An 88,581-nucleotide genomic window follows, 5' to 3' on the forward strand; every position below is an offset into this window, starting at 1 on the left:
GTGGACCTTACTCAGGAGCGATCGGTGCTCACGCTTCGTGTTCGGGGCTGGTTCATGAGAGCCGGAACGGCGTAGAGCCTGGCCGGTGAGGAGCAAACGACGATGAAGACCGCAGTGCCCTGCTACTACCACCTCGACGTGGAAGTCGGCCCGGAACGCGTCGGACAGGTCGGACGCATCCTGGCAGCGCATCTCCGACACTGGGACCTGGACACCCTCGTGGAGCCCGTCCGCCGTACGGCCGAACTGCTGCTGACGGCGATCGACGAGCGCGCGACCGACAAGCGCACCTCCGTCGAGATGTGGTGGAACGGCCAGCACCTGATCACCGCCGTCGGTGAGAACGACTGCGACCTGCGCCCCGACCAGGACCTGCGCGACTGCCTGGAGCATCTGGCCGCGACGAGCGACGGCTGGGGCTGCTGTGCCACGGACACCGGCAGCAAGGTCATCTGGTTCTCGCAGCGGGCCCGCACCGGCGAGCGTGTCCCGCTGGTGCCGACCGTGCCCGCGCCGAGCCTGCGCGAGGTGCTCCAGGTGCCCCGCGCGACGGCGGCGGCGGTCCTGGCCGGCCCTGCCCGCGACGCCGAGGGCGTGCTGGAGGGTGCCCGGTGAGCTCGAAGCGCAACCGGAAGTCCGGGGTGCCCGTGTGGAGCGGGCACCCCTACCCGTTGGGGGCCTCCTACGACGGACAGGGCACCAACTTCGCACTGTTCAGCGAGGTCGCCGAACGGGTGGAGCTGGTCCTGTTCGACGAGGCCGGCCGGCCCGAGACGGTGCCCCTCACCGAGGCCGACGGCTTCGTGTGGCACGGACATCTGCCGGGAGTCGGCCCCGGCCGGCGCTACGGCTACCGGGTGCACGGCCCCTGGCAGCCCTCCCTCGGCCACCGCTGCAACCCGGCGAAACTGCTGCTCGACCCCTACGCCACCGCCGTCGACGGGCAGATCGACAACCATCCCTCGCTGTACGAGCGGGCGGCCTCCGGCCCCGACCCGGGGGACAGCGCCGGGCACACCATGCTGGGCGTGGTCACCGACCCAGGCTTCGACTGGGGCGAGGACCACCGGCCCTGCCGCCCGTACGCCGACACCGTGATCTACGAGGCACACGTCAAGGGCCTGACCCGCACCCACCCGGACGTGCCGCCGGAGCTGCGCGGCACCTACGCCGGTCTGGCGCACCCGGCGGTCGTCGAGCACCTGGTCTCGCTCGGGGTGACGGCCGTGGAGCTGATGCCGGTGCACCAGTTCGTGCAGGACGGCGTGCTGCGCGACCGCGGCCTGTCCAACTACTGGGGCTACAACACCATCGGCTTCTTCGCCCCGCACAACGCCTACGCCGCCCGCGGCACACGCGGCGAGCAGGTCGCGGAGTTCAAGTCGATGGTCAAGGCGCTGCACGCGGCCGGCCTCGAAGTGATCCTCGACGTGGTCTACAACCACACCGCCGAGGGCAACGAGAAGGGCCCCACCCTCTCCTTCCGCGGCATCGACAACGCCTCCTACTACCGCCTGGTCGACGGCGACTGGGGGCACTACTACGACACCACCGGCACCGGCAACAGCCTGCTGATGCGGCACCCCTACGTCCTTCAGCTGATCATGGACTCGCTGCGGTACTGGGTCACCGAGATGCACGTCGACGGCTTCCGCTTCGACCTCGCGGCCACCCTCGCCCGGCAGTTCCACGAGGTGGACCGGCTGTCGGCGTTCTTCGACCTGATCCAGCAGGACCCGGTGATCAGCAGGGTCAAGCTGATCGCCGAGCCGTGGGACGTCGGCGAGGGCGGCTACCAGGTGGGGAACTTCCCGCCGCTGTGGTCGGAGTGGAACGGCCGCTACCGTGACACGGTGCGGGACTTCTGGCGCACCGAGGAGGACACCCTCGGCGAGTTCGCGTCCCGGCTGACCGGCTCCTCCGACCTCTACCAGCACAACCGGCGCCGGCCGCGCGCGAGCGTCAACTTCGTCACCGCGCACGACGGTTTCACGCTGCGCGACCTCGTCTCGTACAACGACAAGCACAACGAGGCCAACGGCGAGGGCAACCGGGACGGCGAGAGCGCGAACCGGTCCTGGAACTGCGGGGCCGAGGGCGAGAGCGACGATCCGTCCGTGCTGGAGCTGCGGGGCCGCATGCAGCGCAACTTCCTCGCCACGCTGCTGCTGTCGCAGGGCATCCCGATGCTCTCCCACGGCGACGAGCTCGGCCGCACCCAGCGCGGCAACAACAACGCGTACTGCCAGGACGGCGAACTGTCCTGGATCGACTGGGAGCCGAGCGGGGAGCAGCGCGACCTGCTGGACTTCACCCGGCAGCTGATCGCCCTGCGGCGGGCGCATCCGGGCCTGCGCCGCCGCCGGTACTTCCGCGGCGAGACGCTCACCCACGCGGGGCAGCCGCTGCCCGACCTGGTGTGGATGGCGCCGGACTCCCGGGAGATGACCGAGCGGGACTGGCGGCGTTCCGACGCCCACTCCGTCGCCGTCTTCCTCAACGGCGACGCCATCGCCGAGCACGACCCGCAGGGCCGGCCCGTGGTCGACGACTCGTTCCTGCTGCTGCTCAACAGCTACTGGGAGCCCGTCGACTTCGCGCTGCCCGGCGCGGCGTACGGCGAGCGCTGGTCGGCGCTGATCGACACCGCCGACCCGCAGGGGCTGCCGGACGAGACCGAGCACAAGGCGGGCACGGTGGTGACGGTCGGGGCCCGCAGCCTGGTGCTGCTGTCCCGGCCCACCCGCGGCACCGGATGAGACCTTCCGGCGCCCGCCCGGACGGAGCAGTGCCCCCGGACCCGCAGCGGGTCCGGGGGCACTGCTCCGTCCGGACGAACGGCCTCAGCGTTCCGTACGGGAGGTCACCGTGAACTGGGCGCCGTCGGGATCGCGCAGCACGGCCTCCTCGGTGCTCTCGGTGAGCACGCTGCCGCCGTTGCGCTCGGCCACCCGGGCGGCGGCGGAGACGTCCGCCACGGTGAAGTGGACCTGCCAGTGCGGCCGGATCGTGGGGTCGGGCGCCGCCTCCAGCGCACCCGACTCGATCCGCGCGACCACGTCCCCGCCGCTGCGCAGCACGACCTCCTCGCCCTCGTAGTGCACCTCGCAGCAGCCGGGTCCGGCGGCGGCCCACTCCAGGACCTCGCCGTAGAAGATCGCCGCGTCGAAGGCGTCACGGGTGTGCAGCCGGATGAACGCGGGCGCGGCACGCCGCCAGGTCTCCCAGTCGGTGATCAGCTCGCCCTCCCAGATCCCGAAGGTGGCCCCGTCGCGGTCGGCGAGCAGGGCGGCCCGGCCGGGCGGGAACGAGATCGGTCCGACGGCGGCGGTGCCGCCGCGCTCCTGGGCACGGGCCGCGGCCTCGTTGGCGCTGGCGACCGCGAAGTACGGCGTCCAGGCGACCGCCATCTGCCACATGGAGGCGACGGCGGCGATCCCCGCGACGGGCGCTCCGCCGGCCAGCGCGATCCGGAACTTGTCGCCGAGCTTGGCCGACCGCCACCGCCAGCCCAGCACCGCGGTGTAGAAGGCCTCGGTGGCCGGCAGATCGCGGCTGGTCAGGCTGACCCAGCAGGGGGCGCCGAAGACGGAGTGGGTGGTGACGACCTCCGTGGTTCCGGGCGAGGGGGGCATCGGGTGGTTCATGGCACTCGTCCTGGTGTCGTGGTCCGGCGGCCTCCGGTCCCTCCCAGTGTCCAACCGGATCCGCTCCGGGCGCCTGCCGAGCGGGTGCTGGCACCGGAGGACCTGAGGAAGGAGGATGGAGGCGTGGCGCAGGAACCGGGTGAACCCGCCGACGAGACCGAACGGATCAGTGAGCTCCAGGACGAGGTCCAGCAGCTCAAGGAGGCCGTGACCTCGCACGCCGTGGTGGACCAGGCCATCGGGATGATGGTGGCGCTGGGGCGGGTCACCCCCGAGGAGGGCTGGCTCGTGCTCCGGGAGGTCTCGCAGCACACCAACGTCAAGCTGCGCAGAGTCGCCGAGCTGATCCTGCTGTGGGGGCGCGCGGGGGACATCGCCCCCGAGATCCGCACCGAGCTGGAGGCGGCTCTCGACCGCCACGGCCCGACGCAGATCCCGGGTAGCCCGTCCGGGTGAGGGCCTGTCGTCATCCGGCCTCGGCCAGCAGTTCCTCGCGCAGGTGCGCGAAGCATCCGCTCAGCAGCCGGGAGACGTGCATCTGGGAGATGCCGAGCTGCTCGGCGATGGAGCTCTGGGTCATGCCCTGGAAGAAGCGCAGGTAGAGGATGGTCCGCTCGCGTTCCGGGAGGGCTTCGATGCAGGGCCTGACGGCCACGCGGTCCACGACGACGTCGTAGCTCGGGTCGGGGCCTCCGATCGCGTCGCCCAGCGCGTATCCGTCGGTGCCGGGCATCTCCGCGTCCAGCGACAGGGCGGAGAAGCAGTCCAGGGCCTCCATCCCGGTGCGCACCTCGGCCTCGCTGAGACCTGCCCGCTCGGCGATCTCCGCGACGGTCGGGTTGCGGCCCGGTGTGGTCTGGGACAGCTCCTTCGTGGCACGCCGGACGCGGTTGCGCAGGTCCTGGACGCGACGCGGGACGTGGAGCGTCCACATGTGGTCACGGAAGTGGCGCTTGAGCTCACCGGTCACGGTCGGTACGGCGTACGCCTCGAAGGCGTGACCGCGGGCCGGGTCGTAGTGGTCGACGGCCTTCACGAGTCCGAGAGCCGCCACCTGGTAAAGATCCTCCAGAGCCTCGCCGCGGCCGCGGAAGCGGACGGCGATGCGTTCGGCCATGGGCAGCCACGCCCTGACCAGCTCGTCGCGGAGTGCCTCACGCTCGGGCCCGACGGGCAGCCGGCGCAGTCTGTCGAAGGCCGCGGCGGTGTCGGGAGCGTCGTCGTGGGGGTGCTGCCTGGTTCTGCCGGTGATACGCACGATCGCGCACCTCCCTGGGCAGGTGGTGCCTGGAAAGGGGGGGCACCGTGGGAGGCGCGCGCGTCGGACTCACGAAGGCACCGGAAGCCTGGTGAGCACGGTCCCACGGACGTGCCTCCGGTCCGAAGCACTGCTGTACGGATTCCCCGGGCCTTCACAGGCGAAACACATTTCGTGAATAGTTATACGCCCTGCAATCGGACGATTGCACAGGGAAATGGATGAATGGGGCATGGTCCGTGCGGGGCGGCCGCCGGGCCCCGGAACGTGATGTGCAGCACGCCGGGGCGGGCGTCCCGCATGGGTGCCGGGGCGTTCTTCCTGGGCAGCGCTTGATCGCCGATCAAGGCCACGAACCCCGTGGGTACCGCGCATTCCGCTCATTTGACAGTGCGATCGGCGCACGGATAGGAAGCACGTCGGAAGTCGAGAGGGTGCATTGTGTGCGAGCCGAACGTGGTCGGGGACTGGCAGGAGTACGACGAGCACGCCGGTCTGCGTGTCCGCGTCCACCGTCTTGAGCAGGCCGAGCCCCCGCGCGGCCGGGACGACGCCGCCGAGGGGCTGACCTACTTCAGCCTCCGGGTGACCGTCGAGAACCGCGGCACGCGCCACTTCGGCATCCACCTGGAGGACGGCCAGATCGACGTGCGCATCGGCCCGGACGGCGAGAGCGCCTTCATCGACTGGCGCAACTCGCAGTTCATCGAGGGCTACGACGTCCACCCGCTCCGCCGGGCGACCGCCGTGCTCTTCGCGGCCGGCCCCGAGGCCGCGCTCGCCCAGATCGACGTCCAGGTCCAGCTGCGGGTGGACGAGGAGTGGGCCGGGCGCCGCCTGTGGGTGGGCGGTGCCGGACTGCACGAGGCCGAGGGCACGCACACCGGCCCGGGCTGCGGCGTCGCCCACCAGGTCAGCAACTTCCTGCGCGACCAGGCCGAGGAGGGCACCGCCTGAGCGGTGCCCGGTCCGGCCAATGCGTCCGTGCGGGACGCCGGCGTGGTCAGTGCGGGATGCCGTCGATGATCTCGCGCGCCCCCTGACGCAGCAGCGCCACGGCGACCGACGTGCCGAGCGTGGCGGGGTCCAGGCGGCCCGCCCACTCGTGGGCGTTCAGCCGGGTCTTGCCGTCCGGGGTGAACACACATGCCCGCAGGGACATCTCCCCGGTGCGGTCGACCTGGGCGAAGCCGGCGATCGGGCTGTTGCAGTGCCCCTGGAGCACATGCAGGAACATCCGTTCGGCGGTGGCCTCCCGGTGTGTCGCCGGGTCGCCGAGGGCGCTCACCGTGTCGATCAGCTCGCTGTCGCCCTCCCGGCACTGCAGGGCCAGGACGCCCGCGCCGATCGGCGGCATCATCGTCTCGGGCGAGAGCACCTCGCTGATCACGTCCGGCCGGCCGATCCGCTCCAGGCCGGACACCGCGAGCAGCAGCGCGTCCGCCTCGCCCGCCGCGAGCTTCTCCAGCCGGCGGTTGGCGTTGCCGCGGAACGGCACGCACTCCAGCTGCGGATGCGTGGCGGCGAGCTGGGCGATCCGGCGCACCGAGGAGGTGCCGATGCGGGTGCCGGCCGGCAGCTCGTCCAGGGTGAGACCGCCCGGATGGACGAGCGCGTCGCGGATGTCGTCCCGCTTCAGGAACGCGGCGAACACGGTCCCGGCGGGCAGCGGCCGGTCGGCGGGCACGTCCTTGACGCAGTGCACCGCGAGGTCGGCCTCACCGGCCAGCAGCGCCGCGTCCACCTCCTTGGTGAACGCCCCCTTGCCGTCGACCTTCGACAGGTCGCCCAGCCACTTGTCACCGGTGGTCTTCACCGGCACCACCGTGGTGCGGACTTCGGGGTACAGCGCGCTCAACTCGGCGCGCACACGCTCCACCTGGGCCAGCGCCATGGGCGAGTCACGGGAGACGATCCGGATCAGTTCGGGTGCGGACATGCGCCCACGATAGTGCCCGCCGGTGGAGCGGTGCAGGAGCTCCACCGACGTCACCCACGCGGTCGCGCCGGCGTTCGAACCGGACTCAGGCGTACGGGTCGAACGCGATGCCCGACGGCTTGGCGGAGGCCAGATGCGACTCGAAGCTGCCGTCCTTCAGGCCGAAGTGGGCGCTGCCGAAGTCGTACGCGACGAGCTTCTCGCGGATCCCGGCCGGGTAGCCGTTCCAGCCGACCAGCGTCGGGTACTGCCAGGTGCGCTTGTGGTTCTCCGGCGGCTCGTCGCCCGATCCGGCGGCCCGGAAGCAGTGGGTGCTGATGCCGTCCTTGTGGTAGACGACCTTCGCGTGGGTGCCCTCGAAACGCATCTGCGAGGCGCCGTGCACGGTGAACGAGCCGTGGTTGGACGTCGAGACGTACTTGACCTGGTTGTCCTGCACCCAGACCACGACATGCTCCCAGTCGTGCCGGTGTCCGCCGAGGCTGATGCCGGGCAGCGCCTGGTCCTTCTCGAAGTACGACCCGTAGAGGATCGCGCACCAGCCGTTGTTGCACTTGGAGCGGGAGTAGCCGTTGGTGCTGTCCAGGTCGGACGCGTCCCGGCACTGCCCGTTGAGGGCGCCGGTGGGTTTGAGGCCGGGGCTGACCGAGCCGTCGGGGCCGATGGCCGCCGTGGCGTAGCAGCCGTCGGTGTCGTAGTCGTAGGCCGGCTGGAACGTCCGGTCCAGCGCGTCGGCGGAGGCGGGCAGCGCCGGGGGCGGCGCGGCGAGCGCGACGCCGGGGAAGGCGACGACGAGCGCGGCGGCACCACCGAGACCGGTGAGCCATCTCCTGCGGTGTGTACGGGACGTGGGCGACGACGGCACTGCGTCCTCCTCCTGGTGCGGGGCGCAGCCTGAACGGCTGTGGGGGGCAAGGCAGTTCAGCTTGCCGCCGATCACCTGGAACGCCAAGAGGCTGGAGGCGTCCGCGTGATGAAAGGCATCCCGACAGTGGGTCCGTGACGCCTTGCCGGACTCCGGGCGCGGCCGGGCGGGAGCGGGCGCTCCGGGGCCGAGCGGGTGCCCCGGCGAGGGACGGCCGGGTGCGGCGGGACGCGTACCGTCCAGTAATATCGCGCCCCGGTCACCGGGGAGAGGAACCCCGGGCCGCTCCGGAGGAGGAAGCATGGGCGCGCAACCCCAGGTCGGCGACGTCGTCGAGGACTTCGAGCTGCCGGACGAGACGGGGGCGGCACGGAGACTGTCGGAGCTGCTCGCCGACGGCCCGGTGGTGCTCTTCTTCTACCCCGCGGCCCTGACGCCGGGCTGCACCGCGCAGGCGTGCCACTTCAGGGACCTGGCCGCGGAGTTCGCCGCCGTCGGCGCGACGCCCGTGGGGATCAGCGGCGACAGCGTGGAACGGCAGCGGGAGTTCTCCGGGCAGCACACCCTCGGCATGCCGCTGCTGTCCGACACCGACGGGGCGGTGCGGGAACGGTTCGGGGTGAAGCGGGGCTTCACGCTGGCGCCGACCAAGCGGGTCACCTTCGTCATAGGGCGTGACCGCACGGTGCTGGAGGTCGTGCGCAGCGAACTGCGCATGAACACCCACGCCGACCGGGCCCTCGCCGTGCTCCGCGGCTGACCGGACCCGCCGCGGGCGCCGATCGGGGACACTGGGTCCATGCGGCGGCGCAGGAGCACGGCCACGACGACCGCCTGCCTGGTCCTGGCGGCCCTGGCGGGATGCAGCGGCGGCGGCGACGGCAGCGCGCCGCCGGCCGCGCCGAGCGGCTCGCGCACACCCGCCACCGCCGCTGCCACCGCGCCCGCGCCGACCTCCTCCGCCTCCCCGTCGCCGAGCGCCTCACCGGTCGACCCCGTCTCGATCCCGGGCCTCGTGGCCCGCGAGCACAGGGGGTCCGGTCTGCGCACCACGGCGGTGCTGGCCCGCACGGACGCCTACACGCGGTACGCGGTGACGTACCGGGCGAACGGGCTGACCGTCTCGGGCGTCATGAACGTCCCGCGCGGCAGGGGTCCCTTCCCCGCGCTGGTGCTGGCGCACGGGTACATCGACCCGGCCGTCTACACCAGCGGCCGCGGCCTCGCCCGGGAGCAGGACCTCCTCGCCCGCGAGGGCTATGTCGTCCTGCACACCGACTACCGCAACCACGCCGGCTCCGACCGCGACCCGGACAACGACGTCGATCTGCGGCTCGGCTACACCGAGGACACCATCGGTGCCGTCCTGGCCCTGCGCGGCTCGGGCCGTCCGGAGGTCGACGGCGACCGGATCGGGCTGCTGGGGCGCTCCATGGGCGGTGGGGTCGTGTACAACACCCTCGTCGTGGCGCCCGGTCTGGTCGACGCGGCGGTCGTGTTCGCCCCGGTCAGTCCCCGCCCCGAGGAGAACCTCGAACACTTCCGGCGCGGCGAGGACGACCCGCTCGCCGAGCAGGTCGAGGCCGAGCACGGCAGCCCCGAGGAGAACCCCGCGTTCTGGAGGGCGGCCTCGCCGCTGACGTACGTGGACCGGGTCACCGAGCCCCTGCTGATCCACCACGGCACGGCCGACACCGTGTGCCCGCCGCGCTGGTCGCGTCGGACGGCCGCCGCGTTCGAGAAGGCGGGCAAGGACGTGGAGCTGCGGATGTACGAGGGCGAGGGGCACACCTTCGGGCCACGGTGGCCCGACTCCATGGACGTCACGCTGGCGTTCTTCGGACGTCATCTGCGCTGAGCCGGTGACGGGGCGCTCCGGCCCCGCCTCCGGTTCACGGGGTGACGGCGTCCGTGCGATGTGCAGCCTCGCGGGCGTGGCCGCGGTCGTGGACGACGGGGAGCGACCGCTCCGCGGCGTCGATCCACGCGTCGATCGCCTCGTGGGAGGTGCGCACGGCGTCGACGAGCTCCTCGACGAGCCTGAGCCCGGGCTCGCCGACGTACGCCCTGAGCTGGGCGAGCGTGACCTCCTGGTACGGCATCGACAGCTGCCACCAGAACCGCATGAGGTAGCGGCACTCCTGCTGGTCCCGGTCGTCCGCGAGCCTGCTGTGGATCACGGACCGCGCCCGCCCCAGCTGCTCGTCGTCGCGGAAGCCGGCTCTGAGATCCGTCAGGCACATGCGGGCGAGCGTATCGCCGGGGCGCGGGGGCGGCGAACGGATTCGCTGGTCGGCCGGATGGATCACTGACACCATCGGGCATGGCCGTGACGGACGATCGGTGGAGGGCGGATGGCGGCGGAGCAGGTGCCGGGGGTCGAGGTGAGGCCGGCTGCCGGGTTCATCGGGGCGGAGATCACCGGGGTCGATCTCGCGCAGGACCTCGGGGAGGACGTGGTCGCCCTGATCAGGGCGGCCGTACTGCGGTGGAAGGTGGTGTTCTTCCGGGGACAGCGGCTGGACCACGCCGCGCATGTGGCGTTCGCACGGCGGTTCGGTGAGCCCGTGGTGCCGGGCAGACGGGGGAGCGCGTCACCGGCCGGTGTGCCGGAGGTGGAGACGACCGCGGACCGGCTGGAGCTGGGCGGGCGGTTCGGGATGGAGCACGAGGAGTGGCTGCGGCGGCGCCGGCACACCCTGCTGCGCGGCTGGCACTGCGACCACGGCGCCCGGATCGACCCGCCCGCGGCGACGATCCTGCGCGCCGAGACCGTCCCGCCGTACGGCGGCGACACCACCTGGTCCAACCTCGCGGCGGCGTACGCCGGACTGTCCGCGCCCGTACGCGAGTTCGTCGACGGGCTGCGGGCCGAGCACCGGCTCGGCGTCGGGTACCAGCCGCGGCCCGGCGACGACTCCTACGTCCGGCATCTGCTGGACCATCAGGTCGCCTCCCTGCATCCGCTGGTCCGGGTGCACCCGGAGACCGGCGAGCGGATGCTGTTCGTCAACGGCTACTACGTCGAGCAGATCGACGGCCTGTCCCGCGCGGAGAGCGCCGCGGTCCTGGAGATGCTGCTGGAGCAGGCGGTCCGTCCCGAGTACACCGTCCGTTTCCGCTGGGAGCCGGGCAGCGTGGCCTTCTGGGACAACCGCGCCACCGTCCATCTCGCCCCCTCCGACAGTGCCCACCTCGGACACCCGCGCGTCATGCACCGGGTGATGCTGGCCGGAGAGGTGCCGGTCGGCGTCGACGGCAAGCCGTCCGAGCCGGTCACCGGCACCGAGGCGGGCCGCTGGTGACCGCCCCGTCCGACGTCCGCTCTCAGCGCAGCGGGATCGTCACCTCGTCCTCGACGGGCGGGGCCTCCTCCTGGGCGCGGTTGCCGGTGGCCGCGTGGCAGCGCAGCCGGATCGCGTCCGGGGAGACGTCGAGGCGCAGGAAGCACTTGAAGAACGGCGGGCTGTAGGTCGCCGATCCCGGGGAGAACAGGTCCGTGTAGACCTTGCGCACCGGGAGCCGGAAGCGGGAGCCGCGGTCCGGGCGGCGGCCCGTGCCCAGGAGGGACGCCACCAGCCGGGCGCGACGGGTGACCCGGACCGCGGACCCGGGCGCGCGGGCCGGTGTGTAGGCGAGGCGCTCGGCGACGACCGCGGTGGCCTCGTCCTCGGTGAGGGCGAGCAGCCGGCGCAGCCCGAGCCGGCGGCCGTAGAGCCCGCTGTAGAAGGCGAGGGAGTCGCCGCGCAGCGGATAGCAGCGGAAGTCCCGTTCGGTCACCCCGGCCACCGAGACCCGGGGGATGGTGTGCGTGGCGTGCATGAAGGCCCCGCCGCCGCCCGCGACGACGTACTGCACGGTGCGGCCGTCCACGTCGACCGGGTACCGCTGGTAGTTGTGGATGTCGCCGCCTATCGCCGCCACGTACCGGTGGGCCGGGTCACGGACGATGTCGTCGACCGTGCCGCCCCCCTCGATCGGGCACGGGTGGTGCTCGCCGTCCACGTACAGCGGCCGGCCGGTCACGAGGATCTTCGGGCGCGGATCGCGCGACACCTCCCGCAGCCACGCGCCCTGTTCGGCGTCGAGCGTGCCGAGCAGCCCGGTGTCGATGCCCACGATCCGGATCGGCCCGGCGTCGATCGCCCAGTACGGGCCCGGCTGTACGGCTTGCTGGGCGGGGTCGGGGCGCAACGTGCGGGCCTCGGCGAGGCGTTGCTCGTCCACCGGGCCCGGCCGGTGCCACAGCAGCGAGCGCAGCCAGGCCCGGGTGAGGGGGCGCGGCGCGGGTTCCGGGGCCAGGGGCGGGGCGTCGCCGCAGAAGACGCGCATGAAGCCGGTGAGGTCCTCGTACCAGTCGTGGTTGCCCGGTATCGCGTAGACGGGCGCCCGGTAGTCCCGGTACGGGCGGAAGAACTTGGTGCCGTAGTCGTCGGTGGCTCCGACGGGGTAGATCACATCACTGGCGAGGACGGTGAAGCGGGTGTCCTGACCGACCTTCAGCAGGCCCGGTACGACGGCGTACTGGGGCTCGTGGCCCTCGCCGGTGTCGCCGATCAGCAGGAACGAGAAGCTGTCCGGGTCGTCGCGCCGGATGACCCGGTCCGCCGGGGCGCCCGCCGCGGTGCGCTGGGCCGTCCAGCGGGAGCGGGTGTGCCCGGTGGGGTCGCCGAACAGGGAGGCGAGGACGCCGTTGCGGGCACCCCACATGGTGCGCGGGTCGAGCCAGAAGATCTTCTTCGGCCGGGGCGGCATCAGCCGCCGGTACTCGCCCGGTTCGGCGGCGCCCCAGCCGGCGCCCTTGGCGGTATCGCGTGAGGATTCGGACACCTGTGCACCGTAACAACGGACACCTGGTCAACGGGAGCCGGGTGGAGCGTGGTTGGCGGGGTCGCCGCCGCACCGCGCCCCACCCGGCGTGACGCTCAGGAGAGCGGGTCGAGGGTGAGGTACGCCTGGAGCGGGTTGCCGTCGTGGACGAGGGACTCGTGCTGCCCGACGTCGTCGAAGGCGAAGGCGTACGCCTTCCCGTCCTCCGTCCGCTCATGGATGACCCGGGCGTAGTGGTTGGTCACCGCGTCCCGGTAGAAGCCGGCCGACGAGGTGTCGGGCTGGTTGGGGTTGGTCAGCAGGGTGGAGCGGTTGTAGCCCGCGCACAGGGTGCGCGAGATCGGGCCGCGCACGGCGTCGTTGGGGGCGTCCAGCAGCCGGTGGCAGCCGAAGACGCTGGCCGCGTCCGGCTTGGAGAAGCTGGTGACGACCGCGCCGGAGGAGTTGGTGAAGTTCATGACGTTGCCCGAGACCCGGCCGAAGTAACGGGTGTTCGGCTGGTCGGCGAACGGGGTGACCGTGAGGGTGGTCGTGGCGTACTTCTGCCAGACGCGGTTGACGTAGTCGCCCAGCACGTTCGCCGGGAGGGCGCCCGTCTCCAGGCCGTACGCCGGGGAGAGGGCCCGCAGGACGGTGCCGTCGGAGCGGGTCTGCACCAGGTTGCCCCAGCCGCCCGGCTGGGCCCGCAGCGCGGAGAATACCCCGTTGTAGCCGCCCGGCTTGAGCCGGCCGGTGTTGGCGGTGCTGCCGTTGGAGCGCTGTACGCCGACCGTGTACGGCACCGAGAACATGTCGACCTGGGTGCTGTTGATCCACAGCCCGGAGTCGTTGAGCGTGTACTCGGACCAGTTGAAGAGGATGTTGCGGTTGGGGTCGGTCGGGTTCTGCACGGCCGGCTGCACCAGGCCGCCGGTGGTCAGCTTGAACACGAGCTTCTGGCCGTAGGAGAAGTAGATCCTCCCGGAGAGCTTGGGGATTCTGATCGTCTTCGACTGCCCGGCGGCCGGGCCGGGGATGGAGGCGTCGGGGGCGGGGGTCGGCGGGTTGCCGCCCGCCGGCCAGTCGTGGAAGGCGCCGCCGGCGTCGGCCCAGCCCTGCCGGCCGGTCGTCAGGTTGGTGCCCAGGACGTACACGTGGACCGCGTCGCCGCGGCCGGAGTTGTTGGTGAGCTTCAGCGGGATCGTGGCGGGCACCGCGGCGTCCGCGGTCGACGGCCCGCCGACCGCCAGGAGGGTGCCGAGCAGTGCGGCCGCCGCGCCCAGGGGCAGCAGGCGGCTTCGGAGGCTTGCGAACATGCTGCGTCTCCGTGCGTCGTGGTCGGGTGGGGGGAATTGGTCCGGACCAGTTTGAGAGCGCTCTCAGAGTGGCGTGAGGATGCGTGCATGTCAATGAGTACGACGTGAGGACCGCGATGCGCCCGCCGCGGCGGGGCCGGGGAACGCGGCACGCCCGCCGGGCCGGGGCGGGGGCGTGCCGGAGTGGTCGCCGGGGCCGGCGGTGTCCTCAGCGGGAGGTGAGTGTCCGGTCCAGCAGGTCGAGCAGGGCCGCCCGGTGCCGCGCGTCGGCGTCCGCGTCGTAGGCGTGGCTGTCGGCCTGGGTGAAGCCGTGCGGGGCGCCGGGGTACACCTCGCAGCGGTGGCGTACGCCCGCGTCGGTCAGGGCCTGTTCGAGCCGGGCGATCTGGTCGGCCGGCAGCGAGGGGTCGGCGTCGGCGTGCCCGAAGTACACCTCCGCGGTGATCCGGCCGGCCACCAGATGCGGGCTGTCCGGCGCCTCGGTCGCCAGCCGCCCGCCGTGGAACCCGGCCGCGGCCGCCACCCGCTCCGGGAAGGCGGCGGCGGTCCGCAGGGACAGCCGGGCGCCCATGCAGTAGCCCGTCACGCCCACCGGGCCGGGCGCGGCCGCGGGGCAGTCGGCGAGCGTCCGCAGATACGCCTCGGCGTCCCGCATCGCCAGGTCCGGGGTCAGACCGCGCAGGATCGGGCCGAGGTGCACGAACAGCGCGCGCTCGGCGTCGGCGTCGAGGAACGCGGGCAGCGGCACCACGGGGGCACGGCCGTGCCGGTAGAACACGTTCGGCAGCAGCACGGTGTACCCGGCGGCGGCCAGCCGGTCCGCCGCCGAGCGCAGCTGCGGGCGGGGCCCGAACGCGTCCATGTACATCAGCACCCCTGGGTGCCGCCCGCCGTCGGCCGGATGCGTCAGGTAGGCGTCGGCGGTGCCGTCCGCGGTGCGGACGTCCACGGACCTTCCCTCCACGGTGGTCATGACGAGGTCTCCTGCGGCGTTCGACGGCGGGTTGTGGCCGGGTGCGGGTGCGGGGAGGGCGCTTCGGTTCCCTACTCGAACCTGGTGGTGTCGCCCGCGCCGCGTCGCACGATCTCCGCCTCGCCGCCGGAGAAGTCGATCACCGTGGTCGGTTCGGTGCCGCAGTCGCCGGAGTCGACCACGCCGTCCAGGACGTGGTCGAGGCGGTCCTTGATCTCCCAGCCCTGCGTCAGGGGCTCGTCCTCGTCGGGCAGCAGCAGGGTGCTGGACAGCAGGGGCTCGCCGAGTTCGCCGACCAGGGCCTGGGTGACGACATGGTCGGGGATGCGCACACCGACGGTCTTCTTCTTCGGGTGCTGGAGCGCGCGCGGCACCTCCTTCGTCGCCGGGAGGATGAAGGTGTAGCTGCCCGGCGTCGACGCCTTGACCGCCCGGAAGACGTCGTTGTCCACGCGGACGAACTGGCCGAGCTGGGCGAAGTCCTGGCACACGAGGGTGAAGTGGTGCCGGTCGTCCAGTCGGCGGATGGTCCGGATCCGGTCGACGCCGTCGCGGCTGCCGATGCGGCAGCCCAGCGCGTAGCAGGAGTCGGTCGGGTACGCGATGAGCGCGCCGTCACGGATGCTGTCGGCGACCTGGGAGATGGTGCGCGGCTGGGGATTGTCGGGGTGCACGTCGTAGTACTTCGCCATCGTCCGAGCTTATGCCCGCCGGAGGCCGGCCCCCTGCATCCGGCCGCCACGCCGGGCTCGCTCCGCCTGCCGCCTGCCGCGTCCGTCGTCCGTCGCGCCTGTCGCCCGTCGCGTCCGTCGGTCCCGGGGTGCCCCCGCCCCCGCCCCGGCTTCCCCGTCGACGACCGCGCCCCGGGACCGGACCCGGTCATCCTCACCGGCTGGGGCACCATGGACACCGGGGCGCAGGTGGTGTGCGGCAGGGAACTGAAGTGACGGCCCCGGCGTCTTGGCAGGTCACTGGGACAGTGTCCCCGCAGGCGGGGTCGTACGAGAGACGAGGAGGGCGCGGCATGGCCGGCCGCGGCAGCGCAGTGCCGCCAGGAGCCCCGTCCGCCTGGGCGGAGGAGCTGCTGGAGCATCTGCGGCCCACAGGACGGGATCTCGGCCGCGTCGTCGACTGGCTGGCGCGCACGCTGGAAGGCGTCGTCTGTCTGCGCGGGCACGGCGGGACGCTGCTCGCCGGGCGGCCGATCGCCCTCGACCCGGTGCTCACCACGGACGTCATCGCCGGACGGATCGCCTCCGCAGCGCTGGAGGACGCCGGACGCCATCTGCGGCTGGTCCGCATCGACCGGCCCGGTCCGGAACGGGCCGCCGTCCTGGCCGTCTCCCGCACCGCCCCCTTCGACCGCCGCAGCGCCGACATCGTCACCCACACCGCCGCCGTCGTCGAACTCCTCCTCGGCGCCGGAGGAACGGCCACGGCCGCCCGGCGCCTGGAGCGGGCCACCTCGGACCTGCGGCTGGCCATCCTCCAGCTGCTCATGGTGGAGGACATCGTCTCCGCCCGCCGGGTCGCCGCGGGGCTGTGGCCCGGCCTGCTCGACATCGACACCGCCCGGGTGTACGTCGCCGAGAGCAGGCCCGAGGACCGCGACCGGTTCGCCGAGGACTGCCTCGACGCCACCGGGGAGCGGGCCCTCGTCGTGCGCTGCCCGGCGGTCGACGCCCATGTCATCGTGGTCGCCCCCGGCGACCGGTCCGCCGAGGCGCTGCGTTCCCTCGTCGGCAGCCGCCCCGGCACCTTCCTCGGCGGCAGCCGTCGGCACGGTCTCGCGCGCACCGCGACCGCCTACGGCCAGGCCGTCAGCGCCCTCGCCGTCGCCCGCTTCCGTCCCGACAAGGCCGCGCTCTACGCCGAACGCACCCACCCCGAACGGCTCATGGACCCGCGCACGCTGCACGCCTGGACCGCGCGGCTGCTGAGCCCCCTCGACACCCTCGCCCACCACACCCGCGCGGAACTCCTCGCCACCACCCGGCTCGGCCTGGAGTTCACCGCCGTGAGCACGGCGAAGGTGCTCGGGGTCAGCCGCAACACCGTGCGCGCCCGCATGGAGCGCGTGGAGGGTCTGCTGTGCGCCGACTTCTCCGACCTCACCGTCCGCGCCACCGTCCATCTCGCCCTGAACACCCAGGCCGGTCTCACCGACGCTCCCCGGCCGCAGCCCGACGCGGACCGTGCCGGGCTCGCCGGACTGCTGGCCGGCCCCGCCCTGCGCTCCTGGGCCCGCGGACTGCTCGGCCGCCTCGACGCCGACGGACGCGATCTTCGGCGCACCCTGCGGGCCTGGCTCGCCTCGGGCGGCAACGCCGAACGGGCCGCGCAGACACTGGGCGTGCATCCGCAGACCGTGCGCGACCATGTACGCGGCGCCGAACCCGTTCTGCAACGCCAGCTGCTGGCCTCCGGCAGCGACCTCTATGAGATCGTCCTGGCCCATCTCGCCCTCGGCGAGCTCGCCCCGCCCGCGCTGGCGGCGGTGTAGGGCCCGTACCGGAGACCGGGGCCCGGCACCCGTCCGGGCGGGGTCCGCGGAGGCCGTGGACACCGACGAACCGGGACCAGCCGGGCGCGGCTGTGCACAGGTGAGTCCTTCGTGCACCGGAGCGGGCACCGACACGATTCACAACCGGTGGACCGCACACATAGGTTCGTCGAGCCGCAGGGGCGCGACCGGCACGGGGGACCGGTCGGGCCCCTCGCGGCAGCCCGTCGCCCCGGGACCGGCACGCCGGGCGTGAGGTCCGTGCCGGGAGATCCCGTCACCGCCGCGGCCCCGCCGGCCGGCCGTTATGATCAAGGACATGACAGCTCCGGAACCGACCATCCTCGCGACCTCGGGCGGCCACCGACTCGGCGGGCGCACCAGGCTGCTGTTCGACTCCCTGGTCCATCACGCCGTCGAGCTGTCCGGCGTGCACGGCCGGCGCCCCCGGGTCATGTACGTCGGCACCGCCATCGGCGACTCCGAGCACGCCACCGCCCGCATGATGGAGGCGGCCCGGGTGGCGGGCTTCGACCTGACCCCGCTGATGCTGTTCCCGATGCCCAACCTGGAGGACATGGAGGGCGCGGTCCTCGACAGCGACGTCGTATGGGTGATGGGCGGCTCGGTCGCCAACCTGCTGGCGGTGTGGCGGGTGCACGCGCTGGAGAGGATCATGCGCCGCGCCTGGGAGTCCGGCGTGGTGCTCAGCGGCGTGAGCGCCGGTTCCATCTGCTGGTTCCAGGGCGGCGCGACGGACTCGTACGGGCCCGAACTGCGCCCCGTCACCGACGCCCTCGGCCTCCTGCCGTACGGCAACGGTGTGCACTACGACTCCGACGGGGGCCGCCGCCCGCTGATGCACCGGCTCGTCGCGGACGGCACGTTCCCCGAGGCCCACTGCACGGACGACGGCGTCGGCCTCGTCTACCGGGGCACACGGCTGGTCGGGGCCGTGACGGAGCTGCCCGGCAAGAGCGCCTACGTGGTGCGGCGCGAGGGCGACGAGGCGGTGGAGGAGCGCATCGCACCGCGCCGGCTCCCCACCGCCCCCGGCTGCTGACCTCAGCCGATGTGGTAGCTGTCCCCGTACACCCGCCAGTCGAGCGGCGTGTCGAGGCCGAGGTTGCCCCGGGTGAGGAAGACCCGCTGGGCGGTGTCCACGCGGCTGGTGTCGCTGTGCGCCTCCTCCTGCCGCATCGCCCACACCCGCGCGTCGAGGAAGGCGTGCAGGTAGCGCACCTCGTCGCCGCCGCGTGACGGGGGCTGCGCCGAGCGCAGCGCACGGGCGCGGATGCTGCGGAACGACGTGGGGTCCGTCCCGTCGCCGTGCATCACCAGGGCGTCGTAGTAGGCGAACTGGCCCAGGACCCGCAGTCCGTCCGCCCTGCCCTGGCGGACCGCCGGGTCGAAGTACACCCGGTCGCGCTCGTCGTTCTGGGCCTGCTGGAACGCCCCGTCGCGGGCGGCCCTGCGCCAGTCGCCCGGATAGCCGGGGTCGAGACCTTCGTGCGAGTCGGTGCCGTCCACCTCGCGCAGGGCGGGCAGATAGCGGGCGAGGACGTTGCCCGGGCGCCGTGCGGCGTAGAGCTCGACCAGGTCGAGCATGTCGCCGGTGCCGGAGCAGAAGCCGATGATCCCGGCGGTGTAGCCGCGGCCGTCGCCGATGTCCTCGATGTACTTGTACTGGGCCTTCCAGTCGAGGGAGGAGTTCTCCGCGCTGGACACCAGCTGCATGGCGATCTCCTTCTTCGCCGGGTCGTCCAGCCCCGGCGCCCGGTCCGGGGCGGCGGCCGCCCGCGGGGAGCCGAGCAGCGGCGCCGACACCAGTGAGGCGCCGAACAGGGCGAGGAGAGTGCGGCGCGAGGCGCTCGCGGAGGGGAGAGGTCGCATCACGGGGCTCCGATCCGGTGGGGGGCGGGGGTCGAGCGGGTGCCGTGTGCCGAACTGTTAGTAAGGTTTCCTATCAGACTCGCGCGGCCTTGAGAACACCTCCGGCGCACTCTCGTCGCGGCGGGATCCCCGCCCCGGGGGCTACGGCAGCGGCTGCTCGGCCCAGATGACCTTGCCGTCGGCGGCGTAGCGCGTGCCCCAGCGGTCCGCGAGCTGCGCGACCAGGAACAGCCCCCGGCCGCCCTCGTCGGTCATCGCCGCGTAGCGCAGATGCGGGGCGGTGCTGCTGCTGTCGAACACCTCGCAGACCAGACTGCGGTCGTAGAGCATCCGCACCCGGATCGGCCCGGCGCCGTAGCGGATCGCGTTGGTCACCAGCTCGCTGAGGATCAGCTCCGTGGTGAAGGCGAGCTCCTCCAGCCCCCACTCGTCCAGCCGCCGGGCGACCGCGGCGCGCACCCGCGCCACCGCCGCCGGGTCCGACGGCACGTCCCACTCGGCGATCCGGTCCGCCGCCAGCGCCCGGGTCCGCGCCACGATCAGGGCGATGTCGTCGCCCCGCCGGGCCGGCAGCCTGGCGTCCACCACCGACCGGCACGTCTCCTCCGGCGACGGCCCCGCCTCCTCCAGCGCCTCCCGCAGCAGCTCCAGCCCCACGTCGATGTCCCGCCCCCGGTCCTCGACCAGACCGTCGGTGTACAGCACCAGCCGGCTGCCCTCGGCCAGCTCCACGTCCTGCGTCTCGTACGGCAGACCGCCCAGGCCCAGCGGCGGACCCACGGGCACGTCCAGGAACTCGACCAGCCTGTCGGGCCGCACCAGCGCGGGCGGCGGATGACCGGCCCGCGCGACCGAGCACCGCAGGCTGACCGGATCGTAGATCGCGTACAGACAGGTGGCGCCCGTGACCGGCGCCCGGTCGCCCTCCTCGGTCTCGTCCTGGTCGATGCGCGCGACCAGCTCGTCCAGCAGGGTCAGCAGCTCGTTCGGCGGCAGGTCCAGGGCCGAGAAGTTGTGCACCGCGGTGCGCAGCCGGCCCATCGTGGCCGCCGCGTGCAGCCCGTGGCCCACCACGTCCCCGACGACGAGCGCCACCCGCGCGCCGGACAGCGGCAGGACGTCGAACCAGTCGCCGCCCACCCCCGCCTGCGCCGGCAGATACCGGTAGGCGATCTCCAGCGCCGACTGCTCCGGCAGACTGCGCGGCAGCAGACTGCGCTGGAGCGTCACCGCCATCGTGTGCTCGCGGGTGAAGCGGCGTGCGTTGTCGATGGCGACCGCCGCCCGCGCCACCAGCTCCTCCGCCAGCGCCCGGTCCTCCTCGTCGAACGGCTCGGGCTGCTCCGAACGCCAGAACGTGACCAGGCCCAGGACCAGCGACCCCGCACGCAGCGGCACGGTGATCAGTGAGTGGATGCCGAACTCCATCACCTGCCCGGCCCGCTCGACGTCCTGCTCGTGCCAGCCGTGCGCCGTGCCCAGACGGGGCTCCAGGGCGGCCTCACCGGTGGCGAGGGCGCGGCCCTGCGGCGACGACGGCACGAACCGGGTCCGCCGCCCGACCGGATACAGCGGCGCGTCCTTGCGGATGCCGCGGGACGCGGTCCGGCGCAGCTCCGTGCCGGACTCCGGCGGCTCCCCGCCGATCACCGCGTCGAACAGGTCCACGGTGACGTAGTCCGCCAGCCGCGGCACGGCGAGCTCCGCCAGTTCCTCGGCCGTTCGGGTCACGTCCAGGCTGCCGCCGATGCGCACCCCCGCGTCGTACAGCAGGGCCAGCCGCTCGCGGGCCAGATCGGCCCGCCCGGACAGGGCACGCAGCTCGGTGGAGTCCCGCAGGGTGGCCACGCTCCCGGCCGGACCGCCCGCCAGATCGGTGGGCCGCTGGTTGACCGCCAGCAACCGGTCACCGACCAGATGCACCTCGTCCGTGGCCATCCGCGCGGAGGCCAGCAGCGCGGCGGTGTCCGGGTCCAGACCGAGGTCGCGCACCTGACGGCCCTCGGCGTCGGGAGGCAGGTCCAGCAGCCGGTGCGCCTCGTCGTTGGCGAGCAGCAGCGCACCCTCGCCGCCGACGATGATCACGCCCTCGCGCACGGAGTGCAGCACCGCGTCGTGGTGCTCGTACATCCGGGTCATCTCGTCCGGGCCCAGACCGTGCGTCTGGCGCAGCAGCCGCCGGCTGACCAGGGCCGTCCCGGCCAGCGCCAGGGCCAGCGCGGCTGCCGCGGCGGACAGCACCAGCGGCAGCTGGTCGTCGGCCGTGCCGCCCACCCGCTCGGTGGTGATGCCGGCGGACACCAGGCCCACCACCGTGCCGTCGTCCGCCTTGACCGGCACGATGGCCTGCACCAGCCGGCCGATGGTGCCGTCGATCTCCTCGACGACCGTCCCGCCGGCCAGCGCGGGCCCGATGTTCCCGACGAACTTCTTGCCGATGCGGTCCGGCCTGGGATGGGTGTAGCGGGTCCCCTCGGGGTCCGTGACGACGATGAAGTCGACCCCGGACGCCTGCCGGGCGGCCTCGGCGTGCGGCTGGAGGAGCGCCGTCGGATCGGGCGCGGACAGCGCGGCGGCGGTGCCCGGCGCGTTGGCGAAGGTCTGCGCCACGGCCACCGAGCGGTTGCGGGCCTCCGTCGTGGTGTCCAGACGGCCCTGCAGCACCAGCGCCGCCACCGCGGCGACCACCAGCAGCAGCACGACGACGAACTGCAGGACGAACACCTGCCCGGCCAGGCTGCGGATGCGGAGCGTCGCCCGCAGCCCCGTCGGCCGTCCCGGCCGTCCCGGGCGCGGCCGGACGGCCGCCGCGTGCCGCAGCCGTGCGGGGTCCGCCGCGTGCCGGCCGTGCCGCTCACGCATGGGACGGGCGCTGCCGGGTGCGCGGGTCGTGCGCATGCCCCCGGGACGACGGTCCGGACGCGTCCCGGACCGCCCCACAAGCCGGACCATGAGCCATGTCTACACTCCCGGGACCCGCCGGGCGAGGGGTGCCGCGGATCGTGACGACGGCGCACGGCCGGACGGGCCGGACGGCCCCGGTGCCCCTGCCGGGCCGTGCTGTCGGAGCCTGCCGTCCCTTCATCCCTTCTCCCTTCCCCCGCCGCGGCGCGCGGCGAGCAGCAGGGCGATGTCGTCGGGCCGGTCGGCGGTGTGGCGCATCGACGCGGTGAGCCGGTCGGCCACCGTCGCCAGGAAACGCCCCTCGCGACGGGTGGCGGTCGCCCCCGCCCTGGCCAGGGCCACCCGCAGGGCGCCGATGCCGTCGTCGATGTCCAGGCCCTGCCGTTCCACCAGCCCGTCGGTGTACAGCGCGAGGATCGCGCCGGGGTCCATCCGCAGTTCCGTCACGGGGTACCGGGCGTGACCGACGACGCCGAGCACCACACCGACCGGTGTGTCCACCACCTCCGTACGCCCGTCGGGGTGGCGCAGCAGCGGCGGCGGATGCCCGGCCCGCCCGATGCGGGCCAGGCCGCTCACCGGATCGAGCCATACATAGCAGCAACTGGCGAACTGGCCCGGGTCGAGCTCGATCAGCAGCCGGTTGGTGCCGCTCAGCACCTCGTCGGGAGGCCGGTCGTCCAGCGCGAACGCCCGCACCGCGCTGCGCAGCTGGCCCATCGTCGCCGCGGCCTGCACACCGTGTCCCTGCACGTCGCCGATCACCAGAGCCACCCCGTCACCGGTCTCGATGACGTCGTACCAGTCCCCGCCCACGTCCATGCCCTCGGTCCCCGGCAGATACCGGCCCGCGGTCTCCAGCAGCGGGTGCACCGACAGCCGGCGCGGGAGCAGGGCGCGCTGGAGCCCGCGGGCGAGCGCGGCTTCGGTGTCGTAGCGCTGCGCCTTCTCCATGGCGTGCGCGATCAGCCCGGCGAGCGCTGTCAGCACGGTGCGCTCCTCCGCGGTGAAACTGCGGGGCACGTCGAAACCGAGGATGCAGGAGCCGACCGGGCGCCCCGAGGCGATCAGGGGCAGGAAGGCACGGGCCCCCTCGGACGCGTCCAGGGCCATGCCCGGATAGGCGGCGGAGAGCTGCTCCATGGAGTCGAAGAACAGCGGCTGGCCCGTGGTCAGCGTCTCCACCCCGGGCAGCGCCGCATCCAGGGTCACCCCGTCGAAGGGCGCGAGGAAGCCCTCCGGGAAGCCGTTCTCCCAGGCCAGGTACAGATGCCGGTCCTGGAGCAGGTAGATGGCGAGCCGGCGGCTGCCGAAGGCGGGCAGCAGCTCCTGCATGACCACCGCGGACACCTGGCGCGCGGTCACCGCCTCGGTCAGCGCGATCGCGAGGGTGATGGGCCGGTACAACGGGGACGAGGGCAGCGCATAGGCCGGCTGCGGTCCCAGGACCGCCGACGTGGCCATCGGGGGCACGACCGGGCCGTCCGCCGGCGGGACGGACGGCTGGGCCGGTCCGGGCGCCGCATCGGGCACCGCGGTGCCGTCCTGCGGGTGGGTGCCGTCGTTCGGGACGGCGGCGCCGAGCGGGACGGTGCCGTCCTGCGGGACGGCGGTGTCCGGCGGGACGGCGGTGTCCGGCGGCGAAGGACCGCGGGCGTGGGCCGACGGAACGGCCGCGCCCGGCGGCGGTCCGGGGGCGTGCGTCGAAGCCGTGTCCGGCGGCGGCGCCGGAGCGTCCGCCATCCGGTTGACCGGTACGACCGTACAGGTCAGGACGTCGGGACCGGGGCGCACGGACAGCGCGAGCCAGTTGCCCTCGTACGGCTGAGGACCCGGCTCGGGCGGTCTGCGCACATGGAAGAACACCGGTTCCGGGGCCAGCAGCGCCGCCCGCAGATGGTCCTCGCACACCGGCTGCTGCAACCATGGCACGGCCTCCCACAGCGGCTGCCCCACGAGCCGCTCCCGGCTCACACCCAGCAGATGCGCGGCCCGCGGATTGGCGTACACGGCGATCCCCAGCCGGTCCAGACAGAACACGCCCTGCGGCAGCAGCTCGGCCGCCGTGTCGGCCACCGGGTCCGCCTCCAGCACCACACCCGCCACCAGGCGCGCACCGGAGGCCGGCCGCAGGTCCACCAGCCGCAGCGCGCCGTGCGTGACCCGCACCGGCAGCGGACGGGCGGGCGCCCGCCCCTGGGCCGCCTGGCGCAGCAGCGCCAGCAGCCGCAGCGCGTCACCGCGGTCCACGGCCCGCGCCAGCGCCCCCGCCGGGCCGGGCAGGTCCTCCGCCGTCAGTTCCAGCAGCGTCCGTGCCCCGTCGTCGGCGGTCACCAGGTCGGCCACCGGATCCCAGGTGAACCGTCCCACCCTGGCCGTTCCCAGCCGGGCGGACGGAGGCCGCAGACACACCGGGTCGTCGTTCCAGAGCGCGGGGGAACCGGATCTCTCCAGCGCGATCAGCCGTTTGATCAGCCCGTCCGCCAGGCCCGCCAGCCGGTCGCGTTCGGGCAGCAGCTCGGCGATGTCCGCGCCGGACGCACGCAGCACGGTCAGGACGCCGACGGGGGCCGTCCCCATCGTGAGCGGCAGATTGATCGAGGCGAGCGGGAAGGGCAGCAGCGCCGCGAACTGGGGGTAGCGGCGCATCGTCTCCGTGGCGTTCGGCAGGATCACCTGCACGCCGGAGCGGAACACGTCCGAGACCGGGAACCGGCGGTCCACGTGCACCCGCCACCACGGCCGGAACAGCGGACCGGGCAGCCCCGCCAGCACCGCGAGCCGCAGCACGTTGGGCACGTCCGAGGGCAGATACAGACCCGCGACGGTCCCGCGGACCGTGCTGATCGCCTCGGCCGCGACCTCGGTGAGCAGCCCGGCCAACCGGCCCGGCGTCCCGCTCCCGCTCTCGGCGATCCCACTCATCGGCCTTTACCTCGTCGGTGCCCCGCCGCGCTGGCGACAAAGCCAGAATGCGCCCTCACGGTGCGCAGGCGCACCCGGACGGACGGCCCGGCTTCGGTCCTGGCCGGGGCCACGCGTCGCCGTGGGTCATCGGCCGAGGGCCGAGCGTGCCACGCCCAGGGCCTGTTCGGCGTAACCGCGGCCGAACAGCACGGCGTGCACGAGCAGCGGGAAGAGCTGGTGCAGCCCGACGCGTCCGGCCCAGCCGTCCGCGAGCGGCGCCGCCCCCTGGTACGCCTCCAGTACGACGTCCAGGTACGGGCAGCCGAACAGGCGCAGCATCGCCAGATCCGTCTCGCGGTGCCCGCCGTGGGCGGCGGGATCGATGACCCAGGGCTCACCGCCGGCGCCCCACAGCACATTGCCGTTCCACAGATCGCCGTGCAGCCGGGCGGGTGGTTCCGGCGGCCCCGCGAGCACGGGAAGCCGCTCGCACAGCGCCTCGAACACCCGTGCCTCGGCAGGGCGGACCGTGCCGGCGTCGGCCGCCCGGCGCACGTACGGCAGCACCCGCTGCTCCGCGTACCAGCGGGGCCAGTCCCCGGCCCGGTCGCCGCCCCGGTCGCCGCCCCGGTCGTCGTCCGGCGCGTCGTCCGGGCCTGCGGCCGGGCCGTTGTGCATCGGGGCCGCGCCGATGTACGCGTCCCGCGGCCCGCCGGGCGGCGGCGCGCCGAAAGCGGGGGCTCCCGCCGAGTGCAGGGCCGCCAGGCCCCCGCCGAGCCGGACCGCGGCCTCCCGGGTGGCCCGGCCGGCCGGTACGCGCTCGGTGACCAGCCAGTCCCCGTCCTCGCCGTGGATCCGGGGCACCCTGAGCGCGCCCGGCGCGGCCAGCCACCGCAGCCCGGCCGCCTCCGCCCGCACGGCGTCCCGGCCCTCGCCCCGCTTCACCATCACGACCCGGCCGTCGTCGAGCACGGCCTCGGAGAGCGCCCCCGTGACTCCGCGCACGCCGGCCACCGCCCGCCCGGTCAGCCGCGCGGCGGCGTCCCCCGGGCCGTCGCCGGACCTGCCGGCGCGGTTGCTCACGCGGCCGTCCTCTCGGACACCCCGTGTCCCCACGGGCGGGACGACGGACACGGCTCACGGTCGGCGCGACGGCACATGCCGATCAGCGTACGGCGACCGTGTGCGGGGATCCGGGATCCGTGTGCAGGGATCCGTGTGCGGGGATCCGGGAGTCGGCGCCCGGGACCGGACGGCTCCGGACGGCGGGCGGCGCGGCGGCGGGCGCGGGGGCGGGGGCGGGCGGCTGGTGGGCGACGCCCGTGTGCGAACCGCTGGTGGCAGCGGCCCGTGCGCAGGTGGCAGGTGGCAGGTGGCAGGTGGCAGGTGGCAGGTGGCAGGTGGCGGTGGGCGGCCTGTGCGTGGACGGCCGGTGGCGGTGGACGGTGCCCGCATACGGGCGGCCGGTGCAGGCGACGGTGAACGACAGACCCGTGCGGACGACGGCGACGAACGGTCGAACCGTATCGCCGTTCGGAACGAACTGCCTTGAGGCAAGCGGGCTTTGGCAGGATGCTCGCAGGGCGACACCGCTGCGCCGCACGGTCCGCCGCACCCCGATCCGCCCCCGGAACTGGAGCCCGATCCGTGCGAAGACCGCTGCTCTATCTCGACGTCGACGGTCCGCTCAACCCCTACGCGGCCAAACCCGAGCGCCGCCCCGACGGCTACACGACGCACCGTATGGCTCCCGAGGGATGGCTCGCCCGCCAGCCCGCCGAGACAGGGCCCCGGGTACGTCCCCTGCGGGTGTGGCTCAACCCGGAACACGGCTCGCGGCTGCGCGGGCTGAGCGAGCTGTACGACCTGGTGTGGGCCACCACCTGGGGCAGGGACGCCAACAGCCTGATAGCCCCCGTCCTCGGACTGCCCGAACTGCCGGTCGTGGACTGGCCGGACATGTTCGGACCGGGCCCCGACGGCACCTTCTGGAAGACCCGTCATGTCCTCGACCACGCCGGGGGCCGGCCGTTCGCCTGGGTGGACGACGAGCTCGGTGACGCCGACCGTCTCTTCGTGGAGGCGCACCACCCGGGCAGCGCCCTCCTGCACCGTGTCGACGCCCGCCACGGTCTGCGCCCCGCCGACTTCGCCACGCTGACGGCCTTCGCCCAGGCCCTGACCGGCTCACCCGACACCCCCGACACCCCAGGCCCACCCGGCCACCCAGGCCCACCCGGCTGACCTCCTTGTCCGGCCCACCGAACACCCCACAGCGTTACCGCGCCGTTCACGCACCCGTCGGCGACCCGACCCCGCCCGTCAGCCGCCCCCGGACAAGGTCGAGGCCGTCCGAGAACCCGCCTGGAAAGGAAGAACCGTGACGACGCGTCAGACACTGCTGGCCGCAACGTGCACGCTGGGAGTGGTGCTGGCCGCTGCCACCACCGTGCCGGCGCAGGCCGCCTCCCTGCCTGTCGTGCACCCGCGCGCCGAGACCTCCGCCCTCCACGACGACGAGGCGGGCGGCAACGCCAACGCCGACGACCCGGCCATCTGGCGCAACCCCGCCGCCCCGGGCCGCAGCCTGGTCATCGCCACGGCCAAGGAGGGCGGTCTGCGCGTCTACGGCCTCGACGCGCGGGAGATCCAGTCGGTGGCGGCCCCCGCGGGACCCGGCGAGGACGACGCCCCCGGCCGCTTCAACAACGTCGACCTGGTACACGGTATGCGCCTGTCCGGTGGCCGTGCCGACCTGGCCGTGGTCAGCGACCGCGGCAACGACCGGCTGCGGATCTACCGCATCGACCGCGACCGCCCGGGCGGCCCCCTCACCGACGTCACCGACCCGGCCGCGCGGCCCGTCTTCTCCGCCGACCAGGCCGAGATCAACGACCAGCGCACCGTCTACGGTCTGGCCGCCTGGACCGACAAGGCCACCGGGAGGTCCTACACCCTGGTCAGCCGCCGCAACGAGACCCGGCTCGCCCTGCTGGAACTCACCGCCGGGCCGCGCGGCACCGTCGGCCACCGCACCGTGCGCACCCTGGACCTGCCGTCCTCCTTCCGGCTGCCCGACGGCACCTCCTGGACCCCCTGCGGCGAGCCCGACGAACGGCCGCAGGTCGAGGGCATGGTCGTGGACCCGGCCGACGGCACCCTGTACGCCGGACAGGAGGACGTCGGCATCTGGCGTCTGCGCGCCGATCTGACCGGCCGCCCCGAACTCGTCGACAAGGTCCGCGAGTACGGCGTCCCCGCCACCTACGACGAGGAGACGGAGGAGTGCACCCCCGGTGCCGACCCCGGCTACGGCGGTGAGCACCTGACGGCCGACGTCGAGGGCCTGACGCTCCTCACCGAACCGGACGGCGACGGTCATCTGCTCGCCTCCAGCCAGGGCGACGACACCTTCGCCGCCTACGACCGCGAGCGCGACGACGACAACGAGTACGAGGCGGGCTTCCGCGTCGGCGCCGCCTCGGCCGCCCTGGACGGCTCCGAGGCGTGCGACGGCGCCGCCGTCCTCGACGCCCCGCTGGGGAGCCGCTATCCGGGGGGTCTCCTCGTCGTCCAGGACGGTCAGGAGACTCCCGCCGACGGCGACCGGGAGAGCACCGGCTTCAAGTTCGTCGACCTGCGTGACGTCAAGGACGTCCTGGACGACTGACACCCCGCCGCAGGAGGGCGGGGCCCCGGCGCGGGCCGGGCCCCGGATCAGGTCTCCCGCAGCGGCGCGTAGACCTCGGCGTCCAGACCGAAGGTCCAGGCGACGCCCTCTCTCGCCGTCCGGGTCGCCGGTGGCACGCGCAGCCAGTACGTGCGGTGCGTGCCGTCCGGCTCCGGCGTGGAGTTGAGGACCTCCACCATCACCACCGGCTCGTCGCCCACCAGGTCGATGCGCCACAGCGTGCCCGTGTCGTCCCCGTGGACGGGGCGGGCACCGGAGTCGTCCAGGTACCGGTCGTAGCCGTAGTGCTCCAGCATCACCCGGCGCAGCTCGGCGTTCTCCTCGTCGCGGATCCGCTCGGGCGTCAGCGCGGCCAGCTCGCCCAGGAAGTCCGCGGGCACCGGCATGCCCCGCCAGGCGTACAGGGCGAACCCGTCAGGGAAGGCGAGGGCCGGCCCGTCCCCGCGGTCGAGGCGGCCCGCCTCGTCCCGGTGCAGGGCGTCGGGCCGTTCGCACACCACCGCCACCTTCTCGAACGGCCACCACCAGCCGGCGCTGCGGCACACCCGGGCCAGTCCGTCCAGCGGGGCCCGGTCGGTGGGGAACGCGGCGAGCCACGGCGCGTCGTGCTGCCCGAGCACGGCGTCCAGCAGGATCAGCCGGGTCCCGGACTCCGCGGCCCGGTCCTGCCCGGCCAGTTCCTCCAGCACGCCCCGCCGGACCCGGTCCACCAGGGCCTGTGTGGTGCCCCAGAGCCGCTCCCCGGTCGCCGCCCAGTGCGCCGACCAGCCCGCCGGGCCCAGCTCCGCGAGCATCCGGGCCCGTTCCCGTGCCCAGGGAGCCGTGCGGACCGCTTCCCTGACACCGGCTCCCGCGTCGGTCAGCGCGCGCACCAGCTCGACGCCCTCGCGCGGGGAACGGGCCCACACGATCCGTTCCGGCTCTGCGAGCCCCGCCCGCCGGTAGGCCAGCCGGACGCCCTCCTCGGCCTCGGCGCGGTCGGCGGGCAGCGCCGCCGCGGCGCACTCCCGCCAGGGGCGCAGCCCGTCCGCGCCGAGGCCGTCGCCTCGCGGCGCGTTCCCCGCGCGACCGCTTTCCGCGGCCCCGTCCGCCGCGGCCCCGTGCTGCGGCGCCGGGCCGTCCGCCGCCACCCCGCCTGTCGTCACCTCGCCCATCGTCCCCACCCCACCCACCGTCGCGGTCACCCCGCCCGTCGCGGTCACCCCGCCCATCGTCCCCGTCCCGCCCCTCGTCCCCGTCCCGGTCATGTCCCCGGCCTCCACCACGTCCGCCCCCGTCGTCTCCCGCACGTCCACGTCCGCCGGAGCTCTCAGTCCGCCACGATCCGTACCGACCCCGGCACGTACTCCCGCTGCCGGATCACCCGGAACCAGCCCTTGGGCAGCACGATCGCCGCGTGCTCCTCGTGCACGACCCGCCCGCCCTCCGGCAGATGCAGCAGCATCGGCCCCGACGGCCCCGGTTCCCGCACCAGTTCGCCCGGGCCCACGACCGCGTGCGCATGGCCGGTCACCTCGCCCAGGGCCAGCACCAGCCGCCCCCGGCCGTCGCGCGGCTCCCGGGGCGCCCCGCCCACATGCGGCGGCACCGCCTCCGCCGTCACGGGCACGATCAGCACGTCTCCCTGCCGGAACATGGCTCTCCCCTCAAGCCGGACGAACAGCCCTGCGAACAGCCCGGCGCACGGCGCACCGGCCACGAGATCGACAGTACGAGCCACCACTGACAACGGCCCCGGCCCGCCGCCCCGCCGACCGGCGCTGTCGGTGACGGTTGATACAACTGCTGGCACACCACGGACCGCGGATCCACACGTCAGGAGCAGCGCGCATGAGCATCGGCCACCACCTGCAGGAGCTGTACGGCCTGCCCGCGTTCACGTTCCCCGGCCCCGGCGAGAAGGCGCCGCAGCTTCCCGCGGCGGACACCGTGGCCTGGCGGATCGCAGCGGACGTGTACGACGCCGAGGAGGAGTGGGAGTCGGCCTTCGCCCGGTTCTCCGCACAGGTCGACACCACCGGGGTCCGCGCCCTGATCGTCGGCGCCTGGTCGGAGGCGTACGACTCCGGCTCCGACGGTGTCGTGAACACGCTGCTCGCCGCCCGCGACCGGCTGCCCGCCCTGCGGGCGCTGTTCCTCGGCGACATGGTCGGGGAGGAGTGCGAGATCTCCTGGATCAACCAGAGCGATGTCACCGGCCTGCTGACCGGCTTCCCGGAGCTGGAGGAGTTCGGGGTGCGCGGCGGGACCGGCCTGGGGCTGAGCGGCGTCACCCACAGCCGGCTGCGGCGGCTGACCGCCGAGACCGGCGGCCTGCCCGCCGGCTTCGTGCGCGGCGTCGGCGCCAGCGACCTGCCCGCGCTGGAGCACCTGGACCTGTGGCTCGGCACCTCGGAGTACGGGTCGGACACCGAGGTGTCCGACCTGGAGCCCCTGCTGTCCGGCACCCGCCTGCCGCGGCTGCGCCACCTCGCGCTGCGCAACAGCGAGATCCAGGACGAGATCGCCGCGGCCGTCGCCGCCGCTCCGGTGGTCGCCCGGCTGGAGTCGCTGGACCTGTCCATGGGCGTCCTCACCGACGACGGCGCCGCCGCGCTGCTCGGCGGGCAGCCGCTCACCCATCTCACGTCGCTCGACCTGCGCCACAACTACCTCAGCGACCCCCTGCGGCAGCGTCTGCGCGACACCCTCGAAGCCGCGGGCGTCCGGCTGGACGTCGACCCGGACGACGCCGACCAGGACGAGGAAGACGACGGCACGGTCTGGCGGTTCGTCGCGGTGGGGGAGTGAGCCGGCCGTGCCGATCTTCCGGCCGAGGCATCCGGAGGACTTCCACGGCCTGAATGACGGCCCGGAGCCGGGCACGGCGCCGCGCGGCGACGAAGGCCCGCGTCGTCCGGCCACGGCGCACCGCGACGGCGGCCCCGCCCGTCTCGTCGTCGTCGGCAACCCCGAGAACCGCCGGGTCACCTTGTTCACCGACGCCGTGCGCGCGGCCGGGCTGCCCGCCCCCCGGGTGGTGCCCTGGATCCGGGTGCTGCGCGAAGGAGGTGCCGACTTCGCGCCGGGCGAGACCGTACGCCTCGACTCGCCCGGCGAGAACCCGGACGTCGACCGGCGCTGGCGCGGCACCGGCGACCCCACCCGGGTCGAGGGATCGGCCCGCTGGTACGCCGGTTTCATGGCGGCCGTGCGCGGTCTGCGCGGCGGCGCCCGGCTCGACGACCCGGACGAGCTGGCCGTGCTGTTCGACAAACGGCACTGCCACGGCGTGCTGCGCACGGCCGGTGTCCCGGTGCCGTTCTCGCCCACCTCAGGCCGGGCCGCGGCCTCGGTGCGCGGCTGGGACGACGTACGCGCCCTGATGCGAGAGCACCGGATGCCCCGGCTGTTCGTGAAGCTCGCGCACGGCTCGTCCGCCTCCGGCGTCCTCGCCGTCGAGTCGGCCGGCGACGGCCGCATCAGAGCCACCACCTCCGTCGAGCTCGCCCCGGACGGCACCCTCTTCAACTCGCTGAAGGTCCGCCGCTACGAACGGGAGCGGGACATCGCGGCGATCGTCGACACCCTCGCCCCCGACGGACTGCACCTGGAGCGCTGGCTGCCCAAGGCATCCCAGCACGGCCGCGCCGCCGACCTCCGGGTCGTCGTGGTGGACGGCCGCGCCACCCACGCGGTGGTGCGCACCAGCACCTCGCCCATGACCAACCTCCACCTCGGCGGCAGCAGGGGCGACCTCGCCCTCGCACGGCAGGACGTCGAGGCGGCCGGAGCCCGCTGGGCCGACGTCCTTCAGGTGTGCGAGCGGGCCGCGGCCTGCTTCCCGCGCACCCTGTGCGTGGGCGTCGACCTGCTGCCCGCCACGGGCTGGCGCCGGGTCGCGGTCGGCGAGGTCAACGCCTTCGGGGACCTGCTGCCCCGTCTGACCGGCCTGCCCGGCAGCGGAGCCGAGGGCCTCGACACGTACGCCGCGCAGGTGGCCGCCCTCGTCCGCCGCGCACCGCACCACCCGCACAGAACGGAACCCGCCCATGACGGCGCCTGAACAGACGCCTCGGGCCGACGCGTCGCTCGACATGAACGAGATCGTCGGCAGCCACGACCTGCTCCTGGTCACCCTCGACACCCTGCGCCACGACGTCGCCGCCGAACTCGCCGAGGCGGGCCGCATCCCGCACCTCGCCCGGCATCTGCCGGGCGGCCGCTGGGAGAAGCGGCATGCGCCGGGCAGCTTCACCTACGCCTCCCACCAGGCGATGTTCGCCGGCTTCCTGCCCACGCCCGCCGCTCCCGGCCGTCATCCGCGGCTGTTCGCCGCGAGCTTCGCGGGCAGCGAGACCACCGCCGGGCGCACCTATGTGTACGACACCCCCGACATCGTCTCCGCCCTCGCCGCGGACGGCTACCGCACGGTCTGCATCGGCGGGGTCGGCTTCTTCAACAAGCAGGGCCCGCTCGGCTCGGTGCTGCCCGGGCTGTTCCAGGAGTCCCACTGGGAGCCGGAGTTCGGCGTGACCTCGCCCACCTCCTTCGAGGCCCAGGTCGCCCGCGCCGAGGAGGTCGTCCGCCGGCTCCCGCACGACCGACGGCTGTTCCTGTTCGTCAACGTGTCCGCCCTGCACCAGCCCAACTGGTTCCATCTGCCCGGCGCCACCCGCGAGGCGGGCGACTCCCGGCAGACGCACGCCGCCGCCCTGGAGTACGTCGACCGGCACATCGGCAGGCTCTTCGCGGCCGTCAGCAGCAGACGGCCCGCCTTCGCCGTCGTGTGCTCCGACCACGGCACCGCCTACGGCGACGACGGCTACACCGGCCACCGCATCGGCCACGAGTCCGTGTGGACCGTGCCCTACGCCCACTTCCTCCTCGAAGGGCCCGAAAGGCCCGAGGGAGCCGAGGCGTCCGAGGCGTCCGAACCGCTCGGGGCGGGGGCGCGGCGATGAACACCCCCGTGCGCCCCTACCAGAACTACGTCTACGCCTATCCGCACAAGACCGCCTACCGGAAGCTGTCCGACCGCCCCCTGCTGCGCACCGAGTGGGCCACGGAGCCGAAGGACGCGCTCTCCCTCTATCTGCACATCCCGTTCTGCGAGGTGCGCTGCGGCTTCTGCAACCTCTTCACCCGCATCGGCGCCCCGGACGGACTGACCGGTGCCTATCTCGACGCCCTCGACCGGCAGGCGACCGCCGTGCGGGAAGCCCTCGGAGAGAGGGAGCCCGTCCGGTTCGCCACCGCGGCCTTCGGCGGCGGCACCCCCACCTTCCTCACGGCCGCCGAGCTGGAACGGCTGTGCGACATCGCCGAGCATCGCATGGGCGCCGATCTGAGGGCCGTACCGCTGTCGGTGGAGGCGTCGCCCGCCACCGCCACCGCCGACCGGCTCGCCGTCCTGGCCGGACGCGGCACCACCCGGCTCAGCCTCGGTGTGCAGAGCTTCGACGACGCCGAGGCCAGGTCCGCCGTACGCCCGCAGCGCCGCGCCGATGTCGAGGCCGCGCTCGGCCGTGTCCGTGACGCCCGCATCCCGGTGCTCAACATCGACCTGATCTACGGCATCGACGGCCAGACCGACGCCGGCTGGCTGAGGTCCCTGGACGCCGCACTCGCCTGGCGGCCCGAGGAGCTCTACCTCTACCCGCTCTACATCCGCCCGCTGACCGGCCTCGGACGCCGTGCCGCGGACGCCGACCCGGCCTGGGACGAGCAGCGTCTGCGCCTGTACCGGCTGGGCCGCGACCACCTGCTCGCGCACGGCTACGCACAGCAGTCCATGCGCATGTTCCGCCGCGCCGACGCACCGCCCCAGGGCGCCGACGACTACGCCTGCCAGACCGACGGCATGATCGGCCTGGGCTGCGGCGCCCGCTCCTACACGGCCGGACTGCACTACTCGTTCGACTACGCGGTCGGCATGCACGAGATACGCGGCATCATCGACGACTACACGGCCCGCCCGGCCGCCGACTTCGCGCACGCCGAGTACGGCCGCCGCATGGACGCGGACGAGGCCCGGCGGCGGCATCTGGTGCAGTCGCTGCTCCAGGCCGAGGGGCTGCGGACCGCCGACTACCGGGCCCGCTTCGGGCGGCTGCCCGCGGACGACTTCGGACCCGAGCTGGAGCGGTTCGCGGGCCGGGGCTGGCTGACGGAGACCGGCGACGGCGTGCTGCGGCTCACCCCGGAGGGCCTCGCGCACTCCGACGCCATCGGACCCGAGCTGTTCTCCCCGGCCGTACGCGCCGCGATGGACGCCTACGAGCGGAAGTGAGCACCCGTCATGGACCTGACCCTGCTGTACCGCGGGCCGCTGTCGTCCTGCGACTACGACTGCCCGTACTGCCCGTTCGCCAAGCGGCGCGACACCCCCGAGCAGCTGCGCACGGACCGGGACTGCCTGGAGCGGTTCGCCGGCTGGGCGGCCGGACAGAGCGGTGACCGTCTCTCGGTGCTGTTCACGCCCTGGGGCGAGGGCCTGGTCCGCTCCTGGTACCGGCGTGCCCTCACCGAACTGTCCCGCCTCCCGCACATCGCCCGGGTGGCGATCCAGACCAATCTGAGCTGCCGCACCGACTGGCTCGCCGACGCCGACCGCGGCACCCTCGCCCTGTGGTGCACCTACCATCCGGGGCAGACGCCGTACGACCGCTTCCTGGCCAAGTGCCGTGAACTGACCGCCGAGGGCGTCCGCTTCAGCGTCGGCGTCGTCGGGCTGCCCGGTCACCTGGAGCACGCCCGCAGGCTGCGCGCCGACCTGCCCGAGCAGGTGTACCTGTGGGTGAACGCCGCCGAGGGGCACCTCTACGACGACGCGGAGGCACGCCGGTGGACGGACCTGGACCCGCTCTTCCCGTACAGCCGCCACCCCCACACCAGTGCGGGACTGCCCTGCCGCACGGGCGAGTCGGTGATCTCCGTGGACGGCGACGGCACGGTCCGCCGCTGCCACTTCGTCCGCGCCGAGCTCGGCAACCTCTACGACGGCTCGTACCGCGAGGCCCTGCGTCCGCGCGCGTGCCCGCTGGCCGTGTGCGACTGCCACATCGGCTACGTACATCTGGAGACGCTGCCGCTGTACGACGTGTTCGCGGGCGGTGTGCTGGAGCGCATCCCGGCCCGCGCACCGGATCGTGTCCCGGTGCCCGTCGCCTTCGGCACCTCACCTTAGTCGCATCCAGATGTATTCAACTATGTGAGTATCATGAGGTGCCCGCGGCGGCCGAGGACGAGAGAAGGCACCCCATGACCTACACGCGCTACGTCGCCCTGGGAGACAGCCAGACCGAGGGGGTCGGCGACGGCGACGACCTCACCGGGCTGCGCGGCTGGGCGGACCGCCTCGCCGAGCGGCTCGCCGTCCACGACCCCGCCCTGCGGTACGCCAACCTCGCCGTCCGCGGCCGCCTGGCCGGCCAGGTCCGTGCCGAGCAGCTCGCCCCCGCGCTCGCCCTGCGCCCGGACCTGGCCACCGTCGTCGCCGGAGTCAACGACCTGCTGCGCCCCCGCTTCGACATCGACGAGGTGGCCGGACATCTGGAGGCGATGTTCGCCGCGCTCACCGCACAGGGTGCCCAGGTGGCGACGCTCACGGTCCCCGACCCGTCCCGGATGTCGCCCCTCGCCCGCCGTCTCGCCCCGCGAGTGGCGCTTCTCAACGACCGGGTCCGCGAGGCCGCCCGCCGTCACGGCGTCGTTGTCGCCGAGACCGCCGACCACCCGGTCGTCACCGATCCCCGGCTGTGGAGCCCCGACCGGCTGCACGCCGGTCCGCTCGGGCACGACCGTATCGCCGCCGCCATGGCGTACGCCCTGGACCTGCCCGGCAGCGACACCGCCTGGGCCGACCCGCTGCCGGTGGCGGCCCCCGCTCCCGCCGGCTGGCGGGCCCTCGGTGCCGAGGCGCGCTGGACCGCCTCCTTCCTCGGCCCCTGGATCGGCCGCCGGCTGCGCGGCCGCTCCTCGGGCGACGGCCGGACCGCGAAGCGCCCGGAGCTGCTGCCCGTCACGGCCGGCTGATCCGCCGGCCCGTCCCGTCCCGGTTGCGTCCGGCCGGGGCCGCGGGGCAGGGTTCGGGCGTGGCCACCTTGCTGATCGTCCATCACACGCCCTCGCCGCACTGCCAGGCGATGCTCGAAGCCGTCGTGTCCGGTGCGACCGCGCCGGAGATCGAGGGGGTGAAGGTCGTACGGCGGGCGGCGTTGTCCGCGACGGCGCCGGACGTGCTCGGGGCCGACGCGTATCTGCTGGGGACCCCGGCGAACCTCGGCTACATGTCCGGCGCGCTCAAGCACTTCTTCGACCAGGTCTACTATCCCTGCCTCGACGAGACCCGGGGCCGCCCCTTCGGCTACTACGTGCACGGCGGCAACGACGTCACCGGTGCCGTGCGGAGCGTCGAGTCCGTCACCACCGGGCTCGGCTGGCGCCGCGCGGCGGACGCCGTCACGGTGACCGGAGAACCCTCCAGGACGGACCTCGAGGCATGCTGGGAACTGGGCGCCACGGTCGCCGCGGGCCTCATGTCCTAGGGTGAGCCCATGTACACGACCCGGATGTCCCGGTATGTCGGCGCTCCGCCCGAGTCCGTCTACCGGGCGCTCGTGGACGCGGACGCGATCGCCCGCTGGCGGGTGCCGGACGGGATGACCGCCCGGGTGCACGAGTTCGACGCACGGGAGGGCGGCCGGTTCCGGGTGTCGCTCACCTACGGACGCCCCGGCGCCGAAGGCAAGTCCGGCGCGCGCACCGACACGTACCACGGCCGGTTCCTGCGGCTCGTGCCGGACCGGACGGTCGTGGAGGAGCTGGAGTTCGAGACCGGCGACCCGGCCCTGCGCGGCACGATGACCCTGACGACCACGCTCACCGCCAAGAACGGCGGGACCGAGGTCGTCATGCTGCACGAGGGCGTCCCGGACGGTGTGCCGCGCGCCGACAACGAGACCGGAACCCGGATGGCCCTGGCCGCTCTCGCCCTGCTCGTCGAGGCTCCCTGAACCGGGAGCCGGGGGTCAGCCGAGGCGGTGCACGAGCTGGCTGGTGAGCTCGTAGCGCGCGCCCACCACGGCGAGCCTGCCCTCCGCCACCTTCGCGGCGAGATCGGGCTGGGCCGCCAGCCGGGAGCGTACGAGCCGGACCTGGGCATCTATGGTCGCGTCGACGCGTGCGTCGCCCTCCGGCCCGTGGTCGATGGCCGGGCGGATCTGGTCCGCCAGATACTGGATGTGGTCGGGCAGCGGCTCCCCGGTCAGATCGGCCTGCACGGCGGCGCGGACCGCCCCGCACGACTGGTGGCCCAGCACCACGACCAGCGGTATCGCGAGCTCCAGCACGCCGTAGGCCACACTGCCGAGCACGGCCTCGTCCAGCACCTCGCCCGCGGAGCGCACGGTGAGCAGATCGCCGAGCCCCTGGTCGAAGACCAGCTCCGGCGGCACCCGGGAGTCCACGCAGCCCAGGACGACGGCGAACGGGTGCTGACCCGTCGTCAGCGCCTTGCGGACCGCGGGTGTCTCGTCCGGATGTCGTTCCCGGTACGTGCGCCAGCGCAGGTTGCCCGCGGCCAGCGCGTGCAGGGCCTGCGCGGGGGTCTCGGGCCGGGGCGGCGCGGGGGCGTGGCCCGCGGCGGACGCGGGAGCGGCGGCACCGGCGGCGAGGGCGGCGGCCCCCGTCACACCGGCCCACAGCAGCGAGCGCCGGGCGGGAGCGGCGACCGGGGCGGGGGCGGGAGCGGGGACGGCGGCCCGGGCCGGGGAGGCGGCCGGGGCGGGAGAGGTGGCGTCTAAGGTCACGGCGAACGAATGTACGACCGTTCGGGTGTCCGTCCCGGCCGCCTTGCCGTTTCATGACGCGGTCTTGAGCAAGCGTGAACAGGTGTTGAACCGCTCTTGGGTGAATCGATCACCCGCTCTTGGCGGCCTCGCCCCGGCCCTCGCCCCGGTGTGAGTACGGGGCTGAGTACGGGACCTCATGCACCGGTGGCCGGTCTCCGCTGGAATGGCCGCATGATCGACGACCGCCTTCCCGTCCGCACCGCCCACCCCACCTGGTGGCGGGCCCCGCTGATCGCGACCCTGCCCGGCGCGCCGCTGCTGGTGTGGGAGTACTCGCTGTTCCGCGCGGACGGCTACACCAGCGGCATCGAGACCGTGATCGTGCTGGGCATGATCCTGCTCGCGGTGTCCTGGCTGCTGCCGCACCGCCGCTCGTCGCGCGGGCTGCGCCTGTTCCTGGCGGGCACCGCCCTCACGACGGCGGTGCTGCCGCTGCTGTTCGCCGTGGCGCTGGGTGCCGCGATGAGCACGTGACGGCCGGGGCGTGGGCCGGCGGCCGGGGCCGGGGTGCCGGCCGGGCCGGCCGTGCGGGGAGGTGGTGCCGCACGGCCGGCCCGGACGGGGTCAGCCGAGCGTCGTCAGGGCCGCGGTCGCGAAGGAGTGGTCCTGCTCCGGTGCCCCGCCCCCGACGCCGATGGCGCCGATGAGACGGCCGTCCCGGTGGACGGGAATGCCGCCGGCGATGAACAGCAGGGGCCGGTCCAGGGCGGTGGGCAGGCTGTGGAACGGGCCCTCCGGCTTGACCAGGTCGACCAGGTCCGCGGTGGGGGCGTTCAGCTGCAGGGCGGTGTACGCCTTGCGGGTGCTGGTCTCGCCGGAGATGAGGACGGCCCGGTCGTCGCGGCGGAAGGCCAGCAGGTGTCCGCCGGCGTCCAGCACGGTGATGCTGACCGCGACCCCCGCGGTCTCGGCGGCCCGGCGGGCGGCCGAGACGAGGGCCTCGGCGTCGGCGGTGGTCAGCGGGGTGACAGCGGTGGTGGTGCTCATGGGTGATGACTCCGTGGTGTGTTTCGGTGGATCGGTCTTCTGAGGGGAGGTGGTCAGTGGCCGAGGCCCGCGGGGGCCCGGGCGGGGATCTGCGCGGCCGCCGCGGCCGGGCCGGAGCGCCGGCCGCGCGTACGGCGGTCCAGGTGCGCGGCGAGGAGGGCGAGCAGCAGCGCGGTGCCGGAGAGCAGGGCGCCGACCCAGCTGGGGGAGGTGTAGCCGAGGCCCGCGGCGATGACGACACCGCCGAGCCAGGCCGCGAGCGCGTTGCCGAGGTTGAAGGCGCCGATGTTGGCCGCCGAGGCCAGGGTCGGAGCGGCCGACGCCTGGTCGAGCACCCATTTCTGCAGCGGGGGCACGGTCGCGAAGCCCAGGGCGCCGATCAGGGTCAGCGTGATCGCGGCGAGGACCTTGCTGTGCGCGGTCGCGGTGAACAGCAGCAGCGTCGCGGACAGGGCGCCCAGCGAGACGAACAGCATCGGCATCAGGGCCCGGTCGGCGAACCGTCCGCCGAGCAGGTTGCCCAGGAACATGCCGACGCCGAACAGGGCCAGCAGCCAGGTGACGGCGGCCTCCGTGTAGCCGGTGACCTCGGTCATCATCGGCGTGATGTAGGTGATGGCCGCGAAGACGCCGCCGTAGCCGAGAACGGTCATCGCCATGGCCAGCCAGACCTGCACGTTGCGGAACGCGGCGAACTCGGCGCGCACGTTCTCCGTCCTCGGCCGGCCCTGCTCGGGGATCAGCCGGGCGACACCGAGGAGGCCGACGACGCCCAGCGCGGCGACGAGGGCGAAGGTGACCCGCCAGCCCGCGGCCTGTCCGACGGAGGTGCCGCCGGGCACGCCGACGATGTTGGCGACCGTCAGGCCCATGAACATCAGGGAGATGGCGGACGCCTTCTTCTGCGGCGCCACCAGACCGGCGGCGACGACCGACCCGATGCCGAAGAAGGCGCCGTGGGCGAGCGAGGCGACGATCCGGCCGGCCAGCATGACGCCGAAGCTCGGCGCCACCGCCGACAGCGCGTTGCCCACGACGAACAGGCCCATCAAGGCCATGAGCATCTTCTTGCGGGACACCTTGGTGCCCAGCACGGTCAGCAGGGGCGCGCCGACGACGACACCGAGGGCGTAGCCGGACACCAGCCAGCCTGCGGTGGGGATCGTGACGCCGAAGTCGTCCGCGACCTGGGGCAGCACGCCCATGATCACGAATTCGGTGGTGCCGATCCCGAAGGCCCCGATGGCCAGGGCCAGGAGCGCGAGAGGCATGGGGACGTACCCTCCAGAGCGATTGCGTGTGGCGCTTACAAGCGAAGACAATAGTTGCAGACGCTGGATAGATGCAAACGCTGGCAGATGCGGTAGCCTGATAGTGCTGTACGCAACTGGCCGTCCCGAGTCGAAGGAGGCCGCTGTGACCGCCACCGACCCCGCGCTCACCGCCCTCGCCCAGGGCTGGTGCGCCCTGTCGCTGCTGCACGGGCGCATCGAGTCCCGTCTGGAGCGCGCATTGCAGGCGGGACACGGGCTCAGCGCCCGCGAGTACTCGCTCCTGGACGTCCTCAGCCGCCAGCACGACGGCGAGGGCGGGCATCTTCAGATGAAGCAGGTCGCCGACGCCGTCGTCCTGAGTCAGAGCGCCACCACCCGGCTGGTGACCCGCCTGGAGGACCGCGGTCTGCTGTCGCGCTATCTGTGCCGCACCGACCGCCGCGGCATCTACACGGACGTCACCCCGCCCGGCCTCGCGCTGCTGGAACAAGCGCGGCCCACGCACGACGCGGCGCTGCGCGAGGCGCTGGCGCGGGCCTCCTCGCACCCCGGGCTGAGCCCCCTGGTGGACGTGCTCCGGTCGGCGGCCGCCCCCGCCCCGGCGGTGTGATGGTTGACTTCCGGCTGTGACGGAGTACGACAAGCGCGGCGGCCTGCCGAGTCTCGATCTGCTGCTGACGTTCCTGGAGATCTACCGTGCGGGCTCGCTCTCGGCGGCGGCGCAGCGGCTCGGCGTGAGTCAGCCCGCCGTCACCGGACAGCTCGCACGGCTGGAGGACCAGGTCGGCGAGCCGCTGTTCGTACGTACCTACAGAGGGGTGACCCCGACCCGCCGGGCGGCCGTCCTCGCCTCCCGGATCGGCGTCCACATGGACGGGCTGCGCGGCGCGCTGGCCCCGGAGGGCACCGAACCGGTGCTGGGCGGCACGGTACGGGTGGGCGGCGCCGCCGAGCTGATGACCCTGCGGGTGATGCCGGTCCTCGCCGATCTCGGCAGACGCGGGGTGCGCGTCCAGGTGACCCTCGGACTCGCCGACGACCTGCTGTCCCAACTGGCCTCGGGCGCCCTCGACCTGGTCGTGTCGGCGGTACGGCCCGCGCAGGAGGGCGTTCTCGCCCTACCGCTGGTGGACGAGGAGTTCGTCCTGGTCGCCGCTCCCGCCCTGGCCCACACGGTCGACTCCGAACGGCTGGCCGCCGACCCCGCCGCGGCGCTGGCGCATCTGCCGCTGGTCGCCTACGCCGAGGAGCTGCCGATCGTACGACGCTACTGGCGCAGCGAGTTCGGGCGGCGCCCGCCCAACCCGGTGTCCCTCCTCGTGCCCGACCTGCGGGCGGTGCTGGCCGCGGTGGCGGAGGGCGCGGGCGTGTCGGTCCTGCCCCGGTACGTCGCCGCCCCGGCGCTCGACGCCGGCGAGGTCGTGCAGCTGCACCATCCGGAGGCGGCCCCCCTCAACACCCTCTACCTGGCCGTCCGCCGGGGTGCTTCCGCAGGGCCGGCCCTGGCCGTGCTGCGCGACCGGCTCCAGCGGGCGGCCCGCGGCTGGGGCGGGCTGTAGGGCGGCGTCGGTCCCCGGCCCCGGCGGGGGCGAACCGGTGCCGGTCGTGGCTCCGCCGGGGCGAACCGGTGCCGGTCGTGGCTCTGTCAGGGGTGAGGCCGTGTCGGTCCCCGGCTCCGCCGGGGCGAACCGGTGCCGGTCGTGGCTCCGCCGGGGGTGAGGCCGTGTCGGTCCCCGGCTCCGCCGGGGCGAACCGGTGCCGGCCGTGGCTCCGTCAGGGGTGAGGCCGTGTCAGTCCCCGGCCCCGCCGGGGACGATCACCACCTTGCCGACAGCCGTTCCGGACTCGGCGTGCCGCAGCGCGGCGGCCGCCTCGTGCAGCGGGAACACGCGGTCGACGACCGGCCGGACGGCACCCGAGCGCAGCAGTCCGAAGACCTGGGCCAGGTCCTCGCGCAGTTCGGCGCGGTACCGCTGCGGATCGCGGGCCTTGCCGGCCCACAGGTTGAAGAAGTGGGCGCCGCGGCCGTTGGGTGCCGCGTTCCACATCGCGAGCCGGGCCAGCAGCTTCAGGACGGTGACCATGCCGCTGCCCGCCCGGTCGCGGGTGGAGGCGCTGCCGTAGGAGACGAGCGTGCCGCCGGGCGCGAGCATCCGCCAGGAGTCCGTGATGCCCTTGCCGCCCACGTGGTCGAAGACCGCGGCGACACCGCGCGGCGCCAGTTCCCTGACCCGGCCGGGCACGTCGCCGCGGTAGTCCACGGGCAGCGCGCCGAGCGCGGCCACGGCGTCCTGGTTGCGGGCCGAGGCGGTGCCGATGACGGTGACACCGGCCGCGCGCGCCAGCTGGACCAGGACGCTGCCGACCCCGCCGTTGGCGCCGTGCACGACGACCGTGTCGCCGGCCCGTACCCGCGCGGTGCGGTGCAGCATCCGCCAGGCGGTCGCACCGTTGGTGACCAGCGCCTCCGCCTCGGCGGCCGGCACGTCGTCGGGCACCGGCACCAGATCGGCCGTCTCCAGCAGCACCCGGTCGGCCCAGCCGCCCGTCCTGGTGAGCGCGGCGACCCGCTGCCCGACGGCCAGGGGAAGCCCGTCCGGCGCTTCGGGGCCCAGTTCCTCGACGACGCCGACCAGGTCGTAGCCCGGCACGAACGGGAAGGCCGGCATGTCGTAGTACGTGCCTCGGCGCATCTGCTGCTCGGCGAAGGTGACGCCACTGGCCTCCATCCGCACCACGGCCTGTCCGCGCCCGGGCCGGGGCAGCTCGCGCGTCTGCACCTGGAGGCTCTCGGGCTCGCCGACGGCGGGAAGGACGATCTCGGTTGCTCGCATGACAGCTCCTCGTGTCAGGGGTTCCGGTCCATCTGTTATGTGTGGTTGACCACTCACTCTTTGGTCCTGAGAAAGGGCGGCTGCCGGATCCCGGGGAAACGGAGGCCGCCCGAAGGTCAGTGGTGCGTGATGCCCGCCGTCAGGGTGCGCGTCCAGGGTGCGTCGACGGCCTCGGCGTCGACGGAGACCAGCAGATGGCAGAGCATGCCGACGGCGAAGAACTGCTGGATCTGCTGGTCGCCGCCGCCGGAGGCGCCGCGCACGTACTCCACCACGCGGGCGTACCCGGCCCGTACGGCCTCCCGCACGGCGGGTTCGGAGACCGCGGCCGCCTGGGCGTGCAGCTGCACCAGCATCAGGTCGTTGTCGCTGATCAGGCGGGCGTAGGCGTCACCCATCGAGTCCAGTACCGCCTCGGGGGTGCCGCCCGCGGCCTCGGCGGCGCCGCGCTCCAGGGCCGCGCGCACCCGCAGGAAGCAGTGCTCGACGACGGCGGTGAACAGTGCCTGCTTGCTGGGGAAGAGGCGGTAGACGTACGCCTGTGAGATGCCGGCCGCCCTGGCCACCTCGGTGGTGGTGGTGCCGAAGTAGCCGCGGGCCGCGAAGGCCCCGATGGCGGTGCGCAGCACCGTCTCGCGGCGCTCCTCGGCGGTGGACAGCCGTCGTGGTTCCGTCGTCATGTGAGTACTCAATCACTCACACTTGTGGTCCGTCAATCACTCCTGCGCGTCGATGTTCCCGGGATCCTATAAGTCTTCTTATGGCCCAGCTTGTGCGCCCGGATGAATCCTGATGGAGGCTGGCGTTGTCCAGCACACCGCGGAACCGCCGCGGAACATTCCGAGTTGAAGAAGAGCAGGCAGGCCCATGTCCAAGATTCTTATGGTCGTCTCCGGTGCCGGCACCCTGGAACTGGCCGACGGATCCACCCATCCCACCGGCTACTGGGCGGAGGAGGTCGCCGCCTCCCACCAGGTCCTCACCGCCGAGGGCGCCGACGTGGTCATCGCCACGCCCGGCGGCGTCCGGCCCACGGTCGACGCCCTCAGCCTGGACGAGCGCGGCGGAGTGTCGCCGGCCGACGCCGAGCGTCACCGCGCCTACCTGGACGGTATCGCCGACCGCCTGGACGCACCGCTCGCGCTGGCCGACGCCCGCGCCGCCGACTACGACGCGATCTACCTCCCCGGCGGGCACGCGCCCATGGCCGACCTCGCCCAGGACGCCGAACTGGGACGGCTGCTCGGCGAGTTCGAGGCACAGGGCAAGATCGTCGCGGCCCTGTGCCACGGCGTGGCGGGTCTGCTGAGCGCCCGCACGGCCGACGGCGGATTCACCTTCGCCGGACGCTCCCTGACCTCGTTCACCGACGAGGAGGAGCGCCAGGGCGGGCTCGGCGACAACACGCCGTACTTCGTCGAGAGCAGGCTGCGCGAGCACGGTGCCGTCGTCGAGACCGGCCCCGCGTGGAGCGACACCGTCGTCACCGACGGCAACCTCGTGACCGGCCAGAACCCGCAGTCCAGCACCTCCACCGCCGCGGCCGTCCTCAAGGCGCTCGCCGACCGCTGACCCCGGACCGCCGCCGGGGCGCGTGCGCACGACGGAGCCCGTGGGCGAAGGACGTCATCCGACGTCCTTCGCCCACGGGCTTCCTGCTGTCAGGTGCGCGCGTCCGTCTCGCCGTCCGTCTCGCCGTCCGTCTCGCCGCCCGGTCCGCCGCCCGGTCCGCCGTCCGGTCCGCCGTCCGGTCCGCCGTCCGGCCCGGCTCCGTGATCGCGTTGTCAGTGGTCGCCGCTATGTTCGGTCGTGTTCCCGCCGGAAGGTGTTGGCACGTGGTGTTCCACGTGCCCATGTGGCGTGCGCTGCAAAGGAGATGATGCGTTGTCCGACTGGGAGAAGTCGAGCACGGCCCGGGTGGTGCGTCCCGCCCGCCCGCGCAAGCTCGCCAAGGTTCCGTTCGTCGAACTCGCCGACGGACGACTGCAGGGCGTGGTGTCCAGCGGCTCGGACATCGAGCGGGTCTATGTGTCCTCCGTGGCCGCCGGCACCTACACGTTCACGTGCAGCACCAACAACAACCGCCCCTGCGGCGGCGCCCGCGGCTCGTTCTGCAACCACATCCGGGCACTGGTCAACGAGGCGGTGCTCCAGTACGGCCCCGAGCGGGTCGCCCGCTATCTGCGCGTCGACCTCGCCGACGGCGAACCCGGCGCCGCGACCCTCACGAACACCATGACCGCCACACGCCCCGCGGCAGGCGACGGCAAGGCCGCCGCGGCGCCCGTCTTCAGCCGGTTCCTGCGCCACCTGGCCTACCTGGAACTCCCCCCGTCGAACGAGCCGCTGCCGGAGATGCACTGGTTCGCCCCGACCAGAGGCGCGGCGGACCAGGGCCTGCCGGACGGCGCCGGCCTCCTCGCCGAACCGGTCGCCGGACTGGACGAGGCGCTCGCCGCCGCCGACGCCTTCGACCGGGCCCTCGGCGAGGGCCTGCTCCGTCCCCGTCCCGACCGCGCCGCCGATCTGACCGCGCTCGCCGACGCCCTCGCGGGCACCCCGCTGGCCGCCCGGGTCGCCGAGGCGGCCGGGAAGGCCGCAGCCGGCACCGGCGGCGAGGACGACCTCGTCGTGCTCGCCGCCGCCCGCACCGCGCTGCTCGGCTCCGCCCACGACGCGCTCGCCGCACGGATCGAGGAGCTGACCGGCCGCACCCCGGCCGACGCCCCCGGACCCGCCGCACCGGGCGCCGGACAGACGCCCAACCTGCTCGCCGCCGCCCGCGCCTGGCTGTCCGACCTGGCCCGCGCCGGCTGGCAGGGCATCGACCACGACCTGGTGTCCGGCGCGGCCCAGACCGTCTCCGCGATGCTCCCCGACACCTCCCTGCGCCGCCTCGCCACCCTCCTCGACGGCCTCGCCGCCGAACTCGCCGCGTCCTGCCCCGGGGCGTCCCTGGAGCGGATCCCGGCCCGCCGCTGGGGCGACCTGTGGGCGCGCGCCATGCTGCTCACCGTGCCCGGCGCCACCGGCGCCACCGCCCCGGGCACCGCCACCGGACGCCTGCTGCCGCTCGGCGTCGACCTGCACGAACACGCCACCGCCGTCCAGGCCCAGGTGCACGCCGTCCTCGAACCCGCCGACGGCGGCACGCCGCGCCTGGTCCGCGCGGCCGTCTCGGTGCCCAAGCCCGACACCGTCGTCGAGGCGGGAGTGTGGCAGCTGCTGCGGCCCCACATGTCCCTGCTGGCCGCCGCGGGGGAGGGCCGCGCCATGGAGATCGACGGCATGCCGCTCACCGCGGAGGGCGACCTGATCTGGAGCGAGGACCACGCCCGCGCGGGCGAGGCCGCCGACGCCTTCGCCACCGCGCGCGTGGCCCTGCCCGTCGCGGCCACCCCGGCCACCGCGCCCCTGGACCGCCACCCGGCCCGGCTCGCCGTCCCCGTCCTCCTGGAGGGCTACGCCGCTCGCCAGGACGGCGGCACCACCGTGTTCGACCTGCCCTCGGGGCCGCTCGTCGTCGACACCGACCGCATCCCCACCGCCGGGCCGCTCACCCCCGAGGCGGTCGCCGCCTCCCGCGCCTGCATCGGTCTGCTGCGCTGGGACGCCGGGACCTACGTCGTGCAGCCGCTCGCCGTCGAGACGACCGTCCGCAAGAAGACCGTCGGCCTGCACGCGGGAGCCTGGGCCGGCGGCACCACCGACAAGGCGGGCGTCAGGGCCGAGAAGGCCGCCACCGACGCCGTGCAGGTGCTGCGCGAGCGCGCCGGAAGGCTGCTGCGGAAATGACCGATCCCCTCCACGCCCCGCAGAGCGCCGGGCCCGCGGACGCGCCGGACACGGCGACGGCCGGGCCCGAGGCCCAGGAGAACCGCCGCCAGGTGCTCTACTGGCGCCTGCTGGCCCGCCTCTTCGACCGCGACGAACAGCAGACCCTGGAGTCCGCGAGCCTCGCCGTCGTCCAGGACATCGGCCTGCCGGCCGCGCTGCTCGACCCGCAGACCTCCGTCGACTCGCTCGTGCAGCGCCACCCCGCGCTGGCCGCCGCGTTCGACGGCCTGATGGTCCCCGAGACCGACGACGCCGGCCGCGACCGGGCCGACGAGGTACGGCGCGCGGCCCTCGTGTCGAAGGTCCTGCTGAACGTCTTCGACCGCGGCTTCGGCACCGTCACCGCCGGACAGCTCGCCCGCTGGCAGGCCGACGCCGCCTGGCTGGAGCGCGCCCTCGGCTGCAGGCCGGGCGAACTGCGCGCCGGCCGCGCCGGAGCGGCCGGGCCCGGGGCGAGCGGCGCCTCCGGCGTCGGCACCGGCGGCAACCGCCGCACCCCCGACCTGAGCCGCCTCGTCCCGGAGATCGGGCCCGAACTCGGCGCCATCGAGGCCGACCTCGTCAAGCGCATGCATCTGCGCGAGGTCCTCGCCGACCCGCAGCTCGCCGCGAAACTCACCCCGAGCATGTCGCTCATCGAGCAGCTGCTGCGCGACAAGAACAACCTCTCCGGCGTCGCCCTCGCCAACGCCAAGGCACTGATCCGGCGCTTCGTCGACGAGGTCGCCCAGGTGCTGCGCACCCAGGTCGAGAAGAGCACGGTCGGCGCCCTGGACCGCTCGGTGCCGCCCAAGCGCGTCTTCCGCAACCTCGACCTCGACCGCACCATCTGGAAGAACCTCACCAACTGGAGTCCCGAGGAGGAGCGGCTCTACGTCGACCGCCTCTACTACCGGCACACCGCCCGCAGGACCACGCCCCAGCGGCTCGTCGTGGTCGTCGACCAGTCGGGCTCGATGGTCGACTCCATGGTCAACTGCACCATCCTCGCCTCCATCTTCGCCGGACTGCCCAAGGTCGACGTCCACCTCGTCGCGTACGACACCCAGGCGCTCGACCTCACCCCGTGGGTGCACGACCCGTTCGAGACGCTGCTGCGCACCAACCTCGGCGGCGGCACCGACGGCACGGTCGCCATGGCGCTGGCCCAGCCGAAGATCGCCGAGCCGCGCAACACCGTCGTCGTGTGGATCTCCGACTTCTACGAATGGCGCGGGGAGCAGCTCTTCGAGTCCATGGCGGCCCTGCACCGCTCGGGCGTGAAGTTCATCCCCGTCGGCTCGGTGACCAGCTCCGGCCGCGGCAGCGTCAACCCCTGGTTCCGCGAGCGGTTCAAGGACCAGGGCACCCCGGTGCTCTCCGGGCACATCCGCAAGCTCGTCCACGAGCTCAAGACGTTCCTCGCCTGATCCCCGAGACCCGAACCTTCCCAGAAAGGCCCTCACATGTCCGACCTGCTGCGCGCCCCCGCCGAGATCAAGTACGCCGAGGAACTGAACTGGCTGGAGTCGATCGACGACAGCCCCAAGCCGTTCTCCTGGCGTCTGTCGCCGAAGATGGTCCGTCTGTTCATCCTGGGCTCCGAGCGCGCCGACGGCCTGGACCGCGAGATCCAGCAGAAGTGGTTCGGCGACCGCAGCTTCGTCGAGCGTTCCATCGTCACCCTCGCCTCCGACCGCGGTCTGCTGCTCATCGGCGACCCCGGCACCGGCAAGAGCTGGCTCGCCGAACTGCTCTCCGCCGCGATCTGCCGCAACTCCACCCTCGTCGTGCAGGGCACGGCCGGCACCACCGAGGACCACATCAAGTACTCGTGGAACGTGTCCATGGTGATCGCCAAGGGCCAGTCCCGGGAGTCGATGATCCCCTCGCCGATCATGACCGCCATGGAGTCCGGTGCCGTCGGCCGCTTCGAGGAGCTCACCCGCTCCACCAGCGACGTGCAGGACGCGCTCATCTCGATCCTGTCGGAGAAGTACATCTCCGTGCCCGAACTCGACAGCGACAACATCGTGTTCGCCAAGCCGGGCTTCTCGATCATCGCGACCGCCAACAGCCGCGACCGGGGCGTCAACGACCTGTCGAGCGCCCTCAAGCGCCGGTTCAACTTCGTCCGCATCCCCGTCGTCGGCGACAAGAAGGCCGAGGCGGAGATCGTCCGCTTCCGCACCGAGGAACTGCTGCGCCGCCATCAGATCGAGCTCGACGTGCCGCCCACGCTGCTGGACGTGCTGCTGCAGAGCTTCGCCGACCTGCGCGCCTCCTCCGCCGCGGCCGCGAGCGACGACGAGAAGCTGGAGTCCGCGCTGTCCACGGCCGAACAGATCGGTGTCCTGGAGGACGCCATCCTGCACAGCAACTTCTTCGGCGAGCAGGCCCTGACCGCCCGCACCCTCGCCTCGTCCCTCGTCGGCTCCCTCGCCCGGCGCGAACCCGAGGACCTCGCCATCCTCAACAAGTACCTGCACGGCGTGGTCGAGCCGCGCAGCAAGGAAGAGGGCGGCTCCTGGCCGGAGTTCCTCGAGGGCGGCCGCGACACGATCGCGACCCTGTCATGAGCGAAGCCACCTTCACCGGGCTGCGCGCCCAGCTGGAGCAGGCGGCGCGGACGTTCGCCGACGGGCCCCGTGCACTGGAGGGCATCCTCCTGGGCATGGTCGACGACGTCGACCGGGCGATCCGGGAACCCCTGGAGATCTTCCCCGTCTGCCATCACTCACCCGCCTCCGCCCTCGCCATGGCCCGCCGGCTGCGTGAGAAGCAGCCCAAGGTGGTCTACCTGGAGCTGTGCGAGGACATGGCCCCGCTGCTGACCGAGCTGCGCAACTGCCGGCTGCCGGTGGCGGTGCAGGCGTTCGCCACCGAGGTCGACGGCTTCCCCGCCGACTGGGCGCCGCTGTCGGTCGTCGCCCCGGTCACCGAGGCGTCCGCCGAGTACCAGGCCATCGCCTACGCCCTGGACACCCCGGGCGTGGAACTGGTCCTCGTCGACCGCTCCTCCGACCATGTCTTCCAGTGGCGCGAGTCCGAGGACCCCGGGTCCCCGGACACCGCCGATCCCGACGCGCCGCCCGCCGAGGAGGAGGCCGCGCTGCACGGCGACGCGGTCGGCGTCGAGATCGGCGACCTGAGGCCCCGGTTCGCCGAGCTGGAGGAGCACCTCCTGCGGCACGGGAAGGTGCGGCACTGGTCGGAGTGGTGGCACCAGTACGTCGAGCTGCCGCTCGGCGACAGCGACCACGACACCTACCGGCAGGTGATGTTCCTCGTCGGCAGTCTCTTCCGCCGTCTCGCCCCCGGCGACGGGCGACGGGTGCGGATCGACGAGGACCGCGAGCGCTACATGTGGACCCGGATGCGCGAGCACCTCACCGCCACCGGGACCGACCCCGGCGACGCCCTCTACGTCTGCGGAGCCTTCCACGCGGCCAGCCGCGTGGAAGAGTTCGGCGTCGCCGGCAGCGCCGGCTTCGAGATCTCCCCGCGCACCGCCACCGCATGGCAGTACGGCCTGATCCCGTCGAGCCACGCGGCCATCGAGGCCCAGTTCGGGCTCGCCGCGGGCTCGGTGTCGATCGCGGCGACGGAATGGGCGAAGAACCTCAGACGGACCCGGGTGAAGCCCTACCGGCTGGCCGGGCAGGCGGGCACCAGGAAGCCCGCCAGGACCGCGGCGCCCCCGGCACCCGTGGCGGACACCCCGGCCGCCGACCGGCTGACGGGCTTCCTCCGGCGGCCCCCCGTGCTCGACCCGCTCGACGAGGCCGAACTGCTCGGCTGGTCGGTGGAGATCGTGCGTGCCGCCCGGCGCAACGGATACCTCGCCTCCACCGCCGACGCCATCGCCGTGTTCGAGACGTCCATCCTGCTGGCCGGGATGCGCGACCGGGCCAGGCCGACGCCGTACGACTTCCAGGACGCGGCCGTCACCTGCATCGAGAAGGACACCGTGCCCGGCCGGCGCGACGTCCGCAGGCTCGTCGAGATCATGATGGGCGGCGACCGCGTCGGCCAGGTCGGCTACGACGCCCTGCCGCCCCTCGCCCGCGACGTCCACGACCGCCTCGGCCCGCTCGGCCTCAGGCTCCAGCAGCGCGGAGTGCAGCGCGCCCTGCTCGACATCGCCTCCCGCCCCGAGCTGGAGAAGTGCTCCGACGTCCTGTGGATCCTGAAGTACCTGATGCCGCACGGCACCGCCCGCCCGATCATGGGCGAACGGCGGCTCGGCGAGAAGTCCCTCCAGGAGTCCTGGGACCTCGCCCTCGGCACCCATCAGCGGGCCCTCATCGAACTCGGCTACGAGGGCGTCAGCATCGAGCAGGTCCTGGAGCAGCGGCTGCGGCGCACCGCGTACGACTCGAAGGCCACGGCCGCGACCGTGCTGCGCGCCGTCGAGGACGCGATCCTCCATCTGCGCAGCCGCCGTCTCGCCGACGAACTCGGCACCCGCGCCCTGGAAGTGCTGGCGCAGGAACGCAGCGTGGACGGGGCACCCGAGGTACTGCGCCGGGTACGCGGGCTGCTCGCGTACTACCGCACCAACGAGCCCGTGCTGCCCGGCTGGATCGAGTCCTTCGTCAAGGCCGGCTACGCCCACTACTGCACACTCCTGCCGATGGCGTTCACCGACGAGGACGCCACCGTCCGCCAGGTCGCGGCCATGTTCGGCTTCCTGTTCAGCATGGAGAGCCTGGCACTGTCGCTCGGCTGCGACCGCACCCAGCTCGAACTGGCCGTCGCCCAGTCCCACCCGCGGGAGCCGGACAAGACGGCCCTGCTCTGGGCGGCCCAGACCCAGCTCGGCCGCCTCACCCGCGCCGAACTGCGCACCCGCTGCGCCGAGCTGCTGGGCAACCCCCTGGTCGTCCCCGCGTACCCGCGCTATCTCAGCGGGTTCCTGCACGCGCTGGAGCCGGTGCCGCAGCTGACGGACTTCGTCGTCGAGGCCGTGTCCAGCGCCTTCGCCGAACTGCCCGACCCGGTGCTGCTGCCCTGGCTGCCGACCCTGATCACCACACTGCGCTCGGGCGGCGCCGACCTGGCCCCGCTGCTCATCCGGGAGGCCGGGCGGATCTTCCCCGGCCGCCTGGACGCCCTGGACGCCTGGGTCCCGCCGTGGCGGACGGGCCCGGAGCACACCACCGGCCCGGCCCGCCGCTCCGCGGGCCCGCGCGGCGTGCCCCTGCTCACCGCGCACCGGGAGACCTGCGACGCCCTCGCCGCACTGCTGGGCTGCGAGGGCACATGGGATCCGGCGGACACCGGCGCCCCGGGAGGCGCGGCCCTGCTCGCCGCTCACCCGCAGACCTGCGACGCCCTCGCCGGACTGCTGGGCTGCGAGGGGGCCTGGGACACCGCGGCCGCCGCGGCCCCGCGCGGCGCGGCACTCCTGAGCCGTCACCCGGCGGCGGCGACCGCGCTCGGTGACCTGCTGGCGTCCCCCTGACACAACCGGGGCCCGGGACGGGGCGGCCCCGCCCCGGGCCCCATAATGATCACAACTGCCTTCGAGTCAAAGGGTGTTGAGGTGGGGGAGACCTGGGTCGCGCTGGCCGTCGCGGTGGTCGGTGTCGCCGGCACGCTGGGGGCCGCGCAGCTGACGCAGAGCCGGGCCGACCGGAGCAAACGGCTGGAGCTGGAGGCCCTCGCCCGCCAGCAGCGCGACGAGCGTGAGCACGCCGAGCGGATACGGCGGTCGGAGGTGGCCGAGGCCCGCCGCCGGGAACGGCTGGAGCTGCGCCGCACCTGCTACATCGCCCTCAACACGGCGTTCCGCCAGTACCAGACCTCCCAGATCAACCTGGTGCACGCACTGCGCTCGGGCGACGGCGTCGAGGTCTGCGCGGAGCAGCTGGAGGAACACCGCGCGGCGCAGCGTGAGAGCTACGCGCAGGCGCAGATGATCGCGCCGGACACGGTGATGAGCACGGTGAGCGCCGCCGGACACATACTCGGCAACGGCTACGGCGTCCTCAAGCAGTACCTCTCCTCGCCGCCGGACACCGCGACCCTGGACGCGTTCGCGGCCGGTCAGATCGAACAGGCATGGAGCCTCCTGTCCGACCTGCGCCGCGTCCTGCGCCACGACCTCGGCGTGGACACCCCGGACGCCTGACGGCCCCGTCCGGCGCCCGGAACCCTCCCGCGAGGGTCACCCCGCCCCGGCCCGCAGGGGGCAGCCCGTGTCGACGCGTTCACTCAGCTCGGCCCGCAGCGCGGCCAGTTCGGCCATGCGGGTGTCGATGACCCGGATCTTGTCCGCGAACAGCGCCGACAGGGCCTCGGCCGAGTCCGGCGCGTCGAGCAGTTCCTCGCCGTGGCGGCGGATCTCGGCGAGCGTGAAGCCCAGCGACTGTGCGGTGCGGACGTAGTGCAGCCAGGTCACCGTCTCCTCGGGGAAGTCCCGGTAACCGTTCTCCAGCCGTCGGCCGGAGACCAGGCCGAGCCGCTCGTAGAAGCGGACGGCGTCCCTGCTCAGGCCGGTCCGTGCGGCCAGCTCGCCGATGCGCATGCTGTCTTCACCCCCGTGTGGACTTGACCCTGGACCGTACTCCACCGTTCAGCATGAGGCGTCGTCGGCCACGTCCCCGATCCCCCGGAGCCTCACCATGAACCCGTCCCAGCCCGGCTATCTGCGTCTCGTCCGGGCGAGCGCCTGGTACGACCTCGTCGTCACCGCGGGGTTCGTCACCCCGTGGACCTACGCCCTGGTGCACGCCGCCCTGTCGTGGACCGGAGAGACGCTCGGAGTCGGCGCGCTGCCCGCCCGGGAGCCGATGCAGGTCCTCCACGCGAACCTGATGGGCTCGGTGGTCGTCGTCTGGTCCGCCCTGCGGCTGAGGGCGACCCTGCCGGTCCACGGTCTCTACGACGGGGCGGCCCGGGTGCTGTTCTCGCTGTGGATGGCGTACGCGCTGGGCGCCGGGGCCTCGGGCGTGCTGTGGCCGTTCCTGGCCGTCGAGACGGCGTGGGGTGTCGTACAGCTGGCGCCCTGGTGGCGGGCGCGTGCCGGTGCCGCCGGACGGCGCGGGGCGAACCGTCCGGCGGCGGGGCAGGGGGCGTAGCGGATCAGCCCAGGTTGCCCAGGCGGGCGTCCTGCCACAGGTCGACGCCGCCGTCGGTGGCGAGCTTGTCGATCTCCGCGAGCTCCTCGGCGCTGAAGTCGAGGTTCTCCAGCGCGGCCACGTTCTGCTCCAGCTGCTCCACGCGGGAGGCGCCGACGACGAGCGAGGTGACCCGGTCGTCGCGCAGCGCCCAGGCGAGTGCCATCTGGGCCAGGGTCTGGCCGCGCCGGCCCGCGATGTCGTCGAGGGCGCGCAGCCGGCGCAGCATGTCGTCCGTCAGCCAGCCCGCGTCGAAGGACGTGCCCTGGGCGGCCCGCGAGTCCCCGGGCACGCCGTCGAGGTAGCGCCCGGTCAGCAGCCCCTGCGCCAGCGCGGTGAAGCCGATGACGCCGAACCCCTCCTCCTCGGCGGCGTCCAGCAGCCCGTCGGTCTCGATCCAGCGGTTGAGCATGCTGTACGACGGCTGGTGGATGAGCAGCGGAGTGCCCAGCTCGCGCAGGATGCCGGCGGCCTGCCGGGTGCGCTCGGCGTCGTAGGAGGAGATGCCGACGTAGAGGGCCTTGCCCTGGCGGACGGCCGTGTCGAGCGCGCCCATCGTCTCCTCCAGCGGCGTGCTCGCGTCGAGCCGGTGGGAGTAGAAGATGTCGACGTGGTCCAGGCCCATACGGGTGAGCGACTGGTCGAGCGAGGCGAGCACGTACTTGCGGGAGCCGCCGCCCTGCCCGTACGGGCCCGGCCACATGTCCCAGCCCGCCTTGGTGGAGATCACCAGCTCGTCCCGGTACGGCGCGAGGTCCTGCTTCATCAGACGGCCGAAGTTGATCTCCGAGGAGCCGTAGGGCGGACCGTAGTTGTTCGCGAGGTCGTGGTGGGTGATGCCCAGGTCGAACGCGCGCAGGGCGATCTCTCGCTGGGTCTCGAACGGCCGGTCGTCGCCGAAGTTGTGCCAGTAGCCCAGGGACAGCAGGGGGAGGTCGAGCCCTGAGCGTCCGGTGCGCCGGTAGCTCATGGTGCCGTCGTAGCGATCGGGGTCCGCGACGTGGTTCATCGGGTGGTCTCCGGGTGGTGCGATGGGGGGACCTGTCCAGCGTGCCCCGGTGTGATCGGTAAGTCCAACAGCCCGGGCTCATCGCATTCAGCGCCGCGGCTTCTGAATGCCCGTGCCCCGCTCCGGCGGCCGGCGGGCCGGGCGGCGGGAATGCGCCGGGCGGGGGTGTTGTTGGACCCCACGTGGCTGACATGGGCAGGCCAAGGGCCTGTGATGTGGGCGGAAGGAGAACCTCATGGCACGCAGCACCGTGCGTCCCGTCGTCAGGCTGACGTCGACGGCCGGGACGGGCGTCACCTACGTGACGCGCAAGAACCGTCTCAACGACCCCGACCGGCTGATCCTGCGCAAGTACGACCCGGTCGCCGGCCGGCACGTCGCGTTCCGCGAAGAGCGCTGAACCGGGCGCCGGCCCCGGCGGTCCGTCCGCCGGGCACCGGCCGCCGTCGCAGGCCGTGGGAAGCCATGGCACGCCATGAGGACGAGGAGGCACACCCCGTGAAGCACGGAATCCACCCCGAGACCCGCCAGGTCGTCTTCCGCGACCGCGCGGCGGGCGTCGCGTTCCTGATCCGCTCGACCGCACACAGCACGCGCACGATCGAGTGGGAGGACGGCGCCTCCCACCCCCTGATCGACGTCGACACCTCCTCGGCGAGCCATCCCTTCCACACCGGCACCACCCGGATCGTGGACAGCGCGGGCCGTGTGGAGCGCTTCGAGCGCCGCTACGGGGGCGCGGGCACCGCACGCCGCTGACACCCCTGAGCCCCGGCCCCCCGGCGCTCGCCGCCGGGGCTCCCCGGCCCGGCCCGGCCGCGCCCACCGGCCCGGCCGCGCCCACCGGCCCGGCCGCGCCCACCGGCGCGGCCGGGCCGACACGTGTCGCATCGTCACGATCCATGCACGCATCGTGACGGACGCCACCGGCAACGGGCCGGTCACCGCCGGGTGCGGTGGGGACGGGCCGCGCCCCCCGGCGGACCCGTCCACCCGGAACGGGTCCGCGGCACGCTGAGGTCCTTGCCCGGACCGACCGCGAGCGGATCCGGTGCCGCTCCCGGGCCGGCACGCCGCCCGGGAGCGGCAGGCCGGGCAGGACGAAGGGACGACGGCTCACCGGGTCCGACGGCCCACCGGGTCCCAGGTGCGCACGGCGGCCGCGTCGGCACCCGGTGCGAACCCCGCCGCCCGCCTCGCCGAGGTTTTCGCGGCCGCGCTCGGCAGAGGTGAGGCGGATTCTCACCCGATGAGCTGAATTCCGCACCAACAGGCAACCCACGAAGCCCGTTTGCCGGTCTCACAGGTTGCTCACAGGTCCGTCCTGGGCGCATGGGGTGCGCCCGGCACGACGGCCGGGTCCGTGAGCTGTCGAGTCCGATGCCACTGACCATGGCACGCGCAGACGAGGAACCGATGACCAGTCAGCAACACCGCAAGCGCATCAAACGCGCGTCGCTCGCCGCGGCCGCCGCACTCACCGTCGTCGTCGTGGCGGCCGGTGCCGCACCCGGTGCCGCCCCGGCGAGCCCGGCCGGCACGCCCGAGCTCAAGCTGGTGGCCGCGTCGAAGTCCGTCACGATCGACCGGTGGGAGGGGGAACCCGGGGTCTACCTGGATCTCGGTACGTATCTCACCGTCGACAAGGCTCCGCTGGAGTTCAAGGTGACCCGGAAGTCCTACAAGGACCCCGTCGTCGCCCAGCAGGTCTTCCGCAACGGCTCCGCCACCCGCGTGAAGACGCTGCCCGCCGGGACGGTGAAGGACTTCTCGGGCCTGCCCGGTTTCCTGGAGGTCACCGTCAAGAACGCCGCCGGTGAGGTCGCGGCGAGGAGCAAGGGCACCTTCTGCCCCAACAACGCCTCCGGACGCCTCCGTCCGGACGCGCCGGCCAACTCGCACTATCCGGAGAGCTGCCCGACCAACCCGTTCACCCTCGGCTCCGTGTGGGGCGTGGAGAAGGGCTGGGCGTCCAACTCCTCCACGTTCGACTACGACAAGCCGGTCGACCTCCCTGCGGGCGAGTACACCGCCCAGGTCGGCGTGGCCAAGAAGTACCGGGACATGTTCGGCATCCCCGACGACCGTCCCACCGTCAAGGTGACCGTGCGGCAGATCAGTGACGGCGGTGGCGGCGGCGGTGGCGTAGGTGTGGGCGCCCGGCGGTCGGGGGCCCACGCGGGACACGGCGGTGCCGCCCACCACGCGGGACACGGCGCCCCCGCGACCCACCACGGGGCGGGTCACGACGCGCTCGCGGCGCACCACTACGGTGTGCGCGGCGCCGACGCCCCCACCCCGCCGGCCCTCTCGCACGCCCTGGAGGACCGCGGCACCGCCCACCACCTCGGTGACGGCCGCGGCCACACGGACGGCTCGCGCATCGCACCAGCCCTCAGGGCGAACCCGAAGCGGCCCACCGGCCGTGCGGGCGTCCCGGCGAACACCCCCAAGCCGGACCTGCGTTCCCTGCCGGCCTGGGACATCGCCATCACCGACGGCGAGGACGGCGACGTACCCGGCAAGGACTACCTCGCCTTCAGCGCCAACGTCTGGAACGCCGGCCCGGCACCGCTGGTGGTGGACGGCTTCCGTACCCCGGGCGCGGACCTGATGGACGCCTACCAGTACTTCTACGACGCGAACGGCAAGCAGGTGGGCTACACCCCCACCGGCACCATGGAGTGGGACCCGCGCATCGGGCACGAGCACTGGCACTTCACCGACTTCGCCAGCTACCGCCTGCTGAGCGCGGACCGCACCGAGGAGGTCCGCAGCGGCAAGGAGGCGTTCTGCCTGGCCAACACGGACGCCGTCGACTACACGGTGAAGAACGCCAACTGGCACCCGCACAACACCGACCTGTCGACCGCCTGCGGTGAGCAGAACTCGCTGTCCGTGCGGGAGGTCCTCGACGTCGGCTCCGGCGACACCTACACCCAGTACCGTCCCGGCCAGTCCTTCGACATCACCGGCCTGCCGAACGGCACGTACTACATCCAGGTCATCGCCAACCCCGAGAAGCGGCTGAAGGAGACCAACCTCAACAACAACGTCGCCCTGCGCAAGGTGGTCCTCGGCGGCACGCCGGGCGCCCGCACGGTGCAGGTGCCCCCGCACCACCTGATCGACGCCAGGTGACACACCCCTGAGACAGCGCCCGGGACCCGCCGTTCACCGGCAGGTCCCGGGCGCTGCCGCCTTCTCGTCCGAAACCTCCGCACGCGCGCGGGCGGCACCGCCGCGAGCGCTCAGCCGGCGGCGCCGACCCGCTGGGCGGGGTATCTGCACGTGGGGGCGTGAGGCAGTGCCCGTACGGGCCGGCGCGCTGCCGGTTCCGGGGTCAGCCGTGGTAGTTGATGTACCCGTTGCCGTCGGAGTCGTTGGCCGACTTGGTGTACGAGTGGACGTCCGCCCGGCTGCCGTTCGACTTGTACACGTAGATCGTGTCCTTGTCGTTGTTCCACATGAAGTTGCAGTTCTGGCGGTAGACGACGTTTCCGCTGTCGGAGTTGGTGCCGCGTCCGCCGCGCAGCTTCACGTAGTCGCCGGGCTCCAGGTAGTGGTTGGCCGAGAAGGTGAAGACGTTGCCCGTGGCGTCCTTGACCTTGTAGCCCTTGAGGTTCACGGTCGCGGTCCGCGAGTAGTTCTTGAGCGTCAGGTACTCGGCCCTGGTGTTGCCGGTGGCGCAGCTGTTGGAGTCACGTCCGGGTGCGTCGTACTGGATGCCCTTGATCTTCAGGGACGACGCGTACTCGGTGGCGTGCGCGGAGCCGGCCGTCGTGAGGGCCAGTGCTGCCGCGGCGGCCACGGACGCGGCGGCGGTGATGCGTATGCGCATGAGGTGAGTTCTCCCCAAGGGTGTGATCGAGAGCCTGGAGCATACACAGATCTTGGGGGAACGATGGAGGTTCGGTGAGGAAACCGTGAAGAAGAGGTGGGCTGTGGTAAAGGGCGGCCGGGCGCAGGTCCGGGCCGGCCCGCGGGGGCCGGCCCGGACCTGGGGGAGCGAGGATCAGGCGAGGTCGAAGCGGTCGAGCTCCATGACCTTGACCCAGGCGGCGACGAAGTCGCCGACGAACTTCTCCTTCGCGTCGTCGCTCGCGTAGACCTCGGCGAGGGCACGCAGCTCCGAGTTCGAGCCGAAGACGAGGTCGGCACGGCTGCCCGCCCACTTGACCTCACCGGTGGCCGTGTCACGGCCCTCGAAGGTGTGGGCGTCCTCGGAGGTGGCCTTCCACGTCGTGCCCAGGTCGAGCAGGTTGACGAAGAAGTCGTTGGTCAGCGCGCCGGGCGTCGTGGTGAGGACGCCGAGCTGCGACTGCTGGTGACCGGCGCCCAGGACGCGCAGGCCGCCGACGAGGACGGTCAGCTCGGGGGCGCTCAGGGTGAGCAGGTTCGCCTTGTCGAGCAGCAGGTACTCGGCCGGCAGGCGGTTGCCCTTGCCCGTGTAGTTGCGGAAGCCGTCCGCGGCCGGCTCCAGGGCGGCGAAGGACTCCACGTCCGTCTGGTCCTGCGAGGCGTCGACCCGGCCCGGGGTGAAGGGCACCTCGATGTCGAAGCCGCCGTCCTTGGCCGCCCTCTCGACGCCGGCGCCGCCGGCGAGCACGATCAGGTCGGCCAGGGAGACCTGCTTGCCGCCGGTCTGCGCGGAGTTGAAGGACTCCTGGATGCCTTCCAGCGTGCGCAGCACGGCCGCCAGCCGGTCGGGCTCGTTGACCTCCCAGCTCGCCTGCGGCTGGAGCCGGACGCGGGCACCGTTGGCGCCGCCGCGCTTGTCGCTGCCGCGGAAGGAGGACGCCGACGCCCAGGCGACGGACACCAGCTGGGACACCGTCAGATCCGAGTCGAGGATCTTCGCCTTGAGAGCGGCGACGTCGTCGGCGTCGATCAGCTCGTACGTGCGCTCCGGCAGCGGGTCCTGCCACAGCAGCGTCTCGGCGGGGACCTCGGGGCCGAGGTAGCGCACGACCGGGCCCATGTCACGGTGGGTCAGCTTGTACCAGGCGCGGGCGAAGGCGTCGGCGAACTGGTCCGGGTTCTCGTGGAAGCGCCGTGAGATCTGCTCGTAGACCGGGTCGAAACGCAGCGACAGGTCGGTGGTGAGCATCGTCGGCAGGTGCTTCTTCGACGCGTCGTAGGCGTCGGGGATGATCGCCTCGGCGTCCTTCGCGACCCACTGCTGGGCACCGGCCGGGCTGGTGGTCAGCTCGTAGTCGTACTCGAAGAGGTTCTTGAAGAAGCCGCTGCCCCACCGGGTGGGCGTGGCGGTCCAGGTGACCTCCAGGCCGGAGGTGATGGCGTCGGCGCCCTTTCCGGTGCCGTAGCTGCTGCGCCAGCCCAGGCCCTGCTCCTCCAGGCCCGCGGCCTCGGGGTCGTCGCCGACGTGGTCGGCCGGGCCGGCTCCGTGGGTCTTGCCGAAGGTGTGGCCGCCCGCGATCAGGGCGACGGTCTCCTCGTCGTTCATCGCCATCCGGCGGAACGTCTCGCGGATGTCGCGGGCCGCGGCGACCGGGTCCGGATTGCCGTTGGGGCCCTCGGGGTTGACGTAGATCAGGCCCATCTGGACCGCGCCCAGCGGGCTCTCCAGCTCACGATCCCCGCTGTAGCGGCGGTCGTCCAGCCAGGTGGTCTCGGGGCCCCAGTAGACGTCCTCCTCCGCCTCCCAGACGTCCTCGCGGCCACCGGCGAAGCCGAACGTCTCGAAGCCCATCGACTCCAGGGCGACGTTGCCGGTGAGGATCATCAGGTCGGCCCAGGAGATCTGCTGGCCGTACTTCTTCTTCACCGGCCACAGCAGGCGGCGTGCCTTGTCCAGGTTGGCGTTGTCGGGCCAGCTGTTCAGCGGGGCGAAGCGCTGCTGTCCGGCGCCGGCGCCGCCGCGGCCGTCGCTGATGCGGTAGGTGCCCGCGCTGTGCCAGGCCATGCGGATCATGAAGGGGCCGTAGTGCCCGAAGTCGGCCGGCCACCAGTCCTGGGAAGTGGTGAGCACCTCGGCGATGTCACGCTTCACGGCCGCGAGGTCGAGGCTCTTGAACGCCTCGGCGTAGTCGAACTCCTCGCCGAGCGGGTTCGCCACGGCGGGGTTCTTGGCGAGGATCCTCAGGTTGAGCCGCTCCGGCCACCACTGCCGGTTGCCGCCGCCCTGGGTCGGGTGCGCGGCGCGACCGTGCGCGACCGGGCAGCCGCCTCCGTCCTCGGTCTTCGCGTCTGTGACGATTGCGTCGTGGTTCTCGGACATTGCAATCCTTCCGGACTGTAAGCGGATCACGTGCTCACGAACTACGGGTGGTGGAACAGGCGGGGCACAGGCCCCAGTAGATGACCTCGGCCTCGTCGATGGCGAAGCCGTGGTCGTCGGAGGCGGTGAGGCAGGGAGCCTCGTCGACCGCGCAGTCGACGTCGGCGACGGCGCCGCACGATCGGCAGACGACATGGTGGTGGTTGTCCCCGACGCGTCCCTCGAACCGGGCCGGGCTGCCCGCCGGCTCGATCCGGCGGACGAGGCCCGCCGAGGTGAGCGCGTGCAGGGCCTCGTACACGGCCTGGAGGGATATGTGGCCCACCCGGTCGCGCACCCCGGCCGCGAGGGCCTCGACGCCGAGGTGGTCACCGGCGCGCACGGTCTCCAGCAGTGCGACGCGGGCGGCCGTCACCCGCAGGCCCGCACCGCGCAGTTCCTCGGCGGTCGTCGGGGTCCCGGATGCGGTCATGCCGCCGAACCTACCCTCATAAACACGAGTCATTCAAGGAAACGAACGAACCAAGCCGGATGTGCTCCCGTCGAACGACGTGTGCGGCCGCGGGTCCTGACCGCAGGTCCGGAGCGGGCTCTCCGCCGCCGGGCCGGTCCCCGCGCGAGCGGTGCCGGTCCCGCGCGCTTCCGTCGAGGCCGCGCACGGCCCGTCACCGCCGCGGTGCGAACCCGTACGCGCCGCGGAACGCCCGGCTGAAGCGGGCCGGGTCGGCGAACCCCCGGCGCCGAGAGGGCCTCTGAGGCGCCGGACGCCGGACCCCGGACGCCGGACCCCGGACGCCGGACCCCGGACGCCGGACCCCGGACGCCGGACCCCGGACGCCGGACCCCGGACGCCGGACCCCGGACCCCGGACCCCGGACCCCGGACCCCGGGCGCCGGGCGGCCGTGGGTGATAGGCGGCGCGGGTGGCCGGTCGCCTGGACGGCCGGTGGCGCGGGCGGCCGCAACTGCCGTGGCAGTGCGCCGAGAACGTGCCGCCCGCCGACTGTCCGCGCCCGCGCCCGTGCCTGTGCCCGTTCCGTGCCTTCGCCCGTCCCGCGCCTTCGCCTGTCCCGGGCGCGGAAGCCGCCGTCGGCGCACGGCTGCTGTCCGTCGGCGCACGGCTGCTGCCTGCCGACGTACCGGCCGTCCTGCCGGACCCCGCGGCGCTCCGGGGGAGCGGGGGCCGTGCGAGAGTGGATCAGTGCTCGGCCCGTACGGGGTGGCCGCTCATGACCGAGACCCGGTTGAACGCGCCGATGGTGATCGCCACCCAGATCACCGCGGAGATCTGGTCCTCGGTGAACACCTCCCGCGCGGCCGCGTAGGCCGCGTCCCGCGCGGCGATGTCGGACGGGACGGTCGTCGCCTCCGCCAGGGCGAGGGCGGCCCGTTCGGCGGGGGTGTACAGCTCGGCGTCGCGCCAGGCCGCGAGCACGCCCAGGCGCTGGGTGGTCTCGCCCGCGCGCAGCGCCGCCCGGGTGTGCGTGTGCAGGCAGTAGGCGCAGCCGTTGAGCTGCGACACCCGGAGGTTGACCAGCTCCACCAGCAGTCGGTCGAGGCCGGCGTCGGCGGCGACGGCGCGCACGGTCTCGGCGGTCTGCACCAGCGCGTGATACGCCTTCGGGCTCTGCTTGTCGACGAAGATCCGCTCGGGGCGGGGCTCGGGGACGCTGTTCAACCTGGGCTCCTTCGGGCGCCGTTGCCTGCTGGTGCTGCGGTACGCTACCCGCACGGCTATTGTTGAAGCGTAAACTATCATGGTTGTGGAGGCCCCCGATGAGCAACGTCGAGACCGACCCCGTCGCGCCGCGCCGCGCCACCGGGGAGGCACCCGGACCCCCGAGCGCGCCCGAGCCCCGCGTGGACGTGCTCACCCCGCGCGACGTGCCCCTCGGCGGACCACGGGCCATGACCGTGCGGCGCACCCTGCCGCAGCGGGCGCGCACCCTGATCGGCGCCTGGTGCTTCGCCGACCACTACGGCCCCGACGACGTCGCCGACACCGGCGGCATGGTCGTCGCCCCGCATCCGCACACCGGCCTGCAGACCGTGAGCTGGCTGTTCAGCGGTGAGATCGAGCACCGCGACAGCCTCGGCAGCCACGCCCTCGTCCGCCCCGGCGAGCTCAACCTCATGACCGGCGGCCACGGCATCGCCCACTCCGAGGTCTCCACACCGCGCACCACCGTCCTGCACGGCGTCCAGCTCTGGGTCGCCCTGCCCGAGGCGCACCGTCATACCCGGCGCGACTTCCGGCACCACGTCCCCGAGCCCGTGCGCACCGACGCCGCCGAGATCCGTGTCTTCCTCGGCACCCTCGCCGGGTCCACCTCGCCCGTGCCTGCCTTCACACCCCTGCTCGGCGCCGAGATCGTCCTCGCCCCGCACGCCGCCCTCACCCTCGCCGTCGACCCGGAGTTCGAGCACGGCCTCCTCGTCGACCGGGGCCGCGTCCGCGTGGCCGGCACCGCCCTCGACGCGGCCGAACTCGGCTACGTCCACCCCGGCGCCGCCGCCCTCACCCTGCGCAACGAGTCCGACGGCCCGGCACGCGCCGTGCTGCTCGGCGGCACCCCGTTCGAGGAGGAGATCGTCATGTGGTGGAACTTCATCGGCCGCAGCCACGACGACATCGCCCGCGCCCGCGAGGACTGGCAGAACGCCTCCGACCGCTTCGGCGCCGTCCAGGACCACCCCGGCGGCCGGCTGCCCGCGCCCGCCCTGCCCCACGCCACCCTCACCCCGCGCCGCAACCCGCCGCGCGCCTGACCCGAACCGAGAGGACCCCGCCCATGAGCGAGACCCAGGCGACCCCCACCGTCCGCCGCGCCGACGACCGCCACCGCTACGAGATCCACGTCGGCGACACCCGCGCCGGCCTCACCGCCTACCGCGACCACGGCACTCAGCGCGTCTTCTTCCACACCGAGGTCGACGACGCCTTCGCCGGACAGGGACTGGCCTCCGTGCTCGTCCGGGAGGCGCTCGCCGACGTCCGCGCACTCGGCCTGCGGATCGTGCCCGTCTGCCCCTACGTCGCCAAGTTCCTCACGAAGCACACCGAGTTCGACGACATCACCGACCCGGTGACCCCCGAGGTGCGCGCCTGGCTGGCCGCCCAGCTCGGCTGACGCCGCGTCCGCCGGCGCCCCCCGCCCCGCGTCCGGGCCACGGTCTGTGACTCCGGGTGACGTCCACCGTGACGCAGGGCCGAGGCCGGGGAGGGGGGACCGGAAGGGGGAAGTGCCGGTGGCGCCGGTGCGGTTCGCCGCCCCGGGCACGGTACGGGCCCGGCGGGACGGGACGGAGCCGGCGGGACGGGACGGAGCCGGACCCGGGGGGACCGCGGGGACGCGCCCCGCTCACCCCGCTGCCGGCCCCGCGCCGGACGCGCCGCGCACACGGCACCGCCGAAGCGGAGGGCCGCCGTACGCCCGGCTGAGCAGCCGAGGTCACTCCCGCCGTGGGACGCCGCCGGCGCCGCGCCCCGGCACCGTGGAGCCCGTGAAACTCAACCGCACCGCCCGCCGGGCGGCCCTCGTCGTCCATGTCACCGCCGCCGCCTGCTGGCTCGGGCTCACCCTGGGGCTGCTCGCGCTCGGGATCACCGCGGCCACCACCGGCGACGCCGTGACGCTGGAGGCGTCGGTGCGCACCATGAAACTGTTCACGGACCGGCTGCTGCTCCCCGCCGCCCTCCTGACGCTCCTCAGCGGGCTGCTGCTGGCTCTGGGCACTCCATGGGGTCTGGCCCGGCACCGCTGGGTCCAGGTGAAGTTCTGGCTGACCCTGGTCACGACCACCGCCACCGTCCTCGCCCTGCGGCCCGGCGTCGACTCCGCCGTGGACGCCGTCGTACGGGGCGGCCCCCTGCCCGATCCCGGCGATGTGCTGTTCGGGCCCGCGGTGTCGCTGTCCGCCTACGTCTTCATGACCGCGGTCTCGGTGCTCAAGCCCTGGGGGCCGACCCGCCGCGGCCGTCGGCGGCGCGCAGCGCAGCGGGCGGGAGCACGGGGGCCTGCTAGGGTCGGCACGCCGGAGTGACCGAGGCGAGGGAAACAGGGAGGCGAGCCGATGTCCGTGCACATGGCCGCTGCCGCGCGCAGCGCCCGGACCCCGCTCACGTCCCGGGCCACGGCCTGACGTCGACCTGATTCCACCCCGCCGGGAGCGTGAGCTCGCGGGGCCTCCTCGAGACGACACCCGGAAACGGAACCTTCACCTGTCATGACCGATGACTGGATCACACGCGCCGAGACCGGCGCCGACCTCCCCGCCGTCCGCGCGATCGAGCTGGCCGCCTTCGACACCCCGCTGGAGGCCGACCTCGTCGACGCGCTGCGGACCGACGAGGCATGGATCGACGGGCTGTCCCTGGTGGCGGCCCTCCCCGACGGCACCGTCGTCGGGCACGCGCTGCTGACCCGCTGCCACATCGGCGACGTACCGGCGCTGTGCCTGGCGCCGGTGGCCGTCCTGCCCGGGCATCAGGGCACCGGTGCCGGCTCGGCCGCGATCCGGGCCGCGCTGCGTGCCGCCACGGAGCTGGGCGAGCGGTACGTCACCGTGCTCGGGCACCCGTCGTACTACCCGAGGTTCGGCTTCACCCGCGCCTCCGTCCACGGCATCGGGGTGACCTTCGACGTCCCGGACGAGGCCCTCATGGCACTCGCCCTGGACCCCGGCCACCCCCTGCCGGCCGGCACCGTCCGGTACGCGGCGCCCTTCGGGATCTAGCGAGGGACGCCCCGCGGGATCCGGGGACGGATCCGGCGGGGCGTCCGGCGGGGCCCCGGGCGGGACACGGTCGCGTCCCGCCCGGGAACCCTGTGCGGATCCGCCGGCTCAGCGGCCGAGCAGCCTCTTGACCTTCTTGCCCTTGGCCGACTCGTCCAGCGTCTTCCACAGCTCGTGGGAGCCGGTGTACGTGTACACGCCCGGAGCGCCCTGCTCGGCGCAGCCGTCGCCGTACGACACGACGCCTATCTGGTAGACGCCCTGACGGCCCTTCAGCTTGCGGAACAGCGGGCCGCCGCTGTCGCCCTGGCAGGAGTCCTTGCCCTCGACGCCCGCGCAGACGTTGACCTTCTTGTCGTACTCCGCGTACGAAGCCTTGCACTCGATGTGCGACACGATCGGCACGTTCACCGCGCGCAGCCGGTCCGCGTAGGCCGTCACCTCGGTATTGGTGTTGCCCCAGCCGATGACGGTGGCCTGGGCGCCCGGGCGGATCAGCGCGTCGGTGCCCTCGGTGGGCAGGTGGACCGGCGCGATGCCCTGGACGGGCTTGTCGAGGATCAGGAAGGCGATGTCGTACGCCTCCTGGCCGCGGGCGTAGCGGGGGTGGACGACGATGTCGGTCACCTGGCGCAGCCGGCCCTGGTTCTTCTTCGACAGGACCGTGCGTCCGACGACGGTCTCGATCTCCTTGGGCTTGGTGCCCAGCACACAGTGCGCGGCCGTCATGACCATCTGCGGGGAGAGCAGGCTGCCCCCGCAGAACTGGCGGTCGAACGGGCTGCCCGTGCCCTTCTGGAGCAGCGCGGCGATGAACGGGTGCTTGCCGTCGGCCTGCCCGACGCCGCCGATGATCTGCGAGGTCGGACGGCCGCGGTCCGCGGAGGTGTCCGCGGCGTGGGAGGTGCCGACGGAGGCGGCGGTGAGGGCGAGCGCCGCGCCGGACGCGGCCGCCGCGGCGGCGATCCGCCGCGCCGTCGTTCTGTGGGGGGTGGACAGACTCATAAAGGGTCTTCTCCGTCTCTACGGGTCCGGTGGTCGGCCTTCCGCCGGACGGCCCGGCGCCGCAACGGGGCGGTGCGCCGGGGGAGTCGTCCGGCCGCGGTGGCCAGGTCGTACAGCCAGACGGGATCCGCGGGACGGAGGTTCAGCCAAGATCAGGACAGGATGGCCGGCTCTGGCGGCGGGGTGCCGACGGGGCCGGGCGGCAGCCGTCGCCCGCCCGGTGAGCGGCGTCCTCGTCCTGCCGCGCGGCGGCGCCACCGACGACGACCACGGCGACCAGCACGGCCGTCACCTCCTGGACGACCGCTGTCATCAGCGCCTTCGCGCGCACGGCGAGCACGGTGGACACGAGGGCGACGGCCCCGACCGCGCCCACGGCGGTCAGGCAGCCCCCACGGGGCCGGCCCGGCCGGCGGGTTCAGTCCCGTGCCGCCGGGCGGGGCGCGAGCGCCGCCAGTTCCTCGGGAGTACGGGGACCGCTGTCCGTGCCGGTGAGCAGGCCCTGGGCGCGCAGGACGTCCGCTGCCGCGACGCCCCACGGCAGCCGCAGGCCCGCCCGGGCCAGCAGGTCGGTGCGGGCCAGCGTCGCGGCGACCGGACCCGTGTGGACGCCGCCGGGGGTGAGCAGGGCCGCGTCGTCGGCCCAGCGCAGGGCGAGATCCACGTCATGGGTCGCCATCACCACCGTGGTGCCGCCCGCCCGCAGCCCCTCCAGCGTGCCGAGGAGCCGCTCCTGGCCGTCCGGGTCCAGGCCCGCGGTCGGCTCGTCGAGGATCAGCACCCGCGGCCGCATGGCGACGGCCCCGGCGATCGCGGTGCGCTTGCGCTGCCCGTACGACAGCAGATGCGTGGGACGGTCGGCCAGCGCGGTGATGTCCAGCGCGGCCAGCGCCTGAGCCACCCGCGCCCGCACCTCGGTGTCGGGCAGGCCCAGGTTCAGCGGCCCGAAGGACACGTCCTGTCCGACGGACGCGGCGAACAGCTGGTCGTCCGGGTCCTGCACGACCAACTGGACCGTCGTGCGCAGCCGGGTCAGCCCGGCCCGGCCGTACGACACCGGCTCGCCCTCGACGGTCAGCCGCCCCGCGCGCGGCCGCAGTCCGCCGCTCAGCAGGCGCATCAGGGTCGTCTTGCCGGTGCCGTTGCGGCCGAGCAGCGCCAGCGCACGGCCCTCACGCACCTCGAAGTCCAGACCGTCGAGCACCAGCGGGCCGTCGTCGTAGGCGAAGGACGCGCCGTGCAGGGCGACGAGGGGCGGTTCGCTCACGGCAGGAGCCTTTCCAGGACGAAGGTGAGTGCGGTGACGGCCGCCAGCAGCGCCAGCGCACCCGCCGTGAAGGGGACGGAGATCCGCGCCTCGGGCACCAGGACCCGCAGGGTGCCGTCGTAGCCGCGCCCGGCGAGCCCGGACTGGAGCCGCGACGCCCGGTCGAAGGCGCGCACGAACGCGGTGGCACCGAGTCCGCCGAGCGAACGCCAGGTCGCCGCGCGGGTGGTGTGTCCGAGCCGCGCGGCCTGCGCCTCGCGGATCCGCCGCACCGAGTCCAGCAGCAGAAAGCTCATGCGGTACGTCACCAGCGCCACGTCCACGACGGGCGCGGGCACCCCGGCCCGCACCAGCCGGGGCAGCAGATCGGACATCGGCGTGGTGAACGCGAACAGCAGCACGCCCAGCGAGGCGGCCGACGTGCGCAGCATCAGCTCCCCGGCCCGTACGGCACCTCCGTCGGCCGGGGACAGCGGCCCGCCGGGCCCGCCGACCTGGACCAGCAGCGTCACCGCGCCCGACGCGCAGAAGCCGAGCGGCACCCGGTAGGCACGCCACAGCCGGGCCCCGGGCACGCCCGCCGGACCCAGCAGCACCACGAGCGCGGTGACCAGGACGAGGGCCGCGCCCGGCCAGGGCGGCAGGGAGATCGCGAGCAGGGTCAGGCCGAGCCCGAGCACGGCCTTGTCCACGGGGTGGCGGTGGCGCCAGCGACTGCCGTGCGCCGCCGCGTCGATGGGCAGCACGCGGGGTCAGCCCTGCCCGGCACCCGAGCGGGTGTCCTCGGCCGCCGTGCCGTCGTGTCCGGGGCCGTGCTCGTCCCCGCGCCGTGCCAGGGCCTTCTCCTCGCCCTGGCGGCGGCCGCGGCGCAGCCCGAAGTAGTAGGCGAGGACACCCGCCCCGAGGGCCGCCTGGAGGGAGAACAGCGCCGACTCGATCTCACCGGACGGCGGTTCGTACAGCGGCGAGAACCAGGGCTCGTAGTCCGGTTCGAGTTCGGTGATCGCCGTCTCCGCCTCGGCGTCGGCGCCGGTGAAGGGCTCCTCCTTGTGGTCGCCCAGACCGAGCGCCAGCGGCAGCACGGCGAGCGCGGCGACCAGGGCCAGCAGCAGTAGATTGATCTTCGTGTTGCGTTTCACCGGGCCACCGCCTCGTCCTCGCGCCGGGCCGCCAGGACGCCCAGACGGGTCAGCTCGCCCTTGCTGGACTGGGTGAGCAGCCGCATCACCAGCACCGTCAGCAGGCCCTCGCTCACCGCGAGCGGGATCTGCGTCACGGCGAAGATGGAACCGAACTTGCCGAGCGCGCCCAGGAACCCGCTGCCGGGGTCCGGGAAGGCGAGCGCCAGCTGCACGCTGGTCACGCAGTACGTCGCCAGGTCGGCGAGGAACGCCCCGAAGAACACGGCGGCCATCAGCGGCACGTCGAGGCGGCGCAGCAGACGGTAGACGCCGTAGCCCACCCAGGGGCCGGCGATCGCCATGGAGAAGACGTTGGCGCCGAGCGTGGTCAGGCCGCCGTGGGCCAGCAACAGGGCCTGGAACAGCAGGGTGATGGTGCCCAGCACCGCCATGACCGGCGGCCGGAACAGGACGGCGCCCAGCCCGGTTCCGGTGGGGTGGGAACAACTCCCGGTCACCGACGGCAGCTTGAGCGCGGACAGGACGAACGTGAACGCTCCGGAGGCGCCGAGGAGCAGAGTGCTCTCGGGATGCTCCCTGACCTCACGGGTGAGGGAGCGGACTCCGTGGACGACAAACGGGGCGGACGCGACGCCCCAGGCGATCGCGTGCGCCGGAGGCAGAAAACCCTCGGCTATGTGCATGGCCCGGCAGACCCTCTCCAGCACCTCGTGGATGGTTGACGCGCCTTGGCCGGTCTCCTGGCTGACGGGTACCACCGCCCGAACTCCGCCTTCCCGGGTCGCAAGGACCCAGTGGCTGCCCGTGAGGGCCGGAGCCGGACTTCCCGATCACAGTGGCGAGGGCCGCACCGGTTTCGCACCGGATTTCCCGTTCACCAAGGCGTGGTGACACTAGTGCCCGGGACAGGACGGTGACAAGCACACCCCGGGGGGCGCACGGACCGTGCCCCGGCCCCGGGACGCCACCCCCCGCGCCCCGCCCGGCCCTCCGGCCGCAGACCGTGATCATCGTCACGGTGCGCGGACCGGGGGAGGTCCGTCCCGGGACTCAGGACGCCGTGGCCGGCTTCCCCGCGCGGACGCGGGCGCGGGGGACGGGGCGTTCACGGGACCGGTCGCCCTCGGCCCACAGCGAGCGCACATGCCCGAGGTGGCGGCTCATGCACCGCTCGGCGCCCTCCGCGTCCCCGGCCACCATCAGATCGAGCAGCTCGATGTGCTCCTCGGCCGAGGGGATCAGCCGGTCGCTCTCGTCGAGCGTGGTCAGCCCGTACAGGCGCGACCGCTTGCGCAGGTCGCCGACGGTCTCGACCAGCCGGTCGTTGCCGCCGAGCGCCAGCAGCGAGAGATGGAACTGCCGGTCGGCCTCCAGATAGCCGATCAGGTCGTGCTCGCGGGCCGCGGCCACGATCATCCCGGCCACCGGCCGCAGCGCCTCCAGCTGCTCACGGGAGGCGCTGCGGGTGATCCGGCCGATCATCGGGACCTCGATGAGCATGCGGATCTCGCTGTACTGGTCGAGGTCGCGCTCGTCGACCTCGGTGACCCGGAAGCCCTTGTTGCGCACCGGCTCGACGAGACCTTCGCGGGCGAGATCGAGCATCGCCTCGCGCACGGGCGTCGCGGAGATGCCGAAGTCCTCCGCGAGCCCGGGCGCCGAGTACACCTCGCCCGGCTGGAGTTCACCGGAGATCAGCGCGGCCCGCAGGGCGTGGGCGACCTGGTCACGCAGCCGCTCGCGGGTCGTGACGAGGTTGCGCTGGAGGTGCCCCATGGTGTTCCCTTCGTGCCGCCGCGGAAGCACCAGAGTACAATGTCACGTTGTTTTCGCCGGGGCCGTACGGCAGTCGTCCCTCACAGCAGGAACCCCGCCGGGAACGGGTCGTCCGGGTCGAGGAAGTACTGGGCCGTGCCCGTGATCCAGGCCCGGCCCGTGATCCGCGGCACCACCGCGGGCACCCCGCCGACCTCCGTCCGCGCCACCAGCCGGCCGGTGAACTCGGTCCCGATGAACGACTCGTTGACGAAGTCCCGGTCCAGCGGCAGCTCCCCGCGCGCGTGCAGCTGGGCCATCCGCGCCGAGGTGCCGGTGCCGCACGGCGAACGGTCGAACCAGCCGGGGTGGATGGCCATCGCGTGCCGCGAGCGCCGCGCGTCCGACCCGGGAGCGGCGAGGTACACGTGCTTGAGTCCGGCGATCTCCGGCTGCGCAGGATGGACGGGCCGGTGGCCGGGCGACGCGTTCACCGCCTCCATCACCGCCAGCCCCGCGGCGAGCAGATCGTCCCCCCGGGCCCGGTCGAACGGCAGCCCCAGCGCGTCCAGTTCGACGAACGCGTAGAAGTTGCCGCCGTAGGCGAGGTCGTAGGTCACCGGCCCGTACCCGGGCACCTCCACCGTGCGGTCCAGGCCCACGCAGAACGACGGCACGTTGGTGAGCGTGACCGCCTTCGCCGCGCCGTCCTCCACCTGCACGTCGACGACGACCAGTCCGGCCGGGGTGTCGAGGCGGACGGTGGTGACGGGTTCGGTGACCGCCACCATCCCGGTCTCCACGAGCACGGTCGCCACGCCGATCGTGCCGTGCCCGCACATCGGCAGCAGCCCGGAGACCTCGACGAACAGCACCCCGTAGTCGGCGTCCGGCCGGGTGGGCGGCTGAAGGACCGCGCCGCTCATCGAGGCGTGGCCGCGCGGCTCGTACATCAGCAGCGTACGGACGTGGTCCAGGTGTTCGGCGAAGTGGCGGCGGCGTTCGGCCATGGTGGCGCCGGGGACGACCCCGATGCCGCCGGTGACGACACGGGTGGGCATCCCCTCGGTGTGCGAGTCGACGGCGTGGAGGACATGACGAGTGCGCACGAACGTCCCTTTCGGTCGGGGCCGGGTCTCAGCGGTGGCCCTCGGCGACGGCCTTCTCGGTGGCCGCGCGGATCTCGGCCGCGAGCGTGTCGGGCAGCGGCGTCCGCGGCGGCCGGGAGGGTCCGCCGTGCGCCCCGGCGATGTCCATCGACAGCTTGATCGCCTGGACGAACTCGGTCCTGGAGTCCCAGCGCAGCAGCGGGTGCAGCGACCGGTACAGCGGCAGCGCGGCGGCGAGGTCGTGCGCGACGGCGGCGCCGTAGAGCCGGACGCAGGACTCCGGGAACGCGTTCGGGTAGCCGGCGACCCAGCCGACCGCGCCGGCCACGGCCAGCTCCAGCAGCACGTCGTCCGCGCCGATCAGCAGGTCCAGCTCCGGGGCGAGTTCGGCGATCCGGTAGGCCCGCCGCACATCGCCGGAGAACTCCTTCACGGCCACGATCCCGGTCTCGGCGTGCAGCCGGGCCAGCAGCTCCGGGGTGAGGTCGACCTTGGTGTCGACGGGGTTGTTGTAGGCGACGACGGGCAGTCCGGCCCGGGCGGCCTCGGCGTAGTGGGCGCTCACCGCGCGTTCGCCGGCCCGGTAGGCGTTCGGCGGCAGGAGCAGCACGCTGCCGCAGCCGGCGTCGGCGGCCTGCTCGGCCCAGCGCCGCGCCTCGGCACTGCCGTACGCGGAGACGCCGGGCATCACCCGGGCCCCGTCGCCCGCGGCCTCCACCGCCGTACGGACCACCCGCGCCCGCTCCGCGTCGGAAAGGGTCTGGTACTCGCCGAGCGAGCCGTTGGGCACGACACCGTCGCAGCCGCTCGCGATCAGCCGCCGCACGTGGGCGGCGTAGGCGTCGTGGTCGACGGAGAGGTCCTCGCGCAGCGGTAGCGCGGTGGCGACCATGATGCCGCGCCAGGGACGGCCGGCGCTCCAGGAACCGCTGGTGGTCATGTCGGGAACCCTTCTGTGGTGGAAGTGGTGTGCCGGCCGGGACGGCCGGCCAGCGCGGCCAGCGTCACGGGCGCGGCCAGCGGGCGGCGTTCCGGCGAGGGCGGCATCCCCGAGCCCGCCGCGAGGCAGGCCACGGCGGTGCCGCACACCCGGCCCTGGCACCAGCCCATCCCGGCGCGGGTGAGCAGCTTGACCGTGCGGGCGTCCCCCGCCCCGTGACCGGCGACGGCCTCGCGGATCCGGCCCGCGGTGACCTCCTCGCAGCGGCACACGTCCGTCGCGTCGTCGAGCCAGCCGGTCCAGCCGGGGCGGGGCGCGTGGACGGCGGCCATGAGGCCGGCGAAGGCCCGCTGCCGGGCCCGCCCGCGCAGCAGGTGCCGCAGCCGGGCCCCGGGCAGGGTCCGGCCGGCCAGCAGACCGGCGACGGCGGCAGCGGCGATCTCGCCCTCCAGCAGAGCCAGCCGGACCCCACCGACCCCGCCGGTCTCGCCCGCGGCCCACACCCCGGGCACCGAGGTCCGCTGACGGGCGTCGAGGGCGAGCGCGTGCGCCCCGTCCGGGGTGGGGCGGGTCGTGCAGCCCAGTGCCGTCGCCAGGTCGATCTGAGGGACCAGCCCGTGTCCGACCGCGAGCGCGTCGCACTCGATCCGGCGGCCCGGCCCCGCCACGGGCCGCCAGTCGCGGTCGAGCCGTGACACCGTGACGGCCTCCACCCGGTCCGTGCCGTGCACCCGGGTGACGGCGCTGCGCCCGTGCACGGGAACCCGGTGGCGCAGCAGGGCGGTTCCGTGCCGGGCGGCCTCGACGAGTTTTTCCGGCACGGCCGCGAGCACGTCCGGACGGCGGGCGTACGCCGGATGGCTCCCGGCCTCCACCACCGCGGGCACCCGCGCTCCGGCCGCGGCGAGCGAGGCGGCGACCGCGAGCAGCAGCGGGCCGCTGCCCGCGACGACGATCCGCCGGCCGGGCAGGACGAGCCCCGCCTTCAGCATGGCCTGCGCCCCTCCGGCGCCGACGACACCGGGCAGGGTCCAGCCGGGGAACGGCAGTTGACGCTCGTACGTCCCGGTCGCCAGCAGCACCGTACGGGCCCGGACGAGGACCGGACGGTCGTCGTCCGTGACCGCGTGCACCCCGAACCCCTCGCCGGACCCGTCGCCGGGCGGGCGGGCCACGCTCCAGACCTGGTGCGCGGCCAGGTGGGTCACCGGGCCGGCGGCGAGGCGGCGGCTCAGCCCGGCGTAGGCCCGGCGGCCGTGGTGGAGCGCCTCGGGACGGCGGGCGCCGAGGCCGGGGGAGGGGTGCCGGTAGTACTGCCCGCCGATCCGCTCGCCCGCGTCCAGCAGGGCCACGCGCAGGCCGAGTTCACCGGCCGTGACCGCGCCGGCGAGGCCCGCGGGACCGGCGCCGATCACCGCCAGGTCGTACACCGGGTCAGACGGCGAGGTCGGCATGACCGTGTCCCTCCTGGGTGGTGACGGCGGCGCCGGGGCGGGCCGGGTCGAGACAGGCACGCCGGTTGGGGCGTCCGTCGATCGTCACCAGGCAGTCGTGGCAGTGCCCGATGCCGCAGAAGGCCCCGCGCGGCCGGCCGCCCTCGCGGGTGGTGCGCCAGGCGAGCACACCGGCCGCCCAGAGCACGGCCGCCACGGACTGGCCGGGCAGCGCGGACAGGGACCGGCCGTCGAAGGTGATCTCGAACGCGTCCCCCGGTGACGCGCCGACGAGTTCGGCGGGGCTGCGGTCACGCGCCATCGCGCGGCTCCTCTCTCACGGGAGCCGTCCGAAGGGCTCCGCTGCTTCTCCGGGGCCGCCCTCGAAGCGCTCCGGCCTGAACGGGTGGATGTCCAGCGGGAGTTTGCCCCCGGACGCCAGGGCCGCGACGATGTGCCCGGTCGCCGGGGCCAGCCCGATCCCCGCGCCCTCGTGGCCGCAGGCGTGCAGCAGTCCGGGCCGGCGCGGGTCGGCGCCGACGGCGGGCAGATGGTCCGGTAGGTAGGGGCGGAACCCGGCGTAGGCCCGGATCGCGCGCACCGCGCCGAGTACCGGGAACAGACGCACCGCCTGGGCCGCGAGACGGGTGAGCGCCTCCACGGACGGCGTGCGGTCGAAGCCGACCCGTTCCCGGCTGGCGCCGATCAGCACCGGCCCCGCCGGGGTGCCCTCGACGACGGCCGAGGTCTGCAGGGCCGCCGAGTCGCTGGCGACGTCGGCGACGTAGTCCGCGGCGTACACCTTGTGCCGCACGACGCGCGGCAGCGGCTCGGTGACGAGGACGAACCCGCGGCGGGGCAGCACCGGAAGCCCGACACCCGCCAGCCCGGCCACCTCCCCGCCCCAGGTGCCCGCCGCGTTGACGACGAACGGGGCGTGGACCTCACCGGAGGGCGTCCGCACGCCCCGCACCTCGCCGCCCGGACCGGTCAGGACCGCGGTTACCAGCTCGCCCGCCCGGAGCCGCACCCGGTCCCCGGCCGCGCGCAGCAGATGGGCCGCGGCGAGGGCGGGCTGCACCTGGGCGTCCTGGGGGTAATGGACGCCTCCCGCGAGGCCGGGGGCCAGATGCGGTTCCAGCTCGGCGAGCCGGCCGGCGGGCACGTCGTCCGCGGTGACGCCGCGGGCGCGCTGCCGGCCGGCGAGGTCCCGCAGGGCGGCGAGCCCCTCGCCGTCCTCGGCGACGACCAGGCCGCCCTTCGGTTCGTACTCGACGGCCGACGGCAGCTCGTCGGCGAGTTCCCGCCACAACCGGGCCGAGAACAGGGCCAGTTCGAGCTCGGGCCCCGGTTCCTTGTCGGAGACGAGGAGGTTCCCCTCGCCGGCTCCGGTGGTGCCGCCGGCGACGGGTCCGCGGTCGATCACGGTGACGGTGAGGCCGGCGCGGGCGGCGTAGAAGGCGCAGGCCGCGCCGACCACGCCCGCCCCGACCACGATGAGATCCGGAGAGTGTCTCGTGGGCACCTCAGTAATATTTCACATTGCACAGAGGCTGCCAAGGGTGCCGCACCCTCGTCGCGCGGAGCCGGTGCACTCCCGGGTGCGGACACTGACGCCCCTTCAAGGACACGTGGCTGCACGGGGGTTGTCAGTGCAATTTCACATTACTACGTTACGTATCACATGGTGCCGGTCGTCGAGCGCGGCCCTCTCTCCACGGCCGACGCCCTCCCGGGCGGCACCGGCGCACCCCCCCTCGTCCACCCCACTCCCCACAGGAGTCATCGGTGTTCCTCTCGCGAACCCCGCACAGCTCCCGCGCCCGCCGCAGAGGGCGGCGCATATCCCTGCTCGCCGTCACGGCGGCGCTCACCGCGGGCCTCACCGGTCCGCCCGGCACCTCCCACGCCGCACCCGGCACCCCCCACGCCGCGCCCGGCACCTCCCACGCCGCGCCCGGCACCTCCCACGCCGCGCCCGGCACCTCCCACGCCGCACCGCCCCTCCGTGCGGCCGCCGTCGCCCCGCGGCCCGGCCACGACCACGCCGAGCACCTCGCCGAAGCGCCCCGGCCCGGCGCCCGGCGGCTCCCCGCCCCCGGAGGCGGCCGGGCCGACGGCCTCGTCCCCGGCCCCGCCACGGCGCCGCCCGGGGCGGGCACCCGCACCCTCGCGCCCTGCACCCTCGACGGGGTCACCGGGCTGACCCCCGAGCGGTTCGCGGACTTCCTCACCGACCCGGCCGTCACCGCCGACGGCTGTCTGCGCACCCTGCTGTGGACCTGGGACGGCCGCCTCGCACCCGTGATGTCGGACGCGCACGTCCAGGCCGTCTCCCGGCGTGCCGCCGCGCTCGCCCCCGCCCACGACGGCACCGGCGGCACGCACCTGCCGGAGCTGTTCACCTACCTCCACGCGGTGTCCTACCACGACTTCTCCCGCGCCGAGATCGACGTCACCGACGCCCCGACCGTCGCCGCGATGCGCCGGGCCGTCGCCGCCCTCGGCGCCGCCGCCCGGACCTTCGACCCCACCCGCAGCAACGCCGAGACCCTGCGCGAGGCCCTCTACGCGGCCTGCGCCCCGGGCCTGCGCCGGTACCAGCTCCCGCTGGTGAAGCGGGTCCTCGCCACCATGGGGCCCGGCCGCACCACCGCCCAGGACACCGTCTGGGCCGGTGCCGCGCTCGCCGCGCTCTCGCTCAACTACCTCGGCGTGTACCCGGGCAACAGGGACACGGCCTTCCACGACGCCGTCGTCGCGGACCCCTCCTACCGCGCCGCCTTCCGGGCCTTCGCGGACCACGGCCACCTCAAGGACCGGCCCAACGCCTGGGTCGTGCGCGACGCCCTCGGCGAGTACGGCCGCTTCGGGCAGATCGACCGGCTGCGCGCCGAGACCGTCACCGGACTGGGCACCCTCCTCGGCACCACGGCCCGCACCTTCGGGGACCGCAGCGCCCCCTGGGCGAAGACGGCGTCCTGGCTGATCGAGTTCGACGCCTGTGCCCCGTACCGCGTGTGCCGCGAGGACATCGAACGCCTCCTCTTCCCCCGGACCTACACCTACGACACCGACGCGCACGGCGACACCCTGCGGGTCCGCACCGGCCTCGACCGGGCGACCGTCGACCGGCTCTACTACGCGAGCAAGCAGGTCAAGGCCCAGTTCCACCGGATCCTCGGCACCCTGGAACCGCTGCCCGGCGACACCAACAGAACCCTCGGCACCGTCCTGTACGCCTCCCGCGCCGACTACGAGACCTTCCATCCGCTGCTCACCGGCATGGGGACCGACAACGGCGGCATCTACATCGAACGCGGCGCGACCTTCTACACGTACCAGCGCCGCGTCCCGCAGGACTCCTCGCTCACCCTGGAGGAGCTGTTCCGCCACGAGTACACCCACTACCTCAACGGCAGATGGGCCGTGCCCGGCCTGTTCGGCGAGGGCACCTGGTACCAGGGGGACCGCACCACCGCCATGGACGAGGGAACCGCCGAGTTCCTCGCCGGCGCCACCCGCGACGACGGTGTCAGGGTCCGCAGGTCCCTGGTCGCCGGCATCGTCCGGGACACCGCGGACGGCGGACCGCGGATGACCGTCGACCGGATCCTGCACGCCACCTACGACGGCGACGGCTTCCGCTTCTACCCCTACGCGGGCACGTTCTTCTCCTATCTGTGGCGGGAACGTCCCGCCCTGCTGCGGGAGATGTACCGGCAGCTGCGCGCCGACGCCCCGGCGGCCTTCGACACCTGGCGCGACCGCCTCGGCGCGGACACCGCGCTCCAGCGGGACTACGACGCCTTCCTCGACGAGCAGATCGCCCACGTCGACGACCTGTACGTGCCGACCACCCGGCACACCCCGGTCGCGGACCTGGGTGCCGCCACCGCCGCCGAGGCGCGGGCCTCGTTCGCCGCGGTCACCTACGCGACGCCCGAGTGCGCCACGGGCGGCAGCACGGACCGGCCGCGCTTCGTGTGCACCGGGAGGATCACCGCGAACCTCGCGGACGCGGAGAGCGCCGACCGGGTCTTCGCGGACATGGCGGAGACGGTGGACCTTTTCCTCCTGGAGCGCGGTTCGGGAGGGGTGAACAACCTCGCCGACATGAACTGCTCCTTCGGCGAGGTGACCGTCTGGTCCACGGGCCGCGCCGGCACCGCCGACTACCGCTGCGAGGGACCGCTGCGGCCCTGACCGTCCCTCACCGGGCGGCGGGGGGCGGCGTCAGCCGAGCCTGTCGCCCGGCAGGACCGGGTGCGCCTCCAGCTCCGGGGCCGCCAGAAGGTCCGCGATCAGTTCGGGGGAGCCGCCGACGTAGGTGCTGACCAGGTCCACGTCACCGCCGACGCACCAGGCCAGGTCCTGCGGCCACCACAGGTCGGGCAGCTCGGCGAACTCGTCCTCCGACACCGGCGAGACGGCGTCGGCCAGCGGCCCGGCGAGCAGCACCTTGTCCCGGTTCGGCATGGGGAAGGTGGGCACGCCGTCGAAGCCCCGGCGCCCGTACCCCGCCCACAGGCCGAACCAGCACCGCCCGGGCGTGGCCGTGTGCCGGGCCAGGAGGGGGATCAGGGCCCGGGCGACGACGGGCGGGGTCGGTCCCTCCGTGGCGTGCTCGTCCCAGACACCGGGCAGCCCGTACTCGTCGGCGTTGTGGTAGTCGCGGTCCACGCCGATCACCTCGTGCCAGTCGGTCAGCGGCGTCACCACGGTCCCGTGGGCGGCGGCCACCGTGTCCCAGCGCACCGGCCGTTCACCGAGCTCCGCGGGATGCAGCAGGCGCGCGTACGCGGCGAACCCCGGCGCGGCGACCCCGGCCACCGTCCCGAACGCGCCCGGTCCCGGGGGGCCTTCGGACACCCAGCCGGCGGGCCCGAGGTCGTCGGTGCAGACACGCAGACGTCCGTAGCGTTCGGGTGAGGGCTCCGGGTGCACCGGGCGTTCGTCGCTCATCCGCACAGTCTGCCCGAGCCCCGCCGGACGGCTGAGGGGCGGCCCTCCGCGCCGCGCGAGAAAACCGCCCCGGCACCCGGGTGCGGACGGGGTCACGGCATGACCTGCGTGCTCCCGAAGGCCACCACCAGGCGGCCGTCAGAGGCGAAGGACCAGCGCAGCGCGCCGGAGTACGAGGAGCACCGCGACCCGTCGGAGCCCGACCAGAACTGGTTCGAGCCGTCGCTGAGGGTGCCGTTGCCGAAGGAGAGGGAGTCCTCGACGGTCACCGGGCCGATGGGGCCGGTGTCGGGTTGCGCCGGGGAGGGCGCGGGCGCCCTGTGTCAGCCCCGGCGGCCGTACGCCACGAAATGGGCGGCGAAGAGGCGGATGCCGGACGGGTCGTGCTCGGCCTGCCGGAACGCCTCGTCCCAGCGGGTGAGGTCCTGCGGCCCGGCCAGACCCTCGGCGAGCAGGGCGTCGCGGGCCGCCCAGGCGGGCCCGCGCATCCCGGGAGGAGGCGTGACGACCTCGATGTGCCCCTCGAAGACCGCCGGCTCCAGACCGGCCGCGGTCAGCAGTTCGTCGAGACGGCCGCCGACGGAGAGGTCGTTGCCGCGGCGCCGGTGCAGCTCCCGGTAGCGGTCCTCCAGCTCCAGCAGGGCCTCGGGCGCACCGCGCAGCCGGAAGCAGCGCACGTCGATGTCGACCAGGTACACCGTGCCGCCGTCCGGCCGGGCCAGGGAGGCCAGATGGTCCACCACGGCCTGCTCCCGGCCGCCGTTGTGGGCCAGGACGTGCCGCAGCATCACCAGATCGAACGACCCCGGCGGCAGCCCGGTGGCGTCGGCGGACGCGGCGGCGGTGCGCACGGGCGCACCGGCCCGTGCGGCGAGCGCCGAGGCGACCGTGAGCGCCTTCTCGTCCCGGTCGACGGCCCACACCTCGCCGTCCGGGCCGACGAGGCCGGCCAGGCGTACGGAGACCGCGCCCGGCCCGCACCCCACATCGGCGATCCGCGCGCCGGGCACCGCCCCGGCGGCACGCCACAGTCCGTGTTCGCGGCGCTCGGCGGCCTCGGCCATCATCCGGTAGCGCGCGATCTCCGGCTCGCTGAGAGGCAGCAGATAGTCGGCCACGTTCCCCATCGTGCACCGGACGGGCGCGAGCCGCCCGTCCGCACCGCCCCGGGCCCGGTGGCCGGGGCGGTGCGGACGGGTCGTCCCCGCGGGTCAGTGCAGCTCGACCGGGAGGGTGCGGTGGCCGTTGGAGATGAAGGAGTCCACGGCCTCCAGCTCCTCGGCGGGCACCGCGAGCCGCAGGCCGGGGAAGCGGCCGAAGAGCGCGGGCAGCGCGACGGACGCCTCCAGGCGGCCCAGGGGCGCGCCCAGGCAGTAGTGGACGCCGTACCCGAAGGCGAGATGCTCCTTGTCGGCCCGGGTGACGTCGAAGACGGCGGCGTCCGGACCGTACCGGCCGGGGTCGCGCCCCGCGGCGGCGTACGCGGCGAGGATCGCCTCGCCCCGGGCGACGACCGTGCCCCGAGGGCCGCCGAAGTCGCTCATCTCCAGGTCCTCCACGGCGTACCGCAGCGGCAGGCTCGCCACCGGCGCGTCCATCCGCAGCGTCTCCTCGACCACGTCCTGCCAGGACGCGCGCCCCGCCCGGAGATGGGCGAGCTGGCTGGGGTGGGTGAGCAGCAGATGGACGGCGTTGTCCAGGAGGTTGACGGTGGTCTCGTGCCCGGCGCTGATCACCAGCATCAGGGTGTCGAGCAGCTCCTGTTCGTCCAGCCGGGAGTCGTCCTCGTCGTCACGCGCGGCGATGAGCGCCGAGGTCAGGTCGTCGCCCGGCGAGCGCCTCTTCAGCGCGACGAGTTCGCCGAGCACCGCGTAGAACCGGGTGTAGACGTCGGTGACCTCCTCCGGAGTCGCGGAGGTGTGGAAGACACCGTCCACGACGGCCCGCAGCTCCGCGCCCATCTCCGCGGGGAGGCCGAGGAGTTCGCCGATGACCTGGATGGGCAGGGGGTAGCAGAACTCCTCGCGCAGGTCGACGGACGGACCGCGGCGCCCGGCCTCCGCGACGCCGTCGAGCAGCGTCTTCGTGATCTCCTCCACGCGGGGCTGGAGGGCGGCGGTGCGGCGGGCCGTGAACGCCGTGGCGACCAGCCGGCGCAGCCGCCTGTGGTCGGCGCCGTACGCGGTGAACATGTTCTGCACCGCGACCCAGGTGAACAGCGGCCACTCGGGCGACACCTCACCGTCGATCCAGCGTTTCCAGTGGCGTCGCGGGTCCTTCGACACCCGGGGGTCGGTGAGCAGCCGCTTGAGCAGTACGGGGCTGCTGACCGCCCATGCCCTGACGCCGCCGGGGAGTTCGACGAGCGTGACGGGGCCGTTCGCGCGGACACGCTCGGCCTCGCCGTGGATGTCGCGGCCAGTGGGGTCGATCACCAGCGGTCGCGGGTCGGCCATCAGGACTCCTGGGGGGATCGGGTGCGGTGGCCCGGCCACGCTAGGGCGCGAGGGCGCCGGTGACGAGAGCGCCTCGGCCCGAGCGCAAAGATCCGGCCGCGGGCCGCCACGGCCGGCGACGCCGCCCGGGGCCGGTGGGACGGGTCCCGGTGACACCCATGACGAGCGGGTGCAGGGCGGTGTCCGCGGCGATGGACAGCCGGTTGTGCTTGGCGCCGCCCCGCGCGGTGTTCGCCACCGCCCCCGGTGCGTCCAGCCGGCCGGTCGGGGTGCCGTCCGGGTGGCGGCAGTGCACTCCGTCCGCCGTCGTGGCGGCCCGCAGCCGGCCGCTGTCGCCGAAACGGAGACCGCCGAAACGGAGACCGTCGAAACGGAGACCGCCGAAACGGGGACCGTCGAAACGGGGACCGCCGAAACGGGGACCGCCGAAGCAGCCGGCGCCGCCCGGCGGGATCGCCGCGAACACGTCACCGCGCGAGAGCGTGCCGTCGGGGCGCACACCGTGGGCGCGTATGCACCCGCCGCGCGTGTCCGAGACGTACGACTGCCGCTCGCCGGGGGAGAGGACCAGCCCGTCGGGCGGATCCGGCCCGTCGGCGGCGAGCTCGGCGTCGACGGTCACCGGGCCGATCCGGTAGCTGCTGCCGGCCTCTGACGTCGGCGTGATCCGGACGTCGGTGCGATCCGGGCGGCGCCGTGATCAGGACGCCGGTCCCTGGTCCTGTCGCGCCTCGCCCACCGCCGCCTCGTAGGCGAGCAGGGTGTCGACGAACATCCGGCGCTGATCGGGCGTCAGCGGGTCGAGCGCCTTGCGCCAGGCGGCGGCACCGGGGGCGAGCCAGGCCCTGATCGCGGGCTCCTGGTCGGCCGCGACGGTGACGATCCGGCGCCGCCGGTCCGTCTCGTCCTCGCGGCGGTCCAGGATGCCCATCCCGTGCAGATCGCCGACCAGCAGGCTGGCCGTCGTCGGCGCGACCTGGAGCCGGGCGGCCAGTTCGTTCACGGTCGTCGGGCCGTCGAACAGCAGACAGGACAACAGCGACAGGTGCCGGGGCGCCAGCGGGAAGGACCGCAGGGCCTCGGGGACCGGGATCTTCTTCGCGCGGCCGACCATGCGGGGCATGAGCAGCAGCAGCGCCCGTACGGCGTCGTCCAGGCCGTCGGCGCCGTCTGCCGCCGGTTCTTCGTGCGTGGGCACGGCGGCGCCTCCTTCCATGTATTTATCTTTGGATCCAAAGATGCTTTACTTGCAAAGTGAATCGCCCTGCATGTTACCCATCGGCGTGAACGGAGATCCACCATGCCGCACTTCAGCGTGCACATCCGCGAAGAGACCCTCGACGGAACGGTCGAGCCCCGGCTCATCGCCGCCCTGACCGACGCGGTCGGACAGGTCTACGGCGAGGGCTTCGGCCGTCTGGTCGGCGTCGACCTGATCGGCGTCCCGCAGCACCGGCGCGGCATCGGCGGCGTCCCGACCGACAAGGACGCCCCGCACATCACTTTCAGCATGCGCGAGGCCGCGTACCACCTCGACGAGGTCCCCGACGCGGCTGCCCGCCTGGTCGCCGCCGTCACCGACGCGACGGCGGCCGTGCTCGGCGAGCACGTCCGGGAGCAGATCGTCCTCACCCTCGCCGGTGTGCCGGAGGGCCGCACCGGCGTCGCCGGCGCGGTGGCCTGAGCCGCGCCGGCGCACGGCCGTCGGGTCCCCGGGAGGCGCTGGGCGGGCCGGGGCCCCCGCAACGGCGACGCCGAAGACGGTACGGGGCCGAGGAGCCGGAGCCCCGTCCGGTGCGGGCCCGCACCGGACGGGGTCTCACCCCGGGCGCCGGGGGTCCGCCCCGGCCCGCCGGTCAGCTCTCGCCGTTCGTCCCCGGCCGTTCGCCTCCGGCCGGCCGGAGGCCGGCTTCGTCGACGACCGCGTGCTCCAGCACGGCGGAGCCGGACAGGAGCGTGCCCGTCCGGCCGTAGGACGTGTCCTCGGTCAGCACACTGCGGGAGCCGAGGAACGTGTAGTCGTCCGCGTCGAAGACCCACTCGGTGCGGACGCCGTAGCGCGTGTCGACACGGGCGATGCCGAGCCCCTGGCGGCCCACCGCGTCCCGGGCCCGGGACGCCTCGGTGACACCGGGGATCCGCGCGGCGGCCCGGTAGAGCGCGGCGGCCGTACGCGGGGGAGTGAGCCCGCCCAGCAGGGAGCCGATCTGCTCGAACACCGCCTGGTCCCGCTCGCGGCCCTCCGCCTTCGGGGTCCGCGCGTACAGGTGGGCGAGCAGCTCGCCGGGGTCCGTGGGCAGGGACGCGAGCCAGCGGTAGGTGGGCCGGCCGAACCCGGCCGGCGTGCCACCGGTGTCACCGAGCTCGGCGTTGACCGGCAGGGTCTCCCCGTCCTCCCGGATCAGTCCGAGCCGTTGCAGCGGCCTCGGGTCCTGTGCCGTCCACACCTCCCGGTCCCGCAGGGGACCCATGACGGCCTTGCCGCTGGTGAGGTCGGCCCCGCGGGCCCGCTCGCGGGTGTACACGAACTGGTCGTCCCGCACGACGAGACCGGCCTGCCTGCCCGTGGCGTCGGAGATGCGGTCGAGCAGGGCGGCGGCCGGCTGGATGTCCGTGGCGGCCTTGTGCCGTGCGGTCCCGCCGCCGTCGTGGTCGGTGCCGGACAGGGCGATGCCCGTGGTCAGGGCGCAGGCCAGGGCGAGCGCGGTGGCCGGCGCGAGAAGCGCGGGCCGCAGCAGCCGGTGGCGCCGCCCGCGCGCGGATACGGTGGCCTGGTCCCGGTCGATGTGACGCATGAGTGTGTCCTTGTGACGGAGGTGCTGCTCGCGCGGCAGGTCCCACTCGGCAGGGGCCGGCAGCAGACGGGCGATCTCCTCGCGGTCGCCGCCGTGCTCCGGGGAAGCGGAGGTGGCCTTGTCGGTCATGTGGGTTCCTCCCGCACGGTCAGGGCCGCGATCGCGGCCGCACCTGTTCTCTCTCCGCGGCCGTCGCGTGGTTCCGGTCCGGGCGCCGGCCGCTTCACGGGTCCGGTGGCGGGCCCGGCCGCGGGCCGCTTCACGGGTCCGGCGGCGAGCTCGGCCGCGGGCCGTTTCGCGGGTCCGGCGGCGAGCTCGGCCGCGGGCCTTTTCGCGGGTCCGGCAGCGGGCCTGGCCGCGGGCCCGGCCGTGGGTCGTTTCGCGGGTCCGGCGGACCCGTCCGCCGGTTCGTCCGCGGGTCTGTCCGCCGGTTCGTGCGTCGATCTCTCCGCCGGTCCTCGCACCGGTCCTGTCATCGGTTCCTCTGCCGGTCCTGTCATCGGTTCCTCTGCCGGTCCTGCCGGTCCTGCCGGTCCTGCCGGTTCTCCCGGTCGCCCTTGCGTCTGTCCCTGCCCGGGCCCTCGCTCCCGTCCTCGCCCCGGTTCCCGCCCCGGTCCGTCCTCCGTCAGGCGGGCCAGTCTCCTGCGGGCACGCGACAGCCGTGAGCGCACCGTTCCGACGGCGATCCCCAGCGCGTCGGCCGTCTCCCGGTAGCCGAGCCCCGACCACACGCACAGCGCCAGCACCTCGCACTCCTGGCGCCGCAGCCGGCTCAGCGCCGTGTGCACGGCACGCAGCCTGCGCGCGTCGTCGAGACGCCCCACGGTCGCGGGTGCGAAGTCCTCCTCCACGCGCGGCCGGGGCTGCCGGGCCAGGAACAGCTGTCTTCGGCGCAGGCCCCGTCGGGCGTTCTCGGCCTTGTGCGTGGCGATGCCCAGGAGCCAGGGCAGCAGGGAGCCGCCCTCCTCGTGCACCCGTTCCCGGGTCCGCCATGCGGCCAGGAAGGTCTCGGACATGACCTCCTCGGCGGTCGACCAGTCGCCGGTCAGCCGCAGGCCGTGGTTGTAGACGGCACGGGCGTGATCCTCGTACAACTGGGCGAACGCCTCGCGGTCCCCCTCGCGCACCCGTCGGCGCGTCTCGTTCTCTGTGTCCCTCACACCCGTATCTCTCCGTGGCGACCCGGGCGTTCCTGTGGCCTGTGTCACGCCCCGCGTCACGCGGGTGCCGCTCCGCGGCGCAGTGGCCCGCCGGCGGTCGGATTCTCCCCGACCTGGGTGCCGCCGGGCCCTTCGGGCCGCCTCGACCGGGCCCCGGCGGACTCTTCGGCCCGCCCCGGCTTGCGTTCGGTTGCAACCGGCTTGCGCAGGCAGCCCCCTGTCCGGGCCCGCAAGCACGCAACCCGCTTGCGCGACTTGCGCTAGCCTTGCGGCCATGACGCGACGACTTGCCCAGGTGGCCAAAAAGGTGGGAGTCAGCGAGGCCACGGTCAGCCGTGTGCTCAACGGCAAGCCCGGTGTCTCCGAGGCGACCCGGCAGTCCGTGCTGACCGCGCTGGACGTGCTGGGCTACGAGCGGCCCACCCAGCTGCGGGGCGAGCGCGCCCGGCTCGTGGGCCTCGTGCTGCCGGAGCTCCAGAACCCGATCTTCCCGGCGTTCGCGGAGGTGATCGGCGGCGCGCTGGCCCAGCAGGGCCTGACACCCGTGCTGTGCACCCAGACCCAGGGAGGGGTCTCCGAGGCCGACTACGTCGAGCTGCTGCTCCAGCAGCAGGTGTCCGGCGTGGTGTTCGCCGGCGGGCTGTTCGCGCAGGCCGACGCGCCGCACGACCACTACCGTCAACTGGCCGAGCGCAACATCCCGGTGGTCCTGGTCAACGCGTCGATCGACGGGCTGGACTTCCCCTGCGTCGCCTGTGACGACGCGGTCGCCGTCGAACAGGCATGGCGCCATCTCGCCTCGCTGGGCCACGAGCGCATCGGCCTGGTCCTCGGCCCCGGCGACCATGTGCCCTCGAACCGCAAGCTGGCGGCCGCGCGCGCCGTGGCGGAGTCGACCGGCGGAAGCCTGCCGGACGAGTTCGTCATGCGGTCGATCTTCTCCCTGGAGGGCGGCCAGGCCGCCGCCGGGCGGCTGGTGGAGCGCGGTGTCACCGGGATCGTGTGCGCGAGCGACCCGCTCGCGCTCGGCGCGATCCGGGCCGCTCGCAGGCGGGGGCTGTCCGTACCCGGCGACGTGTCCGTCATCGGGTACGACGACTCCGCCTTCATGAGCTGCACCGAGCCGCCCCTGTCGACGGTCCGCCAGCCCATCGAGGCGATGGGCCGCGCCGCCGTCGAGCTGCTCTGCGCCCAGATCCAGGGCACCCAGGCCCACCCGGGCGAACTGCTCTTCGAGCCCGAGCTCGTGGTGCGCAGTTCCACGGCGCAGCCGCCCGTGGGCTGACCTCCCCCGCTCTTCTCCGTCGGCACCGGTACCGGGACACCCCCGGACCGGTGCCGATGTGTTTGTGCGGCGCGAGCGCTCCGCCGGTCCGGGGCCGCAGGGCGACCGCATCGCATCACTGTCAAGCAATTGCGAAAACTGCACGAGATATTGCACTCATCTGTCGACGGTGGTTGAGTGTCCGGCACCTCACCTGCAGTTCCCCGCCAGGTGGGGTGCCTTCACCGTTCCGGAGCGAAAGAGAACCTCCCATGAGAAGTGCCCGGCTTCGCCGCAGCCGTCGTGCCGCCGCAGTCACTGTCGTCTCCGCCCTGACGCTGACCGCGCTCGCGGCCTGCGGCACGAGCAGCAGCAGTGACGGCGGTGGTGACGGATCCCAGCAGAACGGTTCCTCGGATGCCTCGGTGCCGCTGGATCCGAAGACGAAGGTGACGATCACGATCGACTGCATGCCGCCGGCGGCGAAGGCGGCCGAGCTGAAGGAGTGGAAGGAGGATGTCGCCGAGTTCAACCGGACGTATCCGAACGTGACGATCGAGGGGCGTTCCACGCCGGGTCAGTGTCTGGAGCCGCCGCGGTTCACGGCGATGCTGAAGGCGAAGTCGCAGCCGGACGTGTTCTACACCTACTTCACGGATCTGCCGCAGGTGCTGTCCGAGGACGGCGCGCAGGACATCACCGCCTACGTCAACGACAAGACGGTGCCGGC

General features: G+C 73.8%; 83 protein-coding genes, 4 pseudogenes and 1 riboswitch. Of the genes and pseudogenes, 41 read left to right on the top strand and 46 right to left on the bottom strand.

Going from position 1 to position 88,581, the window contains the following annotated elements; all coding sequences use genetic code 11:
* Nucleotides 1-102 precede the first annotated feature (102 nt).
* Both ACIQGV_RS08295 and glgX read left to right on the top strand, forming a co-directional pair.
* Complete coding sequence (locus ACIQGV_RS08295) at nt 103-615, top strand: pep a2 (RefSeq protein WP_402492226.1); 513 nt, start codon at nt 103-105, stop codon at nt 613-615.
* Nucleotides 612-2,759, top strand: coding sequence for a glycogen debranching protein GlgX (glgX, locus tag ACIQGV_RS08300; protein ID WP_402492228.1), 2,148 nt, complete (start codon nt 612-614; stop codon nt 2,757-2,759). The genes ACIQGV_RS08295 and glgX overlap by 4 nt, the downstream gene beginning before the upstream one ends.
* 84 nt (nt 2,760-2,843) lie before the next feature.
* Here glgX and ACIQGV_RS08305 read toward each other — a convergent pair whose 3' ends face one another.
* A complete protein-coding gene (locus ACIQGV_RS08305; RefSeq protein ID WP_402492231.1) occupies nt 2,844-3,647 on the bottom strand; it encodes a VOC family protein in 804 nt (267 codons plus the stop codon).
* Between the two features lie 123 nt (nt 3,648-3,770).
* On the opposite strand from ACIQGV_RS08305, the gene ACIQGV_RS08310 reads away from it, so the two are divergent.
* Complete coding sequence (locus ACIQGV_RS08310; RefSeq protein WP_402492234.1) at nt 3,771-4,103, top strand: ANTAR domain-containing protein; 333 nt, start codon at nt 3,771-3,773, stop codon at nt 4,101-4,103.
* 10 nt (nt 4,104-4,113) lie between these two features.
* Here ACIQGV_RS08310 and ACIQGV_RS08315 read toward each other — a convergent pair whose 3' ends face one another.
* Nucleotides 4,114-4,905, bottom strand: a complete 792-nt coding sequence (locus tag ACIQGV_RS08315; protein WP_402492236.1) for a SigB/SigF/SigG family RNA polymerase sigma factor — start codon at nt 4,903-4,905, stop codon at nt 4,114-4,116.
* 441 nt (nt 4,906-5,346) lie between these two features.
* On the opposite strand from ACIQGV_RS08315, the gene ACIQGV_RS08320 reads away from it, so the two are divergent.
* On the top strand, nt 5,347-5,862 hold the full coding sequence (locus tag ACIQGV_RS08320) for a hypothetical protein (protein ID WP_402492239.1): 516 nt from the start codon (nt 5,347-5,349) through the stop codon (nt 5,860-5,862).
* Between the two features lie 46 nt (nt 5,863-5,908).
* On the opposite strand, the gene hemC is transcribed toward ACIQGV_RS08320, so the two are convergent.
* Nucleotides 5,909-6,844, bottom strand: coding sequence for a hydroxymethylbilane synthase (gene hemC / locus ACIQGV_RS08325; RefSeq protein ID WP_402492242.1), 936 nt, complete (start codon nt 6,842-6,844; stop codon nt 5,909-5,911).
* 85 nt (nt 6,845-6,929) lie between these two features.
* On the bottom strand, nt 6,930-7,709 hold the full coding sequence (locus ACIQGV_RS08330) for an NPP1 family protein (protein ID WP_402492244.1): 780 nt from the start codon (nt 7,707-7,709) through the stop codon (nt 6,930-6,932).
* Nucleotides 7,710-8,010: 301 nt separating this feature from the next.
* Between ACIQGV_RS08330 and ACIQGV_RS08335 the strand changes: the two genes are divergently transcribed.
* Both ACIQGV_RS08335 and ACIQGV_RS08340 read left to right on the top strand, forming a co-directional pair.
* Nucleotides 8,011-8,469 (top strand): peroxiredoxin, encoded by a 459-nt coding sequence (locus ACIQGV_RS08335; RefSeq protein WP_402492247.1) that lies wholly within the window; start codon nt 8,011-8,013, stop codon nt 8,467-8,469.
* Nucleotides 8,470-8,508: 39 nt separating this feature from the next.
* On the top strand, nt 8,509-9,567 hold the full coding sequence (locus tag ACIQGV_RS08340; protein ID WP_402492249.1) for an alpha/beta hydrolase family protein: 1,059 nt from the start codon (nt 8,509-8,511) through the stop codon (nt 9,565-9,567).
* Between the two features lie 34 nt (nt 9,568-9,601).
* On the opposite strand, the gene ACIQGV_RS08345 is transcribed toward ACIQGV_RS08340, so the two are convergent.
* Complete coding sequence (locus ACIQGV_RS08345) at nt 9,602-9,952, bottom strand: hypothetical protein (RefSeq protein WP_402492252.1); 351 nt, start codon at nt 9,950-9,952, stop codon at nt 9,602-9,604.
* Between the two features lie 111 nt (nt 9,953-10,063).
* Here ACIQGV_RS08345 and ACIQGV_RS08350 point away from each other — a divergent pair, with 111 nt between their 5' ends.
* Nucleotides 10,064-11,014: a TauD/TfdA dioxygenase family protein gene (locus ACIQGV_RS08350; RefSeq protein ID WP_402492254.1), complete on the top strand. Its 951-nt coding sequence runs from the start codon at nt 10,064-10,066 to the stop codon at nt 11,012-11,014.
* A gap of 22 nt (nt 11,015-11,036) precedes the next feature.
* Here the strand turns inward: ACIQGV_RS08350 and ACIQGV_RS08355 are convergent, their stop codons facing one another.
* From ACIQGV_RS08355 to ACIQGV_RS08370, 4 genes are all read right to left on the bottom strand, one after another.
* Nucleotides 11,037-12,539: a metallophosphoesterase family protein gene (locus ACIQGV_RS08355; protein WP_402492256.1), complete on the bottom strand. Its 1,503-nt coding sequence runs from the start codon at nt 12,537-12,539 to the stop codon at nt 11,037-11,039.
* Nucleotides 12,540-12,634: 95 nt separating this feature from the next.
* Nucleotides 12,635-13,834: a glycoside hydrolase family 64 protein gene (locus ACIQGV_RS08360; RefSeq protein ID WP_402492259.1), complete on the bottom strand. Its 1,200-nt coding sequence runs from the start codon at nt 13,832-13,834 to the stop codon at nt 12,635-12,637.
* Between the two features lie 208 nt (nt 13,835-14,042).
* Nucleotides 14,043-14,807, bottom strand: coding sequence for a dienelactone hydrolase family protein (locus ACIQGV_RS08365; protein WP_402492262.1), 765 nt, complete (start codon nt 14,805-14,807; stop codon nt 14,043-14,045).
* Nucleotides 14,808-14,878: 71 nt separating this feature from the next.
* Complete coding sequence (locus ACIQGV_RS08370; RefSeq protein ID WP_402492265.1) at nt 14,879-15,499, bottom strand: L-threonylcarbamoyladenylate synthase; 621 nt, start codon at nt 15,497-15,499, stop codon at nt 14,879-14,881.
* A gap of 332 nt (nt 15,500-15,831) precedes the next feature.
* On the opposite strand from ACIQGV_RS08370, the gene ACIQGV_RS08375 reads away from it, so the two are divergent.
* Together ACIQGV_RS08375 and ACIQGV_RS08380 are read left to right on the top strand one after the other, a co-directional pair.
* Entirely contained in the window at nt 15,832-17,310 is a 1,479-nt protein-coding gene (locus ACIQGV_RS08375) for a helix-turn-helix domain-containing protein (protein WP_402492268.1), read from the top strand.
* A 319-nt stretch (nt 17,311-17,629) separates the two neighbouring features.
* Complete coding sequence (locus tag ACIQGV_RS08380; RefSeq protein WP_402492271.1) at nt 17,630-18,373, top strand: Type 1 glutamine amidotransferase-like domain-containing protein; 744 nt, start codon at nt 17,630-17,632, stop codon at nt 18,371-18,373.
* A gap of 2 nt (nt 18,374-18,375) precedes the next feature.
* Here the strand turns inward: ACIQGV_RS08380 and ACIQGV_RS08385 are convergent, their stop codons facing one another.
* From ACIQGV_RS08385 to ACIQGV_RS08400, 4 genes are all read right to left on the bottom strand, one after another.
* Nucleotides 18,376-19,203, bottom strand: a complete 828-nt coding sequence (locus ACIQGV_RS08385) for a chitosanase (protein ID WP_402492274.1) — start codon at nt 19,201-19,203, stop codon at nt 18,376-18,378.
* 141 nt (nt 19,204-19,344) lie between these two features.
* A complete protein-coding gene (locus ACIQGV_RS08390) occupies nt 19,345-22,155 on the bottom strand; it encodes a SpoIIE family protein phosphatase (protein WP_402492277.1) in 2,811 nt (936 codons plus the stop codon).
* A gap of 129 nt (nt 22,156-22,284) precedes the next feature.
* Nucleotides 22,285-25,032, bottom strand: coding sequence for a SpoIIE family protein phosphatase (locus ACIQGV_RS08395; protein ID WP_402492280.1), 2,748 nt, complete (start codon nt 25,030-25,032; stop codon nt 22,285-22,287).
* A gap of 126 nt (nt 25,033-25,158) precedes the next feature.
* On the bottom strand, nt 25,159-26,097 hold the full coding sequence (locus ACIQGV_RS08400) for a fructosamine kinase family protein (RefSeq protein ID WP_402492283.1): 939 nt from the start codon (nt 26,095-26,097) through the stop codon (nt 25,159-25,161).
* Between the two features lie 564 nt (nt 26,098-26,661).
* Between ACIQGV_RS08400 and ACIQGV_RS08405 the strand changes: the two genes are divergently transcribed.
* Both ACIQGV_RS08405 and ACIQGV_RS08410 read left to right on the top strand, forming a co-directional pair.
* Nucleotides 26,662-27,258 carry a hypothetical protein gene (locus tag ACIQGV_RS08405; protein ID WP_402492286.1) on the top strand — a complete coding sequence of 199 codons (597 nt, stop codon included), beginning with the start codon at nt 26,662-26,664 and terminating at the stop codon, nt 27,256-27,258.
* Nucleotides 27,259-27,394: 136 nt separating this feature from the next.
* A complete protein-coding gene (locus ACIQGV_RS08410; protein WP_402492289.1) occupies nt 27,395-28,684 on the top strand; it encodes a phytase in 1,290 nt (429 codons plus the stop codon).
* A gap of 47 nt (nt 28,685-28,731) precedes the next feature.
* Here ACIQGV_RS08410 and ACIQGV_RS08415 read toward each other — a convergent pair whose 3' ends face one another.
* Together ACIQGV_RS08415 and ACIQGV_RS08420 are read right to left on the bottom strand one after the other, a co-directional pair.
* Nucleotides 28,732-29,994 carry a DUF6745 domain-containing protein gene (locus ACIQGV_RS08415; RefSeq protein ID WP_402492292.1) on the bottom strand — a complete coding sequence of 421 codons (1,263 nt, stop codon included), beginning with the start codon at nt 29,992-29,994 and terminating at the stop codon, nt 28,732-28,734.
* Between the two features lie 20 nt (nt 29,995-30,014).
* The gene (locus ACIQGV_RS08420; RefSeq protein ID WP_402492295.1) at nt 30,015-30,341 is read right to left on the bottom strand and encodes a hypothetical protein; all 327 of its coding nucleotides are present in this window, start codon (nt 30,339-30,341) and stop codon (nt 30,015-30,017) included.
* Nucleotides 30,342-30,535: 194 nt separating this feature from the next.
* Here ACIQGV_RS08420 and ACIQGV_RS08425 point away from each other — a divergent pair, with 194 nt between their 5' ends.
* The 8 genes from ACIQGV_RS08425 (at nt 30,536) to ACIQGV_RS08460 (ending at nt 37,701) form a co-directional block, all read left to right on the top strand.
* Nucleotides 30,536-31,495 (top strand): STM4015 family protein, encoded by a 960-nt coding sequence (locus ACIQGV_RS08425; protein ID WP_402492298.1) that lies wholly within the window; start codon nt 30,536-30,538, stop codon nt 31,493-31,495.
* A 7-nt stretch (nt 31,496-31,502) separates the two neighbouring features.
* Entirely contained in the window at nt 31,503-32,750 is a 1,248-nt protein-coding gene (locus tag ACIQGV_RS08430) for an STM4014 family protein (protein ID WP_402492301.1), read from the top strand.
* 31 nt (nt 32,751-32,781) lie between these two features.
* The gene (locus tag ACIQGV_RS08435) at nt 32,782-33,648 is read left to right on the top strand and encodes an STM4013/SEN3800 family hydrolase (RefSeq protein ID WP_402492425.1); all 867 of its coding nucleotides are present in this window, start codon (nt 32,782-32,784) and stop codon (nt 33,646-33,648) included.
* A complete protein-coding gene (locus ACIQGV_RS08440; protein WP_402492303.1) occupies nt 33,645-34,976 on the top strand; it encodes an STM4012 family radical SAM protein in 1,332 nt (443 codons plus the stop codon). Before ACIQGV_RS08435 ends, ACIQGV_RS08440 begins: the two co-directional genes overlap by 4 nt.
* Nucleotides 34,977-34,985: 9 nt before the next feature.
* The gene (locus tag ACIQGV_RS08445; RefSeq protein WP_402492304.1) at nt 34,986-35,873 is read left to right on the top strand and encodes an STM4011 family radical SAM protein; all 888 of its coding nucleotides are present in this window, start codon (nt 34,986-34,988) and stop codon (nt 35,871-35,873) included.
* A 74-nt stretch (nt 35,874-35,947) separates the two neighbouring features.
* Complete coding sequence (locus ACIQGV_RS08450; RefSeq protein ID WP_402492305.1) at nt 35,948-36,721, top strand: SGNH/GDSL hydrolase family protein; 774 nt, start codon at nt 35,948-35,950, stop codon at nt 36,719-36,721.
* A 59-nt stretch (nt 36,722-36,780) separates the two neighbouring features.
* A complete protein-coding gene (locus ACIQGV_RS08455) occupies nt 36,781-37,233 on the top strand; it encodes a flavodoxin family protein (RefSeq protein ID WP_402492307.1) in 453 nt (150 codons plus the stop codon).
* 9 nt (nt 37,234-37,242) lie between these two features.
* Nucleotides 37,243-37,701 (top strand): SRPBCC domain-containing protein, encoded by a 459-nt coding sequence (locus ACIQGV_RS08460; RefSeq protein WP_402492309.1) that lies wholly within the window; start codon nt 37,243-37,245, stop codon nt 37,699-37,701.
* Between the two features lie 15 nt (nt 37,702-37,716).
* Here ACIQGV_RS08460 and ACIQGV_RS08465 read toward each other — a convergent pair whose 3' ends face one another.
* Complete coding sequence (locus tag ACIQGV_RS08465) at nt 37,717-38,394, bottom strand: carbonic anhydrase (protein WP_402492426.1); 678 nt, start codon at nt 38,392-38,394, stop codon at nt 37,717-37,719.
* Between the two features lie 315 nt (nt 38,395-38,709).
* Here ACIQGV_RS08465 and ACIQGV_RS08470 point away from each other — a divergent pair, with 315 nt between their 5' ends.
* Nucleotides 38,710-39,012, top strand: a complete 303-nt coding sequence (locus tag ACIQGV_RS08470) for a hypothetical protein (RefSeq protein ID WP_402492311.1) — start codon at nt 38,710-38,712, stop codon at nt 39,010-39,012.
* Between the two features lie 90 nt (nt 39,013-39,102).
* Here the strand turns inward: ACIQGV_RS08470 and ACIQGV_RS08475 are convergent, their stop codons facing one another.
* Nucleotides 39,103-39,525 (bottom strand): heme-binding protein, encoded by a 423-nt coding sequence (locus ACIQGV_RS08475; RefSeq protein WP_402492313.1) that lies wholly within the window; start codon nt 39,523-39,525, stop codon nt 39,103-39,105.
* Between the two features lie 53 nt (nt 39,526-39,578).
* Nucleotides 39,579-40,796 carry an MFS transporter gene (locus ACIQGV_RS08480; protein WP_402492315.1) on the bottom strand — a complete coding sequence of 406 codons (1,218 nt, stop codon included), beginning with the start codon at nt 40,794-40,796 and terminating at the stop codon, nt 39,579-39,581.
* A 145-nt stretch (nt 40,797-40,941) separates the two neighbouring features.
* On the opposite strand from ACIQGV_RS08480, the gene ACIQGV_RS08485 reads away from it, so the two are divergent.
* Both ACIQGV_RS08485 and ACIQGV_RS08490 read left to right on the top strand, forming a co-directional pair.
* Nucleotides 40,942-41,409, top strand: a complete 468-nt coding sequence (locus tag ACIQGV_RS08485) for a MarR family winged helix-turn-helix transcriptional regulator (RefSeq protein WP_402492316.1) — start codon at nt 40,942-40,944, stop codon at nt 41,407-41,409.
* 16 nt (nt 41,410-41,425) lie between these two features.
* Nucleotides 41,426-42,358, top strand: coding sequence for a LysR family transcriptional regulator (locus tag ACIQGV_RS08490; protein WP_402492318.1), 933 nt, complete (start codon nt 41,426-41,428; stop codon nt 42,356-42,358).
* Between the two features lie 231 nt (nt 42,359-42,589).
* Here ACIQGV_RS08490 and ACIQGV_RS08495 read toward each other — a convergent pair whose 3' ends face one another.
* Together ACIQGV_RS08495 and ACIQGV_RS08500 are read right to left on the bottom strand one after the other, a co-directional pair.
* Nucleotides 42,590-43,633 carry a medium chain dehydrogenase/reductase family protein gene (locus ACIQGV_RS08495; RefSeq protein WP_402492320.1) on the bottom strand — a complete coding sequence of 348 codons (1,044 nt, stop codon included), beginning with the start codon at nt 43,631-43,633 and terminating at the stop codon, nt 42,590-42,592.
* Between the two features lie 116 nt (nt 43,634-43,749).
* The gene (locus ACIQGV_RS08500; protein ID WP_402492321.1) at nt 43,750-44,313 is read right to left on the bottom strand and encodes a TetR/AcrR family transcriptional regulator; all 564 of its coding nucleotides are present in this window, start codon (nt 44,311-44,313) and stop codon (nt 43,750-43,752) included.
* A 187-nt stretch (nt 44,314-44,500) separates the two neighbouring features.
* Between ACIQGV_RS08500 and ACIQGV_RS08505 the strand changes: the two genes are divergently transcribed.
* The 7 genes and pseudogenes from ACIQGV_RS08505 to ACIQGV_RS08535 all read left to right on the top strand — a co-directional run bounded on the left by ACIQGV_RS08505 (nt 44,501) and on the right by ACIQGV_RS08535 (nt 53,585).
* Nucleotides 44,501-45,205 carry a type 1 glutamine amidotransferase domain-containing protein gene (locus ACIQGV_RS08505; protein ID WP_402492323.1) on the top strand — a complete coding sequence of 235 codons (705 nt, stop codon included), beginning with the start codon at nt 44,501-44,503 and terminating at the stop codon, nt 45,203-45,205.
* Between the two features lie 312 nt (nt 45,206-45,517).
* Nucleotides 45,518-46,021: pseudogene (locus ACIQGV_RS08510) on the top strand (hypothetical protein); the annotation flags it as partial.
* Between the two features lie 51 nt (nt 46,022-46,072).
* Nucleotides 46,073-47,428 (top strand): hypothetical protein, encoded by a 1,356-nt coding sequence (locus ACIQGV_RS08515; protein WP_402492428.1) that lies wholly within the window; start codon nt 46,073-46,075, stop codon nt 47,426-47,428.
* Nucleotides 47,425-48,879 (top strand): VWA domain-containing protein, encoded by a 1,455-nt coding sequence (locus ACIQGV_RS08520; RefSeq protein ID WP_402492324.1) that lies wholly within the window; start codon nt 47,425-47,427, stop codon nt 48,877-48,879. The genes ACIQGV_RS08515 and ACIQGV_RS08520 overlap by 4 nt, the downstream gene beginning before the upstream one ends.
* A 36-nt stretch (nt 48,880-48,915) precedes the next feature.
* Complete coding sequence (locus ACIQGV_RS08525; protein ID WP_402492326.1) at nt 48,916-50,028, top strand: AAA family ATPase; 1,113 nt, start codon at nt 48,916-48,918, stop codon at nt 50,026-50,028.
* Nucleotides 50,025-52,916 carry a hypothetical protein gene (locus ACIQGV_RS08530; protein WP_402492327.1) on the top strand — a complete coding sequence of 964 codons (2,892 nt, stop codon included), beginning with the start codon at nt 50,025-50,027 and terminating at the stop codon, nt 52,914-52,916. Before ACIQGV_RS08525 ends, ACIQGV_RS08530 begins: the two co-directional genes overlap by 4 nt.
* Before the next feature lie 81 nt (nt 52,917-52,997).
* Nucleotides 52,998-53,585, top strand: coding sequence for a hypothetical protein (locus ACIQGV_RS08535; RefSeq protein ID WP_402492329.1), 588 nt, complete (start codon nt 52,998-53,000; stop codon nt 53,583-53,585).
* A gap of 36 nt (nt 53,586-53,621) precedes the next feature.
* Here ACIQGV_RS08535 and ACIQGV_RS08540 read toward each other — a convergent pair whose 3' ends face one another.
* A complete protein-coding gene (locus tag ACIQGV_RS08540; RefSeq protein WP_402492331.1) occupies nt 53,622-53,981 on the bottom strand; it encodes a MerR family transcriptional regulator in 360 nt (119 codons plus the stop codon).
* 97 nt (nt 53,982-54,078) lie between these two features.
* On the opposite strand from ACIQGV_RS08540, the gene ACIQGV_RS08545 reads away from it, so the two are divergent.
* The gene (locus ACIQGV_RS08545; protein WP_402492332.1) at nt 54,079-54,534 is read left to right on the top strand and encodes a hypothetical protein; all 456 of its coding nucleotides are present in this window, start codon (nt 54,079-54,081) and stop codon (nt 54,532-54,534) included.
* Between the two features lie 4 nt (nt 54,535-54,538).
* Here the strand turns inward: ACIQGV_RS08545 and mgrA are convergent, their stop codons facing one another.
* Nucleotides 54,539-55,582, bottom strand: a complete 1,044-nt coding sequence (mgrA, locus tag ACIQGV_RS08550; protein WP_402492334.1) for an L-glyceraldehyde 3-phosphate reductase — start codon at nt 55,580-55,582, stop codon at nt 54,539-54,541.
* A 235-nt stretch (nt 55,583-55,817) separates the two neighbouring features.
* Here mgrA and rpmG point away from each other — a divergent pair, with 235 nt between their 5' ends.
* The 3 genes from rpmG (at nt 55,818) to ACIQGV_RS08565 (ending at nt 58,723) form a co-directional block, all read left to right on the top strand.
* The gene (gene rpmG, locus ACIQGV_RS08555; protein WP_402492336.1) at nt 55,818-55,982 is read left to right on the top strand and encodes a 50S ribosomal protein L33; all 165 of its coding nucleotides are present in this window, start codon (nt 55,818-55,820) and stop codon (nt 55,980-55,982) included.
* Between the two features lie 98 nt (nt 55,983-56,080).
* Complete coding sequence (locus tag ACIQGV_RS08560) at nt 56,081-56,341, top strand: type B 50S ribosomal protein L31 (RefSeq protein ID WP_402492338.1); 261 nt, start codon at nt 56,081-56,083, stop codon at nt 56,339-56,341.
* Nucleotides 56,342-56,998: 657 nt separating this feature from the next.
* Nucleotides 56,999-58,723, top strand: a complete 1,725-nt coding sequence (locus tag ACIQGV_RS08565) for a lysyl oxidase family protein (protein ID WP_402492340.1) — start codon at nt 56,999-57,001, stop codon at nt 58,721-58,723.
* Nucleotides 58,724-58,925: 202 nt separating this feature from the next.
* Here the strand turns inward: ACIQGV_RS08565 and ACIQGV_RS08570 are convergent, their stop codons facing one another.
* The 4 genes from ACIQGV_RS08570 to ACIQGV_RS08585 form a co-directional block, all read right to left on the bottom strand.
* Nucleotides 58,926-59,423, bottom strand: a complete 498-nt coding sequence (locus tag ACIQGV_RS08570) for a lamin tail domain-containing protein (RefSeq protein WP_402492341.1) — start codon at nt 59,421-59,423, stop codon at nt 58,926-58,928.
* Between the two features lie 174 nt (nt 59,424-59,597).
* Complete coding sequence (gene katG, locus ACIQGV_RS08575; protein ID WP_402492343.1) at nt 59,598-61,823, bottom strand: catalase/peroxidase HPI; 2,226 nt, start codon at nt 61,821-61,823, stop codon at nt 59,598-59,600.
* 34 nt (nt 61,824-61,857) lie between these two features.
* Nucleotides 61,858-62,295: a Fur family transcriptional regulator gene (locus tag ACIQGV_RS08580; protein ID WP_402492345.1), complete on the bottom strand. Its 438-nt coding sequence runs from the start codon at nt 62,293-62,295 to the stop codon at nt 61,858-61,860.
* A 726-nt stretch (nt 62,296-63,021) separates the two neighbouring features.
* Nucleotides 63,022-63,501 carry a carboxymuconolactone decarboxylase family protein gene (locus ACIQGV_RS08585; RefSeq protein ID WP_402492347.1) on the bottom strand — a complete coding sequence of 160 codons (480 nt, stop codon included), beginning with the start codon at nt 63,499-63,501 and terminating at the stop codon, nt 63,022-63,024.
* A gap of 98 nt (nt 63,502-63,599) precedes the next feature.
* On the opposite strand from ACIQGV_RS08585, the gene ACIQGV_RS08590 reads away from it, so the two are divergent.
* From ACIQGV_RS08590 to ACIQGV_RS08605, 4 genes are all read left to right on the top strand, one after another.
* Complete coding sequence (locus ACIQGV_RS08590) at nt 63,600-64,592, top strand: pirin family protein (RefSeq protein WP_402492348.1); 993 nt, start codon at nt 63,600-63,602, stop codon at nt 64,590-64,592.
* Between the two features lie 23 nt (nt 64,593-64,615).
* Nucleotides 64,616-64,954, top strand: a complete 339-nt coding sequence (locus ACIQGV_RS08595) for a GNAT family N-acetyltransferase (protein WP_402492350.1) — start codon at nt 64,616-64,618, stop codon at nt 64,952-64,954.
* 373 nt (nt 64,955-65,327) lie between these two features.
* Nucleotides 65,328-65,867, top strand: a complete 540-nt coding sequence (locus ACIQGV_RS08600; RefSeq protein WP_402492352.1) for a DUF2269 family protein — start codon at nt 65,328-65,330, stop codon at nt 65,865-65,867.
* A 183-nt stretch (nt 65,868-66,050) separates the two neighbouring features.
* Nucleotides 66,051-66,560, top strand: a complete 510-nt coding sequence (locus ACIQGV_RS08605; RefSeq protein ID WP_402492354.1) for a GNAT family N-acetyltransferase — start codon at nt 66,051-66,053, stop codon at nt 66,558-66,560.
* 108 nt (nt 66,561-66,668) lie between these two features.
* Here the strand turns inward: ACIQGV_RS08605 and ACIQGV_RS08610 are convergent, their stop codons facing one another.
* From ACIQGV_RS08610 to ACIQGV_RS08665, 12 genes and pseudogenes are all read right to left on the bottom strand, one after another.
* Nucleotides 66,669-67,565, bottom strand: coding sequence for a S1 family peptidase (locus ACIQGV_RS08610; RefSeq protein WP_402492356.1), 897 nt, complete (start codon nt 67,563-67,565; stop codon nt 66,669-66,671).
* Nucleotides 67,566-67,707: 142 nt separating this feature from the next.
* Nucleotides 67,708-67,965 (bottom strand): annotated as a pseudogene (locus ACIQGV_RS08615) (DUF6234 family protein); the annotation flags it as partial.
* An 18-nt stretch (nt 67,966-67,983) separates the two neighbouring features.
* Nucleotides 67,984-68,832: an energy-coupling factor ABC transporter ATP-binding protein gene (locus ACIQGV_RS08620; protein WP_402492358.1), complete on the bottom strand. Its 849-nt coding sequence runs from the start codon at nt 68,830-68,832 to the stop codon at nt 67,984-67,986.
* Nucleotides 68,829-69,578, bottom strand: coding sequence for a cobalt ECF transporter T component CbiQ (gene cbiQ / locus ACIQGV_RS08625; protein ID WP_402492359.1), 750 nt, complete (start codon nt 69,576-69,578; stop codon nt 68,829-68,831). The genes ACIQGV_RS08620 and cbiQ overlap by 4 nt, the downstream gene beginning before the upstream one ends.
* A 6-nt stretch (nt 69,579-69,584) precedes the next feature.
* Entirely contained in the window at nt 69,585-69,971 is a 387-nt protein-coding gene (locus tag ACIQGV_RS08630; protein ID WP_402492361.1) for an energy-coupling factor ABC transporter substrate-binding protein, read from the bottom strand.
* Entirely contained in the window at nt 69,968-70,657 is a 690-nt protein-coding gene (locus ACIQGV_RS08635) for an energy-coupling factor ABC transporter permease (protein ID WP_402492430.1), read from the bottom strand. The genes ACIQGV_RS08630 and ACIQGV_RS08635 overlap by 4 nt, the downstream gene beginning before the upstream one ends.
* Before the next feature lie 29 nt (nt 70,658-70,686).
* A riboswitch (cobalamin riboswitch) is annotated at nt 70,687-70,871 on the bottom strand.
* A 153-nt stretch (nt 70,872-71,024) separates the two neighbouring features.
* On the bottom strand, nt 71,025-71,750 hold the full coding sequence (locus ACIQGV_RS08640) for a GntR family transcriptional regulator (protein WP_402492363.1): 726 nt from the start codon (nt 71,748-71,750) through the stop codon (nt 71,025-71,027).
* 80 nt (nt 71,751-71,830) lie between these two features.
* The gene (locus ACIQGV_RS08645; RefSeq protein ID WP_402492365.1) at nt 71,831-72,838 is read right to left on the bottom strand and encodes a proline racemase family protein; all 1,008 of its coding nucleotides are present in this window, start codon (nt 72,836-72,838) and stop codon (nt 71,831-71,833) included.
* Nucleotides 72,839-72,866: 28 nt separating this feature from the next.
* Nucleotides 72,867-73,778: a dihydrodipicolinate synthase family protein gene (locus ACIQGV_RS08650; RefSeq protein WP_402492367.1), complete on the bottom strand. Its 912-nt coding sequence runs from the start codon at nt 73,776-73,778 to the stop codon at nt 72,867-72,869.
* Nucleotides 73,775-75,232 (bottom strand): FAD-dependent oxidoreductase, encoded by a 1,458-nt coding sequence (locus tag ACIQGV_RS08655; RefSeq protein ID WP_402492369.1) that lies wholly within the window; start codon nt 75,230-75,232, stop codon nt 73,775-73,777. The genes ACIQGV_RS08650 and ACIQGV_RS08655 overlap by 4 nt, the downstream gene beginning before the upstream one ends.
* Nucleotides 75,213-75,533 carry a (2Fe-2S)-binding protein gene (locus ACIQGV_RS08660; protein WP_402492370.1) on the bottom strand — a complete coding sequence of 107 codons (321 nt, stop codon included), beginning with the start codon at nt 75,531-75,533 and terminating at the stop codon, nt 75,213-75,215. Before ACIQGV_RS08660 ends, ACIQGV_RS08655 begins: the two co-directional genes overlap by 20 nt.
* 15 nt (nt 75,534-75,548) lie before the next feature.
* The gene (locus ACIQGV_RS08665; protein WP_402492371.1) at nt 75,549-76,736 is read right to left on the bottom strand and encodes an NAD(P)/FAD-dependent oxidoreductase; all 1,188 of its coding nucleotides are present in this window, start codon (nt 76,734-76,736) and stop codon (nt 75,549-75,551) included.
* Between the two features lie 263 nt (nt 76,737-76,999).
* Here ACIQGV_RS08665 and ACIQGV_RS08670 point away from each other — a divergent pair, with 263 nt between their 5' ends.
* Nucleotides 77,000-79,417, top strand: coding sequence for a collagenase (locus ACIQGV_RS08670; protein WP_402492372.1), 2,418 nt, complete (start codon nt 77,000-77,002; stop codon nt 79,415-79,417).
* 30 nt (nt 79,418-79,447) lie between these two features.
* On the opposite strand, the gene ACIQGV_RS08675 is transcribed toward ACIQGV_RS08670, so the two are convergent.
* The 6 genes and pseudogenes from ACIQGV_RS08675 to ACIQGV_RS08700 all read right to left on the bottom strand — a co-directional run bounded on the left by ACIQGV_RS08675 (nt 79,448) and on the right by ACIQGV_RS08700 (nt 83,755).
* Nucleotides 79,448-80,176, bottom strand: coding sequence for a hypothetical protein (locus ACIQGV_RS08675; RefSeq protein WP_402492374.1), 729 nt, complete (start codon nt 80,174-80,176; stop codon nt 79,448-79,450).
* 92 nt (nt 80,177-80,268) lie between these two features.
* Nucleotides 80,269-80,403, bottom strand: a pseudogene (locus ACIQGV_RS08680) (right-handed parallel beta-helix repeat-containing protein); the annotation flags it as partial.
* 96 nt (nt 80,404-80,499) lie between these two features.
* Nucleotides 80,500-81,294, bottom strand: coding sequence for a class I SAM-dependent methyltransferase (locus ACIQGV_RS08685; protein ID WP_402492375.1), 795 nt, complete (start codon nt 81,292-81,294; stop codon nt 80,500-80,502).
* 93 nt (nt 81,295-81,387) lie between these two features.
* Nucleotides 81,388-82,632 (bottom strand): cytochrome P450, encoded by a 1,245-nt coding sequence (locus ACIQGV_RS08690; RefSeq protein WP_402492377.1) that lies wholly within the window; start codon nt 82,630-82,632, stop codon nt 81,388-81,390.
* Between the two features lie 40 nt (nt 82,633-82,672).
* Nucleotides 82,673-83,299, bottom strand: a complete 627-nt coding sequence (locus tag ACIQGV_RS08695) for an SMP-30/gluconolactonase/LRE family protein (protein WP_402492432.1) — start codon at nt 83,297-83,299, stop codon at nt 82,673-82,675.
* A gap of 33 nt (nt 83,300-83,332) precedes the next feature.
* Complete coding sequence (locus ACIQGV_RS08700; RefSeq protein ID WP_402492434.1) at nt 83,333-83,755, bottom strand: MarR family transcriptional regulator; 423 nt, start codon at nt 83,753-83,755, stop codon at nt 83,333-83,335.
* Nucleotides 83,756-83,932: 177 nt separating this feature from the next.
* Between ACIQGV_RS08700 and ACIQGV_RS08705 the strand changes: the two genes are divergently transcribed.
* Nucleotides 83,933-84,316 carry a hypothetical protein gene (locus ACIQGV_RS08705; RefSeq protein ID WP_402492379.1) on the top strand — a complete coding sequence of 128 codons (384 nt, stop codon included), beginning with the start codon at nt 83,933-83,935 and terminating at the stop codon, nt 84,314-84,316.
* Nucleotides 84,317-84,488: 172 nt separating this feature from the next.
* Here the strand turns inward: ACIQGV_RS08705 and ACIQGV_RS08710 are convergent, their stop codons facing one another.
* Nucleotides 84,489-85,556 carry a CU044_5270 family protein gene (locus ACIQGV_RS08710; RefSeq protein ID WP_402492380.1) on the bottom strand — a complete coding sequence of 356 codons (1,068 nt, stop codon included), beginning with the start codon at nt 85,554-85,556 and terminating at the stop codon, nt 84,489-84,491.
* Nucleotides 85,557-85,957: 401 nt separating this feature from the next.
* Nucleotides 85,958-86,587 (bottom strand): annotated as a pseudogene (locus ACIQGV_RS08715) (RNA polymerase sigma factor); the annotation flags it as partial.
* 274 nt (nt 86,588-86,861) lie between these two features.
* On the opposite strand from ACIQGV_RS08715, the gene ACIQGV_RS08720 reads away from it, so the two are divergent.
* Both ACIQGV_RS08720 and ACIQGV_RS08725 read left to right on the top strand, forming a co-directional pair.
* A complete protein-coding gene (locus tag ACIQGV_RS08720) occupies nt 86,862-87,872 on the top strand; it encodes a LacI family DNA-binding transcriptional regulator (RefSeq protein WP_402492382.1) in 1,011 nt (336 codons plus the stop codon).
* Between the two features lie 251 nt (nt 87,873-88,123).
* Nucleotides 88,124-88,581: extracellular solute-binding protein (locus tag ACIQGV_RS08725; RefSeq protein WP_402492384.1), on the top strand; the 458-nt coding region annotated here is incomplete at its 3' end.

The organism is Streptomyces sp. NPDC093094, assembly GCF_044754345.1.
In the GTDB taxonomy this organism is placed as follows: domain Bacteria; phylum Actinomycetota; class Actinomycetes; order Streptomycetales; family Streptomycetaceae; genus Streptomyces.

What these genes read in the sequence shown, in the direction of transcription:
- ACIQGV_RS08495 (WP_402492320.1), bottom strand. Translation starts at nt 43,633, where the DNA reads ATGCGAGCAACCGAGATCGTCCTTCCCGCCGTCGGCGAGCCCGAGAGC.
- ACIQGV_RS08475 (WP_402492313.1), bottom strand. Translation starts at nt 39,525, where the DNA reads ATGAGCACCACCACCGCTGTCACCCCGCTGACCACCGCCGACGCCGAG.
- ACIQGV_RS08440 (WP_402492303.1), top strand. Translation starts at nt 33,645, where the DNA reads ATGAACACCCCCGTGCGCCCCTACCAGAACTACGTCTACGCCTATCCG.
- ACIQGV_RS08525 (WP_402492326.1), top strand. Translation starts at nt 48,916, where the DNA reads ATGTCCGACCTGCTGCGCGCCCCCGCCGAGATCAAGTACGCCGAGGAA.
- ACIQGV_RS08295 (WP_402492226.1), top strand. Translation starts at nt 103, where the DNA reads ATGAAGACCGCAGTGCCCTGCTACTACCACCTCGACGTGGAAGTCGGC.
- katG (WP_402492343.1), bottom strand. Translation starts at nt 61,823, where the DNA reads ATGTCCGAGAACCACGACGCAATCGTCACAGACGCGAAGACCGAGGAC.
- ACIQGV_RS08375 (WP_402492268.1), top strand. Translation starts at nt 15,832, where the DNA reads ATGGCCGGCCGCGGCAGCGCAGTGCCGCCAGGAGCCCCGTCCGCCTGG.
- ACIQGV_RS08540 (WP_402492331.1), bottom strand. Translation starts at nt 53,981, where the DNA reads ATGCGCATCGGCGAGCTGGCCGCACGGACCGGCCTGAGCAGGGACGCC.
- ACIQGV_RS08705 (WP_402492379.1), top strand. Translation starts at nt 83,933, where the DNA reads ATGCCGCACTTCAGCGTGCACATCCGCGAAGAGACCCTCGACGGAACG.
- ACIQGV_RS08640 (WP_402492363.1), bottom strand. Translation starts at nt 71,750, where the DNA reads ATGGGGCACCTCCAGCGCAACCTCGTCACGACCCGCGAGCGGCTGCGT.
- ACIQGV_RS08700 (WP_402492434.1), bottom strand. Translation starts at nt 83,755, where the DNA reads ATGCCCCGCATGGTCGGCCGCGCGAAGAAGATCCCGGTCCCCGAGGCC.
- ACIQGV_RS08480 (WP_402492315.1), bottom strand. Translation starts at nt 40,796, where the DNA reads ATGCCTCTCGCGCTCCTGGCCCTGGCCATCGGGGCCTTCGGGATCGGC.
- ACIQGV_RS08385 (WP_402492274.1), bottom strand. Translation starts at nt 19,203, where the DNA reads ATGCGACCTCTCCCCTCCGCGAGCGCCTCGCGCCGCACTCTCCTCGCC.
- ACIQGV_RS08570 (WP_402492341.1), bottom strand. Translation starts at nt 59,423, where the DNA reads ATGCGCATACGCATCACCGCCGCCGCGTCCGTGGCCGCCGCGGCAGCA.
- hemC (WP_402492242.1), bottom strand. Translation starts at nt 6,844, where the DNA reads ATGTCCGCACCCGAACTGATCCGGATCGTCTCCCGTGACTCGCCCATG.
- ACIQGV_RS08690 (WP_402492377.1), bottom strand. Translation starts at nt 82,632, where the DNA reads ATGGCCGACCCGCGACCGCTGGTGATCGACCCCACTGGCCGCGACATC.
- ACIQGV_RS08500 (WP_402492321.1), bottom strand. Translation starts at nt 44,313, where the DNA reads ATGACGACGGAACCACGACGGCTGTCCACCGCCGAGGAGCGCCGCGAG.
- ACIQGV_RS08445 (WP_402492304.1), top strand. Translation starts at nt 34,986, where the DNA reads ATGGACCTGACCCTGCTGTACCGCGGGCCGCTGTCGTCCTGCGACTAC.
- ACIQGV_RS08435 (WP_402492425.1), top strand. Translation starts at nt 32,782, where the DNA reads ATGAACGAGATCGTCGGCAGCCACGACCTGCTCCTGGTCACCCTCGAC.
- ACIQGV_RS08335 (WP_402492247.1), top strand. Translation starts at nt 8,011, where the DNA reads ATGGGCGCGCAACCCCAGGTCGGCGACGTCGTCGAGGACTTCGAGCTG.
- ACIQGV_RS08590 (WP_402492348.1), top strand. Translation starts at nt 63,600, where the DNA reads ATGAGCAACGTCGAGACCGACCCCGTCGCGCCGCGCCGCGCCACCGGG.
- ACIQGV_RS08610 (WP_402492356.1), bottom strand. Translation starts at nt 67,565, where the DNA reads ATGAGTCTGTCCACCCCCCACAGAACGACGGCGCGGCGGATCGCCGCC.
- ACIQGV_RS08580 (WP_402492345.1), bottom strand. Translation starts at nt 62,295, where the DNA reads ATGACCGCATCCGGGACCCCGACGACCGCCGAGGAACTGCGCGGTGCG.
- ACIQGV_RS08345 (WP_402492252.1), bottom strand. Translation starts at nt 9,952, where the DNA reads ATGTGCCTGACGGATCTCAGAGCCGGCTTCCGCGACGACGAGCAGCTG.
- ACIQGV_RS08720 (WP_402492382.1), top strand. Translation starts at nt 86,862, where the DNA reads ATGACGCGACGACTTGCCCAGGTGGCCAAAAAGGTGGGAGTCAGCGAG.
- ACIQGV_RS08565 (WP_402492340.1), top strand. Translation starts at nt 56,999, where the DNA reads ATGACCAGTCAGCAACACCGCAAGCGCATCAAACGCGCGTCGCTCGCC.
- ACIQGV_RS08305 (WP_402492231.1), bottom strand. Translation starts at nt 3,647, where the DNA reads ATGAACCACCCGATGCCCCCCTCGCCCGGAACCACGGAGGTCGTCACC.
- ACIQGV_RS08660 (WP_402492370.1), bottom strand. Translation starts at nt 75,533, where the DNA reads ATGGCGCGTGACCGCAGCCCCGCCGAACTCGTCGGCGCGTCACCGGGG.
- ACIQGV_RS08450 (WP_402492305.1), top strand. Translation starts at nt 35,948, where the DNA reads ATGACCTACACGCGCTACGTCGCCCTGGGAGACAGCCAGACCGAGGGG.
- ACIQGV_RS08710 (WP_402492380.1), bottom strand. Translation starts at nt 85,556, where the DNA reads ATGACCGACAAGGCCACCTCCGCTTCCCCGGAGCACGGCGGCGACCGC.
- ACIQGV_RS08365 (WP_402492262.1), bottom strand. Translation starts at nt 14,807, where the DNA reads ATGACCACCGTGGAGGGAAGGTCCGTGGACGTCCGCACCGCGGACGGC.
- ACIQGV_RS08650 (WP_402492367.1), bottom strand. Translation starts at nt 73,778, where the DNA reads ATGACCACCAGCGGTTCCTGGAGCGCCGGCCGTCCCTGGCGCGGCATC.
- ACIQGV_RS08520 (WP_402492324.1), top strand. Translation starts at nt 47,425, where the DNA reads ATGACCGATCCCCTCCACGCCCCGCAGAGCGCCGGGCCCGCGGACGCG.
- ACIQGV_RS08605 (WP_402492354.1), top strand. Translation starts at nt 66,051, where the DNA reads ATGACCGATGACTGGATCACACGCGCCGAGACCGGCGCCGACCTCCCC.
- ACIQGV_RS08360 (WP_402492259.1), bottom strand. Translation starts at nt 13,834, where the DNA reads ATGTTCGCAAGCCTCCGAAGCCGCCTGCTGCCCCTGGGCGCGGCGGCC.
- ACIQGV_RS08655 (WP_402492369.1), bottom strand. Translation starts at nt 75,232, where the DNA reads ATGCCGACCTCGCCGTCTGACCCGGTGTACGACCTGGCGGTGATCGGC.
- ACIQGV_RS08425 (WP_402492298.1), top strand. Translation starts at nt 30,536, where the DNA reads ATGAGCATCGGCCACCACCTGCAGGAGCTGTACGGCCTGCCCGCGTTC.
- rpmG (WP_402492336.1), top strand. Translation starts at nt 55,818, where the DNA reads ATGGCACGCAGCACCGTGCGTCCCGTCGTCAGGCTGACGTCGACGGCC.
- ACIQGV_RS08505 (WP_402492323.1), top strand. Translation starts at nt 44,501, where the DNA reads ATGTCCAAGATTCTTATGGTCGTCTCCGGTGCCGGCACCCTGGAACTG.
- ACIQGV_RS08380 (WP_402492271.1), top strand. Translation starts at nt 17,630, where the DNA reads ATGACAGCTCCGGAACCGACCATCCTCGCGACCTCGGGCGGCCACCGA.
- ACIQGV_RS08545 (WP_402492332.1), top strand. Translation starts at nt 54,079, where the DNA reads ATGAACCCGTCCCAGCCCGGCTATCTGCGTCTCGTCCGGGCGAGCGCC.
- ACIQGV_RS08460 (WP_402492309.1), top strand. Translation starts at nt 37,243, where the DNA reads ATGTACACGACCCGGATGTCCCGGTATGTCGGCGCTCCGCCCGAGTCC.
- ACIQGV_RS08370 (WP_402492265.1), bottom strand. Translation starts at nt 15,499, where the DNA reads ATGGCGAAGTACTACGACGTGCACCCCGACAATCCCCAGCCGCGCACC.
- ACIQGV_RS08420 (WP_402492295.1), bottom strand. Translation starts at nt 30,341, where the DNA reads ATGTTCCGGCAGGGAGACGTGCTGATCGTGCCCGTGACGGCGGAGGCG.
- ACIQGV_RS08595 (WP_402492350.1), top strand. Translation starts at nt 64,616, where the DNA reads ATGAGCGAGACCCAGGCGACCCCCACCGTCCGCCGCGCCGACGACCGC.
- ACIQGV_RS08340 (WP_402492249.1), top strand. Translation starts at nt 8,509, where the DNA reads ATGCGGCGGCGCAGGAGCACGGCCACGACGACCGCCTGCCTGGTCCTG.
- mgrA (WP_402492334.1), bottom strand. Translation starts at nt 55,582, where the DNA reads ATGAACCACGTCGCGGACCCCGATCGCTACGACGGCACCATGAGCTAC.
- ACIQGV_RS08530 (WP_402492327.1), top strand. Translation starts at nt 50,025, where the DNA reads ATGAGCGAAGCCACCTTCACCGGGCTGCGCGCCCAGCTGGAGCAGGCG.
- ACIQGV_RS08390 (WP_402492277.1), bottom strand. Translation starts at nt 22,155, where the DNA reads ATGGTCCGGCTTGTGGGGCGGTCCGGGACGCGTCCGGACCGTCGTCCC.
- ACIQGV_RS08635 (WP_402492430.1), bottom strand. Translation starts at nt 70,657, where the DNA reads ATGCACATAGCCGAGGGTTTTCTGCCTCCGGCGCACGCGATCGCCTGG.
- ACIQGV_RS08350 (WP_402492254.1), top strand. Translation starts at nt 10,064, where the DNA reads ATGGCGGCGGAGCAGGTGCCGGGGGTCGAGGTGAGGCCGGCTGCCGGG.
- ACIQGV_RS08470 (WP_402492311.1), top strand. Translation starts at nt 38,710, where the DNA reads ATGATCGACGACCGCCTTCCCGTCCGCACCGCCCACCCCACCTGGTGG.
- ACIQGV_RS08395 (WP_402492280.1), bottom strand. Translation starts at nt 25,032, where the DNA reads ATGAGTGGGATCGCCGAGAGCGGGAGCGGGACGCCGGGCCGGTTGGCC.
- ACIQGV_RS08675 (WP_402492374.1), bottom strand. Translation starts at nt 80,176, where the DNA reads ATGAGCGACGAACGCCCGGTGCACCCGGAGCCCTCACCCGAACGCTAC.